Annotated in this window: 114 protein-coding genes, 1 tRNA gene and 1 other RNA gene (2 of these 116 only partly in view); 34 read left to right on the top strand and 82 right to left on the bottom strand. The window is 36.2% G+C overall.

Annotation, left to right across the window (positions count from 1 at the left end; translation table 11 throughout):
• The 3 genes in view from ACRXC1_RS01470 to ACRXC1_RS01460 are tightly spaced (each overlapping or abutting the next) and all read left to right on the top strand, a layout consistent with a single transcriptional unit that may run on beyond the window.
• Positions 1-178: the 3' portion of a hypothetical protein gene (locus tag ACRXC1_RS01470; protein WP_433655945.1), read on the top strand. The gene continues 737 nt to the left of window position 1, outside the view; the window shows 178 of its 915 coding nt (coding positions 738-915); its start codon lies off the left edge, out of view; its stop codon occupies positions 176-178.
• Positions 175-390, top strand: coding sequence for a helix-turn-helix domain-containing protein (locus ACRXC1_RS01465; RefSeq protein WP_433655943.1), 216 nt, complete (start codon positions 175-177; stop codon positions 388-390). Before ACRXC1_RS01470 ends, ACRXC1_RS01465 begins: the two co-directional genes overlap by 4 nt.
• A complete protein-coding gene (locus ACRXC1_RS01460) occupies positions 380-1,513 on the top strand; it encodes a tyrosine-type recombinase/integrase (protein WP_433655941.1) in 1,134 nt (377 codons plus the stop codon). The genes ACRXC1_RS01465 and ACRXC1_RS01460 overlap by 11 nt, the downstream gene beginning before the upstream one ends.
• Positions 1,514-1,924: 411 nt before the next feature.
• Here the strand turns inward: ACRXC1_RS01460 and ACRXC1_RS01455 are convergent, their stop codons facing one another.
• Positions 1,925-3,505 carry a hypothetical protein gene (locus ACRXC1_RS01455; protein WP_433655939.1) on the bottom strand — a complete coding sequence of 527 codons (1,581 nt, stop codon included), beginning with the start codon at positions 3,503-3,505 and terminating at the stop codon, positions 1,925-1,927.
• Positions 3,498-4,244 (bottom strand): TIGR02147 family protein, encoded by a 747-nt coding sequence (locus tag ACRXC1_RS01450; protein WP_433655937.1) that lies wholly within the window; start codon positions 4,242-4,244, stop codon positions 3,498-3,500. Before ACRXC1_RS01450 ends, ACRXC1_RS01455 begins: the two co-directional genes overlap by 8 nt.
• A 479-nt stretch (positions 4,245-4,723) precedes the next feature.
• On the opposite strand from ACRXC1_RS01450, the gene ACRXC1_RS01445 reads away from it, so the two are divergent.
• Positions 4,724-6,307 (top strand): C1 family peptidase, encoded by a 1,584-nt coding sequence (locus ACRXC1_RS01445; RefSeq protein WP_433655936.1) that lies wholly within the window; start codon positions 4,724-4,726, stop codon positions 6,305-6,307.
• A gap of 277 nt (positions 6,308-6,584) precedes the next feature.
• Here ACRXC1_RS01445 and ACRXC1_RS01440 read toward each other — a convergent pair whose 3' ends face one another.
• Positions 6,585-8,516, bottom strand: a complete 1,932-nt coding sequence (locus ACRXC1_RS01440; RefSeq protein WP_433655934.1) for a methyl-accepting chemotaxis protein — start codon at positions 8,514-8,516, stop codon at positions 6,585-6,587.
• Positions 8,517-8,803: 287 nt separating this feature from the next.
• On the opposite strand from ACRXC1_RS01440, the gene ACRXC1_RS01435 reads away from it, so the two are divergent.
• A complete protein-coding gene (locus ACRXC1_RS01435; RefSeq protein WP_433655933.1) occupies positions 8,804-9,364 on the top strand; it encodes a hypothetical protein in 561 nt (186 codons plus the stop codon).
• Between the two features lie 19 nt (positions 9,365-9,383).
• On the top strand, positions 9,384-10,955 hold the full coding sequence (locus ACRXC1_RS01430; RefSeq protein WP_392909904.1) for a flotillin family protein: 1,572 nt from the start codon (positions 9,384-9,386) through the stop codon (positions 10,953-10,955).
• A 51-nt stretch (positions 10,956-11,006) separates the two neighbouring features.
• Here ACRXC1_RS01430 and ACRXC1_RS01425 read toward each other — a convergent pair whose 3' ends face one another.
• The 7 genes from ACRXC1_RS01425 to ACRXC1_RS01395 all read right to left on the bottom strand — a co-directional run bounded on the left by ACRXC1_RS01425 (position 11,007) and on the right by ACRXC1_RS01395 (position 18,392).
• Entirely contained in the window at positions 11,007-12,623 is a 1,617-nt protein-coding gene (locus ACRXC1_RS01425) for a HAMP domain-containing methyl-accepting chemotaxis protein (protein WP_433655931.1), read from the bottom strand.
• Between the two features lie 220 nt (positions 12,624-12,843).
• On the bottom strand, positions 12,844-13,803 hold the full coding sequence (locus ACRXC1_RS01420) for an FAD:protein FMN transferase (protein ID WP_433655929.1): 960 nt from the start codon (positions 13,801-13,803) through the stop codon (positions 12,844-12,846).
• Between the two features lies 1 nt (position 13,804).
• The gene (locus tag ACRXC1_RS01415; RefSeq protein ID WP_433655927.1) at positions 13,805-14,242 is read right to left on the bottom strand and encodes a redoxin family protein; all 438 of its coding nucleotides are present in this window, start codon (positions 14,240-14,242) and stop codon (positions 13,805-13,807) included.
• 9 nt (positions 14,243-14,251) lie between these two features.
• Positions 14,252-15,433 carry a DUF3570 domain-containing protein gene (locus tag ACRXC1_RS01410; protein ID WP_433655925.1) on the bottom strand — a complete coding sequence of 394 codons (1,182 nt, stop codon included), beginning with the start codon at positions 15,431-15,433 and terminating at the stop codon, positions 14,252-14,254.
• A complete protein-coding gene (locus tag ACRXC1_RS01405; protein ID WP_433655923.1) occupies positions 15,402-15,611 on the bottom strand; it encodes a DUF4266 domain-containing protein in 210 nt (69 codons plus the stop codon). Before ACRXC1_RS01405 ends, ACRXC1_RS01410 begins: the two co-directional genes overlap by 32 nt.
• Before the next feature lie 33 nt (positions 15,612-15,644).
• Positions 15,645-16,994 carry a hypothetical protein gene (locus tag ACRXC1_RS01400; protein WP_433655921.1) on the bottom strand — a complete coding sequence of 450 codons (1,350 nt, stop codon included), beginning with the start codon at positions 16,992-16,994 and terminating at the stop codon, positions 15,645-15,647.
• Between the two features lie 3 nt (positions 16,995-16,997).
• Entirely contained in the window at positions 16,998-18,392 is a 1,395-nt protein-coding gene (locus ACRXC1_RS01395) for a hypothetical protein (protein WP_433655919.1), read from the bottom strand.
• A 132-nt stretch (positions 18,393-18,524) separates the two neighbouring features.
• Here ACRXC1_RS01395 and ACRXC1_RS01390 point away from each other — a divergent pair, with 132 nt between their 5' ends.
• The 3 genes from ACRXC1_RS01390 (at position 18,525) to ACRXC1_RS01380 (ending at position 20,150) form a co-directional block, all read left to right on the top strand.
• The gene (locus ACRXC1_RS01390; RefSeq protein ID WP_433655917.1) at positions 18,525-18,899 is read left to right on the top strand and encodes a VOC family protein; all 375 of its coding nucleotides are present in this window, start codon (positions 18,525-18,527) and stop codon (positions 18,897-18,899) included.
• A 245-nt stretch (positions 18,900-19,144) separates the two neighbouring features.
• Positions 19,145-19,897, top strand: coding sequence for a hypothetical protein (locus ACRXC1_RS01385; RefSeq protein WP_392909888.1), 753 nt, complete (start codon positions 19,145-19,147; stop codon positions 19,895-19,897).
• Between the two features lie 10 nt (positions 19,898-19,907).
• Positions 19,908-20,150: a DUF6868 family protein gene (locus ACRXC1_RS01380; protein ID WP_433655915.1), complete on the top strand. Its 243-nt coding sequence runs from the start codon at positions 19,908-19,910 to the stop codon at positions 20,148-20,150.
• Positions 20,151-20,155: 5 nt separating this feature from the next.
• On the opposite strand, the gene ACRXC1_RS01375 is transcribed toward ACRXC1_RS01380, so the two are convergent.
• The 7 genes from ACRXC1_RS01375 to ACRXC1_RS01345 form a co-directional block, all read right to left on the bottom strand.
• Positions 20,156-20,899, bottom strand: a complete 744-nt coding sequence (locus ACRXC1_RS01375; RefSeq protein WP_433655913.1) for a hypothetical protein — start codon at positions 20,897-20,899, stop codon at positions 20,156-20,158.
• Positions 20,900-20,943: 44 nt separating this feature from the next.
• Complete coding sequence (locus ACRXC1_RS01370) at positions 20,944-21,861, bottom strand: spore coat protein U domain-containing protein (protein ID WP_433655911.1); 918 nt, start codon at positions 21,859-21,861, stop codon at positions 20,944-20,946.
• A 1-nt stretch (position 21,862) separates the two neighbouring features.
• The gene (locus tag ACRXC1_RS01365; protein WP_433655909.1) at positions 21,863-24,277 is read right to left on the bottom strand and encodes a fimbria/pilus outer membrane usher protein; all 2,415 of its coding nucleotides are present in this window, start codon (positions 24,275-24,277) and stop codon (positions 21,863-21,865) included.
• On the bottom strand, positions 24,267-24,956 hold the full coding sequence (locus tag ACRXC1_RS01360) for a fimbria/pilus periplasmic chaperone (RefSeq protein ID WP_433655907.1): 690 nt from the start codon (positions 24,954-24,956) through the stop codon (positions 24,267-24,269). The genes ACRXC1_RS01365 and ACRXC1_RS01360 overlap by 11 nt, the downstream gene beginning before the upstream one ends.
• A gap of 59 nt (positions 24,957-25,015) precedes the next feature.
• Entirely contained in the window at positions 25,016-25,255 is a 240-nt protein-coding gene (locus ACRXC1_RS01355; protein WP_433655905.1) for a hypothetical protein, read from the bottom strand.
• Between the two features lie 39 nt (positions 25,256-25,294).
• Positions 25,295-25,765, bottom strand: a complete 471-nt coding sequence (locus ACRXC1_RS01350; protein WP_392909874.1) for a fimbrial protein — start codon at positions 25,763-25,765, stop codon at positions 25,295-25,297.
• Between the two features lie 241 nt (positions 25,766-26,006).
• Entirely contained in the window at positions 26,007-26,204 is a 198-nt protein-coding gene (locus tag ACRXC1_RS01345; protein ID WP_433655903.1) for a hypothetical protein, read from the bottom strand.
• A 176-nt stretch (positions 26,205-26,380) separates the two neighbouring features.
• Between ACRXC1_RS01345 and ACRXC1_RS01340 the strand changes: the two genes are divergently transcribed.
• The 3 genes from ACRXC1_RS01340 to ACRXC1_RS01330 all read left to right on the top strand — a co-directional run bounded on the left by ACRXC1_RS01340 (position 26,381) and on the right by ACRXC1_RS01330 (position 29,278).
• On the top strand, positions 26,381-27,970 hold the full coding sequence (locus tag ACRXC1_RS01340) for a cache domain-containing protein (RefSeq protein ID WP_433655901.1): 1,590 nt from the start codon (positions 26,381-26,383) through the stop codon (positions 27,968-27,970).
• 317 nt (positions 27,971-28,287) lie between these two features.
• A complete protein-coding gene (locus ACRXC1_RS01335; RefSeq protein ID WP_433655899.1) occupies positions 28,288-28,632 on the top strand; it encodes a hypothetical protein in 345 nt (114 codons plus the stop codon).
• A gap of 73 nt (positions 28,633-28,705) precedes the next feature.
• Positions 28,706-29,278, top strand: coding sequence for a hypothetical protein (locus ACRXC1_RS01330; RefSeq protein ID WP_433655897.1), 573 nt, complete (start codon positions 28,706-28,708; stop codon positions 29,276-29,278).
• A gap of 6 nt (positions 29,279-29,284) precedes the next feature.
• Here the strand turns inward: ACRXC1_RS01330 and ACRXC1_RS01325 are convergent, their stop codons facing one another.
• Positions 29,285-29,875: a hypothetical protein gene (locus ACRXC1_RS01325; protein ID WP_433655895.1), complete on the bottom strand. Its 591-nt coding sequence runs from the start codon at positions 29,873-29,875 to the stop codon at positions 29,285-29,287.
• Entirely contained in the window at positions 29,865-30,659 is a 795-nt protein-coding gene (locus ACRXC1_RS01320; protein ID WP_433655893.1) for a transglycosylase domain-containing protein, read from the bottom strand. Before ACRXC1_RS01320 ends, ACRXC1_RS01325 begins: the two co-directional genes overlap by 11 nt.
• A 205-nt stretch (positions 30,660-30,864) precedes the next feature.
• On the opposite strand from ACRXC1_RS01320, the gene ACRXC1_RS01315 reads away from it, so the two are divergent.
• Positions 30,865-31,707 carry a hypothetical protein gene (locus ACRXC1_RS01315; RefSeq protein ID WP_433655891.1) on the top strand — a complete coding sequence of 281 codons (843 nt, stop codon included), beginning with the start codon at positions 30,865-30,867 and terminating at the stop codon, positions 31,705-31,707.
• A 16-nt stretch (positions 31,708-31,723) separates the two neighbouring features.
• Here ACRXC1_RS01315 and ACRXC1_RS01310 read toward each other — a convergent pair whose 3' ends face one another.
• From ACRXC1_RS01310 to dapF, 4 genes are read right to left on the bottom strand one after another with little or no spacing between them, the layout of a single operon-like run.
• Positions 31,724-32,254 carry a TIGR00730 family Rossman fold protein gene (locus tag ACRXC1_RS01310; protein WP_393056743.1) on the bottom strand — a complete coding sequence of 177 codons (531 nt, stop codon included), beginning with the start codon at positions 32,252-32,254 and terminating at the stop codon, positions 31,724-31,726.
• Position 32,255: 1 nt separating this feature from the next.
• Complete coding sequence (locus tag ACRXC1_RS01305) at positions 32,256-33,041, bottom strand: TlyA family RNA methyltransferase (RefSeq protein ID WP_433655888.1); 786 nt, start codon at positions 33,039-33,041, stop codon at positions 32,256-32,258.
• Positions 33,041-33,430, bottom strand: a complete 390-nt coding sequence (locus ACRXC1_RS01300) for a hypothetical protein (protein ID WP_392909856.1) — start codon at positions 33,428-33,430, stop codon at positions 33,041-33,043. Before ACRXC1_RS01300 ends, ACRXC1_RS01305 begins: the two co-directional genes overlap by 1 nt.
• The gene (gene dapF, locus ACRXC1_RS01295) at positions 33,423-34,211 is read right to left on the bottom strand and encodes a diaminopimelate epimerase (RefSeq protein WP_433655886.1); all 789 of its coding nucleotides are present in this window, start codon (positions 34,209-34,211) and stop codon (positions 33,423-33,425) included. The genes ACRXC1_RS01300 and dapF overlap by 8 nt, the downstream gene beginning before the upstream one ends.
• A 133-nt stretch (positions 34,212-34,344) precedes the next feature.
• Here dapF and ACRXC1_RS01290 point away from each other — a divergent pair.
• Positions 34,345-34,421: transfer RNA gene (locus ACRXC1_RS01290), tRNA-Ile, on the top strand.
• A 549-nt stretch (positions 34,422-34,970) separates the two neighbouring features.
• Here ACRXC1_RS01290 and ACRXC1_RS01285 read toward each other — a convergent pair.
• The 7 genes from ACRXC1_RS01285 to ACRXC1_RS01255 form a co-directional block, all read right to left on the bottom strand.
• The gene (locus ACRXC1_RS01285) at positions 34,971-36,362 is read right to left on the bottom strand and encodes an ABC transporter substrate-binding protein (protein ID WP_433655885.1); all 1,392 of its coding nucleotides are present in this window, start codon (positions 36,360-36,362) and stop codon (positions 34,971-34,973) included.
• A 174-nt stretch (positions 36,363-36,536) separates the two neighbouring features.
• On the bottom strand, positions 36,537-36,701 hold the full coding sequence (locus tag ACRXC1_RS01280; RefSeq protein WP_433655883.1) for a hypothetical protein: 165 nt from the start codon (positions 36,699-36,701) through the stop codon (positions 36,537-36,539).
• Positions 36,702-37,299: 598 nt separating this feature from the next.
• The gene (locus tag ACRXC1_RS01275) at positions 37,300-37,893 is read right to left on the bottom strand and encodes a GNAT family N-acetyltransferase (RefSeq protein WP_433655881.1); all 594 of its coding nucleotides are present in this window, start codon (positions 37,891-37,893) and stop codon (positions 37,300-37,302) included.
• A 682-nt stretch (positions 37,894-38,575) separates the two neighbouring features.
• On the bottom strand, positions 38,576-39,229 hold the full coding sequence (locus ACRXC1_RS01270) for a hypothetical protein (RefSeq protein WP_433655879.1): 654 nt from the start codon (positions 39,227-39,229) through the stop codon (positions 38,576-38,578).
• Positions 39,230-39,247: 18 nt separating this feature from the next.
• Positions 39,248-40,045 (bottom strand): hypothetical protein, encoded by a 798-nt coding sequence (locus ACRXC1_RS01265; protein ID WP_433655877.1) that lies wholly within the window; start codon positions 40,043-40,045, stop codon positions 39,248-39,250.
• Between the two features lie 50 nt (positions 40,046-40,095).
• Entirely contained in the window at positions 40,096-40,461 is a 366-nt protein-coding gene (locus ACRXC1_RS01260; protein WP_433655875.1) for a cupin domain-containing protein, read from the bottom strand.
• A gap of 38 nt (positions 40,462-40,499) precedes the next feature.
• Complete coding sequence (locus tag ACRXC1_RS01255; RefSeq protein WP_433655873.1) at positions 40,500-41,198, bottom strand: CPBP family glutamic-type intramembrane protease; 699 nt, start codon at positions 41,196-41,198, stop codon at positions 40,500-40,502.
• 422 nt (positions 41,199-41,620) lie between these two features.
• Between ACRXC1_RS01255 and ACRXC1_RS01250 the strand changes: the two genes are divergently transcribed.
• Positions 41,621-42,478 (top strand): hypothetical protein, encoded by an 858-nt coding sequence (locus ACRXC1_RS01250; RefSeq protein WP_433655871.1) that lies wholly within the window; start codon positions 41,621-41,623, stop codon positions 42,476-42,478.
• On the opposite strand, the gene ACRXC1_RS01245 is transcribed toward ACRXC1_RS01250, so the two are convergent.
• Positions 42,475-42,759 (bottom strand): hypothetical protein, encoded by a 285-nt coding sequence (locus ACRXC1_RS01245; RefSeq protein WP_392857778.1) that lies wholly within the window; start codon positions 42,757-42,759, stop codon positions 42,475-42,477. The genes ACRXC1_RS01250 and ACRXC1_RS01245 overlap by 4 nt on opposite strands.
• Positions 42,760-42,934: 175 nt before the next feature.
• Between ACRXC1_RS01245 and ACRXC1_RS01240 the strand changes: the two genes are divergently transcribed.
• Entirely contained in the window at positions 42,935-44,527 is a 1,593-nt protein-coding gene (locus ACRXC1_RS01240) for a GMC oxidoreductase (protein ID WP_433655869.1), read from the top strand.
• A 24-nt stretch (positions 44,528-44,551) separates the two neighbouring features.
• On the opposite strand, the gene ACRXC1_RS01235 is transcribed toward ACRXC1_RS01240, so the two are convergent.
• Positions 44,552-46,096 (bottom strand): GNAT family N-acetyltransferase, encoded by a 1,545-nt coding sequence (locus ACRXC1_RS01235; protein ID WP_433655867.1) that lies wholly within the window; start codon positions 46,094-46,096, stop codon positions 44,552-44,554.
• Positions 46,097-46,220: 124 nt separating this feature from the next.
• Here ACRXC1_RS01235 and ACRXC1_RS01230 point away from each other — a divergent pair, with 124 nt between their 5' ends.
• The gene (locus ACRXC1_RS01230; RefSeq protein WP_433655865.1) at positions 46,221-46,823 is read left to right on the top strand and encodes a radical SAM protein; all 603 of its coding nucleotides are present in this window, start codon (positions 46,221-46,223) and stop codon (positions 46,821-46,823) included.
• On the opposite strand, the gene ACRXC1_RS01225 is transcribed toward ACRXC1_RS01230, so the two are convergent.
• Both ACRXC1_RS01225 and ACRXC1_RS01220 read right to left on the bottom strand, forming a co-directional pair.
• Entirely contained in the window at positions 46,820-48,013 is a 1,194-nt protein-coding gene (locus ACRXC1_RS01225) for a nucleotide sugar dehydrogenase (RefSeq protein WP_433655863.1), read from the bottom strand. The two genes, ACRXC1_RS01230 and ACRXC1_RS01225, sit on opposite strands and share 4 nt — an antisense overlap.
• Positions 48,014-48,017: 4 nt before the next feature.
• Entirely contained in the window at positions 48,018-49,598 is a 1,581-nt protein-coding gene (locus ACRXC1_RS01220; protein ID WP_433655861.1) for a tail fiber domain-containing protein, read from the bottom strand.
• A 117-nt stretch (positions 49,599-49,715) separates the two neighbouring features.
• On the opposite strand from ACRXC1_RS01220, the gene ACRXC1_RS01215 reads away from it, so the two are divergent.
• The 4 genes from ACRXC1_RS01215 to ACRXC1_RS01200 are packed head-to-tail and all read left to right on the top strand — an operon-like array spanning position 49,716 to position 52,794.
• Positions 49,716-50,672 (top strand): NAD-dependent epimerase/dehydratase family protein, encoded by a 957-nt coding sequence (locus ACRXC1_RS01215; protein WP_433655859.1) that lies wholly within the window; start codon positions 49,716-49,718, stop codon positions 50,670-50,672.
• Entirely contained in the window at positions 50,665-51,234 is a 570-nt protein-coding gene (locus ACRXC1_RS01210; protein ID WP_433655857.1) for a polysaccharide deacetylase family protein, read from the top strand. The genes ACRXC1_RS01215 and ACRXC1_RS01210 overlap by 8 nt, the downstream gene beginning before the upstream one ends.
• Positions 51,224-52,135: a radical SAM protein gene (locus tag ACRXC1_RS01205; RefSeq protein WP_433655855.1), complete on the top strand. Its 912-nt coding sequence runs from the start codon at positions 51,224-51,226 to the stop codon at positions 52,133-52,135. The genes ACRXC1_RS01210 and ACRXC1_RS01205 overlap by 11 nt, the downstream gene beginning before the upstream one ends.
• Positions 52,132-52,794, top strand: coding sequence for a PIG-L deacetylase family protein (locus ACRXC1_RS01200; protein WP_433655853.1), 663 nt, complete (start codon positions 52,132-52,134; stop codon positions 52,792-52,794). Before ACRXC1_RS01205 ends, ACRXC1_RS01200 begins: the two co-directional genes overlap by 4 nt.
• On the opposite strand, the gene ACRXC1_RS01195 is transcribed toward ACRXC1_RS01200, so the two are convergent.
• From ACRXC1_RS01195 to ACRXC1_RS01115, 17 genes are all read right to left on the bottom strand, one after another.
• Complete coding sequence (locus ACRXC1_RS01195) at positions 52,787-53,860, bottom strand: DegT/DnrJ/EryC1/StrS family aminotransferase (RefSeq protein ID WP_433655851.1); 1,074 nt, start codon at positions 53,858-53,860, stop codon at positions 52,787-52,789. The two genes, ACRXC1_RS01200 and ACRXC1_RS01195, sit on opposite strands and share 8 nt — an antisense overlap.
• The gene (locus ACRXC1_RS01190) at positions 53,860-54,537 is read right to left on the bottom strand and encodes a hypothetical protein (RefSeq protein WP_433655850.1); all 678 of its coding nucleotides are present in this window, start codon (positions 54,535-54,537) and stop codon (positions 53,860-53,862) included. Before ACRXC1_RS01190 ends, ACRXC1_RS01195 begins: the two co-directional genes overlap by 1 nt.
• Entirely contained in the window at positions 54,537-55,376 is an 840-nt protein-coding gene (locus ACRXC1_RS01185) for a hypothetical protein (protein ID WP_433655848.1), read from the bottom strand. Before ACRXC1_RS01185 ends, ACRXC1_RS01190 begins: the two co-directional genes overlap by 1 nt.
• Positions 55,377-55,381: 5 nt before the next feature.
• The gene (locus tag ACRXC1_RS01180; RefSeq protein ID WP_433655846.1) at positions 55,382-56,476 is read right to left on the bottom strand and encodes a hypothetical protein; all 1,095 of its coding nucleotides are present in this window, start codon (positions 56,474-56,476) and stop codon (positions 55,382-55,384) included.
• Positions 56,473-57,378: a radical SAM protein gene (locus ACRXC1_RS01175; protein ID WP_433655844.1), complete on the bottom strand. Its 906-nt coding sequence runs from the start codon at positions 57,376-57,378 to the stop codon at positions 56,473-56,475. The genes ACRXC1_RS01180 and ACRXC1_RS01175 overlap by 4 nt, the downstream gene beginning before the upstream one ends.
• The gene (locus tag ACRXC1_RS01170) at positions 57,378-58,307 is read right to left on the bottom strand and encodes a radical SAM protein (protein ID WP_433655842.1); all 930 of its coding nucleotides are present in this window, start codon (positions 58,305-58,307) and stop codon (positions 57,378-57,380) included. Before ACRXC1_RS01170 ends, ACRXC1_RS01175 begins: the two co-directional genes overlap by 1 nt.
• Entirely contained in the window at positions 58,297-59,235 is a 939-nt protein-coding gene (locus ACRXC1_RS01165; RefSeq protein WP_433655840.1) for a radical SAM protein, read from the bottom strand. The genes ACRXC1_RS01170 and ACRXC1_RS01165 overlap by 11 nt, the downstream gene beginning before the upstream one ends.
• Positions 59,235-60,176, bottom strand: coding sequence for a radical SAM protein (locus ACRXC1_RS01160; RefSeq protein ID WP_433655838.1), 942 nt, complete (start codon positions 60,174-60,176; stop codon positions 59,235-59,237). Before ACRXC1_RS01160 ends, ACRXC1_RS01165 begins: the two co-directional genes overlap by 1 nt.
• A gap of 7 nt (positions 60,177-60,183) precedes the next feature.
• Positions 60,184-61,215 (bottom strand): radical SAM protein, encoded by a 1,032-nt coding sequence (locus tag ACRXC1_RS01155; protein ID WP_433655836.1) that lies wholly within the window; start codon positions 61,213-61,215, stop codon positions 60,184-60,186.
• Positions 61,205-62,125 (bottom strand): hypothetical protein, encoded by a 921-nt coding sequence (locus ACRXC1_RS01150; protein ID WP_433655834.1) that lies wholly within the window; start codon positions 62,123-62,125, stop codon positions 61,205-61,207. The genes ACRXC1_RS01155 and ACRXC1_RS01150 overlap by 11 nt, the downstream gene beginning before the upstream one ends.
• A gap of 1 nt (position 62,126) precedes the next feature.
• The gene (locus ACRXC1_RS01145; protein ID WP_433655832.1) at positions 62,127-62,816 is read right to left on the bottom strand and encodes a hypothetical protein; all 690 of its coding nucleotides are present in this window, start codon (positions 62,814-62,816) and stop codon (positions 62,127-62,129) included.
• A 97-nt stretch (positions 62,817-62,913) separates the two neighbouring features.
• Positions 62,914-63,522 carry a hypothetical protein gene (locus ACRXC1_RS01140; RefSeq protein WP_433655830.1) on the bottom strand — a complete coding sequence of 203 codons (609 nt, stop codon included), beginning with the start codon at positions 63,520-63,522 and terminating at the stop codon, positions 62,914-62,916.
• Between the two features lie 17 nt (positions 63,523-63,539).
• Positions 63,540-64,091, bottom strand: a complete 552-nt coding sequence (locus tag ACRXC1_RS01135; RefSeq protein WP_433655828.1) for a hypothetical protein — start codon at positions 64,089-64,091, stop codon at positions 63,540-63,542.
• Complete coding sequence (locus ACRXC1_RS01130) at positions 64,081-65,304, bottom strand: radical SAM protein (protein ID WP_433655826.1); 1,224 nt, start codon at positions 65,302-65,304, stop codon at positions 64,081-64,083. The genes ACRXC1_RS01135 and ACRXC1_RS01130 overlap by 11 nt, the downstream gene beginning before the upstream one ends.
• Positions 65,304-65,519, bottom strand: coding sequence for a hypothetical protein (locus tag ACRXC1_RS01125; RefSeq protein ID WP_392909804.1), 216 nt, complete (start codon positions 65,517-65,519; stop codon positions 65,304-65,306). The genes ACRXC1_RS01130 and ACRXC1_RS01125 overlap by 1 nt, the downstream gene beginning before the upstream one ends.
• The gene (locus tag ACRXC1_RS01120; protein ID WP_433655823.1) at positions 65,509-66,513 is read right to left on the bottom strand and encodes a radical SAM protein; all 1,005 of its coding nucleotides are present in this window, start codon (positions 66,511-66,513) and stop codon (positions 65,509-65,511) included. Before ACRXC1_RS01120 ends, ACRXC1_RS01125 begins: the two co-directional genes overlap by 11 nt.
• A 13-nt stretch (positions 66,514-66,526) precedes the next feature.
• Entirely contained in the window at positions 66,527-67,051 is a 525-nt protein-coding gene (locus ACRXC1_RS01115) for a hypothetical protein (protein ID WP_392909800.1), read from the bottom strand.
• A gap of 57 nt (positions 67,052-67,108) precedes the next feature.
• Here ACRXC1_RS01115 and ACRXC1_RS01110 point away from each other — a divergent pair, with 57 nt between their 5' ends.
• The gene (locus ACRXC1_RS01110; protein WP_392909798.1) at positions 67,109-67,483 is read left to right on the top strand and encodes a hypothetical protein; all 375 of its coding nucleotides are present in this window, start codon (positions 67,109-67,111) and stop codon (positions 67,481-67,483) included.
• On the opposite strand, the gene ACRXC1_RS01105 is transcribed toward ACRXC1_RS01110, so the two are convergent.
• Genes ACRXC1_RS01105 through aroC form a run of 4 tightly spaced genes read right to left on the bottom strand, consistent with a single transcriptional unit; the run spans position 67,434 to position 71,506 of the window.
• Complete coding sequence (locus tag ACRXC1_RS01105; RefSeq protein ID WP_433655821.1) at positions 67,434-68,198, bottom strand: hypothetical protein; 765 nt, start codon at positions 68,196-68,198, stop codon at positions 67,434-67,436. The two genes, ACRXC1_RS01110 and ACRXC1_RS01105, sit on opposite strands and share 50 nt — an antisense overlap.
• Positions 68,195-68,326 carry a hypothetical protein gene (locus ACRXC1_RS01100; protein ID WP_433655819.1) on the bottom strand — a complete coding sequence of 44 codons (132 nt, stop codon included), beginning with the start codon at positions 68,324-68,326 and terminating at the stop codon, positions 68,195-68,197. The genes ACRXC1_RS01105 and ACRXC1_RS01100 overlap by 4 nt, the downstream gene beginning before the upstream one ends.
• Positions 68,326-70,512 (bottom strand): 3-dehydroquinate synthase family protein, encoded by a 2,187-nt coding sequence (locus ACRXC1_RS01095; protein ID WP_433655817.1) that lies wholly within the window; start codon positions 70,510-70,512, stop codon positions 68,326-68,328. Before ACRXC1_RS01095 ends, ACRXC1_RS01100 begins: the two co-directional genes overlap by 1 nt.
• A gap of 1 nt (position 70,513) precedes the next feature.
• Positions 70,514-71,506 carry a chorismate synthase gene (aroC, locus tag ACRXC1_RS01090; RefSeq protein ID WP_433655815.1) on the bottom strand — a complete coding sequence of 331 codons (993 nt, stop codon included), beginning with the start codon at positions 71,504-71,506 and terminating at the stop codon, positions 70,514-70,516.
• Positions 71,507-71,589: 83 nt separating this feature from the next.
• On the opposite strand from aroC, the gene ACRXC1_RS01085 reads away from it, so the two are divergent.
• The gene (locus tag ACRXC1_RS01085) at positions 71,590-72,303 is read left to right on the top strand and encodes a zinc ribbon domain-containing protein (RefSeq protein ID WP_433655813.1); all 714 of its coding nucleotides are present in this window, start codon (positions 71,590-71,592) and stop codon (positions 72,301-72,303) included.
• A gap of 4 nt (positions 72,304-72,307) precedes the next feature.
• Here ACRXC1_RS01085 and ACRXC1_RS01080 read toward each other — a convergent pair whose 3' ends face one another.
• Entirely contained in the window at positions 72,308-73,696 is a 1,389-nt protein-coding gene (locus ACRXC1_RS01080) for a TolC family protein (protein ID WP_392909787.1), read from the bottom strand.
• Between the two features lie 134 nt (positions 73,697-73,830).
• On the opposite strand from ACRXC1_RS01080, the gene rnpB reads away from it, so the two are divergent.
• An RNA gene (rnpB, locus tag ACRXC1_RS01075) (RNase P RNA component class A) lies at positions 73,831-74,193 on the top strand.
• Between the two features lie 52 nt (positions 74,194-74,245).
• Positions 74,246-76,264, top strand: coding sequence for a S9 family peptidase (locus ACRXC1_RS01070; protein ID WP_433655811.1), 2,019 nt, complete (start codon positions 74,246-74,248; stop codon positions 76,262-76,264).
• Here the strand turns inward: ACRXC1_RS01070 and ACRXC1_RS01065 are convergent.
• From ACRXC1_RS01065 to ACRXC1_RS01050, 4 genes are read right to left on the bottom strand one after another with little or no spacing between them, the layout of a single operon-like run.
• Positions 76,256-76,684: a hypothetical protein gene (locus ACRXC1_RS01065; protein WP_433655809.1), complete on the bottom strand. Its 429-nt coding sequence runs from the start codon at positions 76,682-76,684 to the stop codon at positions 76,256-76,258. The two genes, ACRXC1_RS01070 and ACRXC1_RS01065, sit on opposite strands and share 9 nt — an antisense overlap.
• Positions 76,684-77,709, bottom strand: coding sequence for a hypothetical protein (locus ACRXC1_RS01060; protein WP_433655807.1), 1,026 nt, complete (start codon positions 77,707-77,709; stop codon positions 76,684-76,686). Before ACRXC1_RS01060 ends, ACRXC1_RS01065 begins: the two co-directional genes overlap by 1 nt.
• A 21-nt stretch (positions 77,710-77,730) precedes the next feature.
• Positions 77,731-78,501 carry a hypothetical protein gene (locus ACRXC1_RS01055; RefSeq protein ID WP_433655805.1) on the bottom strand — a complete coding sequence of 257 codons (771 nt, stop codon included), beginning with the start codon at positions 78,499-78,501 and terminating at the stop codon, positions 77,731-77,733.
• Positions 78,501-79,127, bottom strand: coding sequence for a helix-turn-helix domain-containing protein (locus ACRXC1_RS01050; RefSeq protein WP_433655803.1), 627 nt, complete (start codon positions 79,125-79,127; stop codon positions 78,501-78,503). The genes ACRXC1_RS01055 and ACRXC1_RS01050 overlap by 1 nt, the downstream gene beginning before the upstream one ends.
• Positions 79,128-79,348: 221 nt before the next feature.
• Between ACRXC1_RS01050 and ACRXC1_RS01045 the strand changes: the two genes are divergently transcribed.
• Complete coding sequence (locus ACRXC1_RS01045) at positions 79,349-79,876, top strand: pentapeptide repeat-containing protein (RefSeq protein ID WP_433655801.1); 528 nt, start codon at positions 79,349-79,351, stop codon at positions 79,874-79,876.
• Positions 79,877-80,069: 193 nt separating this feature from the next.
• Here ACRXC1_RS01045 and nadB read toward each other — a convergent pair whose 3' ends face one another.
• Positions 80,070-81,635 (bottom strand): L-aspartate oxidase, encoded by a 1,566-nt coding sequence (gene nadB / locus ACRXC1_RS01040; RefSeq protein ID WP_433655799.1) that lies wholly within the window; start codon positions 81,633-81,635, stop codon positions 80,070-80,072.
• A gap of 4 nt (positions 81,636-81,639) precedes the next feature.
• Positions 81,640-82,488, bottom strand: a complete 849-nt coding sequence (gene nadC / locus ACRXC1_RS01035) for a carboxylating nicotinate-nucleotide diphosphorylase (protein WP_392909771.1) — start codon at positions 82,486-82,488, stop codon at positions 81,640-81,642.
• 42 nt (positions 82,489-82,530) lie between these two features.
• On the opposite strand from nadC, the gene ACRXC1_RS01030 reads away from it, so the two are divergent.
• A complete protein-coding gene (locus ACRXC1_RS01030; protein ID WP_433655797.1) occupies positions 82,531-83,559 on the top strand; it encodes a ComEC/Rec2 family competence protein in 1,029 nt (342 codons plus the stop codon).
• On the opposite strand, the gene ung is transcribed toward ACRXC1_RS01030, so the two are convergent.
• The 4 genes from ung to ACRXC1_RS01010 all read right to left on the bottom strand — a co-directional run bounded on the left by ung (position 83,494) and on the right by ACRXC1_RS01010 (position 88,790).
• Positions 83,494-84,165 carry a uracil-DNA glycosylase gene (ung, locus tag ACRXC1_RS01025; RefSeq protein WP_433655795.1) on the bottom strand — a complete coding sequence of 224 codons (672 nt, stop codon included), beginning with the start codon at positions 84,163-84,165 and terminating at the stop codon, positions 83,494-83,496. The genes ACRXC1_RS01030 and ung overlap by 66 nt on opposite strands.
• Before the next feature lie 17 nt (positions 84,166-84,182).
• The gene (locus tag ACRXC1_RS01020) at positions 84,183-86,360 is read right to left on the bottom strand and encodes an alpha-ketoacid dehydrogenase subunit alpha/beta (protein WP_392909765.1); all 2,178 of its coding nucleotides are present in this window, start codon (positions 86,358-86,360) and stop codon (positions 84,183-84,185) included.
• 116 nt (positions 86,361-86,476) lie between these two features.
• Positions 86,477-87,568 carry a hypothetical protein gene (locus ACRXC1_RS01015; RefSeq protein WP_433655793.1) on the bottom strand — a complete coding sequence of 364 codons (1,092 nt, stop codon included), beginning with the start codon at positions 87,566-87,568 and terminating at the stop codon, positions 86,477-86,479.
• A gap of 115 nt (positions 87,569-87,683) precedes the next feature.
• Positions 87,684-88,790: a Glu/Leu/Phe/Val dehydrogenase dimerization domain-containing protein gene (locus ACRXC1_RS01010; protein ID WP_021265862.1), complete on the bottom strand. Its 1,107-nt coding sequence runs from the start codon at positions 88,788-88,790 to the stop codon at positions 87,684-87,686.
• Between the two features lie 117 nt (positions 88,791-88,907).
• On the opposite strand from ACRXC1_RS01010, the gene ACRXC1_RS01005 reads away from it, so the two are divergent.
• Positions 88,908-89,216 (top strand): 2Fe-2S iron-sulfur cluster-binding protein, encoded by a 309-nt coding sequence (locus ACRXC1_RS01005; RefSeq protein ID WP_392909761.1) that lies wholly within the window; start codon positions 88,908-88,910, stop codon positions 89,214-89,216.
• On the opposite strand, the gene ACRXC1_RS01000 is transcribed toward ACRXC1_RS01005, so the two are convergent.
• From ACRXC1_RS01000 to ACRXC1_RS00975, 6 genes are all read right to left on the bottom strand, one after another.
• Complete coding sequence (locus ACRXC1_RS01000) at positions 89,194-89,934, bottom strand: hypothetical protein (RefSeq protein ID WP_392909760.1); 741 nt, start codon at positions 89,932-89,934, stop codon at positions 89,194-89,196. The two genes, ACRXC1_RS01005 and ACRXC1_RS01000, sit on opposite strands and share 23 nt — an antisense overlap.
• Before the next feature lie 182 nt (positions 89,935-90,116).
• Positions 90,117-91,118, bottom strand: coding sequence for an NAD(P)/FAD-dependent oxidoreductase (locus tag ACRXC1_RS00995; protein ID WP_392909758.1), 1,002 nt, complete (start codon positions 91,116-91,118; stop codon positions 90,117-90,119).
• Positions 91,119-91,219: 101 nt separating this feature from the next.
• Positions 91,220-92,566 (bottom strand): hemolysin family protein, encoded by a 1,347-nt coding sequence (locus ACRXC1_RS00990; RefSeq protein WP_433655790.1) that lies wholly within the window; start codon positions 92,564-92,566, stop codon positions 91,220-91,222.
• A gap of 207 nt (positions 92,567-92,773) precedes the next feature.
• A complete protein-coding gene (locus ACRXC1_RS00985) occupies positions 92,774-93,253 on the bottom strand; it encodes a hypothetical protein (RefSeq protein WP_392909755.1) in 480 nt (159 codons plus the stop codon).
• Positions 93,250-94,026, bottom strand: a complete 777-nt coding sequence (locus tag ACRXC1_RS00980; protein ID WP_392909753.1) for a hypothetical protein — start codon at positions 94,024-94,026, stop codon at positions 93,250-93,252. The genes ACRXC1_RS00985 and ACRXC1_RS00980 overlap by 4 nt, the downstream gene beginning before the upstream one ends.
• Positions 94,019-94,432 carry an NUDIX domain-containing protein gene (locus ACRXC1_RS00975; RefSeq protein ID WP_392909751.1) on the bottom strand — a complete coding sequence of 138 codons (414 nt, stop codon included), beginning with the start codon at positions 94,430-94,432 and terminating at the stop codon, positions 94,019-94,021. The genes ACRXC1_RS00980 and ACRXC1_RS00975 overlap by 8 nt, the downstream gene beginning before the upstream one ends.
• Positions 94,433-94,513: 81 nt before the next feature.
• On the opposite strand from ACRXC1_RS00975, the gene ACRXC1_RS00970 reads away from it, so the two are divergent.
• Positions 94,514-95,515, top strand: coding sequence for a tRNA dihydrouridine synthase (locus ACRXC1_RS00970; RefSeq protein ID WP_433655787.1), 1,002 nt, complete (start codon positions 94,514-94,516; stop codon positions 95,513-95,515).
• On the opposite strand, the gene ACRXC1_RS00965 is transcribed toward ACRXC1_RS00970, so the two are convergent.
• The 5 genes from ACRXC1_RS00965 to ftsY all read right to left on the bottom strand — a co-directional run bounded on the left by ACRXC1_RS00965 (position 95,433) and on the right by ftsY (position 99,675).
• The gene (locus ACRXC1_RS00965) at positions 95,433-95,897 is read right to left on the bottom strand and encodes a hypothetical protein (RefSeq protein WP_392909748.1); all 465 of its coding nucleotides are present in this window, start codon (positions 95,895-95,897) and stop codon (positions 95,433-95,435) included. The genes ACRXC1_RS00970 and ACRXC1_RS00965 overlap by 83 nt on opposite strands.
• A gap of 72 nt (positions 95,898-95,969) precedes the next feature.
• Positions 95,970-97,523 carry a ribonuclease Y gene (rny, locus tag ACRXC1_RS00960; protein ID WP_392910189.1) on the bottom strand — a complete coding sequence of 518 codons (1,554 nt, stop codon included), beginning with the start codon at positions 97,521-97,523 and terminating at the stop codon, positions 95,970-95,972.
• Positions 97,524-97,541: 18 nt separating this feature from the next.
• Positions 97,542-98,144: a 5-formyltetrahydrofolate cyclo-ligase gene (locus ACRXC1_RS00955; RefSeq protein ID WP_392909747.1), complete on the bottom strand. Its 603-nt coding sequence runs from the start codon at positions 98,142-98,144 to the stop codon at positions 97,542-97,544.
• Positions 98,116-98,421 (bottom strand): cell division protein ZapA, encoded by a 306-nt coding sequence (gene zapA, locus ACRXC1_RS00950; protein ID WP_392909745.1) that lies wholly within the window; start codon positions 98,419-98,421, stop codon positions 98,116-98,118. Before zapA ends, ACRXC1_RS00955 begins: the two co-directional genes overlap by 29 nt.
• A 42-nt stretch (positions 98,422-98,463) precedes the next feature.
• Positions 98,464-99,675 carry a signal recognition particle-docking protein FtsY gene (gene ftsY / locus ACRXC1_RS00945; protein WP_433655784.1) on the bottom strand — a complete coding sequence of 404 codons (1,212 nt, stop codon included), beginning with the start codon at positions 99,673-99,675 and terminating at the stop codon, positions 98,464-98,466.
• Between the two features lie 82 nt (positions 99,676-99,757).
• Between ftsY and epmA the strand changes: the two genes are divergently transcribed.
• Positions 99,758-100,720, top strand: a complete 963-nt coding sequence (epmA, locus tag ACRXC1_RS00940; protein ID WP_433655782.1) for an EF-P lysine aminoacylase EpmA — start codon at positions 99,758-99,760, stop codon at positions 100,718-100,720.
• Here the strand turns inward: epmA and ACRXC1_RS00935 are convergent, their stop codons facing one another.
• The gene (locus ACRXC1_RS00935) at positions 100,721-101,497 is read right to left on the bottom strand and encodes a hypothetical protein (RefSeq protein WP_392909740.1); all 777 of its coding nucleotides are present in this window, start codon (positions 101,495-101,497) and stop codon (positions 100,721-100,723) included.
• Positions 101,498-101,703: 206 nt separating this feature from the next.
• Here ACRXC1_RS00935 and ACRXC1_RS00930 point away from each other — a divergent pair, with 206 nt between their 5' ends.
• A complete protein-coding gene (locus tag ACRXC1_RS00930) occupies positions 101,704-105,495 on the top strand; it encodes a hypothetical protein (RefSeq protein ID WP_433655780.1) in 3,792 nt (1,263 codons plus the stop codon).
• A gap of 5 nt (positions 105,496-105,500) precedes the next feature.
• Here ACRXC1_RS00930 and rimO read toward each other — a convergent pair whose 3' ends face one another.
• Positions 105,501-106,886, bottom strand: coding sequence for a 30S ribosomal protein S12 methylthiotransferase RimO (gene rimO, locus ACRXC1_RS00925; RefSeq protein ID WP_433655778.1), 1,386 nt, complete (start codon positions 106,884-106,886; stop codon positions 105,501-105,503).
• Between the two features lie 143 nt (positions 106,887-107,029).
• Here rimO and ACRXC1_RS00920 point away from each other — a divergent pair, with 143 nt between their 5' ends.
• Entirely contained in the window at positions 107,030-108,988 is a 1,959-nt protein-coding gene (locus ACRXC1_RS00920) for a transglycosylase SLT domain-containing protein (protein ID WP_433655776.1), read from the top strand.
• Here the strand turns inward: ACRXC1_RS00920 and ACRXC1_RS00915 are convergent.
• Both ACRXC1_RS00915 and smc read right to left on the bottom strand, forming a co-directional pair.
• Positions 108,969-109,559, bottom strand: a complete 591-nt coding sequence (locus ACRXC1_RS00915) for an outer membrane lipoprotein carrier protein LolA (RefSeq protein WP_393061389.1) — start codon at positions 109,557-109,559, stop codon at positions 108,969-108,971. The two genes, ACRXC1_RS00920 and ACRXC1_RS00915, sit on opposite strands and share 20 nt — an antisense overlap.
• The gene (gene smc / locus ACRXC1_RS00910; RefSeq protein WP_393061387.1) at positions 109,559-113,242 is read right to left on the bottom strand and encodes a chromosome segregation protein SMC; all 3,684 of its coding nucleotides are present in this window, start codon (positions 113,240-113,242) and stop codon (positions 109,559-109,561) included. Before smc ends, ACRXC1_RS00915 begins: the two co-directional genes overlap by 1 nt.
• Positions 113,243-113,471: 229 nt before the next feature.
• Here smc and ACRXC1_RS00905 point away from each other — a divergent pair, with 229 nt between their 5' ends.
• Positions 113,472-114,605 (top strand): HD-GYP domain-containing protein, encoded by a 1,134-nt coding sequence (locus tag ACRXC1_RS00905; RefSeq protein ID WP_392909728.1) that lies wholly within the window; start codon positions 113,472-113,474, stop codon positions 114,603-114,605.
• A 34-nt stretch (positions 114,606-114,639) separates the two neighbouring features.
• Here the strand turns inward: ACRXC1_RS00905 and ACRXC1_RS00900 are convergent, their stop codons facing one another.
• Positions 114,640-115,233 carry a LysE family translocator gene (locus ACRXC1_RS00900; RefSeq protein WP_433655773.1) on the bottom strand — a complete coding sequence of 198 codons (594 nt, stop codon included), beginning with the start codon at positions 115,231-115,233 and terminating at the stop codon, positions 114,640-114,642.
• Positions 115,234-115,307: 74 nt separating this feature from the next.
• Here ACRXC1_RS00900 and ACRXC1_RS00895 point away from each other — a divergent pair, with 74 nt between their 5' ends.
• A protein-coding gene (locus ACRXC1_RS00895) for an Lrp/AsnC family transcriptional regulator (RefSeq protein ID WP_433655771.1) crosses the window boundary here: on the top strand, positions 115,308-115,343 show its start. Its footprint extends 417 nt past the window's final position; 36 of the gene's 453 nt are visible here — the first part of the coding sequence; it begins with the start codon at positions 115,308-115,310; the stop codon falls past the right edge of the window.

Below are 115,343 nucleotides of genomic sequence, written 5' to 3'. Positions count from 1 at the left end.
TTTTTTAAGTAAGGTTCCCTATTTTTTCACCAAAACAATTTTAAACAAAAATAGAAATTTCAATAGAGATTATCTTCCATATTTGAATATTGAAGAATGGGCTGCACAACCAACTCTAATATTCAACACAGGAGTACGTAGTTTTTTCAAAAGTAATGCAACGGAGGGGATTGTATGACACAAGATAATACGCTCTTTAACAATAGAATATGGTTTACAACGAAAGAGGCAGCTACCTACTTACGAGTAACAGAAAATGCTCTTAGGATTATTGCTTCAAGAGAAAAGATACCTAGATACAAACTAGGAAAAAGATCTGTCAGATACAAGATTGAGGATTTGAATAGGCTTTTGACTCCAGTAAGAAGGAGAATTAAAAATGTCTATTAAAGAGATAACCGTAAATAATAAAAAAGCATATTTAATTAGAGTACAAATAAGGTCTAAAGTTTTTAGTCACTTAAGGGTACAAAAACAGATTACAGTAAAAGGTAAAAATGTCTCTCTCAACAAAGCGAAACAAAAAGAGAGAGAACTTCAGATAATTTGCTATGAAGCTTTAAAAAAGAAAGAAGGCAATGATATCTCATTTAAGGATGCTCTAAATAAATGGTATGAATATAAATACAGAGAAGGCACAGCAACGACGGAGACTATCAACGATTATTATAGCGCACTAATCAAGTGGTCATTTACGATTCATAATGTACCTTGTAATGAAATCAATACCTCAGATATTAAAGCAATTTTAAGATACCAAAAGAATGAAGGAATTTCTCGTAGCTTTAGAAGAAAGTATAAATCAATGGTGAATAATGTATTCAAATGGGCGATTGAGGAAGGTTATCTTCACCATACAAACAAATCTCCTGCAATTGGAATTAAGCTTGAAAGAGTCGAAGAGAAGAAACCTGAGATACTTACTTTGAAACAAACGAGAGAGCTTCTAAATGCTGCTAAAACACTTGAGCATCCCTGGTATCCTGTTTGGGCCTTTGCCGTTCTAACTGGCGCTAGAAATGGTGAACTATATGCACTAGAAAAGAGTGATATAGACCTTGAAAATAATAGAATTATTATTTCTAAATCATTTAACAATAGACGTGGCGAAACCAAGTCAACAAAAGCAGGTTACTATAGATCAATACCTATTAATTGTGAGCTTAAGAAGCTCATATTAGAGCTTTATAACCAGTTCCCTGAATCCAACTATGTTCTACCTAGACTACCAGGTTGGAGAAAAGGTAGACAGGCCATTATACTTAGAAGGTTTTTAGTTGGAATAGGCTTACCAAGTGTTAAGTTTCATACATTAAGAGCTTGTTTTGCTACTCTACTACTTCAGCAAAATATTGCACCAGCTATCATTATGAAAGTATGTGGCTGGCAAGACCTAAAAACAATGGAACGTTACGTAAGACTAGCAGGTGTTGATGAGCAAGGTGTTACAGATAATTTAAAGCTTTTACCAATAGATCAAATATCAAGCGTTATAAGCCTGAGATCAGTCTAAGGAGATTACAACCAAACAACTAAACTGTTAAAATTATTGAATACGTGGCGAACACCCCATTAAAAAAGCCTTCCTTTTGCGAAGGCTTTTTTTATTCTTGAAATTCAAATTCATGCACACAGAGTGACCGAATGGGGCGAGAAGCGAACGAGCGCGCGACAGCGAAGAGCTGGCCTGGACGGCCAGCGGAAGCGAGTGAGTCGGCGACGATTGCTTGAGCGTGATGCGAAAGCATGAGGAGGAGCCCCTGCACCTCTACCATACTCGTCTCAAGCCACTACTCGGGCTTTTTTTTTATATGTGGAGAATGATTGGGTTTTGTAGCAACGACAAAGTCGTGGGTGGCCCTCACGATGAAGGTCCCCCGCGAGGCCACGATGGCCGCAAAGCGGGGTCTCCAACTCTGCATACCTAGTAACAACCTTCAATAAAATTCTCATTCTCATTAAGACAAAATCTATAATATGGTTTCCAATTGATTGTTCGGCCATCCACCATCTTGAAGTTAAATGAACCAAAGTTTTCATGGATAGCTGACGCTATTTTACCGTTATCATGAAACTTAATTTCACCATCCAAAACAATTTCCTTCCCTTGTAGAACAGTTTCCATGCTATCAATGCGTCCACTTATTAAATTACCTAGATCGTTGAACTCTATTTGCCCAGTAAACTCAAACGATCTGTCTGCTAAGCCTACATTGATAGCAGACTCAGTTATCACTAACTTTGCAATCTCATCCTCGTGAAAAATAACTTCGCTTAAGGTTTCAAATGAAACGCCATTAAACTCAAGATCCCTAGCTTCTCCAAAATCTATTTTTTTATAACTAAGGTTTGTCTCTGAGCTAAATGAGTTAACGGGGTTCCACTTATTTTGAAAAAATAAGAGCCCACCGGCTCCATCAGAAGAAGATGAGCAAGAAAAATCAACGACCTTCCCCATTAAGATTTCTAGCTTTATTTCTCTTTTTCCAGAACATATTAGATTCGTTGACGATAAATTTAAATTTACTTCACCATCTGTATTAATATTTTTTAAGTTACCATTTTTATTAAATACTATTCTCCAAATGTCTCCATTCAGTATTACCAAATCAAGATCATTTATTTTAAACTTCAATGGGTTATTTACAGAAAAGTATCCCACTTCCTTTACCTGCGAATTCTTATAGAATGAGATCGTCTGAGCAGGAAAGTTTATCTCATTACTCCCTATCTTTATTTTTTGATTCTCTTTGTAAGATTCTGCATATCCACTTTTCAATTTTAAATCATTATAAAATGTTAAACTATTTTCTCTTCTAGTACCGTTCTTCCAAGAAAAGAGCGAGAAAGTTACTCCATGTGCATCGAAATGACGAAAGTCAATTGACTTAATTAGCTCAACATAATCTCTCAGCGATTGGGATGAGAAACTATTCGTACTCAAACGAGCGTTAAAATACCTTGCAGAAATAGAATTCGTGTGGCCAGAAATGTTTACAGCTTCTCGAAGAATTAATTCATGCAAAATAGCTGAAGCCTTAGAAGTATTATCCATCAAGTCCCATAATTTTTTATCTATGGTATATCTTTTTTGACCTGGAAACCTTGGAGTCCTTTGAACAATAACTTGCTCCAAAGAACATGAGGCAGGTATTCGACCATCAATAGTGTCAGGAACATCAATTAAATTATCTAAAGTGAATTCGGTTTCAGAGTAAAATGAGTTGAACCAATTTCGGTACAATTTTTTTCGGCTCGGATTTATATCTTCAAGTCGATTTAATGCTAGATCAATCTTTTTTTCAACACTTAATGTCTCGGCTCCAAGATCAATATTTAATCCATAAACAGCTTTAGCCTCATATAGGTCATAAAATTGCACATAGGTCTTTCCATCTGTCTTAGTGCACAGTACACCATCTCCACCATTTCCTGTCTCATGCCCTGCATACACCGCACTTGATGTGATAATAGACAAAAATAATAATAAAATCTTTTTATTCATTTTCGATCTCCTTACGCTTCCTACTTAAAGGGAATAATTGAACTGACAATTTATAAACTTCTTTTTTACTTCCTGTTTCGAGTTTCTTAGACAATCGTTTTCGAAACGACTTAATCATCTTTTTTGCCTCTTCGATATTGGAGGGATCGATGGCCATTGTAACGGTTGAAAAATCCCTCTCTTCAATTGGATCATTAATAACAGAATTCATAGCGAGTTCTAGAGTTTGAACTGTATGATTCTTTAATGAAACATTTAAGATATCTGTAGGTGTTTTATATTGGATGCCTGATGCTTTATAGCTTCCATCTTTGTTTTCAACTAACATCTCAAGTTTTATAAGCCTATCTAGAGCGAGCTTTGCTTCTCTCCGTGAAATATTTAATCTCTTGGATATCCATTCAGGCTGTGCTTTAAAATTTGGAATTTCGGCCAAAGATAGAATCGCAAAGTAATACCAATCAGAAATGGCCTTAAAATAATCCAGTGACAAATTAGATTCTTCTTTAGCTCTTGAGCCTGACAATATTTTCTCCGACTCGATAGGATTCACTCCAAGCCCTAACAAAATCTTTTGTCCCATATTTTTTGTAATCGATCTTTTTCCGTTTAATATCTCAGATAAGGCTGAAACTTGAATGCCTAACCTATTAGAATAAGCTCTCAGCGAATAAGATGGATTCTTTGCCCTAGCATTTGCAAATTCATTTGAAAGTCTTTCTATAATCTCGTTTTGCATAAGAAGATTTTTGCAGATAAAAAATAGAACAACAACAGATTTTAGAACAAAGTGTTCTGTTCAACTTTTAGAACACTAAAATATTGTTAAATCATTTTCCATTACATATTATTCCTTGTCACAGCAGGATGTGACGCTCCCCCTTTTTTGACACCCTCTTTTCCAGGTGGTCGTGTAGCCACATTGCTCCAAGTCGAGAATAAAGGCGAAAATAGGCTTGGAAAACAGCAAGTTAGGTCAGAGGACCTTGTGGTACACCTAGTAGCGTTTGGAGTATTTTTGTCTAACTTTTACACAGTCGTCAAATTCACAACGCTTTATACAACAAACTATCCATAACTCGTTAATACTTCACTTATCAAGGAAGTGGTTTTTTTCAAAAGCTGGCCCAGAACTTGCTTTTAAATTACAAAATAAAACCATACCTTCAAAAGGATATTATAATCAAAAACTTGCTCGCTTTATTTACAGTTTTTTCTTTGCAGTTATTTGTTATTAATTTAGCAAACGCAGCTGTAGATATGTCCTTAGTGCCGAATACTGTGGACTTAAGTAATATTCAGTCTTCAGTTAAGAATCAAGGGAATCGAGGTGCATGTACATTTTTTAGCGCTACATCCCTATTGGAAAGTGAAATAATAAAACAACATAATATTGAGATTAATATCTCAGAGCAGTTTATGATTTTTGCTGTAAAAAACTATGACAGATATGGAGTATTAGAAGAAGGCTCTAGTGTCGTTAAAAATCTTCAAGCTGCCAAAAAGTATGGAATCACATACGAATCTGATTCGCCTTATCAACAAAGCTGGCTTTCACCTGGTATGCCTTGCTCACAAGACTCATATAGTGCATCATCTAATTACGAATGCTACCACCATAATAGTAGTGTCGATGGCGATAGAATTATTTCATTAAGTGACAATATTGAAATCTATGATATAGACGACTATAGTACGAAAAGATCAGACTTAATTACTTCATATCTAGCTAAAAACAAGCGTCCTGTTTCAGTTAATATTGTGATTAATGATGAGATCATGCTCAACTCTGTGAAGGGCAAGATTGAATACAATAAAAGTCTAAGTAATGAGTGCAATGTTGTTAATCAGTGTTTTGCTCACTCCATTGTGATTACGGGTTATAACCTTAAGGATCAAACTTTCAAATTTAAAAATAGTTATGGAAAAAACTGGGGTAACAATGGTTATGGAACAATTGCCTTTGAATATATCAACAAACTCTATGGCGCGCCTCAAATAACAGCGGTAAGGCTAAAAGAAAAAGTAAAGCTTATTAAGCAGATAAAATCAGAAGATATATCTCCTAAAGCCTCATTAACAACAGATATAAGCTTTGATGGTAATGATATAAATGTACAAATTGATGGAAAGGTAGAGTATTTACCAAAATCACAATTTAAAATTCAGGTTGCAATTGCAAGACTCAACGACAACAGTGCACCAACAATCGTTAAGCACAATAATAAGTTTATTAATTCATTTCAATATGCAACAACTGATAATAATGGAAGCCTTGATTTAGACGAAGTCAAAATGATCAGCTTTAAAAATGTAAGAAAGGAGCTTACTAATTTAAATGAAAAACTCTATCTATTCACTATGATTAACAAAGTTGATGATATTGAAGATGTTAATATTGAATACACTTCCAGTGAACTTACTTTCCCTGCTTATATAGAAAGATTTAAGGACTGCTCTGAGGCATCTAAAAAAGGATATAATCCGGACAAACAATTATGTCTAGATCGATTTAAGGGAAACTATACATTTGAAGAATGCCTAAATCATGCAACTCTATTTGAAGTTATATATATGAGTAAGGTCGCCAATTGTTTTAAAGAATTCAAGGAGCAATCTAATTTTAAACAATGTAGTAGTATCATTAGTTCGGTTCCTAAAAGCCTAGATCAAGTCACTCAACTGGATAATTGCAAAAGTATTTATAAGGGAGAATACAGCTCGTATGAATGTTCTAGAGCAGCGAGTTTAATATATAACGACTACGATAGAAACCAACAAAAAAGAATATGTAATCTCTAACTTTAATCAGACCATTCTAATTTAAAGAAGTACTACGTGTTGAAATAATGAGATAAAAAATTAGTGATCTAGTTTACAGTGTTGTTGGAAACGATGATGCAAACCAGGCTGGAGAGCGAGATACAATTATCTTTCAATTTAAAGATAGTATTGAAGTTGTTATGTTTGATATGAATGATGACTGAGAGCTTGCAAAGCCAATATTTTAGTAAATTGCAAAAAACACAACTTGCTCACTCAAGAAGCAAGTTGTGTGAATATACCTCTTAATTAATTCCTACGCCGCTTCTGATTTTGAAAATACCTCGGCTACTCTTTCACTTTCAGCAAGGGTATCTTCTTCAAAAGCTTGCTTAATCTTTTTATGAACAATCTTACCTTCACCTTCAATTAGCTTAACTGTTAATTGTGACAGTTCATGTAACTTAGAAGCTAACGAATTAACTTGTTGAGCTTTATTATAGGCTTCTTGAGTGACTATGCTATTTTCGTTTGCTGATTGACTCAGTTGAGTTACAGCTGATGTAATCTCATTAACACCTTGAGACTGCTCAGTAGAAGAACTAGAGATTTGCTTAACAGACTGATTTACGTTATCAAAGCTATTTAGAATATCATTTAGAATAACTTCGCATTCCTGAGCGGCTTTGACTCCTTCATCAACAGAGACTTTTCCTTTCTCTACAGATCTTAGAATCATCTCCTTAGACTTATCTACTGTACTTCGAACTTGAGTGATACTTCCAGAAAGAAGCTGTGAGATTTCTTCTGCTGCTTCTCCACTCATGGCCGCTAGCTGACCGACTTCGTGTGCAACAACTGCAAAGCCATCGCCATGCTCCCCTGCTCTTGCCGCTTCGACAGACGCATTAAAAGAAAGAAGTTTTGTTTGAAAAACAATATCGTTGATGACAGTTGTTTTTTCTGCAATTCTATTGATGACGTCGATTAGCCCTTCTATTTCACGGTTACTATTTTCAATATTTTTAACAAGTTCTTCATTATTTGATTGAATATCATCCATCTTACTTCTAACGATATTTACTGAGTCCTTTCCATCGTTTGCAATTTTTTTACTTTCTTCAGAAAGAGAAGCTGTCTCCTGTGCATTTTGCGTATTATTGGCAACCATACAAGAGATTTCATGGATCGAAGAAGATGTTTCTTGTAAGGCAGCTGATTGCTGTTGATTTGCACTTGATAATTTATTTGCAGAGTCATTAAGTGAATTTGAAACACTATTTAAATCTTTAGAACTAGTTTGGATTCCTTCATTAATTATAGCGATAGTTTTTGAAAGGTACGAAACAAAGAATACAGCTAGAGCAACCCCTGCAACTAGAGCAATAATAGAAATAATAACAATAACAGTCTTTGCTTCAGTAAGATGATCTTTAAGCCTCGGTCCAAATTTGTCTTGAACAGATTTAATATCAAGTTTTACATCTTCTATATTACTCGCAATTTTAGGACCTAAAACATCAAGTTTCTCTGTAATAATATTATTTCTCTTATTAATAATCGTAACTAGTTTTTGAAAATCCGATGAGTAAGACTTCTCTAGCTTAAGAACCTGGCGTAGCAGATTACGACGTTCAGAGTTTTGTAAGTTTTTCTCTAGTAAACTGATATCTTTTTCAAACTCTCTTAGTTCGTAAACGACTTTCTTTACTGAATCACTATCGTTTGTATCAAAAAACTTTGTCACATATAACCTTGCAAGAAGTAGATTTCTCATGGCAATACCAGCGTTATATGCAGCTACCATATCCCTATCTCTTCGAGCAGTAAAAAGGATTCGAGAAAGCTTCTCCTCCATTAGCCTACCATTAATATTAAGCCTTTCAGTGACGAGCTTATCTCGCTCTTTCATCAGACTTACAACTTCATTAAAATGACTACTGTAATCTTTTAAGTTTTGACTTGTTTCCTGAAGCTTTTTAGCACGACTTGGTTTTTGGATATCAATTAATGCCTGATCTAAACTCTTAGCTGTACTTTCAAAATACTCGTTAAATTGCTTTATATCCTTTTCAGAAGATGAAATGATAAAGTCTTTTACATTCATTCTTACCATTAACATATTGGACTGAACCTCACTTGATAAGTTTGAATCCATGGCCATCTCGCGATATGAAAAGAACTCAGTGGCCAGTGTAGTAAAGTTGTAAGCTGCATACACAGATATCAGCGTTATTAAACTGACCATCGTTATGAAACTACTATATATCTTAAACTTTAAACTAAACCTGCTTAACATTACTCTCTCCTTAATTTTTTTTATGTGCCAATCCTCTCGGTAAACAATTGTTTAAATTTAACACTTTTTATTTAAGGAACGATTTCAGCCACTTAGAACCCTAACCTATATTTAAAATAAAGAACAAAAACACTCAAAAAGCCCTACTAGAGCCTTTCTAGACATTTTTACCCACTAACCACTTACATATTTATCCATATACTAAAAACTGAACACTATTTATTTTCGGAGATTAGATGAAAGAGATATTTTCGCAAAACCCTGTTTATGCGGTAATGGCCTTTGCGGGCACACTGTTATTTGTATTAAAGATGCTTCTACTCTTCGTTACTGGAGATGGTGAAGCTGACTTCGATGGTGATATGGACATTGAACACACAGATGGTGGAGATGCATTCACTCTTGTCTCAACACAATCGATTCTAGCATTCTTTATGGGTGCTGGCTGGATTGGGCTTGCAGCAAAACAAGAATGGGAATTATCTGATGTGAATGGAGTGCTTGCGGCCGGTGTCTTTGGTTTTGTCATGATGTTATTTAGTTCATTCATCACTTTTCAAATTAAAAAATTTAACAATATTCCAAAAGTAAATATCAAAGAAGCCATTGGAAGAACTGGCCGAGCTTACACAAATATTCCAGCTAAGGGTAAAGGTATTGGCCAAGTTGAGATTACAATTGGAAACAAACAACAAATTCTACAAGCAAGCAGCAAGGGTGAAGCGATTAATGCATTTGAAAGTATCAAGGTTCACTATGTTGATGATTCGGGAAATTTAATCGTTAAGAAAGCATAATATTTAAGGGAGATTACTCATGCTATTTAGTACTTTTGGAATTATGGGAATCATTGTTGTTCCTGTTTTAATTCTACTTTTTGCAGCAATTTTTTTATCAAAGCAATACAAGAGATGTCCTTCTAATCAGATCTTAGTAATCTACGGTAGCGTTGGTACTGGGCAATCTGCAAAGTGTATTCACGGAGGTGGATCATTTGTAATTCCACTTTTACAAGATTATACATATCTTTCACTAGAGCCACTGACGATTGAGATTGATTTAAGAAGTGCACTTTCAAAGAAGAATATTCGTGTAAATGTTCCTTCAACATTCACAGTAGGTATTTCGACTACAGCTAATATTATGACAAACGCAGCTGAGCGTCTACTTGGGCTATCAACAGCTGAAGTCTCTAATCAGGCCCAAGATATTATCCTAGGTCAAATGCGTCTCGTTATTGCAACTCTAGCAATTGAAGAGATTAATCAGGATAGAGAGAAATTCTTAGATCTAGTTAATAAGAACGTAAACCTTGAGCTTAACAAAATTGGTCTTGATGTTATTAACGTTAACATTAGAGATATCACAGATGAGTCAGGATATATTGAAGCTATTGGAAAGAAAGCTGCAGCAGAAGCGATTAACAAAGCAAAAGTAGAAGTTGCTGAACAAGATAAAGATGGTGCCATTGGTGAAGCAAATGCGAATAAGGAAAAAGAAGTCCAGGTTGCTAATCAAGTTGCCGAGTCAGAAGCGGGTCAAAAAGAAGCCGAGAGAAATAAAAGGATTCGTATTGCCAAATATGAAGCAGAAGGGATTACTGGAGAGGCCGCTGCTTTAAGAGAGCAGGAAGTTGCCCAAGCAAAGCAGAGAGCAATTACTGAGCAAGGTAAGAAAGAAGCTTTAAAAGAGCAGAGAGTCTTCGTTGCCATTCAAGAAGCTGAGTCTGTAAAAGGCGAAAATGAATCGAAGGCAAGTATTGCAGAATATGATGCTACTCTAAAAGAGAAGCAGGCCGATGCTGCAAAACGAGGAGAAGTTGCCTTAGCTCAAGCACAAAAAGCAGTTCTAGAGGCACAAAAGCTAGAAGAGATTGCAAGACTTGAAAAGACAGAACTTGCTCAAGAAGAAATTAATAAGAGAAAAGTTGAAATTACAGCGGAAGCAGAAGCAGAGAGACAAAGAAGAATTGCTAGGGGTGAGGCCGATGCAATTCTAGCGAAATATGAAGCGGAAGCTCAAGGTATTCAAAAAGTACTTGAAGCGAAAGCACAAGGTTATCATAAGCTTGTTGAAATCGTTGGTGATGATAAGAGACTTGTTCCTACCCTACTTATGGTTGAACAACTTCCTGAAATTATCGCTCAACAAGTTAAGGCCGTCCAAGACCTTAAGATTGATAAGGTTACTGTTTGGGACGGTGGCGGAAATGGTCACAACGGAAAGAGTGCGACGTCAAACTTTCTTAGTGGGCTAATTAATTCACTTCCAGCAGTACACGATCTTGCCAAACAAGCTGGCGTTGAGCTTCCTGAGTTCCTTGGGCAGCTAACACCACCAGAAAACAATGCCATTGATAGTGTCCCTCCAACAAGTCACAATCAATAAAATAATGGCCCTCTTAGTAGTAATTACTAAGAGGGCATTCTTTTGGGTTATTTAAGCAGCCACCTTCTTAGAAGACGACTTCGAGGTCTTAGTATCACCAAGAATTAGATTTTGAATATTAGTAATTGAACCGTTAACTGATCCAACTTGCTGTTGGAGCTGTTGTGCAATTCCAGATGTTTCACGAGCAATTCCAGTATTTGACTTTGACAGAACATCGACTCTCGAAATTGAACTTTGTAATTGAGAAATACCGCTAGACTGTTCTTGCGTTGCAGATGAAATTTCTGAAATCGAAGACGAAACACCTGCAACACTTGTTACAATATTTTCAAGAATATCTTCACACTCTTTAGCGATATTTGTCCCACTCGTTACATTCTCTCTTGCTGAATCGACAACGGCCGTAATTCGTTCTTGAGACTCGCTAACGATTTCATTTACCTGATTAACACTTGAAGATAGCATATCTGTAATTTCAACTGCAGCGACACCACTCATTTGAGCAAGCTTTCCGACTTCTTCAGCAACGACAGCAAAACCTTTTCCGGCTTCACCTGCTCGTGCAGCTTCGACAGAAGCATTGAAAGATAAAAGCTTTGTTTGAAATACAATGTCATTAATGACCTGTGTTTTTTCGTCAATACTATTAATCAGAGTTGCAATTTCTTTCATCTTTTCATTATTAATATCTAGTTCATTAACAATTGTGTCGATACTTCCATTAATTGAGTCCATAGAAATATTCATCTCACTAACAATGTCTTTCCCTTTAGAAGCCTTATCTAAGCTCTCTGTCGCCAGATCATTAGACTTCTTCGCATTCTCAGCTGTCATTCTAACCATAGAACTAATCTCTTCTAAAGATGAGCTTGATTCGTGTAATGAGGAATCCTGATTCTCACTAGAAGCAGATAGTTTTTGTGACGAGGCCGTTATATTATCTGCACTCGTTGTTAGGAAAGTTGAACTATTAGATAAAACTTCCAGAGTGTTTCTAATTGATGAAGAGATTTTATTCGCAAAAATTATCCCAATGATAAGACAGCTTGAGATCCCTGATATTGTTAAGAAAATAAGTAACTTATTAATAAAAGCGATTGTTTTTGAAGTTTCCTCCGAAAGCTTAGCCGCTTTATCAATATCATCGCGAATGCTTTGGTTATACTTATCAAGTGCTTCTTGAAATTCTGAAGCCGCTTTTGGACAATGAACTAAGAATATATCAAGAAGCTTGGCGCGTGATTTAGTATCATAGATCTTTGCCAGTTCAATGGCATCGACACCAACTTGCTTAAAGCTCGCCCACTGTTCTCCTAACTGGTTAAATAGTTTAAGCTCTTCTTTTGTTTTGATCATCGCCTTAAGTTCTGTTGCAGCCTTCTCATATTCACCAACAACTTTTAATGCCCCCTCAATGGCCGCATAGCGATCTTCTCTACTTAGATTATCAAGCCCCAGTGTTCGAACTTCGATTCTTGTTTTTTGATAGTTCACATCCATTTTATTTAAAAGAGTTGTTCTTGGGATAACACTTTGGTTAACCTCATCCGAAACCTCAATAAACTTTTTAAAACCAAATAAAGCAACACTTCCAATAATTAAACTTACTGATGACATATAAAAGCACAGCAACAGTAACTTCTTTTTAAAACTCGCTCTAAACATAATTTATCTCCGATGAAATACTCTACGTCCCTCTTTCCAAATTAAGCTCTACGTAAGAAATTTACGAAGAAAATTTATGGAAACTTCTAAATAACTAATAAAACTTCGGAATATCTTGTATTTTTATTTAGTAAATAAATAAAAAAACTTACGCGGATGCCCAAAAAAAGTTGCGACAAGAACACAAGCTATGTAAAAACAAATAGTTAAATATATTTATTTATAGGCCAAAAGAGCTTAATGCAGCTGCAGAGAGGTGAGTTTTTCCTTGAGAATCTATCACGAAACCAATAAATTTTCGTGAATCCAAGTAGCTTATTGCTTGCGAAATATCCAAATTCATCAAAATAGTTGCTGTTGTATCAGCGCTAACAGTATTGTCAGCAATAACTGTTGTCGCAAGAATGTCGTCTCTACTCAGACCACTCTTAGGGTTTACAATATGGTGGTCGCTAAATCCTTCAGAATTGGGATTGAATTGAATATAGCCCCCAGAAGAAGCAACACTACCGGTAGCAAGTTGAATCACGCCAATCGACTTAGAGCTGTCTTTAGATAATGGATTTCTAATACCGATCCGCCAGGCCCTAGGAGCATTAGGTAGAGAGTGCACACGAATATCACCCGAACCATTTATATAGAAATTATGGAGGCCTTCTTTAAGGAGTAACTCATAAACTTTATCAACGGCGTAACCTTTTCCAATCCCACCTAGTCCTATACGCATTTGTTCAAAAGGAAGATAAACACTCTTTGTAAATCGGTTGAATTTTATTTTACGGTAATCTATATAACTTTGAACTTGAGAACGTTCTAGAAAACTAAGGGTTCGACCTTCATTTTTTGCTTTTCGCCATAAGTGTCCAATCGTGGCAAATGAGATATCAAAAACGCCATTAGATTCTTTTGAGATTTTATTTGCTCTTTGAATAATATCCCAAATTTCTCCATCGACTTTAACAGGTCTTATTCCAGCATACTTATTAATTTCATTAAATGGACTGTCTTCAAAATCTGTAAATTTATTTTGAATACGATTAACCTCTTCTTCCGCTTTTACAAAAATTTTATACACGTCCTCCCTCGAAAGAAAGCTTTGTGGGAAACACATAATTTGAAATTCTCCACCCATTGCACAGAATTTATACTCACATGTAATGTCATTTCCTTTCTCAAACAACTTATAATTCCTTTGGAGGTTTATCAGAGCTGTAAAGAATACTGCCTTTTTTATCAATAACAATAGAGCGAGGAAGCTCAGTCACACCAATCTTTTTTGAGATCTTACGATCACTATCTTCAAGTATTAAGTAGCTAAAATTTCGCTTCTTTAAAAATCGTTTAATCTTCTTTTTCTTCTCTCCTGCATTTATTGCAACAAAAAGTATATTCTTACTTGAGTATTTTTTCTTCAAATCTTCTAGTTCATCCATTTCTTGAATACAAGCGGTACACCAAGATGCCCAGAAATTAAGAAAAACCTTATCGTATTTAATAAGACTTTCACTTAATATGAAGTTTTGCGATTTATCATAAATTGGTAGCGCGAAATCTTCTATTTTTTGTGAATAAGAATTGAAGGAGAAGAACAAAATTAAAGTTACAAATAATATTCTCACCAAACACTCCTAAAACTGAAAACCAACTGAAGATTGAATATATGCATATACAAGTCCATTTGTACGTTTAGCGGCCGTCACACCATTGTTCCAGACGAAGTCTTCAAATTCGATACCATATATATTCTTTGAATCATAATTACTAGAAAGAAGCGCACTCAACTCATACGAAGAGAAGTCTGCTAAATCAGAGTCACTAGTCATATAATCTTTTGCCGTAGCAAAGGAATCCTGGTAATACTTAACACTAGATTGATTATGATAACGAAGAGCAATCTCAACATAATCTTCATCATCATTAATCTCTTTCAAAAAAGCTAGTCTTAACGTATGAGCATCCAAGTCCCACTGATCAAAGTAATATCGGTATGATAAATTCATCGCCACTTCATCGCTAAAACCATGTACCCATTTAGAAGAGATAGCATAGCGACTTCGTGTATTAGGTAATACTTCAGGCTGCCTTGCACCACCAACAGAAACACTACTAGCAGTCGATTCCAATTTCTTACTAGCTTCTACGAATGTTAAATCAAATTGGATAATATCTTGTCTTGTCAAAATTTGAGACGCAGTTAGGCTAACTGCAAATATATCTCGGGGAAGGAAGTCTGAGATTTTAGCAGTTGGAGGATTGCTCAAATCCTCGAACAACTTCACTTTATCCTTGTAGTATTGAATATTGAGCCCGAGTGTAAAGTTATCTTTTGCCATCGAACGTTGAACACCAAGACTTCCATTGAATGAGCGATAATCATATTCTGAAGAGAAACCAACTGATGCACTTGTTTCCCAATCGCCCATTTCTTTTCGAACGCCAATATTCCCAGACAGGCGGGACTGTCCCTTTCTACCTGGTCCACTTGCACCTGTTGCACCATCTAACTTTGTATCAGATGCCGCTGTCCAAAAATCGAAAACAAAATGTGCATTAATGGCGGTATCTTCAGTTATTTGATGTTCCACAAAGAGCATTGGTTCAACAACATTAGCTTCTTCTTTTCCTGAATCATCATAGACTTGATTACCATCATCACTATTTTGATGGTAGAGATTAAACAAAAGTTTGAATTTTGTTTTTCCGTCGGCCATCATTTCGGCGAATGTATTTTTAGTAGAAATAAAAATCAGAAGAAAACTGAAAAGTAATCTTTTATACTTAGTTACAACCACATCCACCTCCAACAGCATTTGTGCCTCCAACAGCACCTTCTCTGAATGCACGTACTTCATTTTGAAACATACTTTCTTCAGGGTGAGGATCGAGTTGCATTATTTTTTTTGACAATAGGCCACGGTCAATTTGATCAACATTGGCGCAAGAAACGAATAGTGATAGTAATAAAAAGAGAAGTAAGTAATTTTTCATGTGACATCCTTTTGTAAAATTTTATCACATCATTTACTTTGGTGTCAGTGGACAAAGAGCATCTAAAATCAAAGATGGTGACTTAGTAAACTCATCAAACCATTTACACTCAACTAACTCGCGATAATGATTCAAAAGAAAAGTTTGTCCATTCAATCTTTTGTTACAAAGTAAAACAGAGTTCTTCTCTCCACTTTGCAAATTGTCTAACTTATCTTGTAAGTTCTTCAGTGCTTCTTCGGATAAGATTTGATAGATCGTAGAGAGCGCGATTCCTGCTCCGTCGGTATCAAGGTGATTAACGAATAACTTCTTTTCATTACCTCTTAATGGCCAATCGCTTAACATTTGATTACGACAAACTTCAAATCGACCAATGATACCTGATTCATAAGCTATAGCATCACTCATTAATCTTGCTAATTCCATATTCTGATAAAAATTAAACCATTGAGATCTACTTGGTTCAGTAGGAATTGGTTGTTTACTGTTTCGTGTGAGAAAATCATAAAATGCTTTTTGAAATTCATCATTATAACCCCAAGGGGTATACTCTAACGCCATATAAAGGCCAGCATCAGATGCAAGCATTGCAGACTTTATTCTTGTAATTAAAGATCTAAACTCTGCTATATCTCTTAGATTTTGAATAGGAACCGTTAAAGGATTTATTCCTCTAAACTCGGCGTAAAGAACAACAGCACGAGTAGCGAGTTCTCTATTTAATTGTGCTCTTAACTTTGGTTCTGCAGTTGAATCAAATAAACGAATATAAGCTTCAAGGAGGTTTGTGAAAACAGTATCATCACTATCTGCACTTCGATTGAAAACAATAGTAAACCATGCTCCAGCGTATTTATTGAAAGAATTCACATAACCACTTCCACATAGTTCACTAAATTTAAAAAAGTCACCGTTTGAGATTAGCTGGTTATAACGTGAATTAATATCAACATACTCAGTATCTCGCTCCCGTGCGTAAGTCGTTTTATGTATTGCAATCTGTATCGTATTTGTGATCTTTTGATCTTGCGCTTTGAGAATTTTATCAACATGACTACTGTAGACATTATTATAGTACTTACTAAAGAAAGGATTGTATAAATTTGTACCAATAACCTTCTGATGAAAATCTAATTGAATATTGGATTGTTGTGTTCCTTTGAAGTCCTGTAAATCAAAGCATGTATTAGATTGTTTAAACAGTTTCCTTGAGAAACCATCTAATAATTTTAGATGACCATTTAATTGGGTTACTCGTGGATCATCAATATACAACGAAGAATGGAAATTCTCTTCATTTATTGTATTTTGTAGAGGCAGGGCCACAACTTTGGCCCCACCTAGAAAAAGTATTAAAAGTATATAAGTTATATTTTTCATAAATTATGCATCATCAGGAATAATGACTCTTGCCAATTCTGGCATACAATAATTATCTAAAAGAGGAGATACTGGCACCCCTGTTAACCTAGCATCAACACATGCAGGAATATTTCTAAAATGTACTTGATCAATACCTTGCTCATGAATTGCCTTAATACATGCTAATGCACCGGTTTCAGGTTCAGGAGTCGGTTCAGCTTGCCCATAGTTGAATATATAATTTGCGATCAAATATTCTTCGACCTTCTCTGTTGAAAGTACGGCATCAAAGGCCTCAAGTGAAATTTCAGAACTCTGACTATTTGGCTGAGATAAATTAGAGAAGAATGTATTCTCTGGTTCATATCCTCCACCGAAGTCATCATCAATATTTAGATATTCATCTTCAAGAATACGACGACAATTACTTGCCTTAAAATATTGATCAACCTGTGCTCTATCAATTCGATCGAGTTCGCTGATAATTTCAGCGTTGGCTTCAAGATTCTTCTTCTTTTCAAAAAGTAATTTTTCTTCTTCATCTTCTAACTCTAGAAGATCTTGAAATTGAGTATTTTCAATCCAAGGAGCAACTTCCATTGTTGTTATTCGACCAGCGTTTGGATCCTGCATTGTCTTTACGACATCACGTACAGAATCTTTGAAGCTATCAATATCAGTTGGAATAATATCTGCCAGTTCACCTTTACCAAGTCCATAGGCCCAAATATTAATCTCTAGTCTCTTGGTTTGCGTTTCAGTTCTAAACTCAGTTGATATTGTCGTATCTGTTGATCCCCCTGAGAAGAAGCCACGCATTTTCGATTTAAGCTCAAGTTCAAAATTTACATCTCGTTCGACAGATGTTGTACGATATCGAAGTAGACCGAGGAAACTTGAGTGACGACCGATTGAACGTACATAATAAGGTCCACAAGAGTCAAAGAAACCAACAACATCTCCTTTTCGAAGAAGATTTGCTGCACTCTCACTTAAATCGCTATTACCTTCTGAGAGAGAATGGTAATAGCTATCAACATCAATATCTGCAAAGATATAATGATAGTGATATGTTGTATTGCCTTCGACTTCCGAAAAGACATTTACATTATTCTTTAAGAATAGAAATTTGAAAGTATTCTTTGTTTCAAAAGAGCGCCTATACTGTGTCTCCCAATCTTGTTCAATTTCAATATATCGATATTTTAAATCATATGAGGGCTGAGTCGTTTCAATTTTACCCAAGCATGTACTTTGATAAGTATTAGTCGCTATGGAGTAGCCACGCCCTAAGACAGGTGAAATGCCTAAATCTTTTAAACGGTTGTCACGAATTACTCTCGATGAAGCAGAAACAGACGTTGCAACCGTAGAAAGTACGGCCAGGGCAACTGCCATTTTTGTTAACTTTTTCACATATCCTCCTATGATATTGTTCAGTACCGAAAAAAAATGTATCTTTAATAAATGCCAGAGGACAAATCATGTCAATTTAAGCTGTGGTTAAAACAAGACAACAAAAACTAAATCTAAGAATTAGGAGTCACTATGACTGTAAGCGCGATTGGAATTGCTTGTAAGAATATTGAAAAATCTATTCAATTCTACAACTTATTAAACTTAGACTTTAAAGAATATGGAAAAGGTCATTATGAGGCGACACAAGAAAATGGTTTACGAATCATGTTAGATTCATTTGATTTGCTTAAACAGATTAATAAAGATTGGAAAGAGCCTATAAATTCTGGAATAACTCTGTGTTTTCAACAAACTTCTCCTAATGAAGTTGATAAGCTATTTCATCGAATCGTCGACGCTGGTTTTGAAATTGAAAAATCACCATGGGATGCTTTCTGGGGACAAAGGTACGCTTCAGTTAAAGACCCAAACGGTAATCAAATTGATCTCTTTGCTCAGATATAATACCTTACAAAAAAAAAGGCCCTCGCATAATGCGAGGACCTCTTTTCTTGCCCACAGACAGTAGCTGCGAGCTGAGCAGTCCTCCCGAAGGATTCCTACCATCTTCATAATAGCATCAAAACAGGTTCATACATTTAATTTCATCTTAATTTTTCAAATTGCTAACTACGTAAAATCTAAACTATTGTTAAGTGGGTCGTGTTCTAATAAAATGGATTTAGCTTAACTTGAGACTGGAGAAATAGATGTTAAAGATTATCGTACTTTTAAGTACCCTACTAATTACTTCATGTGCAACAAAAGTACATGGCCTTAGAAAGACGGCCGATTTCACATATACAAATGTTCAAGCAGGACGATTAACAATTGCAGGGATTGTCCATACTGGCGAAAACTGGGATTATAAGAAGCAAATCAGTACTGCAAATCAATTTCGTGTCGAGTTACAAGAAAAGAGAAGAGATTTAATGGTTGATAATGCATCACCGTTGATCAAAAAAATTGGTAGAGGACTCTATCGTGAGATACTACGTGAAATTGAAGAAGATGGAATACTCAGTGAGAAGTCGCTTACAATATTAGGGCAAAATATAACAAAACGTCGCTACCTCGTCTTTGCTAGAATTGAAAGTGACATTGTTGAAAATGATAGAACAGAATCAGCTGTCACAAATGCAGAAGGAAATGAAACAGGGGATCGAAGTTTAACCACGACAACAAGAAGAAGTATGGATATTAACTTCTCGATCTATGATATCAGAAATAAGTACCTCGCTTGGAATGGAATAATAAAAAAATCAGATCGAAATGACTTAGAATACACAATTAGAAAAAGGGACGGTGTGGATAAGATCATTGATTTAGTCTCGGCCTTTTCATCTAAGAAGAATAGCGAAAGCATGAATAAGAGGTACCCATTCCCTAAAACACCGAGTGATCGTGATATCTTAGCCTACGCATTTAGAGGTTTTGCAGAAAACTTACCAAGTAAGGACTAGTGGAGATTAAATGACTATAGACTTAATGACATCTTTCTTAGGTTATTGTGCAGTTATCAATATGGGATTTTTACTACTTTCGACAGTAATGATTCTCATATTTAAAAAACAAGTAATTGAAATTCAATCTAGTATGTTTGGTATTAAAGAGAAGAAGTTCCCTAAAATGTATTTTAAATACCTAGCGAACTTCAAACTACTTGTGATTGTATTTAATCTTACACCTTACCTAGTTTTAAAATTTATTCTCTAATACGACTATTGAAAAACTAATTCAATCTCACTTAAAGGTATTTGAACGATTTCTTTACTATCGTGTACACTTGTTAATTCAGCAAAGTTCCTATCCGTTGAGAGTGCAATAACACCATCTTCAATCTCGCCATTTGTGAGACGTACAGAAACAAATTCCCCAGCGAAAGTTTCGACTCCCTTTCTGGCAGCAGCATTTGGATCAAATGAAGAAAAATGATAGACCTCTTCAAGAGGGATATTATACTTTACACCTTGTAAGTCTTGAAAGCTTAAAGACTCACCATCTGTTGTAAAATTTCGTCCTTTAATATCTTCAAACTCTAAGTTATTTAATATTCTAACTTGGATTTGATCTGATTTAGTTTTATTAATTTCAGAAGACAAGAGTAAGCGATAGATCTCGACTTCATTCAGTTCTTTACCGTTAATAGTCGCAATTTCACTATAAGATATTAACTGATGACTTCCATAGCCTCTAATCTCAAAACCGCCACGAGCGTAAGCAACGATCTTTCCATTAACTTTTCGCTCATTCTCGTTTAGTACGAGATTTACTTTTGCAAAAGGTTCGATTTTCTTTGGACCTAAGAATGATCTAACAGCATCAAGGCAGTTACTAACAAGACCTTCACTAGCGATGGTTCGTTGGGCCTGCCCAGAGTCTGCAATATAGTTTTCAGTAAAGTAAAAAGTAGTCGCACCAATTGCGAGTACGGCAACACCGTACTTTAGGTCTTTTATATTCATGGATTTCTTATCGACAACTTGAGCAATTTACTTAAGTAATATTTTTACCAAGCTTTAACTGTGACTGTAATGACATCCTCATAATCACCAGTCGATGCATTTGTTGGAACATTTCCTAATTTCACATAGATAGGATAGCTCTCAGCATTGATAGAAGTGGCATTATTACGCTGAAACATATATGTTTCTTGTCCAGCATTTGAAAGTGACGTGTAGTTATTTGCCCCCACCTTAATTTGATAAGGAACACTGCTTGCAGCATTCTTTAAAACTGACCCATTCTGTGAAGTCATATAAACACCGAAGCCTACATTTCCCTTCACATTTAGAGTTGCACTCTTTACATCCTGACTCGTTAGATTTCCAAAATTCATAATATATTGGGTAGAGTTAGGGTCATGAGGAGAACCTAAAGGAACTAAGCTTAGCTCAGCATATCTTGGAACAACTAACTGCAGATAAAAATAAGCAGTCGTTTCATACTCAAGCTGACCGTTGTTTTTAATACTATAGAAACTAATTTGAATATTATCACCAAAGTAACCTGAGCCACTTGAAAAGACTGTATCAAGATCAACCTGCTTGATATAAAAGTTCGACTGATAAGAGTTGTATCTCACTGGTAAATTAATCACACTGTACTCACCAGCTTGAGTTGCATCCGACACATCTTTAAGAACAGTAACCATATTACTGTCACTATATAGGTTATAAGGAATCGAATTATTAGAAGTCGATGCCATACGATTATAGTTCCCAGCTCCACCAGTACTATAAAAGGCCCTGATGATTTCACATTGAGATGCGTTTCTAGAACGAGAAATTGTAATAGGGTGGGAAACAGATTGAACGCTTGAAGATATTGTCCCAACAAAATTATTTACGCTAACATTTAAGTCGCATTTTACCGCTAAAACAGATGAGACACAGAATGTAGCTACTAAAGCTTTAAATAATGTCATTTTAATTCCCCTCTATCTCAATCGTACCAATATCAATGATCCCACGGGATTCTTGATTTATCGAAAAATTTTTAACTTCCTTACCACTTATTTTAAGTAAACTTGATTCATTATCAACACCATCCACAAAGAAGAAACCTTCGCGGTCAGTGAAGAAGACTTTATCTCCTAACTGACAAATTTCCAGAGAAACTGGTTTTCCCTTACGTGTAATTTTACCCTTAAGACTTAATAGACCATTGTCTCGGATATTAATGAGATGTCCCGATTGATAAGTCGGATAGAGAACAAACTTTTCCTTTTCAAGTGTTGTTCCATAATCGAGAGCAGTTGGGTCTAATTGTACTTCACGGTATTGATATGGAACCATATCAGTTATTGCAAGCTCCCCAAAGAGTGGAGTTTGAGTGTCTGCATGAACTGATGTTGATTTAATAATAAGCTTTTGATCTTTCAAAGCTTCTTTAGTTTTAAAGAGTGCGAAACTATTTGTATTAGAACGAGATTGAGCGTAAGCAAGGCCATCATCGTATGCGAATAAAGAAGTCGTCGATATCCCGAATCCTATCTGTCTATAATCATTACCACTTTTCTCATGAGCATAAGACGCCTTAAAAAAGTAATCGGCCATTGGCGTCGGTATACTAGCACTTAAGTTTAAGCGGCCATTAACTTCATCGTCGTCTGCAGAAACTGTATATCTTGGCTTATATAACTCATTACTATTATCTTTCGTGTAAGATATTCGACTTGATTTATCTTCAAAGTCTCTAAACATCGACACATAGCTATTTCGAGAAGGAAAAGACCATGTTAAAAAAGCAGAGACAGAGTGATCAGTCGGATTATTTAAATCTTTTGTTCGAGCAGCATAAAGATTTACATTAAGGTTATTTATGGGATTAATATTCAATGAGGTACGAATGAAATTTCGAGAACCATTTCCAGAGTCACGATATTCTTCATGTCCGGCCCCTAGATTTATCGAGCTTCGAGAAAAAATAGGAAATGATAAATTGAGCTGATAGTTATTTTTAATCGAAGGCCCATTATAATCGGCAGTGGCCCTAAAGTCTCCACCGAAAACTTCATAGCGTGCTGAAAAAGATAGATTTTCAAGCAAGTAACCAGCGATATCTTGAAATTGCCAAGTCAAAGAAGTTGCATAACCACTCACATTAAAGTTCTTATAATCAGAATAAGCATTCTCAAGAAAGAAATTTCCATACTCTGTTGCAATACCATTATAGAGGCCACTTAGTTGAAATTTGTCATCTTTTTGATAATAGGCACCTGTTGAAAATAGGTCTGTAAATCCATATTGAATAAGGCCACTATAAAACTCATTATTATCAACATAGCTCCGTGTTCTTCCCGAATCATCTGACTTTCTTCCCGCACTTAATGAATAATCAAATTCACCTCTTTTTAAAATCGATAATGATGTTGGGATATTAAATTCTAATAACTGCTTAACACCACTTCCATCATCAATTTCTACACGTACATTATTAATTCCATTAACAAGTGGAAGATTTGATAAACGATAATTACCAGCAGGTAGGATTTCTTTTTTTACAAGAGTCCCGTTAACATAAGTACTAACATTTGATCGTCTAACAATTTGAAACTCTTTCTCACCTTGCGTATAAGGTGTTTCATAAGGATTAATAGAGAATTGTTTTCTAATATTAAATCCACCTATTGCTTTTGATTGCATAAAGCCTAAGCGGCCCGTTGTTGTATCCCCTAGCCTCGTTCGAAGGCGTGAGGATTCAAAATCCTTTGTTAAACTAAAGTCTCTTCGCGTCCAATAAGGGTCGTTTTTATCTTCATCATCAACATAGAATCCATTCAACTGCAGAACATAAGTGTTTAAGTTTAAGAAAGAATTGATATTCAAGGTTAGAGAATCACCACCAAGATACGAATCACCAAAGTTTTTATCAAGAAGATAATTAATAGAACCTGCAAATGGAGCCGCTTCAATTGTTTGACCAGCGTATTTAATTTTTGGATTTTCTTCTAATGAGTAGAAAACAGATTTAAGACTCTCTATAGGTATATCTAATATCACCTGTAGTGCTTTAGGATCATAGCTTAGAGTATAAGGAATTGTTGAAGTAGCCACCCATTTCTTAGAAGTATCGATTAACTTATAATTTTCATTCTTAACAAGACTTCTTATCTTCTCATTTAGAATGACACTATCAATATACTTTAACTGGCTTCCTTGAAGCTTTACTGGAATATCCCCAAGAGATTTTCCATGAAGAATAAGTTCTAACTGTGCTTCATAATTAACTTCACCAAAGACGCTACGAAATAGCTCGGTTTCAGACTGAGCATAAGCATTTAAAGGACTCAATTGAGACAGGAGTGTAACAAATAGAATTGGTCTATAATTACTTATCAAATGACGCTCTTAACTCATATCCATTATCTAGATTAATTGTATTTTTAAATTCAAAGTATCGTGTTGTATTGGCCAAAATATTTTGTCCATTAAGCTTTCTGAGCTCTTTGGTAGGGATAGATAACTTCTGATCACCTTTTACAAATTCAAACTTTACGTTCTTTAGGTATTGATGAGAATTTCCCTTATTAGAAATATAAACTCTAATCTTCTTTCCAACTTTATAATGACTCACTTTAAGCTTAGGTTTAAATTCCTTCTTAGTTACATATAGAACATTCATATACTTGAGCAGCATCTTAATACCACCACGATTCTTATTATTAGTACTTCCGCGCTTTAAAGGGACTTGCTCAGCAACAATACGATAAACTTTTTCAGAAGAGATATTCGTACCTCCCTTCCAATCCACACGAATTGTTTTTCGATCTCCTGGAGAGATAATAAGTTGAGGCGGAAAAACACTTACTTCATTTGTCTTAGGAAGAGATTCGCTTCCATCTTCTTTCTGTATTCGTTCAAAGACATTTATCGTTACGGGAATCATTTCAGATGATGTATTTTCAATTTGAAATTGAGTGGACTTTTGTCCATTACTTAGATCAATTGTTTGAGTAGTTGGTCTAAAAGTAAAAGACATTAAAAGTGGGAAAAGTGCTAATAAAATAAGTAACTTCAAGCTTCCTCCATGACAGCTTAGACTCTATTTATTATACACATATTTTAATTGAAGATGAATTAGTGAAAGGAGATTTCAATCATTGGATGGCCATTCTTTTCAGACTTTTTAACATCATAAGAATTCTTATCCAGATTTGACTTAATAGCATCATTTGGGTCCTTAGGATCTAACTCATCTACGACAATAACGGATGCTGGAACACGTCCTCTCAAATGTAATTCTTTGGCTTCACTCGCATAAATACTAAGTGATAGAAGTGAGGTGACAAATAAAAAAGGCAGAGTAACGTATTTCATCACTCTGCCTATCGGATATTTGACTAAAAAACTTAAGTATTAATTAGCTGCAATCGTTAAAGTAACTGTATCAGCGTATTCACCTTGAATAAGATTTTGGTGATCAACTCCAGTATATGAAATTGCTAAATCCTTATCGACATTCACACTGGCCGCAGACGGGAATGTGAATACATCAGTAGTTGATAAATCAACAGCATTACCATCATAACTTAGTGCATAGTCGATCGATGAAGAAGCAACAGAGTTGTGTACTAGCTTTCCTTGGTTTGCTGAACTAAATGAAACTGTATAACCACTATTAGAGTTTGAAACCTCGTTTACAGTAGCGACTTTAGAATCTACCTGTGTCGTGTCTAGAGGTAATGCAGATGCAACGGCCTCTGGTGTAACACTAATTGACAATAGTGCTGGAACTTGCCCTTTTAAAACAAGAGTTCCAGTTGTTGCCGCATAAGCAGTTGAAACCATAACGAGTGAAGAAATGAATAAACCTTTAACAATTTTCATAATTTGCTCCTATATATTAAATAGAGATTAACTCTTAAACACACTGAAATTACTGCAACAATCATGCCACTACTGGTCACCGATTTTCGATTGGATACATATCCATTATCTGCCTATAAATTAATCAAGTGTCATTTTTTGATCAACTTTAGGTACAAAAGTGTAAAGATCTTTGTCTAAATACAAAGATGTTCACATTATAATTTTACCTTTGATTTAAATGCACAGGGAACTAAGAAAATTACTCTCTTTCTTTTTTGGCGCGAAGAATCTTTAAACAAGATAGAAACAAAATCACGGCCCCCGCTTCATCGAGGTTACCAATATAGGGAATATTGTCAGGAATCAGTTCGATAATTCCTGCAGTCGGATTTAGAAGATAGATCCCAGAGACAACAAGGCCAATGAGAGGAAATATTTTGTTTGAAAGTAACTTCATTTATTTTCTCATTAATATTAGTTTTGCTTAGATAAATTGTAACAAATTTCGTTTCAAACTTACAAAATTGTTAGCGCAGCGAGCATAAAAACTGATTAACATCACTAACAAATACATTTCTTTTACCGAAGTTATATCAAGAATCTTAAGAAATTGTATAGAAACTCAGGAGAATTATGAAAGCGTTAGTGAAAAGTCTAAGTTTAAACACGAAGATAATTCTGATGGCCCTCATCCCATTTGTTATCTTCACTTCAATCTTTATTGCCTACTCTTATAGCTCAACAAAGTCTGCGCTACTGCAAGAAAAGAAAAATCAAATTGAGGATGTGACTAAGACTGCTTATCACTTTCTCGAATCAATGAACAAAAAAGTGGAAGCTGGTGAGTATACTCTAAAAGAAGCTAAAGAGATCACAAAACACTATATTGCAAGTATTCGCTATGGACGTGATATGGATGACTATGTTTGGATCAATGATCTTGAACCAAGAATGATAGTTCACCCTAGTGAAAGCTTAAGAGGAAAAAGTGTTAAGACATTTGTCGACAAGGCAGGTAAACCACTCTTTAATGACGTTGTTGCACTCGTAAAGAAACAAGACAAAGGTTTTGTGAACTATATCTGGAATAGCAAGAATGACAGTAATAAGTTTGTTGAAAAGTACTCTTATGTTGAATTATACAAACCGTGGGGCTGGGTTCTTGGTACAGGTATCTATGTTGATGATGTTAACGATTATATTTTTAGTGTCTTTCTAAACCAAGCAATGTTCGGTTTTATTGGCCTCATTGTAATCGGTGCCTTATTTGCTTTTGTGTTAAAAACAAGTGTATCAAATCCACTCCTAACAATGGCAAATCAACTTAAAGAAACTTCACTACAAGTCGCTAACGGTTCAAAAGTAACTTATAACACATCAACTCAATTATCTGCTGCAACTAATGAGCAAGCTGCCTCTCTACAAGAAACAGTTGCTTCAGTTGATGAAATATCTTCTATGATTCGAAGAAATACTGAATTCGCAGAAGACTCTAAAAAGTCTGGGGAATTATCAGAAGTAGAAGTACAAAATGGAAAACGTACTATTGATGAAATGCTTTATGCTATCGAAAATATTTCAAATAGCAATACAGATGCAATGAAGAAAATGGAAAGTAGTAATAACCAAGTGCAAGAGATCTTAAATATCATTAAAGAAATTGAAGATAAGACAAAAGTTATTAATGACATTGTTTTTCAAACTAAGCTTCTTTCTTTCAATGCTTCTGTTGAAGCTGCTAGATCGGGTGAAAGCGGTAAAGGTTTTGCTGTTGTCGCTGAGGAGATTGGATCACTCGCTTCAATGTCAGGAGCCGCATCAGATGAGATCAAAGTACTCATTGATGAATCAATCAAGAATGTCGAAGCAATTGTTTCAGGAACAACGACAATGGTAAATGAAGTTATTCAAAGCAGTTCAAAAACTGTTGAAGCTGGAAGACAGAAGGCCGGACAGTGTAAGGAAGTACTTGATAAAATTGTATACAATGTACAAAACGTAAATGGAAAAATTACTGAGATCGCAAGTGCATGTAACGAACAAACACAAGGTGTAAATGAAATTACAAATGCAATTAGACTCATTGATGAAACAACAATTCAAAATAATAACTCTGCACAAGAGGCATCTCGCTCGGCCGCAAACCTCAAAGGCCAGGCAGATAATCTCGACGATATCGTAAAATTAGTTATCAACCTCGTCGGTGGCGATAAAGCTGCCTAACCATAAATAACCTTAGTGAGTAGGGCCTATGTCCTACTCATTCTCACTCAACTGTTTTATATATCAAACTTTTATTTGACAATGAATACACCTCTGGTATTATAGTTACAGATTTAGGATTTATATCGGTTAGGTGATGTGTTTCAGTATACTTTTATTCACTTCTTCTTTCTTTTTTATAGCAATTCATTCTTATATTTCTTTTTGAACATTCCCAAATGCTTCATCTGACCGTATAAATTTCCTAGTCTGATTCTTAACCAAATATCCCCGTCAATTTCTTTACTCTTCGTCTTTAAGCAAAGTAAAATATTTTTATGGAAAAAAAATTTGAAACATTATTTTATTTTATGAATGAGAATGTATCTGTTATTGAAGTAAAAAGGCTGGGGTTACCTGACGATGCAGAAAAGGCAGAAATTTATCACTGGTTCTTTATCTTGAATGAAGAGTTGTCTTTAGAGAAACTTAAGTTTGAGTCTTCATTCGTTGATCACGTCAATGGTAATGAAATTAATGTGCGTACTTTTGAAAACGCAGAATTTCGTTTTGATGATAGCTTTGGAAAATTTCAAAACAAAGAAGGTGGTCATATTATCATGAAAGTACCTAACAACATCCTTCCAAAACCGCTCTCTGAGCTTATCTTAAACAACATATAAAGAACTTTTTTCTCTCTTAAATAAATTTTAATAATAATTAACAATGAGTTTATTATTTATTTAAGGGAGAGGTATGAAGGTTTTATTTCCAATTTTAATTTTATTTTTACTTACTTCATGTGCAGCAAAATATGGAATAGTTGCTGGTGCTCAAATGCCATCATATGAAGAAGAAGCAACAGTCAATGACATTTTAAATGGAACCAGTACAACACTACCGCGTTTTAAAAATAATGGAGTTGGTTTTCATATTGGAATCTCTGAAGAGACTGATTTACTTCTCAGTAAGATCACTTACTTTTCCAATAGCTATGATAAAAAATCATATACGTTTGAAGCAGTAACAGAAGATTATTCTATTGAAGAAAGTGGTATAGAGATCAGTACAGCAATTAAGTTATGGTGGTTTCAGCCACTACTTGGTGTAAAATTCTATAATTCAGAATATACAGGTGAAACAAATAGCAATGAAGGAAGCTACGCTGCTTTTCTTATTGGGCTCGATTTTGAAGTTCCAATTTCAGATCGATTCTATGTCTATACTGGTTACCACTATGAAACAGGTTACAAAACAAATATCACAACTGAAGTCGATTACTATCACTATAACTACGTTTTAGGCTTAAGATATAATTTTTCGAAATAGATAGAATTAAAATTTATCCCACAACTCTAGGAGTTTAATTGGTATAGGCTCCTTGAGTTGTGATACTTTATGCTGATCATAAAGATATTTATTAGCACTATCTTCGGCCTTCTCATAAATCTCATTACGATCTTCTTGAATTGAAAGATCACTCTGACAATTACCACCATCTTCTTGATTCGCCTCACATGGATTAAAGGCTATACATCCGTAAGGCTTATGATCGACACCTAGACCACAACCAAAACTAGGATAGAAATAGAAAGGGCATGTATATGACTTTCTAAAAAATTCTCCAGGTCCAATTTGAATATACTTATCTAAGCGAAACTCAGAGATACAATCTTCTAATCTTTTCTTTGTTTCATCATTTAAAAGATTCTTTTCTTCAAGGACGGCCATTGCTTCCAATGCTTCAATTGATGTCATCTGCATTGAATTTGCTTCATATGTACAGCAACGTCCGGTACAACTTAGACAATCAAGGCCAGAAGCTTCATTGGCAAACATTTGCTCGACAAGAAGCTCTCTTCGCTTCTTAGCATGGGCCAAGCCCGTATTTGAATATACTTGCTCTAAGGCATCTTTATAACTCAAAGAATTCCTCTTCTAGTATTAGCTTACTTCCACCTTCACTTCTTTTTACTTCTTCAAAGGAGAGGTGTTCTTTTTGAAAGGCCAACATTTCTTCTTCACTTATGGCCTTGGTTACTTTCATTTTTCTTAATATGGAGTTCACTGTAGCTGACGCATACTCTGTTAACTTCTTATCTCGAAATGATTGTGAGTAAACCTTTGGATTAGGAAGTAACATGGCCAGGAAAGCAGATTCCTTTGGATTTAGGTCAGCAGGACGCTTCTTAAAGTAGAACCAACTAGCATTCTTAATACCATAGAGCCCTTTGCCAAATTCAATGATATTTAAGTAAGTTTCAAGGATTCGATCCTTTGTTAACTTCTCTTCTAAGTACATTGTTGTAAAGAGCTCAAAAACTTTACGCTCCAGACTTCTTTCACTTTTAGTGTAGAGATTCTTTGCTAGTTGTTGAGAGATGGTACTCGCCCCTCTAAGTTTCTCTCCGTTTAAATGATCTTTTATTGCATGATAAATCTGTCTAAAATCAACGCCTTGATGTTCATAGAATGACCAGTCTTCACTAACAATAAAGGCATAGTAAACATGCTTGGGCATTCCACTTAGATACGCCCAATTACGTGGCCTCTTAGTTGTAACCAAATACGAAACACTTTCATCTTTTACAGAAGTCTTCACATAGCCTTGGGCCAGTTTATTAATATTAAGAATAGGCACACGCGATAGCACATAACCTGCTATGACAAAGAGTGAGATGATAAATAGTAACGCAATTTTCTTGAACATTTAGCGCACTTTAACACAAAAAGCCGACTCTTGAATAGTCTATCAAACTCAACAGGTATTACGTTCACCAACCTAAATTTAGACACTTACAACTCACTAAAGCGGCATTATTTACCCTTTTTTATCAGTTCAGCACAAAACCTACGTAAAGAGCGACTTTAACCCGATTTTGTTTGTAACCACACACAATCAAACGGAGTTGTTTATGTTGAAGAAGTCATGTCAAATGATTGCGGCATCGTATTGCCTAATGTTCGCCAATATTTCCACGGCCCAAGCCAATGAGCTTAACGAAAAACCGGCATTTCCAATTGGGAAAATTGGCCAGTTAAATGCTAATTATACAAGTCCTAAAGGGACAGGAACTAGTAAAGAAATTTCAATTGAAGGTTTTGGAGAATTTATCAATCCAAGTCTCGAAGTAGAAAATTATGGTGGGACGCTTATCTTTTCAGTAGATAATGAGTCGTTCGAACTCGATCTTTCAACTCTACAGATTAATGACGCTGATAAAATTGGAATATCAAATATTAATTATAATAATGACAACTCAAACATCGCTATTAGTTTAAATCAAGTCCAAGCAAGTGGTGAAGGTTTTTCTACTCGACTATCAGGAACTCGTCTTGAGTGTCAAAAGCAAAGTCGTGAAGGTAATGAATATGAGCAACTCCTTCAAAACTGTTTTAACTTTCTAAGTCTAAATGTAGGAAGTGCCTATTTTCAAAGTAGCGAGAGAAGTTTCTATAACTTAACAAATGAATATGAAACACTTGGTAGTGCTGTTGAAATTGATGATCTAAAACTTAATATTCGCGGTGGAAAATTTAGCGGTCACCTAAAAGGAAATGTTTCAAAGGGAATTAAGGTTAAGTTCGAAGGACGCTCTTCTTATGACCTCGCTAACAAGATTATCAATATTAGAATTGATAAGGCAAAGGCAGGCCTATTTAATGTTCGTCGTACCATTTTCAAAGAGCTTGAAAGATTTGAAAATGATAAAATTGAAATCGACGAACCAAATATTTATATTATTCTACAAGAATAAAATATATGAGAGGATCTTAATTGATCCTCTCCATTAACTCTTCATTTGAATTTAAGATCGTAATTAATTCGAAGTGCTCTTTCGAGATAAATCCCTCAGCAACTGAATTTTCAATATGCTTAATTAAGTGGTCAAAGTAGCCATTTACATTAACTAAATAGATTGGCTTCTTATGGTATTGAAGTTGCGCCCACGTCGTAATTTCAAATAACTCATCAAGAGTTCCAAAGCCACCTGGATAAGTAACAAAAACATCTGAGAGTTCATACATCCTCTCTTTGCGAGTATGCATTGTATCGACTTCAATGAACTCAGTTAGACCTTGATGTCCAACTTCCCAGTCAATAAGTGACTTTGGCATAACACCAATAACATGGCCGTCTTTAGCAAGCATCGTATCTGCAATCTTTCCCATCACACCAATTGAGGCTCCACCATACACGAGATAGTGTCCATTACTAACAAGCTTCTCACCTAGATCTTTTGCGTAGTTTAAATAAGTTTCACCTTTTCCACTTGATGACCCACAAAATACACATACTCTCATTTTATTCTCCAACTTCTTTATTCAATTCTTCTAGCGAAAGAAGAGATTTAGCGTTCTTCTTTAAATATAAAAAGTACTCTTGGTTTCCACTCTTTCGCCCTTTTATTACACAAGGCTTAAATCCAAGAATTCCAAGTCCCATGGCCTCACATTGAATCTTCATTTCTTCAACGGCCCTTAGAACATAACTTCTATCTTTTACAATTCCCTTCTTACCAATACCATCTCTTCCAACTTCAAACTGAGGTTTGAAAAGAACGATCATTTCGGCATCGTCTCTACTGATATCAATAAGGTTCTTCCAAATTAAATTTAACGAAATAAATGAAAGATCCACAACACACAGATCAACTGCTTCATCTAATTTGTGAAGCTCCCGTACATTTGTCCCTTCAAGATTTACGACTCTTGTATCACTAACTAGGCTTGGTGCCAATTGCCCGTGACCAACATCAATGGCAAAGACTTTTGAGGCACCATGGTTTAGACAAAATTGTGTAAAACCACCTGTACTGGCGCCAACATCTGCAACCAATTTATCTGCAATGACAACATCAAACGCCTCAAGTGCTCCAGCGATCTTATGAAAGCCACGGCCAACTTCTTCACTACTCTCATTTAGTTGAATGTCATCACTGCTTGAAACTTTATACGAGGTTTTTGTGATTACTTTACCTGCGACAGTAACTTTACCATCTCCAATTACTTGCTGGGCACGACTACGAGTCGTAACGAGGCCAAGCTCGACGAGTTTCTTATCTAATCTTTCAAAATTTTCTTCAGACATTAATGAACTACTGGTTTGATTTTAATTTTTGTTTTCTGTCCTAGCTCCGGTTCACTGAAGACAACATCCCCTTCAGTTCCGAGCTTTAGGTTTAGTTCAAAGCTTTTTGAGAGGGTTTTTGAAAGAACTCTCCCTTCAATTTTCACCATGGCACCTGGGCCATAGATCTCTTGGCTATCAACAAATTGACCACTTAAAAGTAGATCAATTTTACTCTTCATAACAAAGCGACTCATCTTCTCTGGTTGAATATTTTCAATAAAGTGGAGTTCACTCATAAGAATTGTTTGACCCTCGAAGTCCTTTTCATGTGTCATCACAACTTCCACAAAGATTGTGGCATATGTATTTAGACCTAGAAGGAAAAGTAATAAAAACTTTTTAATCATTAAATTCACCAGTATAGACAAGTTTTGTCTGGCCACCAAGATAGATGAAGCCATCGACTCTTTTGACAAATAGTATACCACCATTTGTTAGAAATTCTATTTCGTCTCTATGTTCGTATTCTTTATCCCAGAGCATGCAGGCTGCGGCGACATTTCCCGTTCCACAAGCAAAGGTCTCGGCCTCAACTCCACGTTCATATGTTCGAATACGCCACTCACCTTCATCAATTTGATTGATAAAGTTAGCGTTCGAGCCACGAGGAAAGTCTTCGTCAAAACGAACACGTCTTCCTACTGTGTCTACATCTACCTCTTGAGCGTCATAGACCATAAACACACTGTGTTCAACACCAGTATTAATATAGTACGAATCCTGAGCGTCTTCATACTTATTAGTGAGATCGTATAGATCAGCATCTTTAATGACGGTCATATGAACCCAAATGACATCACCTTCAATTCCAGAAGAGTAGAGCCCACTTCCCGTGGTAAATTTAAAGTCAGTATTCTTTGTTTGCGTCGTACGGCGATAGAAGTCAGTGATAGCACGAGTCGCGTTTCCACACATACTCTCTTCATTGCCATCAGCATTTAGGTAGCGCATATGAAAGTCATACTTGTCACTACTTTCTAAGAAAACAACTCCGTCGGCTCCAATTCCAAAGCAGCGTTGACACAATTGCTGCCACTTTTGTGTATTGCTAACTTCTTGGGCCCCATCGCGATTATCGATAAGGATGAAGTCATTTCCATTAGAGCTATACTTACTAAACTTTGTCATGGGTCTATCATTTCATTGTTTTGCAAATTTGACTACTGTCGCCAATTACACATCGCGCCACTGCCACATAGCAAAATTTTGTAGCCAGATTACCAAATCTTAGTTAAATTTATATTTCAAATTACCAACTTATGGGACATTAGCTCAGTTGGTTAGAGCCCCCGGCTCATAACCGGGTGGTCACAAGTTCAAGTCTTGTATGTCCCACCATGAAAAAAGCCTCGGCATCTGCCGGGGCTTTTTTTATTCGTGTGATATTCAAGATATTTTAAATTTGTGACTCACAAGTTTTGAAGGCGTCATTTCCACGATGGCAAAATGATGCCGTACAAATTCGAGCAGTCAGGAGACCGCGAAGAACAAGTCTTGTATGCCGGAAAGCCGCGCTTCGCTAGCTTCCCTTAAGTCACATCCATCTATGCATCAAAACAATCCACAGGATTGTTTTAGACGCATGATGTGTATGTCCCACCAAATATAAAAATCACCCTTGCGGTGGTTTTTTTATTTTCTGATATTTAATTCTTTGTCGCTGTATTATAATTCGAAAAGAAATAATAAAGTAAATAAGCGAAAGTACCTAACTTCCCAATTACAACACAGATCGTTGGTAAGATTTAAAACGATGGCTCTTTAGCAACAACGCCTTTGATATAGTCAATTTTTGAAAATTTACTTGCAGAGTGTCCAGTGCCGAGCCATAGGTTTTCAAATCATTTCTCGTGTAGCTTTTTCGCAACGTCAAGGCTTGACCTAGATTCATATTCTATCAAAATTTATATAGGGAAAGTTCATTGGCCACTGCTTTAACGACATTTCACTATTGTGAATATAATTAACTCTCTTATAAGTTAGAGGAATGGCAAGAGAGTTTCCGATAACAACTTTTTGAAGTTCGACAATCTTTTGCTCTCTCTTATTTTTTTCGATTTCTAAATATCCTAACTCGACTAATTCATTACACTTTTCTTTAAATTCTCCAAGAAAGAAGAGTGGCCTGGCCTGATTAAATGCAACCTTAAAGTTTTTTAAAACATTGATCGATGCAAAGTCATTATTATTTAAAACAATTTGATAATCATTCTTCTTGATTAGTTCTGATAACTCTTTCTGGTCTTGATAGAAGCTTATTTTTACTTTAGCCCCAGTGCTATTGAGGCAATCCACAATAAGATCATTAAAAGCAAAGTCTTTAAATGAAAGAAAAGTCACCTCTTTCATGCTTGCTTTTGACATTGCTTCTTTTTTAAATAGTTCCGAAACTTCAGCTGTCGACATTTGCCCAAAACTATTTTCAAAAACAAGTTGCCTTGCACGACTCCAGCCACCAGTTGAAATATCTTTAGTATCCATACATGACGTAATGACTTTATTTAATAGATAACGGTCAGCGTCTCCTATAAGCATTGGATTTAAGCTTAACCAGTAGGTAAAGCCGATATTAGGTTTTGTGAGCGTTAACTTAGTATCTTTTTCGATAATATCCAACACACATGGCTCCACTCCTGCATATGGAATATAGAAATCGAGTTCTCCAGATTTTAAATTATTAAATGTATTCTTATCTAGACCAGAGCGATTTATGATAAGTTGATTAACCTTACCATTAGATGGATAGTGGATATTTCTCTCAAGAGTGAATTGAGCCTTATTAGTTGACTTTAAGAAATATGCTCCACTTGTTATTGAATAATCATTAAGCTTTTCAACATTATAAGCAATCCCAAATTCAGGCTGAGACAGGCTTGTAAAAAAATCAATATTTACTTTTGTTGTTAAGCTAATAACAATACTTTCTTCATTAAGCTTTTTGATTGCACTCACTGATGTAAAATCGAAGTGTGTAGCAGACTTTTTCTTTTGTTGTTCTAGGAATGAAGCAACAATCTTATCTGTCGTTATCGTTTCCCCATTAGAAAATTTTTGATTTTTAAGAATTGTAAACTTCACTTCATTTTTTGAGTGATCAACGTCCCAGCTTTGGGCCAAATCAGAAACGATATCACCATGCTTATTAACGAAGACTAATTTTCGTAATAAATGATCGAGGACAATATACTCTCCCGCTGACACGATATGAGTGTGATCAATTTTTGAATGAATAGGAAATAAACTAACTTTTAAAGTCTTTACCATTGCAGTATTAAACATTAGGATATATTAATTGAGGCTAAGCTCTATTCATAAGAGTTAAAATCACCCATCTTTCTTAGAAGTACAGTTTTTTGTTTTAGAGTTAGCTCTTCTCCCTTTATTGAGATTAATAGATTCATCTTATTATATTCATCAAAGATATTCTTGCCTTTAAGATACTCTTTTATTAAATCACTTTTTAAAAACGTCTGCAAGCCATGAGCAATAAGCTTCTGCCTGTAGTTCATTATTTGGATCAATTTTTTCAATCGTAATATTCATAATTTGTTTCTCAACTCTATTTAAGCTAATCAATTCGCACACATAGATACGACTACGAACACCTTTCGCTTGCATACAAAAAAGCCCCTGACTAACAGGGGCTGATTTTGTTGTATTTAGAACCCTTGTCCGGGAAGGGTCTAGTTCACTATAACACGAAAACAAAAGCGATAAAAAGTCCTTTTCTCTTGCTCAATGAGGAGCACTCATCGGGAGAGAATCATGGAGGATTTTTTGTTGTATTTAGAACTGACCATTTGCTTAGCTAATCTATTGATTATTCTATACAAACTGTGATGTTCGGGAGGAGAGCGAAAGTTCTCCCTTCTTTTTTCTCTTATGGAGACTATTATTTCAAACTCTATTTCTTAAGTATTGATAATAATATCAAATATTTATTACTTAAGGACACACAGTTCATAAAGTAACATCAATGTCCCACCACTAAAAAAGCTCAGGCGTTTACGTCTGGGCTTTTTTTGTTTTGGGCTATGTAAGATCATTGAAATTTGTGATTCACAAGTTTGCCTACAGGATGTAGGTATGTCGCGGAGGCCATGGATGGCCGAGAGCGACCAAGTCGAGCAAAATACAATATTCTATATATCTATTTCTTGAACGCAGGGACCACCCGAAGGGTTGTCACACGGTCGTGAAAAAAGTGAACCTAAAGCTATTTCAACTCTATTAAATAATGCTCAGATCCCCACCACTTTCCATCAACAAAAGTAAGATTCTCTCTTCTTCCGATAAGTTTAAATCCTATTTTTATAAGGTTTGCTCTTATGGCCTCATTAAAATCAAAGATACCAGCTTCAACATGAGTGCATCCTTCACGAATTGCTAGTTTTCTAATTTCAGAAAAAATATGCTTCGATAATCCTTTTCCACGATGAGAAGATTTTCCTATGGCCAGACTTGGCCAACAAACGCGACCTTCTTTATACATTCCAGCAGGGTGATTTATAAAAAACGATCCGTATCCAAAGTAGTCAAAATCATCCTTAATTATAAATGCTACTTTATCCTCATTAGAAAATGCTTTCTTAAAGTCATCTATAGAAAAAGATACTGAAAAGTCTTCTTCATCTCTTTGAAGGAACCAATTATTGACGACTAGTTCATCTGCAAGCCATGAGCAATAAGCTTCTGCCTGTAGTTCATTATTTGGATCAATTTTTTCAATCGTAATATTCATAATTTGTTTCTCAACTCTATTTAAGCTAATCAATTCGCGCACATAGACACGACTGAGAACTTCTTTCACTTGCAAACAAAAAAGCCCCTGATAAACAGAGGCTTCTTTATTGTACGTAGAGCCTTCATCGGGAAGGATCTAAAGAAATTATAACATAAAAAAAGAATCAATAAAAAGTCCTTTCTCCCGCTCAATGATGAGCACTCATAGGGAGAAATCATGGAGGATTTTTTATTGTACGTAGAGTTAGTGATTTGCTTGGTTAATATATTGATTATACTGAGCAAGTTATAACTCGGGAAGGGCGAGATATCGCCCTTCTTTTTTATGGAAGCTACAGTTTCAACTGAGGTTTCAATTGATATTTAAATATACTTAATAACTTATGAGTTATGGACACATAGTTCATAAAGTGAAATTAATGTCCCACCATAAAAAAAGCCTCGGCATCTGCCGGGGCTTTTTTTATTTGTGCGATATTCAAGATTTTCAAATTTTGATCATGTCACAAGTTTTGGAGGCGTCATTTGCCACGATGGCAAAATGATGCCGAACAAATTCGAGTCAGCAGGAGCTGACTAAACGGTACGCGCCACCTTTTCGAGATTTTAGATACTTAAACACCCTAAGATACTTATACATACCAAGAAGAATTGAAATTCTAAGTCAATATAAACGACGCTAATAAATAAAAGCATGCTTACTTAGGAGTAACTAATACGAAATCTTCTATTTTCAAACCTAAAAAGAATTATTTCTCTAACTTATTTAATTCACGAAAAGGTGGCGCGTACCCCATAAAAAGTCTTTTATCAAGGGATTTACTTATACAAACCTTAAAGGCCCTACCTTCAAAATCTCTAAAATTTACATGGCTACCAACATTGTCAATTTCTAAGGGGACATTTTTTACAACAGACATAAGATCTTCTAATTCATTTTTAGAAAGATATAAAACAGGCACTTCATCAATTACATTCTCTGAAAATAAATTCACTCTCTCTGACTTAAATTCACTAAAATATTCCATAAACCAAAGAAAAGTAACTTCAGACTCTGTCTCTTTAGAGAAGTATCCATTATACCAATGAACGCCATCCTTCATGGCCTTTTCAAATTCGAAATTCCACTTTGGATAGTGTTGTTTAAGATCACTTAAGAGATCTTCTTCCTCGCCTAGACAGCTTAGGGCCAGACCGACATCATTTGGATAATTAGACCTTTTAACAATTTCCAAATACAAGCTATTACTTAATCCGACATAACAAGCTTCCCAGCTCCACTCTTTTTCAAATGTCGCCTTATACTTTATAGAAGAATTGCTTTGAGCAGATTTCTTATAAGTCTCAAATTCATCATCACTTACAGCAATTAAAATATGATCTAACTTCATCTTATTTTTCAAAGTCGATACCCTCGGACATTAATTAATTTCAGATATTTTCTTATAAGAGTTCTCAAAAGATGAAAATATATTTTCACATTTATCAATAGCATCATTTTCAGAAATGATTGTCTCTGAACATTCTTTTTGAACAACATTATAAGAGTCTAAACTACGAGCAGCAGATCGTCGTAGTTCTTTAAACTCATCACTTGTCGTTCTCTCAAAGAAAGACTTTAGAGAGAGCATCTCTTTTTGAATCTTAAGTGAAGCAGAAATATTATCGAGTAGGCCTCTCTCATGGTCATGAGCAACTTCGATAACAACACCCATAAGCCTAGGAGGCAACATATTAGAAAAGAGAGCTAATCCTAGGGCCTTCTCAATTCCAATGGAATCATTTAAGACACTGCTTGGATTAGTATTAAGGTATTGTGCAAATAATGTTGGTGAAATTTTCTTATAATTACTTTGAGAGCAAATATTTGAGCAGAAAGACTTTATCGAGTTAGCTTTTAAAAAATCATCGACAACAATTCGTGCGCTAGTAGCTGCATTTGTCATCTCTCGCATTTTCTCTACTCGCGAGACCTCTTTATTATCCTTCTCATTATTTTTATCGTCTGATTCTTCAAGAGCAGCATTAGGGATCACATTCTCTTCATCAGAATGATGTGCTTCTTTATTATCATGCTTATTAGATTTTTTATTATTAACTTTTATTACTTGGGGGTCTGCGACTTTAATGCCCTTAACAACATAGACTGTCGTTCCTAAGAAAATCATATAGCTTACGATGACAATAGCTAAGATTGCGACAATAAAAATCTTTATCAATTTTTTAAATAATTTTATAACTCTCTCTCCACGAATTAGTCTGTCTTTAGTTAACGGTGTGAATCTTCAGGTACCCAATAGGGTGCTGTAATAATCAAATAAATAAATTCGTCATTACCATCATTTATAAATGCATGCTTTTCATTCGGTTTCGTATAGACCAAACTTCCAGCCTTGATATGCTTCTCGACTCCATCAATAATTGCCCTTCCTGTACCGCTAATTACAAAGTATGACTCTTCTCTTTCTTTATGATAATGCTCGTCTGATTTCGTACCTGCAGGAAGTTTTACAATTGCAACAGTATGGTGCTCGCTTGCACCTGTTGAGTCATGCCTTCCAACAAGGACGCTGAACATATCTCCACCTGGAAAAGTTCTAAAATTAACATCTTTTACTGAGTTGATAATTTTCATCAAATCTCCAATAATTTATAAGGTGGCGTACCTTTTTCTTAAACTTTTAGAATCGTATCTAAGACCATATCTGATACTTGATGTGATGACCAAGATGAAACTAAATTAGATGTTCTGATATAAACATAGCTAAAAAAACAAGACCCTAAGAACACAAGACATTTAAACTCAAATGGATATTGAGTATGTGTACTAACCATAATCAATGATGGAATAACTATCGCAATCCATTTATTGCGGAATAGTGCTAGAGTAACACCTACAAGTAGGGCCCTATAACTTATTTCTTCATAATAATTAGAGAAAATATTCCCAAGAATACTTTGAGAGTTAATTAGAAATTGAAAATCATATCCGCGAATTAACCAATAAATAATAAAAAGCACAGATAAAGCAAGAGCACTTACGATACCATATAAGAGGGCGATCTTTATATTAACTAAATACTTTGGGAGTCTTATTACGCCTAATTTGTAAGCAATAAAAATCATAATATATGAGCAAATCGCGCTAAATATTGATCCATAAATAAGTAAGTGACTGAAAAAAAGCTTTGGTTTTAAAACTCCGTTTTTAATATAACCATAGAAAAGATTCATTAAAATATCTTTCCCATAGTACCAACTTACATAATAAATAGTTATGGCCATGATAAATACGGCCACTCTTTTTAAAAGTTCGCAATCTTCATAATATAATTTTTCATTTAAATTAGAATTCATAACCTCTACTATCATTTATTCTCATAAAATCGACTATTTCATTGGTGCATAAATCATTTTCAATATAATGACAGAATAAATAGAATTGAGGTCACAATTGGAATCATTACAGAATACTGTCTGAAAAACATACAAGCCTAAACGGTACGCGCCACCTTTTCGAGATTTTGGGTATTTAAACGCCCTAAGATACTTATACATATGAAAAAGAACTGAAATTTAAACTCAATATAAATAAAGCTAATAAATTAACACATGCTTAATTAGGAGTAACTAATACGAAATCTATTATTCTCAAACCTGAAAAGAATTATTTCTCTAACTTATTTAATTCACGAAAAGGTGGCGCGTACCCCATAACTAAATTCTTTTTAACAAATTACGATAAGTGCTTAAGAAGTTAAGGCTTTGTTATCTTTGAGGATATTTGGGGAAATATGAAAAGCTTGCTAAGGATTCTAGTAATCCTTTCGTTTACATTTATGACTTATGCTGAAGAGTGCGAATACAATAATAGTGCCTCACCAGACTTAGATAAGATCCTTAAGCTTGCAGGCCAAGTTGAAGATATTGTCAGATATATCCACGACACTCCTCACGTAGGCGATGATCGAAAAGAAAGAACAGCAAGCTCACCTAAATGGCTAGCGGCAGTTGGAAAACTTAATAATCACTGCTCAGCAAATCTCATTGGAAATGATCTCGACGAAAATTCAAGAGTAGCCTCGACGGCCTTTCACTGTATTGATGAATATATTGAAAGTGGAAAACCGATTTATATTACCTTCACAACCAATGATGGCAGAAAAATCAAAAGAGAAGCAAAGATTCATAAGAGTGGCGATCTCTACGAAGATAGAGCGATTCTCATTTTAGATGAACTAATTTCATATAAAGATATTCCGCCACTAATTATTGGAGATGCTGATTTTGCCAAGGAAGATGGTATTCTTATTACATTTGCCGGGCATTCGAGCGACACGGGCCTAGGAGCAAAAGGAAAGAAGTTAACATACGATGAAGACTGTAAGTATAGAGAATATAGGGATGAAAGTTCTGAAAACTATATTTACTTCGAAGATTGCTCTGCTTACGGTGGGGCCTCTGGAGGAGCAGCTGTAATCGTTGAGGAAATGGACGGAGATGAGATACCATTCCTTGTTGGTCATATTATTAAAAGTACAAAAAAAGGTGTCGCCGTCGCATACGGTCATTATGACACCTATTATTCAGAAGATAATTTTTTAAATAAATTATATGATGCAGTTGATGAGTTTAATACCTACGACGACTAGCTACATGTAGGATCGATATCCACGTCACAGATTCCACACATCTCTTTCTTATCAGCATACTGTGTGTTTTCACAGTAGCCAGCATAGTCTCCGTGATCTAAGTGATCTTGGACAGAGTTCTTATTGATTGTAATTTCCTTGGCCTTATCTGGGTTTCCTGGAGGCACGTGACAAATAATAACCTTGTTCCCCTGCTTAGGGCATCTAAGAAGTGGTCTTCCCTTGGCAAAGACAGAAGACGTCGTCATGGCCAGTACTAAGAATGTGATTGTTGCTTTCATAAATCCTCCAAAATCTTCTCTATTATACCACCTTACTAGGCCCTCACGACATTTACTAAGCCCTTAATAAAACGAGGATTTTCAAGATAACTCTAATCAATAATTAACATTCAACTACTCAACATATTGAAATCCTTATGTATAATTGTGAGTATTCAAAAGATTTGAGGGATATATGCCAAATACAAAAATCAAGGAAAGTTACGACTATATTATTATTGGATCAGGTTTTGGCGGTTCGGTTTCAGCACTTAGACTTGCTGAAAAAGGATATAGCGTCCTAGTCGTTGAAAAAGGGAAAGACTTCTCTGATACAACAAAATTTCCAAAAACTAATTGGAATCTTCCAAGGTGGATGTGGCTTCCTCAGTTGAAGTTCTTCGGTATCCAACAACTAACTTTCTTTAAGCATATTTCAGTTTTAAGTGGCGTTGGTGTTGGTGGCGGCTCACTTGTCTACGCTAATACTCTTCCAAAACCGAAGTCTCAATTTTTTAATCATGGACCATGGAAGGACTTAAATAATTGGGAAGAAGAACTTTCTCCATATTATGATCTAGCTTGGAAAATGCTTGGTGCAGAGAAAACAAGACACCATGGCGATGCAGATCACACAATGCTTGAACTTGCGAAAAATATTGGCCGTGAAAAATATTTCGACTCAACGAAAGTTTCTGTCTACTTTGGAGAAGAAGGCAAAGAAGGTGTTGAAGTTGCTGATCCTTACTTCGACGGTAAAGGGCCTACTCGCTCAGGTTGTATTTCATGTGGAGCCTGTATGACGGGATGCCGTTATAATGCAAAGAATACTCTCGATAAGAATTATCTCTACCTCGCTAGGCAGCTTGGTGTCGATATACTTCCAGAAAATAAAGTAACACATGTTTCCCCAATAGATGGAGCTAACGGAAAAACTGGTTACGAAGTAACTTTAAAAGAATCGACAAAGTATTTTGGAAAGACAAGAACACTAAAGGCCAATGGTATTATTTTTAGTGCCGGTGTTTTAGGAACGATTAACTTACTACTTGATTTAAAGAAAACAACACTTCCTAAGTTATCACCAGCTCTAGGTGATACAATACGCACAAATAACGAAGCACTTATTTTAAATACAACATATAAGAAAGATATTGATATGACCAAAGGCGTGGCCATTGGTTCAATCATTGACATTGATGAACACTCGCACCTTGAACCAACACGCTATGGTAAGGGCTCAGGCTTCTGGCGAGTTCTTATGGTTCCGATGATATCGGAGCCAAACTTCTTTTTAAGAATGATTAAACTTGCAATAGAACCTTTCAAAGATCCAATTAAGTGGTTTAAAGTTTTGACCGTAAAAGACTTCGCGAAACAAACGAATATCCATCTCTTTATGCAGCACCTTGATAGTACGTTAAAATTTACGAAGGGTATTTTTGGAATGAAGTCAGTTCTTTCAAAAGGTGAAGCCCCAACTGCATTTATACAAACAGCTCATCAAATGGCAAAAAAATATTGTGAGATCATTGATGGGAAACCAATGGTTATGTTTACTGAAACATTAACGGGTATTCCTTCGACGGCGCATATTCTTGGGGGAGCCTGCATGGGAGAGACAGAGAATGAAGGCGTCATTGATAAAAATAATAAAATTTTTAATTACGAAAATATGTATGTCTTTGATGGATCAATGATTTCTGCCAATCCAGGGGTAAATCCATCTCTTTCAATTACAGCAATTACAGAATACGGAATGAGTAAAATTCCTGCCAAAAATAATTAAAACTTAGGTGGCCAAAAGGGCCACCTACTTCCCATGCCAAACGACCGAATATAAATCATGTCTACGATCTTTTAAGTTCTTAACAGCACCATTTTGTCTAGCTTCTAAGAGTGTATCTATTCTAAGGTCTGCAATAGCAACCATTTCCACATTTGGAGTAGTATCAGCTGCAATTCCATCTTTCGCAAATGGAAAATCACAAGGAGTTAAAATACAACTTTGAGCATATTGAATATCGACATTATTTACACGTGGTAAGTTACCAACATTTCCTGCCATGGCTACATAGATTTGATTTTCAATTGCACGGGCCTGACAACAATATTTCACGCGACAATAAGCTTGACGGTTATCAGTTAAGAAAGGAACGAAAAGAATATTAATACCTTGATTTGCAAGGTGTCTTGTAAGTTCAGGGAACTCACTATCATAACAAATTAGAACACCTATTGGCCCACAGTCAGTATCAATGACCTTAACCTCATCTCCTCCTTCAATATTCCACCAGTATTGCTCATCTGGAGTAGGATGAATTTTCGCCTGTTCGTGAATTTGTCCATCACGAAGACATATATAACTAATATTATGAACGCGGTCCCCTACTTTTGTCGGGTGTGAGCCCCCAATAATATTTACGTTATACTTTACTGCTAGACGCTGAAAAAGGGCCTTAACATCTTCTGTGTATGCAGTCATATGCTCAATTGCAACATTGGCCTCAACCTCTTCATTTTTGATTGAGAGAAGCTGCATCGTAAATAACTCAGGAAAGAGAACGAAATCAGCACGGTAGTCAGCTGTAACATCAACATAGTACTCAACTAAGTCTTCAAACTCTTTAAAGCTAGAAATTCCACGTTGTTGATATTGTACACTTACAACTCGGACTGAGTTCTGTTGAACTGGACGATCTTTCTTACTTTCTTGAGCTTGGTATTCTGTATTTTTCCAAATGAGATGAACTCCATAGCCCATAGATTCTTTATCTGTTGGAAGATAATTTTCAAGGACTCCTAAAACTTCAAATCCATTACGCAATTGAAAGCCAAGAGTCGTGTCTCTAATTTTCTTCTCTTTAACTTTTTCAATATAATCTTCAACACTATCAACTTGTTTGAAACGTCGACGTAAACTTGGAATGCGACCGACAAATACGATACCTTTTAAACGCTCATACTTAACGAGTCTTTTTCTGGCATTATATAGACGTTGACCGATACGATGTCCTCGAATAGAGGGGTCAACACATGTTTCGTATCCATAGAGGTAATCACCATCCTCGTCATGAGTCGAGCCGTATCCTCTTCCTGTAATACTGGCCCATGTGTGTTTTTTAAAAACTATTTTTTCTGAAAGTAGGATACTTGCAGAATAGCCCACTATCTTTCCATTAAGAGTGGCAACAAAATTTCCTTCAGGGTAATTTGTAATCTGCCCGCGAATCATTCCCTTCGTATAATCATCAGGAAAGCCAGTATAAGATCGAGCAACTAATTCATGTATTCCATCAATATCTTTTAGGTTTGAAAGCCTTACTTCAAGCTTCACATCTTTTGCTTTATTCGTCATTTCATCATCCTTGATATACTTATTTTAACAGTAAAATAATTGCTTTCAAGGCTCTCTTAAGTAGCTAAAATCTTTAGATAAAATAAAGCTTTTTCACAATTTTGGACCATGTTATAATTAGAGCATGACGGCAAAGCGTGATGAATTCACGATCATTACTACATTCAACTGTAACTGGGACTGCACTTATTGCATCATTGATACTCATGAGCGTAATAAGAAAAATCCAATTAGCAAAGATATGCTTCTTGATAAAGTATATTCTGTGACAGAAGGTGCCCAAGTCAGCTTAAGTGGTGGTGAGCCTGGCCTCATTGACCCAAAGACAATGGAAAAAGTCTTTGATCATCTCGTTAAGCTAAATTGTACAATTGATGTTTTCACGAATGGACTATTTATTAAACGATATGGAGATAAGTATCTTAAGCATATCGATGAAGTCCTATATCACTGTGTTGAGTACTTAGATCACGATATTGAATTTCCAGACTTAGATGAAGAACAAGTAACTTATGTAATTATTGTAACAAATGATAATCATCATCAAGTAGATGACTTTCTTGATCGCTACCCTCATATTTCATTTAAGCTAGCCTGTAACTCGAAGCATGGCCAAACTCTGAATCGTGGTGATGCCTTTAAACTCTTTATGAGAAATAAGCACAGAATAAGTGAAGATAGCTTTGAAACGCTGTTTCGCTATCACTGTGATTGTAATTTAATTTAATAATAGATTTTAATTTGCTTCTCTAACTCTTTAGGTACAACTTGAGCGAAGTCAAAGATTGCTCCATTTGGGTTAAGAAGCTTACTCCAATGCCCTCTATCTATCATAAATTCATCATGAGCAACTAGAGTAACAATCAGGTCATAATTTTTGTATTCTAATAACTGTTTAGATTTATCGATATATGGATCAAAAGAATCAACAGCAATCTCTGAAACCTTTTGCAAATGTTCATATAACTCAAGGGCTCTTGAATTTCGTGTATCATTGCAATTTCTTTTATAAGTTTTCCCTAGAAGTAAAATTTTATCCCCGGCTTTACTAATAGCTAAGACTCTCTCAACTAAAGACTCAACCATTGAATCATTTATGCGACGAGATTTTAATATAAGAGAGTCCTCTTTTGATTCTAAATAAGATGATAAGTAGTGAGGATCAATGCTAATACAATGACCTCCAACAAGACCTTTGCTCACATCTGGAAAATTCCACTTACTTCTAGCAAGGCGAATTGCTTCATTGAAGTCGATACCTTTCTTTAATGCTCCTTGATAAAATTCATTCATCATAGCAATGCTTATATCCCTAGAAGTATTTTCTAAAAGTTTAGCAAACTCACAGGCTTCAATATCTCGACTTGATTCAACTTTTTTAAATACTTTGTTATAGATTAACTCTAAGTCTTTTAACTTTTCCTGTGATTCACAAGAAATAACTTTCACAATATCTTCAAATTGAATATATCCATCATTTGGGCTGACACGCTCAGGAGAAAACGCAAGAAAAATATCATCTCTACCTAATATCTTTTTTAAGGAGTTTGTTGTTCCTGGCATCACAGTAGATTCTATAACAATAGTATCACCTGGGTGAAGATAAGCCTTAAGGCCAGTTACGGCCTTCTCAACGAGGCTTTGATCGGGACTATTATTACTATTCAGAGGTGTCGGAACAGTTATTAAGTAGTAATTTGCTTCTTTTAGCGCGTCTTTGTTCGATGTGAATATACATCCACAATTTGATACAACATCTGATGAAAACTGATTCGATGAATCCACTCCCCCAGTTAAGGAGTCGATCTTTTCTTTATCAATGTCAAAGGCCAATGTTTTAAAGAATTGTGGGAACCTAACTGCTAAGTTGATTCCCACATATCCGACGCCAATAATGGCAAGAGTTGTATTTTTCATTTCATTATTCTAAAGGTGCTACAGGAATTGAGCAAACCTCTTCATACTTATAAGCATCCTCTCCATTACAAAGAGCTTTCATAAGAAGATTAACTCTAAACTTCAGCTCGTCATTCTCACGCTTAAGTTCCTTAATAGCCGCTGTATTTACTGCAGGCATTTTTGTATACTGTACGCTTTTCATACCATTTTCATCTGTCGATACAACTTCCGGAAATACCTTTTCAATCTCTTGAGCGATATAACCAATATCTCTTCTATTATTTGCATTCCAAACAAATTCTACACCTCTGATCTCGCTGAATTTTTCAAGTACGTTTTCAAGCTCTACAATATCGTGCTTGTATCTTCTATCTGAAGCAAAGTTCATATAAGAAGTTCCTTGGAAGTTAATATAAGAAGATCCATTCATTCTAATTATAGCACCAGTGTTAACAGTAAAAGTTTTCCCAGCACTCAGTGTCATCCCCTCTCTAAAAAGAGTATTTACGTTATCAAAGTAAACGGTACTATTGAAGTCAGCTAACTGATTAAAGTTCGCAACTGCATTATGATTTGTAACATTGTTAAAATTAGTTACTCCAGTGTGATTAGTTGTACCAGAGATATTTGACGTACCAGAGATATTATTTGTACCAGTAATATTATTCGTCCCTGTTTTTAAATTCGTAGTGGCTGCAGAATTACCTAATTCTAAATTTTGTCCGTATTGATTTAAAAATAATGCACTTCCGTTTGTTTGAATGTCATTACTATCAAAAGACATATACTCCCCTGCTGCCCCAAGCTTGATTCTCAATGGTGCATTATTGGCAGTTTGATTAGTAATGTTGGCAGAATTAACATCTCCAATTGTTGCAGCATTTGTTGTACCAGTAGCAGACGTTGTTTTTAGAGTTCTTAACTGAACATCCTTACACTCACCATCAACTCCATCAATTGTGCCACCTAAATTTCTACATGCACTATCTAAGAATTCATCTGCTGTACTGTAACATGACTGAATCTGACCTGCGGAATTAACAACAACCATCATTCCAAGTCTTTTTGTAATATCGATACCACCTACAGAACTTTTTTTAATCATATCATCACTAGTGCCGACTGAACCCTTTCGAAAAGTGATCATTAGTTGAGCTTCCATCTTTGTAAATGGAACACCTCCCACAGTATAATTCTCGATTGTCCCATAGGTACCAGTCTTAGGATAAAATAAACGCCTTACTTGCATTCTGTTTACATTTACAGTGTCTGCTCCAGAACCCAATTCTTTACCTATGGTATAAACATCATTGTTACTCGCATCCTTAATTGCTGGAACATTAACTGTTGTAGTATATCCAGGAGCGTTTCCTAGATCTCTTCCTAGTAAAGTATTCTTACATGCATCCCCATTGGAAAGGATACTCGTAATTCTTTGTGTTTCCTGCTGAACATTAAAAACTTGAGATGCACGTTTAGAAGTTCTATTAATATTACTCATCATATTAACGACGGCCAAAGAGAGTACTCCAATTAGACCGGCCGCAACCATTACCTCGGCAAGAGTAAAACCGAATTGATTTGAATTATTTTTCTTCTTCATTGAGACACCTCATAAACATGCAATATGTTATAATTATAAGTGTAATTAAAATTTGATGCATTATTATTAACTAAATAATTTTACCAATAGATAAAATTACTGCAAGTGGCTGAATTTATGACCAGACGTAAAATGTTAGTGAGTGGTGGACTTGGATTCCTTGGAAGCGAAATCGCCAAGAATTTCTTTCAAGACTTCGACATCACGGTAATCGACAATTTATCAACAAACGTCGTCTCAATAGACGATTTGAAAGATATTTGTAATGAAATATCATACAGAAATATGGATTTGGCCAAGATGAGTGAAGAAGATCTAGACTGGCTTAATACCGAACTAAAAGACACCACAATTTTCTGTCACTTTGCTGCCGCTGTTGGTGTTAAAAAAATCGATCAATCACCAAAAGAAGCGATTATTAATGAAAACAAAGTCGGCCATGACCTACTCCCTCTTTTGGCCAAGCATCAGACGAAGACAATATTTGCTTCCAGCTCTGAAGTCTATGGTAACCAGGAAAATTGCAAAGAAGATCAATGCCTTCAAATTGGTTCTCCTGATATCTTGAGGTGGGGTTATGCATGTAATAAGCTAATGACAGAGTTTTTACTTAAGAGTTACGAAATACCACATATCATTCTTAGGCTATTTAATGTAACTGGGCCTGGGCAGTCTCCAAAATATGGTATGGTCATGCCAAAGATGATTCGTGATGCGATAAAGACAGGTAAAATAACAATTTATGGTGATGGAACGCAAACAAGGTCCTTCTGCCATGTTAGTGATTTGATCGCATCATTGGAGTATTTAATAGAGCAAGATAAGTTCTCTAATCAAACAATTAATATCGGGAATGATAAAAACCGAGTCACGATAGAAGAACTTGCTCATCTTATCAAAGATACATTGGAGCTTGATCTAGAAATTGAAACAATAGCTTTTAATGACGAGTATAGTGATAATTCAAAAGATATTTTAAAGAGATCACCAAGTATCGAAAAATTGAAACAATTTTATCATCCACAAGTGGAACTTAAAGCAATTATTAAGGATATCGCAAAGAAATATGAATAAGAAGAATAAGCCAATATTAATGATTCATGAAGTATACGAATGGATGCTTGAGCTTGATTTATCTGATTATATCATTACCTTTGATGACGGACTTTACTCACAGTATAAGTATCTAAATCATTTTTTAAAATTTGAAACACCAAAGATCTTCTTTATTTCCACCAATATAATTTCTCCAGAGAAAGAAGCGCAGAATGAGATAACGATTCCATGTGCTAAAGCTCACGAGTGTTTCTTTCAAACAGGTAATACAGCTAATTATATGAAATGGAGTCAAATCAAAGAAATAGCATCAACTAAAAATTGTTATATTGGTGGTCATTCACATCACCATAAAGATTTAAGAAATGGCCTAGCTTTAAAAGAACTACATGATCACCTAAGAGATGATACAGATAGAATGATAAATGAATTCGCTAAGCAAGGAATAGAGGTTAAAGACTTTTGTTTTCCCTATAATTACGAAGCACCCTTATATAAAGAAATTTTAAAGCAGCGTGGAATTATAAACCTATTTGGAAATGAAAGAATTGCAATAGAGGACCTAAGAAATGCAATATGAAAATGAAGAGATTATTGCTATTGGAGAAGGCTCCCCACTTAATATTAATTGGGAGATGGTTTCTCATTGTCAATTTGATTGCAGCTACTGTTACTATAGGCCATTTAATAGCGATACTGAGTACACAACACTAAGTAAAATTGTTTTAAAGAAACTTAAGAGCATTGAAGAAGAATTCATTATTAACCTAATCGGTGGGGAACCAAGTCTCCATCCAAACTTTATCAATATTATTGAAGAGCTAGAAAGCATTCAAAATTTAAAAGAAATAAGAATTGTCACAAATTTTGTCAAACCAGAAAACTTTTGGCTCAAACTTCCTATAAGTGAAAAAATAAAGATCACAGCAAGTTTTCATCCTGAATACCCAAACAAAGGTTTTATCGAAAAAATAGATCTCCTATCCGAAAAATATCAAATGGATACGGCGTTTCTCTTCACTAATAAATTAGAAGAATTTGAAAAATATAAACATACATTCGAAAGTCTATATAAATTAGCACAAGAAAATAAGCATACCTTAAATTGTATAAGACTTCATAAAGAGACAAAAGATTGCGTTTCATATGAAAAATATCAAGAAGAGATTGAAGCTTTTATCAAGACATGCGAAGAGAAAGTAGCTCTATTAGAAAATAAAGAAACGACTTTAATTAAAACGGCCAAGACACAAAAGCATATCTCAAAATCTGATTTTTTAAATAATGGCTATAATCAGTTAGAAGGTTGGAAGTGTGATATTAAGGCCTTTATAATTCACTATGACGCACAAGTTTCTTATGCTTGTAAGAGCATAAAAAAACACATTCTAACTTGTGACTTCAAAACAAGTTCAATTGTCTGCCCATTTAAGCTATGTGAGTGTGATGATTATTGGAGTTTTGAAAAGGTGGCACCATGAATAAAAAGGTTCTAGTAGTTGTTGCTCATGCTGATGATGAAGTTTTGGGTTGTGGAGCAACCATACATAAACATATTAGAAATAATGATGATGTATATGTTCTAGTCATAACTGATAGTACTTCGGCCCAGGGCAAAGATGTCGATACCCGTCATCAAGAATACTTAAAAGCACTTAAAATACTTGGGGTGAAAGACCACAAAAAGTTATCTTTAAAAGATAATAGACTCGACAACTATGATCTTATCGACATCATCCAAGAGATTGAAAAAGTGAAAGATGATTATAATCCTAATATCGTTTACACACACTCATACAATGATTTAAATATCGACCATCAAATCACAAACAAGGCCGTCCTCACTGCCTTTAGATCAACTCCAAGTAATACAACTACAGAAATCTATACATTTGATATACCTTCAAGTATTGAATATCAGTCTTCACAATTTATACAAACAAGAAAAAATTATTTTAATTCGATAACGGAAGAAAACTTAAGGGCCAAGATTCAAGCAATGTGTGCTTACGAAAGCGAATTACACCCTTTTCCACATCCTCGTTCAATCGAGAATTTAGAGATCCTTGCAAAGTCTGAAGGGACAAAGTGTGGTAAAGAATTAGCAGAGTCATTTTATATTGAAAGAATTATTAGATAGAGTAAAACTTTTTTATAAGAGATATAATATAATTCAATTCATCATCACTTAAATTTTCATAAAAAGGAAGTGAAAGAGTAGTTGAGTAATACCCCTCAGCACCAGGAAACACTAACTCTTGTTGATTCCAATACGAATGCAAGTGAAGAGGTTTGAAGTGAATCGACGTTTGCACACCATTCTCTTCTAAAAAAGACTTCAACTCAGTTCGATTCTTAGCATGAATGATAAATAGTGAAGGTATAATATTATTACCGAGTGCTAAGACTTCGACTTCTGCAATCTCTTCAAGTAATTGAGTATATGAATGATAAATGGCCAAGCGTTTATGGATTTTATCTGACAACATAGATATTTGATCTTTTATAAAAATAGCATCAATATTTGTCATATTCGCTTTACGGCCGAGAAATTCGATATCGTACTCACCTCTTGATTTACGGTCTATACCATGTAATCGACGCTTCTTAGCCTGGTTTATTAAAGAAATTTCAGAAACGACAAGTCCTCCTCCATCAGGAGAAGAGAGTATCTTATTTGGATAAAAGCTGAAAAAAGCTGCATCAATTTCTAAGTCATAACATTCTGGATAAATGAGTTGGGCCAGGTCCTCGACAATTCTAAAGCCATACTCGCGCTTTAATTTCTTTATCGCATCTCTATTATGAAGATGTCCTCCAATAGAGACCGGGACCACACAATCAACTGTTTGAGATTTAAGGATCTGTTCTAACGATGTAATATCAATCATTCCTGTGAATGAATCAACATCACAAAAGATAATATTATGACCTAATCTCTTTGGTACTTCTGCCGTAGTTGCAAATGTATTAGTAGGAACGACAATTGTTGCCTCAATTTCAGAAAAATACATATCCAAAATTATTTCAAAAGCTGACGTGGCACTACTGGTGCAAGTAAAATTTGGAAAATTGAACCTAGAAACTAATAGATTTTCAACTTCTTCTACCTCTTTCCCACCTGTCCATTCACCACCATCTATAACACGTTTAAGCAGTGCTTTTAAATCAGGACTCGAATATGGGCGAAATAAAGGTATTTTCATTATTTATATAAGAACTTCTCCTGGGCCTCTAAAACAGGATACTCACGGGCCAAGATATCTTTCACTTTAAAGAATGGATTATAGTTTTTTTCAAAATAAAAAATTGTATTTATATTATAATCGCATATATACATAAAAATTGGTCTACGCTTTTGAATTTCGACGTATTTTAAGTCAACAATCTTAATTTCACCGGTATTTATATTTTTATAAACCTTAGAATAAAGTTGATTATAAAAAGGAAACAATACGTTCTTATCATTCCCCCAAAGATTCTTGGTTAAAGTAATGACTGTCTCACAATCACCTTTTTTAAGATCATCCATCTTAAACCAACCATCTTCTTCGTTATAGTACTCAAAAACCAAAAAGCTTTCAGACTCATCAAGTAGTGTTGGAAGAATTGTTTCTATATTCATGATCTTACGATATTTTTTTAATAAATCATCAAATGTAAAATTAAGTTTTCGGTCTATATCAGGCGCATCAGTAACAAGAAATTTTAAAGCTGGTTTAAAAACATACTTACGCTTACCGACAGGAATAAAGTAAAAACTCTTACTTTTTCCAAATCCTGTTCCAACAGGAACCTCGATATTAAATTCTTCTTTAAGTTTATGTTGAGCAGCGTAGAGAAACTCAATTTTCTTTTCTCTGAATATATGTTCGATATCCATCACAGATCCTTCATTCTCTTAAAATATGCAATTCTCTCTCTTACTTTATCATATTTAGAGTTTGGATAGAGGTGTTCGTGCCAAAAATAAATGCTATGTAACTTATCTTTAGGAAATGTGGTGACAGAAGCATACCCCTCACCTACTTGATAATACTGCACAGGGTGGACATTAAGACGTCCCTCATTGAATGCTTTCTCAATGACATATTCCTCAAGAAAGTACTTCTCTACATTTTGACAGTACTTCTGCCATCTCTCATCACCATTTGTCTTATAAAGGGCCATAAGTTCTTCAAAGAAGAATTTGTAAAAGCCACTATCACGGCGAGAAATAATAAACCCCGTATCAAGAGGATTACCCCAATCTTCACCTATAAAGCGTTGGTCTTTTTTTGAAATATCATCGTATTGACCGACGACAATCTTATCTTCGTTATATGCTATTTCAAATAACTTAGGATCTAAAGGTTTTATAAGATTCATATCAAGATCGATATGAATAAAGAGATCTTCCGTTAACTCTTCTTCAAGTAACATTCCACAAAAAGGAACATTTACGAAACCAGATTCAAAACTCTCTGTTTCAACGTGATATTTTTCAATATAGATCACACCAAGTTCTTTAAATTTACTTTTCGTCTTCTCGCTCACTATATGTTTTGAGGGGCAGTAGGTATAAATTGGAATATCTTTTAATTCACCTGCATTCTTACGCCAATTCTCAAAGCAGAGAATTGCCTCATCTTCATAATGTCTCTGATTTTCAAATGTAATGCCATTATCATCATTAGTACTTCGGCCATTACTTTCAATCATTGTAATTAGTGCAATCTTCATACGTACTACTTTGTATAATCGATGTATTCATCTTCTCTATTTGTATCTAGTGTTGAGCAATGTATGCCTCCACCAAAAATTTCACAATTCTCTAATCGAACAGGGTGAGGATTAAAGCCATGCTTATCTAGTAACTCAATAACATTTGCCGCACTCTCACTAACTAGCACATTCTTTTCATCAACACTTACAATATTAATATCCATACCTCTTGTGCTTGCAAGTTGGATGTCAATATCCGTTTTCCCGGACTCAATCACAGGTTCTGCTTTATAATCATCTGGAAATAAACAATCCCAGTTTTTAAATTTCTCAGGTAAAAAATCCTTTATATTACGATATTTAGGATTCACAAGAAATGTCCCAGGCTTAAGACATACTAAAACACCGTCAATATGATTATCAGCAACATTTACGATGTGAAAGTTACTTTCAGGAAAGAATGACTTTACCCACTCTAAACCAAGAAAATGGTTATATGAGTTTACGTTAACAATGACATCTTTACCGATTCTTAAAAACTGGGCCCCATCTATTGCCATCGTATATTTTGAGCGATCAAAGTTTTTATAATCACGCTCTGAATTCCAAGGACTTAAGTCCATCGTTTCTTCTACTAGTTTATTGTGTGGTGATCGAATCCACTTTCCACCTCTACCACCATCAAATAACTGATTATAAACATTATAAAGAAGAGTATTTTCAAAGAAGCGGTTTCGTACATAAGTAGGAGTTTCAATAATATAATCTCGATAAACGAGAGAGACATCACGAACATTGCTCGCACTAGAGAGCTCTGTTTTATAATCAGGAGTCTTAATAGTGACAACTTGCCCAAGTCGATCTGGGCGAAAAACTTCAACTCCTAACTTTTCAAATGTATCAGCAAGGTTATCTAGTTGTTCATTACGCTTTAAAAGTAGGTCATGATTAACATAGTACTCATGTCCACCATGTTCTAGTCGATCATATACAGCATGAGTTAAATTCTCACCGTAAAAGTGCTGAAAAGTGAAATCAGCAATTCTCTTGCTAATCTCGAGCTCTCGTCCAACGATAATAGAATTGAGTTTACCAAAAGAGGTATTACTTCTAATCACGATATATCCTTAATACTTTCCAAATCATCATATTCAAATTCATTCATATAGAAATCACAATTCAATTTACACTGAGTTGTGTTCCCAAGGGCCTGATAACAACTACAAAACTCTCGAGAAAACTTTATAAAGCTAGTAAAGAACTCAAAAGTACTTTTATATGAATAAATATTGACGGGCCTACTATCGATTCTTGCATAAATAAAAGAAACACAAGGATAGCAATTTCCATCAGAGTTTATATATATTCTTTTAAACCATGGTGTAACAGGCAAAGAATAATCCTTCTTATATAGGAAATCCATATTCCCTCTAGTACTTTTATTCTTTGGCGGCTTAATTACATTTGTAATAAGAGTTGTGTCACGAAATACTAAGTCTAAATCAAACTTCTTTTTAACTAGCTCTGCTGTCTCAACCGCATACTTCTCATTCAACACATGTCGAGAGAAGATAGGTTCTATATTCAAAATTCCTCTAACTTTTTCTATATTTGAAAAGACCGTATCCAGACTACTACCTCCACGAGTTAACTCATGAATTTCTTGATTTGGTCCATCGATGGCCACCTGAAAAACCATATTCTTATATTTTTCTAATTTTTCCACGTCGAGATTCATCAGGTTTTCCCCATTCGTTGCAATGAGAATATCATGAGAAAAGTTCTCACCTAGTGCGACAAGGATATTATTAATATCACTGTGTTCTAACGGTTCACCATCATTACCGCAGATAAATACTTCTTTTGGATTGAAATCCTTGATAATAGGAAGAACTCTTGAAAAATCTAGCTCTCTTGAGTTCTTATGATCGGGATTTAAGCTTGGACAGCCCTGACACTGTAATTTACAGCTATTATTCAAACTAAGTTCTATAAATTCAACAAATTTATTATATTGCATTATAGAATCTCAAGCTCCCACATATCCATTAAACGCTTACAGTTCTTTTCACAAATTTGGCAGCATTCATATTCAAAGTTTTGAATTTTCTTATAATCTAAATCCCATTTTTCTAATCGGCTTTCTTCAAGCCAGACATAACAAGGAAAGACAGTCCCATGTTGATCAATGTGAATACTCTTATTATGGAAAGAACGACAATCAATATCATAGTCCTTGCTACCACTAACTTTTTCACCCCATTTCTTTTTTGCTGAGCTGATAATCACATCATACTTACGTTTAAGCTCAGGAGTTACAAGCATCTTATCCAGATTAAAAGGATTCTTATAAACTTCAGTATCACGGCGATAAAGAGTTTGTGTAAGATTAATATTACTAAACTCTTTTAGAAGTTCATCCATACTTCCATCTTCTAAATCTTTTGCATTATAATCAAAGAGGATATGCTGGATATAATCTATGCCATATGGGTTTGATTCACGAAATGCTTTCGCATTGGCCCTAATATTAGCGAGACTTGTGTTAACACGATAAATTTCATGAAGCTCTTGAGTGGAACCACATACTGTGAAATAAACACTATCATCAGGCCCTAGAATTGTACCGAGTTCGGACCACCAATCAGGATCGTGAGTATCACCATTTGTACATATTTCAATTGCGATATCTCTTTTGCGCAAATAACGACAAAGATCAAAAATTGAGCGATATAGAGTTGGTTCTGAAAAAGCTCCCACTAAGTGAACGAATTTGGCATTAGGGAATTGGTCTAGTTGATCTGTGATTTCATTTAAATGTCTTTCATTATATTTAACTTCAATATGCTTATAGTTTCGTGCACACAAAGGGCACTTTGCATTACAAGTTCCAGTGAGATCTAATTCTATTCTCTCACTACGAATGAGGGCATCATTACTAGCAGACAAAATCTAACTCCATTACATCAATTAGTTTCTGAATACGTCTTTCACATTTAAAACAATCTTTAAATTTAAAACTAAGTACTTCTCCGTAATCAAATACTTCACCAGAGAAGTGTCCAGGTCCTTCATACTCTGCATGACCGTAGCACGGTGAGATTTGTCCAAATTGATCAATATAAATCTTTCGATCCCTTAGACTCATACATTTAATTTCTATATCCGTACTCTCACCTGGTGATGGTTTAATATTAAAGAGAGCATCAATGGCCCTCTTTCTTTCGTCTTCTGGACGAATTAAGTCCTTATCAAAAGACTTAACATATTCATTAAAAGTTCTTTGGCCTTCAGTATCCACATTAAATGTTTTACTAAAGCGCGCAATGATATTTTTCATGGCATCGCTTTCATAGTCCTCACGATTATATTTGAACATTATATGTTGAATATGATCGATTCCTTCTTTATTCGTTGAAATAAAACCTTGATGATTATCTAAGATGTCTTGAAGTTTACTTCCAACACGATACTTTTCGTGGAGTTCTTGAGTTGATCCACAGATCGTAAAATAGATGCGGTCATTAGAAGATAATATCTCTCCTAATTCGGCCCACCACTTAGGATTATGAGTACTACCATTAGTAAATAGTTCAATGGCAACACCACGTTCAACTAAGTAGCGACAAAGCTCCTTAACTTCAGGATGAAGTGTTGGCTCAGAAATATTCCCGGCCATGTAAAAGACTTCAAGGTTTGTGAAGGTATCCAGTTGTTCTTTAATCTGTTCAAAACTTCGAACATTACGTTTTAATAGATGGCCAGCATGAGCATAATTTCTTGTACAAAGTGGACAACGCAGATTACATGTACCTGTAAGATCCATTTCTAACTCTAAGATCTCACTACGATGTAATGTTGTCTGCTTACAGCTCATTACCCCATCCTCTCTAGGCCAATGTCGTCAAGCATCTTGGTCGTCATTGCTTCACACTCATAGCAAAAATCATACTTAAACTGATTTATCTTTGAATAGTCGAGGTTAAATTTTTCCCCAACATTATAGATTCGATAAAGAAAGCACGGAAAGATCTCTCCCCACTGATCAATCGCCACAAATTTCTCTTCTAGGCTTTTACAGCGCATCTGACATTTAATCTCACCAGATTTATTTCGTTCATAACGTCTCTTGGCATGACGAGAAATTAAGTTATAGCTTTTGGCCAAATTGGCCGTTAAGGCTATGTCATTCTCCTCATCTTTGATAAAACCAAATCTTTCGTTATAAGGAAGAGTGTTAATATTATACTCACGACTAAAGCGAGAGCGGATATCTTTCATGGCCTCACTTTCAAAGTCTTTCGCATTATATTCAAATTTAATATGTTGAAGGTAATCGATATCGTACCTACAGCCTTCTTTGAATGCAGCATGATTATCTAAGACTTGTTGTAAATTGGAACGAACACGATACTTCTCATGTAACTCTTGCGTTGATCCACAAATAGTAAAGAATACATGATCTCGAGGACTCATCATAGAACCGAGTTTTCGCCACCAGTCAGTAGAATGGAGAGAAGCATTTGAGTAAAGTTCGACTTCGATTTCACGATCAATCAAATACTCCATAATAGTAAAAAACTCTTTATGAAGTGTTGGCTCAGAAATCATTCCGGCCATGCAACACATTTTGATATTAGGATACTCGTCTAGTTGAGCAATAATTTCACTTGCAGGTCTTTCGTTATACTTCACCAAGTGTTTCGCGTTGGAGTAACTTCGTGAGCACAGAGGACAATCAAGATTACACGTTCCTGTTAACTCGAGCTCAATTTCGAGAATATCTTCTTTCGCTAATGAATTTGGTAATTTTTCCATAATTTACCTACTTATAATCACATTCAGGATAGTGACCTCGTCGATAATGAAGGACATCATCAATCTTCTCCCCTTCAACAGGGTAAACATCCTGAATATTTGATATTTTCTTTTCTACACCATCACAAATAAAAAAGTATTTACAGTTAAAGCACTCCTTACCTTTGGTGTAGGTATGCTTTCTTTTCTGTGCGGCAACTTCAAAGTATTCTTTTGTATCAAGAACTTTTTCTTCAATTTTTTCGACATCGTAAGCATAGATATTCCAATCATTACGATCATAAATATGCTGATAGACTCCAACAACATACTTCTCATACCCTTGCATGAAACAAAATGGGATATAGCGAACATTAATTTGAATTTCTTGATTTAGATTATCAATGGCAAGCTTAATATACTTACTCAAGTGTTCGTAACTTTGCGAATCGAGTCGATCAGCATCTTCCCAATAATTAAGTGGAAGAAAATTTAATTGATATGGTTTTATCTTATTAATCAACTCAACATACTCATTTAGTAGCTCAGCATTCTTATCTGTTACTGTACAATTAATACGAACCTTAATACCGATTTGTTGGCAGTTAGATATGGCCTTAAGCATTTTACGAAAGGCACCTTTCCTTCCAACAATTGAATCATGGTTGTCTTCATTAACTCCGTGAAGGCTAAAGAGTAATTCAGTTAGGCCATGTTCTTTAGATTTCTCACAAAAGGCTAAATTTGCAAACTTAGCCCCGTTAGTGAGTGCAGAAATATTTGTAAAACCTAAATCATGGCAGTAGTCGAGAATTGCAAACCAATCACGATGAACAGAGCTCTCACCACCACTTAGATCGATCTCTCTCATTCCACAGTTATAGATTTTTTTAGCTCTTTGCTTGATTGTCTCTAATGGAGTTACTTTGTCTAGATCTTCAAGATAATAGCAGAAGTAACATTCATAATTACAGAATGTGCCAGTATCGAGCTTTGCTCTCTTATTGAATTTGTCATTTAATAGCCTAAGTCCAGAGTGGCTAAAAATATTATAATCCAATATGTTCTCCCAAGATTTCTAGTATGGGATCGCCCTCTTTTAAGAATATTGATTCGAAGTCATTATCAATATCCCACTTTCTCCAATAGAGGCCTTTATCTTCATCCCAGTAGTCTATATTATAATACACAACCTCTTTTTCAAAAAACTTGCATTCCGCGATCATACGGGGGCTACAATCAAACTTGCGCGGTACCGGTGTATAAATATATCTATCAAATTTTTCGAAAAGATCAGTAATTGGCATCTCTGGAAAATCAAAGCGTTCAGAGAGCCCTTCTAGGCGTCCAGCAGGTCGATTTTCTTTATTGGTAAGACACATAAACTTCCCATCGTACTTACTAAGGAGGTCTAGATACATCTGATCAGGGATATTTCGACAATTTTTTGTGCCATAGAGAAGATTGCAACGAGCTGACTTTGTCGGCTTTTTTAAACGATCAAAGTTAATTCGCTTTTTGTAGTCAATTGCATTTTTACAATCGCGGTAGATTCGAGCATCCTGGAGAATAAAGACGTTGTCTTTATCATTGTCCTGCAATTCTTTATCACCACAAGCAAAATGAAAGATCTTTTGCGCCAAGATATGCTTGCCCATAAGTGACTTAGCACCCCCATCCGTAAAGAGAATATAATTTGCATGGACTAAGTTAGGACGGTTTACAAAAAGAGTATCTTTTTCTAGCTGAGCTAACTCATCATCAGAAATGATATATTTTCCAACCACAGAATCACGAAATGTAGGCCAATCAATATCTTCACAAAGAAGAATTCCTACACGCATATGCTCTTTTAAAAAAAGATAGTAATCAATAACCTCATATGTATGTCCACAAAGGCCATGGTTATTTGCACTCCAGCTATAGGTAAGCCAAAGATCATAATTTTCTTTATCGAGTCTTAGAATCATATTAATCCAAAAATTCTTGAATTAACTTATCTTCATCCGTTAAGTGATAAGCTTCAAATCCGTTTAATAAGATATCATTATAACGCATATTTACGGAGTCTTGAATAACACTCTTAAAGATTTCAACCTTCTTCTTATAGTAAAGACTTTCTGGAACCAAACGATTATTCGTATCAACTTTTGCTGATTGATAATAGAGCATCGTATCAAACTTCTCATGTAAGTTTTCATGGTGCTTATTAGCGATTTTATAAATGAGCTTTCTCTGTTTGTAATTTTCAGGGATAACGATATTAGTATAATCAAGTGATGGAGTGTTGACGAAGACATAGTCATCAACTGCACTAAGGTCTTTATAATTCCCAAATGAGAACTTTAAAAGTTCCTGCTCATCAAAGTTTTGATACTCGTAGTAGCCAAAGTACTTGACCTTTTTCATCCCGTAACGACGCATCTCATGCCCCTCATTTGAGAAGACTACTAAGTCACAGGGTATTGTTTCGCCTAAAAGCTTAAGCGTATGAATATCAAGAATCATGCAACGCTTAGGTTTTAATTTAAATATCTCATAAACACTATTGGTAACAAGAAAGTCAGAAATATACTCATCTGGAAAATGATATCTCTCTTTGAATACATTAATCCAATTGATTCTTTCCTCTTGAGTACAATTATAGAGGATAAACTTCACATCACTGCTTCGAGCTCTCGAAAAGAGAAAATACTCGAAGCAGTAAAATAATGTTCCATTTACTTTACGATGATCTTTTTGTGAATAGAGAATAATTCTAGAAGAATGTTGAATAATAATCCTCTAAGAACTTATTCGTAAGCTCGTCGATCTTATCAGTACACTCTTCTTCATTAACGATTTTTCTAAAGTGATCAAATTTCTTATTAAGAGCACTAATTCTTTCGATTTGATCGCGCATATTCAGGTAATCTTCTAGCTTTTGAATAAGATCTTCATTACCTGTTTCTAAAATTTCTAAATACTTTGACTCACGATTTTCGGCCGTAATGAAGTAGCCCTTATCGCAAAGCTCGTTATTTAAACACATATAGCTATAGAACGTATAACCGCTAACAGAAGCAAGATCTTGCGTTACCACCATTCTTGCTTTCTTTATTGCTGATTCTCTTGCGAAGTTATAGTCAGATGCATCGCCACTAATTAATTTAATTTCATGTGGCATAACTTCATTATACTCAATTGGTTTTACGATTCTAACTTCGATACCTTCTGTTAAGGCATGCTTAATAATTGATGCAGACACAGCTGAAAGGTTTAACAGCTTTTCTTGTCTTTCAATTGGATCCAGAGTATGAGGAAAAACATTTGTCACATACCAGTGTGACCCACGATCCTCTACTGAAGCAACATCATATAACATCATAATTAATTCCTTTTAATCTAGTAGTGACATCCACAGTTATTATGGCACGAGCAAACAGCATTACAGTTACAATCTGAGTTACAAATACAATCTGCTCTAATCGTATTATAGTAGTTTAAAACTTCTTGTAAGTGAGTTCTCGTATAAGGCTGCCCTCGCTTACTCCAGCTCCTTGCTCCTGATGAACCTCCAGCTGTTCCATCATCAGCACCCTTTGGCCTATTGTCAGCAGGAGAGGGGTTTGCGCCACTCCAAGCAGTATCATTTGCAGGTGAAAGTTGATTTATTCTTGCAGTCATATTACTGACAACACTATTTGATATTGTCACCCCTCTAGCGTAAGAGTCCGTTGGGTTGGCAGGGTTATACATTGAGTGACTACGGTAACGTGTTAACTCAGCGGCAATAACATTTCTCAATGCCCTAACATGGCTACCGTAAACAATACCACCACTAACTATTCCAGAACTTAAACCATAGGTTCTATTTGCCGAGCAAACACCTCGGTGTCCAGAACAAGTTGCAGTACCCGTATTGTGATAAGAGCAGTGCCCACCACTACATGCCATTTGAAGCCTCCTTGTCCATATACTCTTGTTTAGTCATCGCGTTTGCAGAGAATATATGTTTTTGAACGGCCCTATCGATTTCTCCAAATGTTTTAAAGAAACCACAAAGCTCGTTTACCCAATTATCTGTCCACTTTTCAAAGAAGTCTGTCTTTTCACTTTTCTCATGGCTTGCCACAGGACAAATCATACAAGTTGTAGCGACACAGTCCTGACAGTCTTTGTGAATTTTTTTAAGAGGTTCTTCGAATTTTTGAGTATAAGCACTAATCTTTTCAACGAATGCATCATCATTGATATCACTATAAGCCAACTCTTCTTTATGCTTTGAATAAATGGCCCCATGACATGCATAGAGATTTCCACGTTGATCAATAGCTGCCATATTATAACCAGCAGAACAGTGTTTACGATTATCTTCACCACCAAACCATGAACATAGGTAGCGTCCATTTTCATTATAGAATTCAATTTCTCTCTTAGCGATTTTTAAAAACTCTGCTCTAAAGATCTTTATCGCATCCTTTTTCTCATCAAGAGAAAATTTCGTAATATAATCAATTGTTGGTGAGTAGCTAATATTGATATCTTTAGAAACTTTCCAAAGAAGCTTTTGAATATCGTAATAATCTTCCCAGCAAGCATAGAGACTTTCCATACTATCAATTGGAAGAGTCGCCTTCATACTTACATTGATCCCAAGACCAGCAAGTTCATAAAGATTATTAATGACATGATTACTTGAAGGCTTTTTATTCTTCATTAATCGGTAGCTATCATTAACCGCGCGTCCATCGTACGACACCTGAACATGTAATTTGCTCGTATCAACATTCTCAATAATCTTTCTCATATTGTGAATATTGAAAGCGTTAGTATATAAGTGAAAGTCAACATTCTCATGATCACGATACTTATTCATTAACTCGATAATGAAATTTGGATTGAGAGTAGGCTCTCCTCCCCAAAGTGAAATATTTAAACCATCATACTTACTTTGAAACCAATTCTTATCTGCAAGAATACTATCGATTCTTTTAAAGATAACTGGTAGCTCATTATCAAGACGGGCCTTATCGACTTTCTCGCCTTCAAAGCAGTATGTACAATTTAAATCACATAGCGCAGAGGTTGTGATCTCAAGAGTAAAGTATTTCTTTGCGACGCGTTTTTGAGACGCTTTTGCAGGATTTTCAAAATTGTAGGCGACCATTATTCTATCTCCACATTGAGAATCTCATCTAAAATATTATCCAATTTTTCGTCTGAAACTTTTTCTTCTTCAGGCTTAATCATTGATAATATTTCATCTGCTTCGAGCATAAGTTTTTCACCATACTCTGGAGCAATTGGCATCATATGCTTACCTGCTTCAAATAAATGTTCAGCAGCTAAGTACATACTTCGATTTAATGCTTTAAGATTCATAAACTTCTCTTTTCAAGATTCTAGTAAAATATTTATTTGACCTTATTTCAGAAATCATGCGTTGTACTTCCTTATAAAAATGGCGATACATTATGCAAATATTCTCAATAGGTCCTTCGTTCTTAATGTTCTCATATAAACAACCTTTTCTACAGATTTTTTTTACACTGCAACTCTCACATGCGGCCATCTTCTTATATTCTGGAATTTTTAGATATAAGTCGTCATCTTTGAAGCGATTACAGGCAATTAGCTTATCTTCGGAAAAAGATAAGTGAGTATCTCCTGCTCCGCAATAATCAATTGTTATATCTTTTGCTGTGTAACGTAGAATGTGTCTTAGGTAAGTGAGAATTATTTGTGGCATCTCAACTTCGTCGACATTTTCAATATACCAGTCAACTAATTCACTGAAGCCTTCGTTAACAGCATTCGCACTTTCTTCTGTCCAAACATCAACATCTCTAATTAATGTGAGATCTGGATTTAAGTTTAGTACTTTTTTGATATAGAGATGATTTTCAAGAAGATTACTATTGCCAGCATAAATCATAGAGTGGCAAGTGAGATCATTAAGTTGCTTTATAATTGGAAGTTTCTTTTCATATAAGTAATTTGTGCCACGACTATCGTGCTGTTTACGATTTATATCCTGCCATAGGCCATCGTAGGACAAAGAGACACGAATATTATTCTTATTTAAGAAATCGACCTTCTCCTGATCGAGTAGTAAACCATTTGTTGGCATATAGAATTGAACATTCTCTTCGTCTTTTAATTCATTAGTGACAAAGACAATCTTATCCCAGTGAAGAAGAGGCTCTCCACCATAGAAATCTACTTGGATTAACTCATCAGGTTTTTCCTGACGAACCTTTTTATATGATTTAAGAAATAGATCTGTATTTATTGATTTCTTCGAAAGCTTATCAACATTGCAATAGCTACAATCTAGATTACAAGCTTCCGAGAAAGCTATTGATAAGACTATCATAGTAGACCTTTTATTACTTTACTTTCACCCAGTGACGGCCATCGACGACAATTTGATGATTCTTATCGCCAAATGAATCCTTAAGCTCAGGCTTCTTATAAATCGCAACAAGTCTTTCTGGATAGTCACGTTTTTCTTCTAATGTCATCTCAGTCAAGTTTCCGTGCTCATCATTTGTCAGAGGAGTTCCAGGATCATAGTCTTTGTCGACATAGGCAAGAACCCAACCACCAATTGCGATTGGCACTTCAAGACCAGCATTACCTTGTCCAACACCAAAACCAAAAGTATCTGAAGCAATCCCAATAACACTTTTCTGGCATCTTTCTGTACAAATTCTTGCACCTTCAATTGTGTCGAAATAACATTTACCAGGTTTTAATTCATCATTTAAAAGCTGGAAGTCTGCAATATCATTCCAGACAGAATTCCAAACTTTAGAAGCCTTAAATTGATTTGAGAAATATAAATCAGCACCTGTATTTACAGAATGCGCTCCAGTACTTGAGTTTATTGATGCTCTTCTTAGAGTTGACATAGATATTCCTCCATTTTTTATTTCTTCAAATATATGGATATAGTATATAATAAGTTTATGAAACGAAGAAATTTTATTTTCACAACCATATTCTCTTTATTTACGTATAAAGCGTTTGCACATAGCTTTTTTAGAGTGAAAAGAAAATCTGGCAATAACTTTCTTATTTCAAGTGCTGATAATACTTGTGTAACGCTTAAAAGCGGTATGACGTATAAACTTCCAGAAAACCCTACTGATATAGACTCTATTATCAATTTTCGTGTTCAGAAATCAAAATGGAGTAAGTCTCCAGTAATTGACCCTACCAATCGTCGAATTGCCTCAAAAAATGGTCTTTTTGATGTTGAAAAGAACGTCAACCTAGATGAATCTCGTAATTTCACACTTCAGTATGTGTGTGAGGATATGGGCTGGATTGTTCTTTCTTAGTGACCAGTAAGTCAGCAAATACCAAACTAATAAGCACAACATTTCCTACAAACTCGATCTTCATAAAGACAACTGTCAACATGTGAAAAACAATCATCACTTGTGCCCAGTACTTAAGATAGTACTTATTTTGAAAATAGAGAACTAAACCAGATAACTCAATTAATAGAACTAAAATACCTGCAATAAAAAACATGCTTGAAGGAATAACACTAATCCAATCCGCAGGATTACTTTTTAGGACAATAGACTTTAGACCAGAAAAGTTCAGGTAAGAATTAAGATCATCAGAGAATATCCCTATTACTCCATAGTACAACTTCCAAAAACCAGACATAAAATAAGCAAGTGTGATTAAAAGCTTTGAAGTATTCAAAATCTTTTTATCTGGAATAAGTGCAATAACAACGGAAATGTAAAACCAGAGAAATAGATCATGATCAAAGTCTGCTCCATTCATTAATGCAATTAACACCATAAGAACAAGACTGTAGGCAATTCTAAAATACTTAGTTTTAAAGTCATTTATACAACCTATAGTTATAGGTATTAAGACAAGTGATGGAATCAGTATCGTTTTGAATGGATAGACCCAAAGAATTAAAGATTTGAACCAATTTTCATTTGAGTCAATGGGTGTTAAATCAAAAAGAAAATAACTAATGAATGAAAAAGTAAGTGAATAAAATACTTTAACAATTAATTGCTGACTCACTTAACTCTCACATAGCTAAAAAGTTGCCAACTAAAGAATGGATAAATATTTCCACGATAACCAAAGATCTCGCAGAAGATTGAAATCGTAATAAATAATGAAACTACTATGACTTCAATCTTCTTCACTAAGCAATGACCTCAAAGAAGTTAGGAAATGATTTTTCGACACAGTCCTTATTCTCTAGATTACCTCCACCATTAACTAACTGGTAAAGATAAGAAACCATTACCATTCGGTGATCTCGAGGAGGAACGATATCAATAGATCGTCCATCAGGCTTTCTGCCAATAATTTCGAGATAATCTTCCTCTGCATGATAGTGATGTTCAATATCATAGAGCTTCATTAAGTCCATGACAGCATTTAAGCGATCTGACTCTTTATGAATAAGAACTTCAACACTTCTAATGATTGTTGCACCAGCTGCGTATGAAGCGAGAAAGCATAGTGTTGGTATAAGATCTGGACAATCACGACAATCCATTTCAAATCCGTTTAAGTTATCCATGCCGTTGAATAAGAGACCGTTGGCGGTAAAGTCAAACTGACCCCCTAATTCCTCGAGAAGTCCTATAAACTTACTATCAGCTTGAAAGCGATCGATCCCTTTACAATTCTCAACTAGTACAGGGCCTGTCAAACAGGCATAGGCCAATGGATATCCTAACGAACTAAAGTCAACCGGAACTTCAAAAACTTGTTCCCCATTCTTAAAACGCTCGATGAGGTTTAATGTCATGTCCCAGTATGGACGACTCGTAGTTAAGTTTATAGGCTCGACATCAATTTCACGTGGCGATAGTGCCATTGCAAGACCTGTTGCAAATTGCGTTGAGCGACTACAATCAACTTCGTACACCCCTCTAGAGATGCTCATAGGCCCTTGAACTTGAAACCATGTATTTTCATCTCTAGTCACAACAACATCAAGATCATCAAGTACATTTGCAAGCTCATCCATAGGTCTTTCAAACATTTTCTCACTTGGTATCAAGCTATATTTATTTGTTCCTCGAGCGAGTAACGGTATGATAAATCGATTTGTGGTTCCACCATCGCCTGAATAAAGTTCTATAACATCATCTGTTGCAATCTCACACTCAGGAAAAGAGCCACGAATGATAATGCCATCTTCAGCTTTTTCAATTGTAAGACCAATACTGTCCAGACAACTTAGCATATTAACAACATCAGTTGATTCCGGCATATTCATAAGCTGTACGTCTTGTGGGTAGATTGCAGCGAGGATAAGTGCACGATTGGCAAATGACTTAGATGAAGGGACTTTTATTTTCTTAATGAAATCTTTGGTTGCTCCCTTACCATTAGCGTAATCAAGTAAATGCTGTCTAATATCATCAAGAGAAACTGTCTGGATCGTAGGTGCTCCAATTCCATTTGGCAGAATCACTTCAATTGCATTACGACTGACAACTTTCTTATCCTTTGCGATATAATCCATCATCTCATCAACCGGTAGCGAATCTTCCCAAGGACACATCAGAGCGTCTAAACCGAAGATACCTGAGAATTGATTTAGGAATTCATTTTCTTCATCACGGTGGAAAATATTAAAGATTAGCTTCAGTCCCCAATAGACAGCAACACCGTGTGGAAGCTCATATACTTTTTCAATTGCATGACCTAAAGTGTGTCCAAGGTTAAGAACCTTTCTAATTCCACCCTCTTTAAAGTCTTGCTCAACAATTTCTTGCTTATACTTAGCACAACGAAGAGTAATCTCTTCAAAACTTGCTTCATTATTAATTAGGTTAAATACTTGTTCATCAAGGAAGTAGTATTTCGCTAACTCACCTAGACCAGAGATAAAATCTTCTTCTGCTAGCGTCTCTAAAAATTTTGCACAAATATAAATATTCTCAGGGAGGTGAAACGCACCTATTAAGTTCTTTCCAAACTTTGAGTTAACTGCAACTTTGCCACCTATACTTGCATCGATCATTGAAAGAAGTGTTGTGGGAATAACACTCCATTTAATTCCTCTTAACAACAAAGAGGCTACAAGACCTGCAAAGTCTGAACATGCCCCTCCACCGATAGCGACAAGGTGTGCGCCACGGTGAACTCCTTTTTCAATAAAGAACTCACATGCTCTTTCAACTTCAGAGATATTTTTACAATCTTCACCAGCAGGGGCGATATAGATCTCAATCCCTTCTCTTACATCAATAAGGTCGAGATAGAGACTATTAATATTAGAGTCTAGAACAACGAGAATTCGGTCAGAATCAATCTCATTCAATATTTTGTTTACATCATTAATTTCTTCAAATAGCTTAATTTCAGACAAATTATACCTCGTATGCCTTCTGTCTTAGAAAGTGATCCGCCAATACTACCCTAACCATTGACTCTACGACAACAACGGCCCTAGGTAAGATACATGGATCATGACGGCCTTCTTTTGCATTGGCTCCAACTGTTGAAGTTGGTTTGAAAGTTAGATCAAGATTAATCATCTCACCATTACTAATACCGCCTTCGATGCCACCAAAGTTAGCACTATCTGCACTTACCTCTTGTCCACTCATATCGGCCATCTTTGAACCTGCACCAAAAGAAAATGCAACACATGCCCCAATAGATAAAACGGCCTTTGCGAGATCTGCTTTTAATTTATCAAAGGCAGGCTCACCTAAACCAACCGGACAGTTTTCTATATTAACAGAAATTCTCCCACCAACTGAGTCACCTTTGGCCTTAAGATCAATGAGATACTTTTCAATTTCACTATCTTTTGATGGATCACCAAAGTTATATGTTCCAAGGTTTTGTGGAAAACTCTTAATTATATTTTCACATTCAAACGGCCCAAGCTTAGAAATAAAAGTATTAACTTTTACTTTAGGAAGAACCAAACTCGCAAAGTAGCCGGCAACAACTCGCGAAACCGTTTCACGTCCACTACTGCGTCCTCCACCACGATGATCTCGAATACCGTACTTTAGGTCATAAGTGCGATCAGCGTGTCCAGGGCGATAATTATCTTTTAATTTATCGTAATCTTTACTTCGTTGATTAGTATTGCGAATAATAACTGCGATAGGAGTTCCCAATGTTTTACCTTCAAAAACGCCAGAAAGAACTTCGGCTTGATCAGGCTCTTTTCTTGCTGTTACTCCCTTAGAACGTCCAGGGGCCCTCTTATCTAGCATTGCCTGTAGGTCATCTAAATTAAAATCAAGTCCACTAGGGACACCATCTAAAACAACCCCAAGGGCAGGGCCATGTGACTCACCAAAGGTAGTCATTGAAAACATTTTTCCGAATATACTTCCGCGCATTATAACTCCTATCTACCTATTATCACCTTAAATAAACAAATATTCCAATCGCGACTGCTAGGTAAATATGTTATTAATTACAAATGGAAAACTTAAAATATCTAAAAGATGTCATGGATTTAGAAAAGGTCATTGAGGGCCTAGAGAGCGCAACAGACGAAGAGTTGAAGCGAATCGATTTTCTAAACAAACAACTTAGCAACAAGACTGAGTTAATCGATCAACTTAATCAACAACTAACTGAAACTAAAGCGAATTTAAGTTCTCTTGAGAAAGAACTCTTCGACACGGATAAGAAGCTCGAACAAGCTAATCAGAATTTGAATTCTGTTACGAGCGGCCAACAAGAAGAGGCCATTCAAAAAACGATTTCCTCACTTGAAGAAGAGTCCAACAATAAACAAGATACAATTTTAGAACTTCTTGAAAAAGCAGAGGAGACAGAGACGACGATTTCTGAAGCTAAAGAATTTGTTAAGGGAGTCAATGAAACAATCTCTGAAATCAATGAAGAGGTTGCAGGGATTAAATCGGCCAACGACTCAAAAATTAGTGATATCGAAAATCAAATTGCCGGTCTTCTAGACGAAGTAGGTCTTCAGGCCAAGCAGCTTTATCTAAAGGCAAAGGTAAAGCACAACCACACTGCCGCTACATTTCTCCAAGGAAATAGCTGTGGAAGTTGTCGTCTAACATATTCTGCTGGTGAATGTAGTGAATTCAACAAAGGGAATGATTTAATTCTATGCCGAGGGTGTGGAAGATTAATTCTCCCAAGCACCCTACGAACACTTTAATTTTTTATTGAAAGTGGTTACCAAGCTTTCCGTAAATATCAAGTAAGCTGAAGTATAGTTTTTGTCTGCGACTAATGTACTCAACAAACTTATTCTCTGTACTAATAAGTCTTTCTTCTGCTGAAATCACATTATCAAAGTCGGCACGGCCACGAGAGTATAACTTGTTATACTCCGCAACTGAAAGAGTCGCTAACTTATGTCTTTTAAGAACAAGATCAATTGTCTTATCAATTAGACGAATTGTATTTTTAAGAGCATCTAATTGATTCTTAGTTCTTATCTTTGCTAGGCGATGCTGATATTCAGTATTAAGCTTATTAATTCTTGCTTCTTTTAAATTATTCTTTTCAACTGTCATACCAAGTGGGATTACAATCTGTAGACCAACTTCAGTCGCATCATTATCAGAACCGAATGTTCCATCACTAAAGACATTTCCACTTCCCGCAACTGTATAACTATTTGTCTTGTAAGCACCACTCAATTCAATCGTTGGGAATACTGAGTTGTCATACTTTTCGATAGCTGTATTTAACGCCTCAAGTTTCTTACTTAATGCCTGAATAGTAAGATTGGAGTCGATTTCTCCATCGGTGATTGTTTCCATTTTAATTTTTTCAATTTTATATAAATCGATATCATTAAATGAGTGAGATCTTTCTAGCTTACTTTCTAAAGATTTCTTGTAAGTTTCAAGCTGAGACTCTAGTTCTGCATGCTCTTCACCAACAGAGTTAACAGACGCTTGAGCAGAGTAGAGATCAACTCTTTCCTTAAGGCCATCTCTTACTTGCTTTTGAACAAACTTAAGTCTTTTTTCAGCTCGCTTCATCGCTTCATCTTTTAGCTGAATAAGGGTCTTTGTTTTTTTGTAGTTATAATATGTTTCGATAAACTCAAGAACATTTTGAGAAACTTCAGCATCAAAAGCATACTTAGATGAATAGACATTCTTTTCAGCAATCTCAATGTCAGCATCGTCATTGCGACCAAAGAAGTTCTTTCCTAGATCCTGAGTATATGAAACCTCTTGGTTATATCCCTCGTATTCAGTTCCACCACTAAAATCAATATAAGATCCTGTGATCGAAAACTTACCACCCCAGACATTTTCCTTAGATAATTCCACACCAGAGTTGAATGCCTTGTATGTATTTACTAAGTTTGGATTATTTGGATTTGAAATAAGGCCAACATCATCATGTTGAGCAAGAATACCTAATGTCCAAGGCCTCTTATCTCCAGATTCAAGTTCAAGAGTTAGTTTAGAAAGCTCAAAATTGTAACTCGCTTCTTTAACTTCTGTTGAATCTTTTAAATATTCACGAACATAATTCTTTAGATTTGCACTTGCTGAAAATGACACAAGGGCCAATAATATATATTTCATCAATTCTCCATGGCGATTGGCTATGTAACTTATACGAATATAATTAAAAAAAGTTTTAGCATACTCAATTAAAGCATGACTAGCTAGTGTGTAAACCTTTGACATTCAGCGTGACATAGGGCATAAATCTGCAAAGAGTTAAGGAGACTATCGCTGGTTTATTATGCTTCGGTGTAATAGACGGGAGGAAAGTCCGGGCACCATATGGCAGCTTAGCGGGTAACGCCCGTCGGTCGTGAGACTAGGACAAGTGCAACAGAAAGGAAGTACAGGGGTTTGAACTCGATTGGGGTAGCTTCGGCCGGCCAATCAGTGAGAGATTCGTCTCACCTGCTGTAGTGAAAACAGGTAAACTCTAGGCGGTGCAAGCTTGAATAGGTCGACTCATGGGGTAGCCAGCCCTTGTTGACGGGTTAAGCGCTCGAGCCAGTGGGTAACTGCTGGCCTAGACGAATGATAGTCCAATACAGGACCCGGCTTATACCTTAACTCTTCTTTTTATATGTGCCGCTCTCGCGGCACATTATTCATTCAATTCAGGAGGACAAGATGAAATACCCTCAACCAAAGAAAATCCCACACGAGACAAAAATTCACGATCAGATTTTAACTGATGACTATTTCTGGATGAGAAATCGTGAAGAAGATAACGACGTGATGAAATTTCTCAATGAAGAAAATGAGCTCTTTAAAAGCTATCTAAGTGATTCTGAAGAATTAAAGAATTCAATTTTTGAAGAGCTTAAATCTCGAGAGCTTCAAACTTATGAAACATGTCCATACCCTCATGATGAGTATGAGTATTTTGAAAGGTATGAAGAAGGTAAAGACTATCCAATCCACTTTCGTCGCCACGTTGGTTCAGATGAAAGACAGGTCTGCCTTGATGAGAATGAGTTAGCAAAAGGACGCGACTTTCTTGATGTTGGTGCATTTGAAATTTCGCCATGTCATCGCTATTTAATCTATACAATCGATGATAACGGCGATGAGCTTTATGATCTATATATTAAAGACTTATCAACAAATGAAATCATCCTAGAGGGACCAAAGAAAATTAACAGTGGCCCAGTTTGGTTTAATGATTCGAAACACTATGCCTATATTGAAATGGATGAAAATATGCGTCCATTCAAAGTTCACGTCACTGATATGACAAACTCATTTGATAAAGTTATTTATACTGAAGAGTCTGGCGAGTATTTTCTAACGGTCGAAGAAACAATGGACCACAGGTACTTACTTATTAATGCTGGTGGATCAGCAAATAATTCAATTTCATTTATTAAAGCTGATGCTAGTGATTTGAATCCAATTGAAATTTTCCCAAAAGAAGACAAGATTGAGTACACAGTAGAGTCAGATGGTGATGATTTCTTAGTTCTAACAAATAAATTTAGTGAAAACTTCTCTATCCTCAGAACTCCTATTGCAAAACCTGATTATGCTTCAGCGACGGTTGAGGTTGAAGGTTGCAGTGAAAGATACATTACAAATTTAAATGTATTTAAAGATTTTAAAGTTGTAAGCTTCCGCGAAAAAGGGCTTAACCACTTTTTAATTTTAAAAGATGGTAAAAAGAAAGAAATTACATTTCCTGAAGACGCCTATCATGTAGGTGGAGGAAATAATGCAAATTTTAATACAAAGATCTATCGTTATAACTATAGTTCTCCTACTACGCCAAGTACGACATTTGACTACAATGTAGAAACAGGAGAATCAAAGCAAGTTCACCAAGTAGAAGTTCCTGGTTTTGACCAACATAAATATGTCGTTGAAAGAAAATTTATTCCATCTCATGATGGAGTGCTCGTTCCAATGACAATCATTAGAGCAAAGACAACAAAAGTTGGAGATCCAAATAAGTGTCTTCTTTATGGTTATGGATCTTATTCGATTTCAATTCACCCATGGTTTAACCGTAATAATATCTCACTTCTTGATCGTGGCTTTGTCTATGCTATTGGTCACATCCGTGGAAGTTCGACAATGGGACGTTCATGGTATGAGAACGGAAAATTTTTAAAGAAGCAAAATACATTTAAAGACTTCTATGCTTGTGTCAAATACCTTATCAAAGAAGGCTATACTGCTAAAGGTAAGATTGGAATTATGGGTGGAAGTGCCGGTGGTATGCTTGTTGGTGCAACAATCAACCTCGATACGGAAAATCTAATTGGAGCCGCTTGTGCAGATGTTCCATTCGTTGATGTTCTAAACACAATGCTTGATGACGGCCTTCCTCTAACTCAACTTGAGTATGAAGAATGGGGGAACCCAAACGATAAAGAATATTTTGAATACATTAAATCATATTGCCCGTATTCAAATATACAAGAGAGAGAATACCCAGCAGTTCTTGCAATTGCAGGTCTAAATGATCCTCGTGTTACTTATTGGGAACCAATGAAGTGGACTTATAAACTTCGCGACTATGCAACAGATTCTCGAGTTAAACTTCTTTGGACAAATATGGATGCGGGACACGCTGGTGCTTCAGGACGCTTTGAAGCATTCAAAGAGTATGCTGATATCTACACTTTCTTTATTAAAGAATTAGAATAATATTTTTAAGTCTTGGGGAGAAATCCCCAGGATTTTTGTCATCTTGGTTTTCTTAATTTCCTTAGACCAAATAAAACCTAAAATTTCATCACCATCTAAAATCAACTTCATCTCACCCTCTCCTAGTCCAGGGCGAACACAACTCTCATTTGAGTGAGGTTGCTTAGAATAATCATAAACACGTATCCAACCATCAGTTAGAATTTCACGTATGATAGCAATATGACCAGTATCTCCACTATTAGGAATAGTATTTTTACGCCATAGTATTAAGTCACCAACTAATAACTCACTTAGGCGATGCTTAACAGGAGTTGTATTTTCTATTGCATCAAAGAGCTCATAAACACGATCATAAGGAAGGCCAATCCCATCATTTAGAAGAATATCTTTAATGGCCGTGAAACAATTTACTTTCATTAGATCTTAGCAAGTGCCTTACTTGTCGCCGTTGAGATATTCAATTTTTCATTGAGCTTAAACTTTCTAAAGCTACCAGTGTAACTCTTTTTAAATTCAGCATGTGAAATCTCAAGAATATAATTTGTGATCTTATACTTTGTGATAGCTGTTTTATATTTTTTCAACTTCTTATAAGATAACTCTGAGTCAAGCTCAGGATATTGCTTAAGCTTCTTATCTTCACTACTTAAGATGAAAGTCGGGCATTCAATTTGACCAGATAGCCACTCATCATCGGCTTTTCGATAACCAAGTATTGAGTCCTTTTCTTTAACGATAACTCTAAGCAGATCGAGTTCATAAGTTTTAGCTATTTTCTTAACAGGAATCTCCGGATACTCAAGAGCATTTTTTGAATTTCCAGCAACACAGTCCTTATAAACAGGGCATCCCACGCAATTTGCACTACGTGCCTGACAATAAATACGGCCAAGATCCATTAGGGCCTCATTAATATCGCGCCCCTTGCACTTTGCAATTTCAGGAAACTCTCCTTCTTCAAATTTTTTCTTTATTAACTTTTGAAGCTTAGGTCCTTTTGCACCCTTAAGGCCATAAATACGGCTAACGACTCTTTCAATATTGGCATCAATTGAAAGCGCGCTCTTATTTTGTCCAATACTTAAAATAGCATTGGCCGTGTACTCTCCAATTCCCGTAATAGAGATCAGGTCTTCGTACTTCGTCGGAATCTTGCCGTTGAAGTTTTCGACAATATCAATTGCTGCCTTTCTAAGATTTCGAGCACGTCGATAGTAGCCAAGACCTTTCCATGCAACACAAATCTCTTCTTCAGTTGAAGAGGCCAATGTCTCAATATCTGGATAGATTGAAAGAAATCTTTCAAAGTGATTTTGAACTGTACCTACAGTTGTTTGTTGCAACATAATTTCTGAAACAAGTGTCTTGTAGACAGTTCTATTTCTTCGCCAAGGAAGCTCTGTATAAGTATCTTTCGACCATTTTAGAAGTTTTTTAAACATGATTATTTGTAGCGATTTCTACTATTTTTGACAAGATGCTTTTAGTTTATCTGCTAATTTCAATAGATCTTCTGGATAAAATCCCTTACTTCCGACGCCATGTATCTTAGCACCAATATTGCTCAGAAAATCCATTAGCTCACCCTTGGCCTCATCAATATCTGTGAGGACAAATAAATGCTTCGCATCTGAGTTTTTCACCCAACGAATGATCTTCTTCGTGTTATTTCCACCCTTTGTTTGGCACAGATAGAGGTCATTCTTTATTTCTCTGATAGAAGAGTCAAAGGCTTTGATTGTAACTGGACAGCCGTAAGATAAGCGACTGACAAAACTTCTGCGATAACAAGTCTCACCACTTTTTGACCAGTCAGAATTTCGAAGAGATGCACTTGTATCAATCCAAATTTCATACTTAGGTGCTTTTTTCTTTTCAACTTTCTTGGACTTGCCACAGAAAATATCAAAGTATGCACCAGTACAGCGAATCATATCTGAATCAATTGTATTCTCGACGGCAACTTCCTTATCAGGGGTTCCATATTCTTGATCAACATAATCTTGTCCAGACTTACCTACCATATAACCTGTTTGAGGATCAAAGCATCCATCACCCATTTCTACACAGTGATCATCATTTTGTGCAATTTTACGAGAAATATTTTTATAAAGAATTTGTTCCAAAAGAGTTTGCTTAGGTGCTGCAGATAAAAAGACAAATTCCACCGTTTGCGGAAGTGCAACTACCGCAGATGAAATTAAGAATGCAAGGAGTGCCTTTTTAAAGTGCATTAAGCAATCATTCCCCTTTGTCTAAAATATCTAAATAAGTCATTTCCAAGATCAACGATTAAATCTCTAGCGTCGATATCAAGACTTAAAAAGTCAGCAACGTAAGCCTTTTGTCTTGGTGTCAGTTGGGCCATACGCTCTTTTAAAACATCTTCGTTACTCGTATCAGTAACAAATGGCATTGTTCGTGTCTTTCCACCAATCTTCATTGTTGGATTAGCATTAACTTGAGCATTTCCAGTTGTGCCACTTTTAATCGTGTCAACAAGAGCATCCTCAAACCCACCAGATGTGGAAGTTTGTTGTTGTGGCCGTGCCTGCTGTGCTGGCTGCTCTTTCTTTTCATCACCTTTATAGAATTTAACAAGTCTTATAAAGTGATCAGTGAAGTGCTCTTCGACAAAATCGATCATTTCATGAAGTGGAATATCCAATTCAGCAGTAATTTTAGCAACTACCTGAGGGTTAATCTCAGTTGTCTTCATCGAAAGAAAGCGAGAGACCGTCGAAACCCCAAGTCCTGTTGACTCAGCAAGGTCTTTTTGAGTCATCGGACCCCTAACCTGCATGTACTTTCTAATAATTCCTAAATAATCGTCTAATTTCTCTTTGTTAAATTCAGACATATACTTCTCCTTGCAAATTGAAATACCTATAACTTGTTGATATTTCATTAAGGTGCAATTGCGGCCTGAAATTTTATGCCCCAAAAGTCCCTAATATCATTATCGGTTTTAATTTTTATTTCTTGATGCAATTTTATTGCTTGACGCAACTAGTCAAGAATGGTTATGATTCAAGTGTGGATGAACTAATCCACAAATTAAGCAAGGCTTGGGGGGATCACATGGCCACTTTAACAAACTTCATTATGACTGAGACATTATCTGACTTCACAAATGGACAGTATGAAGTAATTGAAAAAGAGCTAGTAAAATCAAGTGATTTAAGTAACTTAACCATATCTGGTTCTCTCTTCTCTCAAACCACTTTTATCGCTGTTAACTTCAAGTCTTGCATTTTTTTTGGATCAAAAATGAGAGAGTGTAAATTTATCAACTGTACGTTTGAAAATTGCAACTTCGAATTTTCACATATTGAAGGTTGCAATTTTGATGGATGCAAGATCATTGGGAATACATGGAAGTATTCCACTTTAAAGAATTCAATCATTGAAGATTGTGAACTGGATCTTGAAGTCTATAAGGTTATCAAAGATGGTGACCAGAATAAATTTGATATCTTTGAAGAAACTCAAGATATCGAAGAAATTAAGGAAGAAGTTGAAGAAGTTCTAAGTTTTGAAGCCGCTCTTGTTGCTTCACCCAACCAATGGGGAACGAGCTTACTCAACTTTATTAAATCTGCAGCTTAAATTGAAATTTTAAAGACGCCTGGCAATCGTGTTTACATCACTAGTCTCAAGGATAATACGGCCAGATACAAATCTTTTTTAGAGACGATATATCATACCTAGTCTTGTTCTACTGGATGTAGATAAGCAGGAAATCTCGCAACTGATACTTGCTCTCGGGCCAACTCTCTCTCAAAGGTGTTGGCCTTCTTTTTTACATCTTACGATAAAAGCAACCAATGGATTCTTTATTTCTCATCGATGACTTAACGATCATTGTTGAAACTTCAATGGCATTTCTTAAACCAATTAAGCTGTCATCAAGTTTGCAACTGCGATAGAAACGAGAAACCTCGTCATTGATTTCATTAAACATTGCAAGCGCTCGCTTAAGTCGATTTGTCGTTCTTGAAAGACCAACATAATTCCACATTGTAAGCTTTAAAGTCATCCAATCCTGTTGAACAAGGGCCTTATCAATTGAAGCGTACTCTTCTTGCCAATTCTTAATTTGCAGATGAGAGTAAAGATTCTCCTCTCCTACAGTCTTAGAAATATCAATGGCCGCAAGATAGCCCCAAGTTAAGCCTTCAAGCAACGAAGTTGAAGCAAGTCGGTTTGCTCCATGAAGTCCAGAACAAGAAACCTCACCGACAGCGTAGAGATTCTTGATTGAAGTTTGTCCCTTCATATCAATCTTAACTCCACCACAAGTATAATGAGCGGCAGGTACAACAGGAATTGGTTCCTTAGTCATATCGATACCGTGCTCTAGACAGTGCTTATAGATCGTTGGAAAGCGCTCTTTAATCCACTCTCCATCTTTATGTGAAATATCGAGATAAACACACTCGTGTCTTGTCTCAATAGTTTCTTCCATTATTGAGCGGGCCACTACATCACGAGGAGCTAGCTCCATCTCTGGATGGTACTTGCTCATAAATCTTTCGCCATTACAGTTAACGAGAATTCCGCCTTCACCTCTAACTGCTTCAGATACTAGAAAACGTCCATGTGAAGATGAATCATAGAAAGTCGTTGGGTGAAATTGAATAAATTCCATATCAATGATGTCGGCACCTGCTCTCTTTGCCATGGCAATACCATCACCACGACTTGCTCCAGAGTTTGAATGGTGAAGATAAAGTGCACCGACTCCACCAGTGGCCAGTACTGTCTTCTTGGCCATCGCCTTAACAACATTACCCTTTTCTTGATTTAAAAGATAAGCTCCAAGGATTTTTCTTTCTTCGTAACGCTGAGAAATTGAAATTCCATGGTGAGAAGCTGTGATTAAATCAATGGCCGTATGTGCTTCAAGGAAGTGAACTGTTGGATAGCGCTTTTGGTCCTTAAGTAAATTTAAAAGACTGATTTGAATTTCCTTACCTGTGTAATCACCACGATAGAGAATTCGCTCAATTGAGTGAGCCGCTTCCTTTGTATATTTTAATGAGTTATTCTCATCTCTTTCAAAATTAGCATTCGCTTTCTCCAATAAGAGTTCATCAATTGCTATTTTTCCAAAGTTTTTTAGTGTTTCAATCGCTTGAGGATTAGAAGTATTTGAAGAAGCAACTTGAATATCCTTTCCGAGGGCATCATCACTTGCATTTGGATAGATAATCCCACCTTGGGCCCAATATGTATTTGAAACCTGAGGATCTTTCGCTCTTGTAACAATCCCTACTTTAAAATTGCTCTCTGCAAGCTTTGCTGCAGTGGCAAGCCCAGCAATTCCACAACCTAAAATAAGAACATCAAAGTCGTAACTATTCAACTGTTTACCCTCTTGCGTACTTTAGTGATAAGTCCACTGCTGGAGCATCATAAGTAAGGGCCCCAATGCTAATGGCATCGACACCTTCTATTAAGTAGCTCTCTAATGTATTTAAACGAACTCCGCCTGAAACTTCAAAAGTAACACCTTTTGGCTTCTGTTTTACCGCTTCCTTAATTTCCTCTGGAGAAAAGTTATCAAGCATAATATGTCTTACACCTTCACCTAGTGCAATTTGTAATTCATTAAGATCGTGAATTTCAACCTCAATTGGCGTGTAGAAAGAGTTCTTTGACTTAAAGAAATCAATTGCTTCTTTTACACCACCAAAAAATGACTTGTGATTATCTTTAACCATCCACATATCACTTTGACCAAAGCGGTGGTTATTTCCTCCACCTGTGACAACAGCATATTTTTCAAGAGCACGATAACCTGGAAGAGTCTTTCTTGTATCAAGAATTTTGACTCCGCTATCCAGAGCAAGTGTTGCAAATTTATTAGTATATGTTGCAATTGATGATGCTCTTTGAATTAAGTTAAGAGCAATACGCTCACCTGTAAGCGCAATTGAAAAAGGAAGTTTAAATTCAATTTCGGCCATTTCATCTTTAGTGTATTTTTGGCCTTCATATTTCTTAAAGTCTTCGTAATTTAAGTTCGCACCTAGGTAATTAAAAGATTCAATAAAGTATGGCAGGCCACACAGAATCATGTCATCTTTAATCTTTAACTTACAGTGAACCTCATCATTTGGAAGAGACTGAATATAGTTCAGGTTACGACTTAAATCATCTTCTTTAAAATAAGTTTCAATCGAATCCTGTAGTGCTTTATTTACCAATAAATTCATTTCGCAATTACTCCGTTTAGATGCTTTTTCTACCATTTTCAAATGAGAAAAAAAACTCCCGAAACCTTCAAAAATCCTGTTAATTACTCAAATTTGACTTATAAAGCTGCAATGCGTTTCAATATTATCTTTCTTCTAGCTTTTTTACTCATTAATCCCCTTTTTCAAGGGAATGACAATAGGCAACATTCACGTCCACCAAAACTAAAGCTACCTATGAAAACCAAGACAAGCTTTGTTAAAAAACATGAATTCTATTTCTATCGTTCAGTTTTAACCGGACAAAAATGGGGACTCGATAAAGAGCTTAAAAGAAAACTTGCTCACTTAAACCTTCTTCACCTAATGACTCCATCTGGGCTACATTTAAGCTCACTCTTTCTTATTTTCTATTTCTTAAGAAGAAGATATCCAAGATTTTCCAACCTAGTTGAGCTCACTCTATGCTTAGGCTTTTACTTCTTTCTCCCAGGTTATTATTCATTTAGACGAGTGGCCCTCATTCGAAGTTTTTTTATTTTAAACAAAATAAGAGAGACTAATTACTCTAAGATGCAAGTATTTCTCTTCTTTCTAGTTACAGATTTCTTCTTTGGTACTTATCGCTACTCACCCCTATCATTTTATTTGAGCACTCTATTTCTTGGCCTAATTTTTTCAATTAAAGAATATCGAATCTATAAGATGTATCTTCTCTTCTTTGTTGCTCAGCTTTTTATTGCACACAAATTTACGGGGATCATTTATCCAGCAACGATTATTCTCTCGCCACTACTGACAAGTTTCTTCACTCTCATCTATCCCATCCTATTCTTCAATCTATTCTTTATTGAATACTTTAACTACGCTCAATGGTTTATTTCAGCTTATACAGCTTTAATAGAATTAAGCTATGATATCGCGCAAGCGCTAGGCTTTATTCATGTGAATTTTCTAATTTTAATTGGTGTGATTATTTATTCACAAAAAACAAGGAAACATGCCTTAGCACTAATAACAGTTGGTCTAGTTAGTGATCTGCCAAGAGATAGCTTCACGATTATGCTCAGTGAGATAGGCATTCGCTTGTGAAAAAGGTTTTGAACCAAAGAAGCCACGATACGACGAAAGTGGAGAAGGGTGAGGAGACTTAATCACTAAGTGTTTTGACTCATCAATATTTTTTCCCTTCTTTTGAGCAGGGCCACCCCAAAGAATAAAGACAACATTTTCACAGTGCTCATTGATGATATCAATAATCTTTGCCGTAAACTTCTCCCATCCCTTTTTGTGATGAGAGCCGGCCTGTGCCTTACGAACAGTTAGACAATTATTTAAGAGAAGAACCCCTTGCTTTGCCCATTCTTCTAAATATCCATGTTCAGGAATATCTAGCCCAAGGTCTTCATTTAGCTCTTTATAGATATTTCTAAGAGAAGGTGGGATTTTCACACCTTTTTTCACAGAAAAACTTAGGCCGTGGGCCTGCCCTTCTCCGTGATAAGGGTCTTGTCCAAGAATAACAACCTTCACATTCTCTAGTGGAGTAAGATTCAAGGCTGCAAAGAACTCTTCAGGCCTTGGATAGATGACTTCCTCTTCTGAATCAAGAAATTCAGATAGAGAAATCATATAATCTTTTTGGAATTCAGCTTTTAGATATTTAAGCCAGCCCTTATCATTTAGGTATTCAATCATAAGAGCTGGCCTTGGTATTAGTAATTTAAAAGTTTGTTAAGTTGTTCGTATACGTCTGAAACTTGTGGAAGAATATAATCTTCTGAAGTTGGACAGTAAGCAACGTGTGAATCTTTTGCAGCTACACGAAGGATTGGAGCATCAAGGGCCTCAAAGCATTCTTCGTTAACACATGCTGCGATCTCACCAGCAAAACCTGAAGTCTTAGTTTCTTCGTGACAAATAAGAAGACGATTTGTTTTCTCAAGTGACTTCTTAATTGCGTCCATATCAAATGGTGCAAGAGTACGAAGATCGATTACTTCAACAGTCTTACCTGTTTCTGCTTCAATTTTCTTAGCAGCATCGATTGATTTTTGAACAAGTGCTCCCCAAGCAACAACAGTAGCATCAGCACCTTGTTTTGCAATACGAGCTTTTCCAAATGGAATCATATATTCTTCACCTGGATCTGCTGTACGGTTATAACCTTGGTAGTAAAGGTGCTTGTGCTCTAGGAACATAACTGGATCGTCTGATCTGATTGCTGTTCTTAGAAGACCAGCGGCGTCTGCAGCATTTGATGGGAAGACAACTCTGATACCTGGAACGTGAGTAAATAGAGACTCTCCACATTGTGAGTGATAAATCGATCCACCTCTTAGGTATCCACCGATTGGAACACGAACAACCATTGGACACTTGAAGTCTCCACCAGAACGGTAGCGAGTCGTCGCCATCTCATTCTTAAGTTGCATATATGCAGTCCAGATATAGTCAAAGAATTGGATCTCAACAACTGGCTTAAGCCCTCTCATTGCCATACCGATTGCACGACCGATGATATTAGCTTCAGCTAGTGGTGAGTTAAATACTTGTCCTTCTAGAGATGCTCTTTGAACACCTGAAGATACCTTGAATACACCACCCTTTCCTTTTAGATCTGGGTTATTAAGTCTTTCAAGATCAGAGAAGTCTGCAACGTCTTCACCAAACATTCTAAGAAGTGGGTTCTTAGAGAACTCAGAACGAAGAACAGCGTTAATTGCTGATGCCATTGGTACATCGTCTTTACCTTCGAAAGTCCCTTGAGTTTCAAAGTCTGAAGAAGTTGGATCAACATCATGTGAGTATAGGTGATCTAGTGCTGTTTCAGGAGCAGGCCATTCAGTATCAACCGCTTCCTTCATTGCACGTCTTACTTCAATTGAAACCTCTTCAAGAAGATCGTTAACTTCTTTCTCAGTCATCACACCTAGTGCGATAAGAGTTTTTGGGTAAGAGTTAAATACATCAACTTGTTTTTCCTGCGCTAACTCATCTTTCGTACGATACATTGATTGATCATCAGAAAGAGAGTGAGAGTATGGACGAGTTACATGAGAGTGAAGAAGAACTGGCCCCTTACCTTCTCTAATATGCTTCGCTGCTTTTTCAGCTGCTTTATATGATTCAATTGGGCAATTACCATCACATTCAATAATTTTTAGACCCGGGAATTCATCTAGTGCTTTTGAAATTGAACCACCAGGAGTTTGCATTGAAGTAATTGTAGAAATAGCATAACCATTATCTTCAACGTGAAATAGAACTGGAAGCTTATTTGCACAAGCAGTTGTAAGTCCTTCCCAGAACTCACCTTGGGCAATTGTTCCATCACCACATGAAGTATAAACAACTTCTGCGTCTTCAACTAAGAATTTAGAAGTATCAAACTTATGTTTTTCTTTAAGTTCTTTTAGAGCAAGGCCTGCTTCAGCGACACCACATGCTTGAAGGAATTGAGTTCCTGTACATGATGATTTCTGAACGATATTTAGTTTTACGTTACCCCAGTGAGCTGGCATCTGACGTCCGTGAGTTGCAGTATCTCCGATATTACCATTTGCTTGGCAAAGCATTTCATATGGAGTTACACCAAGACCAGTACATAGTGCTCTGTCACGGTAGTATGGAATAAACCAATCGTGAGCTGGTTTAAGAACTTTTGCAAGAGCAGATAAAACACCTTCGTGTCCTGCACCAGAAATTTGGAAGAATGCAGTTGATTGCTTCTTCATTGTGATCTCAGCATCATCAAGTTTTCTTGAAACGAAAACGTTACGAAGCATCCAAACAAGATCCTCTTTTGAAAGATTATATTTTTTAATGATCTCTTTTTTCTTATCTAAGTTGGTAGAACCCACATTTGATCCTTTTGCAGTTTTATCAAGCATTTAACGCCCCTTTTTAAGTGGAGCTAGCTTACCAATTTTAGTGCAAAAGGTGCACATGCTGTGCATTAAATTTTAAAATAATATTTGACGGATTTCAGGTATTTAGAAGGGTTTGGCTAGAAGCCACTGGAAATTCCTAGAACATAGCGACGATCTTCTTCACCTCTAAAGTCAGAATCTGTTGTATCAACAGCGTAAGTTGAGAGATCAAATTCCATTTTTCGAGTACGAATCCCAATTCCCCCAGAACCAAAGCCATCTCCATAGCCCAGTCTAAAGAAGAATATTCGACGTAGATCAAACTCGAGACCAAGTCCAAGCTTTCGTTTGAAGTCCACATCCGTATGGGCATTTAAGAAGTCTTTGTAATCTAATTCTAGGTGAACGCGCACCGTTCTACCAAGTTGAGGTGTAATTGAGAGTCCTAGATCGTAGCTTTGCTTAATTTTCTCAGGAGCACCTGCACCGGCCAACTTCTTAAAGCTACCACCAGTTGAATTATGACTTACAATTGCAAGAGTTGGAATAAAAGCATAAGGAAGTGTAATCCTCATTCCTGAGGTTACATATAGCATTCTTCCGCGATTATAATCCTCATCAGCAAGTGCTAAGGCCGTGCTTGGATCAGCCTCACCGATCGCTTCCTTACGAAATAAATATGTTGCTGAAACACCAAATTTAAAGATTCCTCCAAAGAGAGAAAGATTAAAGGCAGCATATGGGCCAGTATCAGTTCTTTGAGCGTATTCAAATTGATCCCCTACCTGGTCACCAATGAAAGCTCTTTGTTGTACTGAGTACATATAGCCAATTGTGAAATATCTCGTTGCAAAATTTGGCATCATTTGGAAACGACTGTGGGCAACTGTTCCCCTATTTTGATCAAGTAATTTTCTGGCCCCTTCAAGAGAGAGTGCCTCGAATAAGTCACCTGCATTACCAGTGACATCACCTCCAAAGAGAGTTTCCATCCATCCCTTATTGGTTTCGAAATGAAAATTTGAAAGATGAAAGTGGCGACCGCGATAAGTACCAAGTCCGGCCGGATTATAGAATGCAGCCGAAGCATCATCTACTTTACCAATAAAGGCATTTCCCATGGCCAAGGCACGTGAAGACGTAATGAGTTCTGGAAAAACTGCATCCTCAAATTGTATCGCAAAAATACTTGAGTGAATTAATAGGCAAAATAAAATCAACTTCTTCACAAGCTAATTTTACCTTAAGAAGCTACTGAATTTAACTCATGGCACAAAGTGCCTCCAGGTACAAAAAAGGCCCGTAAAAACGGGCCCTTATCTATCAAAAATGTCTGATTTTAGACTATCTTTTTTTACGTCCAGGAAAACGGTGACCAACATGTCCTAGGAATTTCCCTTGGATATTCTTGATTGACTCAATTCTAGATTCAGCAAGGATATCTGTTGCTTGGTAAACAGGAATATCTTGTTCTTCAGAAATATTGAAAACCTCTAGAGTTGTATCATAGATTGAATCAACCATTCTAATTGCTTTATCTTCTGACCAACCTTCGAATTCGATCGAAACGTTCATAACACCACCAGCATTGATTAGGTAATCTGGAGCGTATAGAACACCTCTTTCCTTAAGAATTTTACCGTGACGGTTTTCTGCAAGTTGGTTATTTGCAGCACCAGCTACGATTTTACACTGTAGACGATCAATTGTGTCATCATTGATTGTTGCACCAAGTGCACATGGAGCATAGATGTCCATCTTAACGTCGTAGATTTCGTCAATCCCAACAACTTTTGCATTTGGTACTTTTTCCTTGAATAGCTCAAGGTTCTTTTCATTGATATCACATACGTAAACTTCTGCACCTTCATTATATAGGTACTCACCTAGGTAGCGTCCAACTGAACCAGCACCTTGAAGTGCTACTACTTTACCTTTTGGTGAACGGTTTCCATAAACCTTCATACATGCTGCTTCGATACCTCTGAAAACACCACGTGCAGTCCATGGAGATGGGTTACCTGAACCACCGTGGATCTCAGCAACACCTGCTACGTTATTAGTTTCAGTAAATACGTGCTCAATATCATCAACACTAATATTTACGTCTTCTGCAGTAATGTAGCGACCATTTAGAGACTCCATGAAACGTCCGTATGAACGGAATAGAGCTTCTGACTTATCTTTTTCTGGATCACCGATGATAACAGCTTTACCACCACCAAGGTTTAGTCCAGCAACAGCATTCTTATATGTCATACCTCTCGAAAGTCTAAGTACATCGTTAAGTGCTTCTTCTTCTGATTCATATGGCCACATTCTCGTTCCACCTAAAGCTGGACCAAGTACTGTGTTGTGAATCGCTACGATTGCCTTAAGGTTACAACTTGGATCACTAAAAAAGATAACTTCTTCGTGTCCGTCTTTGTATAATCTCTCAAAACTAGGCATTGTTTTTTCTCCTTAGAAAGTTTGCAATAATTACCTGAATTTACGCAGGAATTAATGATGCTAAAATAGTGCTATTAGAGCTGAAAAGAACAATAAACTTTCAAGGATGAAAACTGTATGCACAGAGTGTCACTAATTGGAAATGATGAGCAAGTAACTGAATTTACAATAGAAGAAGGTCAGACAATTTTTGACGCGATCCAAGATCAAGGACTAACTCTTCCCCACGGATGCCTAAGTGGGTCATGTGGCTCATGTCGTATACAAATAATTGAAGGCGCCGAAAACTTACAAAAGCCAGGAATTATCGAAGAAAATACCATTGAGGCCATTGCTCCGGAGCACAAAGAAGTTTCAGAAGGAAATATCCGTCTGGCCTGTCGTGCAAAAGTCACAGGTGATATTAAATTTTCGATTCTAAAATAAGTTGAATAATTGCGCGAAAGTGTTGCTTGCGATCAAAATTCCAAGACTCATTTTCACCTTTTAGAAAATCCATATTCTTCTGATCAAGAACAGTTGTTAGGTGATCCACATCGTTGATGACCACGTGACGATATGGTTTTAGTAGAGAAGACTGAAGATCTACCATCCCATCATTTCTACCGACTCTCTTATAAATATAATTTCGGCTAATCTCTAGCGATGTTTCTCGGCCCTGTTGCTCATTAATGAATGTAATAAATTGAAGTAGATTAATATTTTCTAGTGCCGCTTCAATCTTAGTAGCGTTTGTCTGCATATAGTCGGATCGCATTTGAGTTCCAACCGATTCCATACCTGTCACATCACCACCAAGTACGCTAAAGATCCATCCCATGACAGTTTTCTTAATTGAGCCTTGAATAAAGTAATCGGCCAAAACAGAGCCGTGATAAGGAGACTGCATTGAAACCCAGCCCACAACTCTCTTCGACACCTGCGGATTATTAATCAGTACATCTAAGAACTCGAGTCCACCTTTAGAGTGACTAATAATTAATAACGGCCCCTTGATCTTATCAAGCTCACTTTTAATATATTTTGAATTCTTACTAACAGGATCTTCTGATTCGACGATAATTCTTTCGAATTTTATATTATGGTCTTCGAGAAGTTCCATATAGTCACGAAAGTAATCCCCAGTAAAATACGAGAGATTCACAAGCTGACCAGATCCTTCGATTGCAGACTGAGATAAAATTCCAGGAAGAAAAACAACAGTTAAATTCGAAAGGTCCTTAACTTCAGTTTGAGTTAAGCCCTGCTTAGATTGATAAAGACTACGATATTGAGTGGTCTTATTTTGTGCCCAGACTACACTCGTAGCCAGGGCAATTAATAATATTAAGCTAAACCTAGTGAAGTTAATAATGCCGCCCTTTTCTTTCTTCTAATTTTGGCATTGATATCATCAAGGGAATCAACTGCCATATCCCAGGCCGTATAAATCTGCTTCTTCTTGTTGGCCCTTAAGTCACCTGCTACATAAAAGTTTTCAATATTCGTTTCACCCTTTTCATTAGCAAGAACATAGCCTCTACCATCAATTTCTGCTCCAATGGCCTTGGCAAGTTCATTATAAACGATAGTTCCAAGCGAAACAAAAGAAAATGCTGATTCTAGCGTTCTACCACTGGCAAACTTGTAACCCTTGATTATCCCATCCTTACGCTCTCCAAGAACATCGACGATGGCCTCAGTAAACACTTCTATTTTGTAGGCTTTGATTAATTTTTGAGTCTCTTCATCAAATTGTGGAGTTTCACCATTTGTCAGAATTGACATCGAAGGCGTGTTGTAGCGCTCCTTAAGCATAACAGCAACCCAAACGGCACCTGAAGTATGACCAATAATTGAAGTATGCTTGTCATAAACATGGTGACCATCACATCTTAAACAGTAGTCAACTGTTTGAGCGTTAGCAAAAGGGAGAATTGGTTTAATGCTATCATTAAAGTGTGGCTGAACATCCATAATACCTGTACAGAGAACAACGAATTCTGCTTGGTACTTTTCACCATCACTATCAATTAATTCAAAACTTCCATCACTTTGTTTTGTGACTTCGGTAACACCCTTCCCCTTAACGAAAGTTAGATTATCTTTAAACTCTGATTCTTGAATCCACTCAAGAGTCTCTTTATTTGGCTCTTCAATTCCTTTCTTGTACTTATGAGTCCCAGGCATATTCTCAACTTTATAAACCCACTTCTCACGAGAGCGCTTCTTGTCTCTTGGTGTACCAGGAAAAAGAACAACTGTATCATTATTTAAAACACCACGTAGTGTGGCCATCATACCGGCCGCGCCACCACCAATTACTGCAATTTGAAATTTATTAGACATAACTACTCCATGACTAGTTCATATTTAGTATAGTCTATCAGAAAGAGGGAATCTAATAGATTCCCTCTATGTGAGCTTTAGCTAAATTTATTTAAATTTGATTATTTAACAGGAACTTCTAACAGATCATCAGAAGTTTCAGTGGCCTCTTTGGCCTCTTTCTTTGAGAAGAAGTGCTTTTCCCCATCAACATCTTTAATCTTAACTTGCTTAATTTCGTAGTCAAAGACCTCTGTAAGCTCAAAGCTATAGCCTTCCCAAATAATGATCTGACCAGCTTCAGGAAAGTTATTTCCAAGCATATCAAGTAAGAAACCTGCGAGAGTCGAGTAATTATCGTTAAGAGGAATCTTAATATCATAATCGTGATCAAGGTCTCTTAAGTTTGTCGCACCATCAATATCCGCACCTTCAATTAGGTCACTTTCCTGATAGTCCTTAGTGATCTCATCAATATCATCATCGTGCTCATCTTGAATCTCACCAAGAATTTCTTCAATAATATCTTCAAGAGTAATAATACCAACGATCAAACCATTCTCATCTTTTACAAGGGCCATGTGAACTTTCTTACGATTCATATGATCGAATACCGCTTGGATCTTCATATGCTCATAAACAAAGAATGGATCTCTTAAGTGATTTACCATCGTGAAGTTATCACGTTCTGCCCTCTTTAAGAATGCAAGTTCCTTAACGTGAAGAAAGCCCTCGATATTATCAATTTCACCATCAACAACCGGGTAACGAGAGTGAATTGATTCTTCAATCTCACTAATAACTTCTTTATATGAGCTACCAACTTGAATACTTTTAATTTCTTTTCGAGGAATCATAATGTCTTTAACTTTAATCTTAGGAAATTCTAGAATCGAGTTAAAGAGATCAATTTGTTTGTGATCGATTGTATTTTCTTTCTCTGCTTTTTGAATCATAAACTCAAGGTCATCCTTCGTTACAATTCTTCCCGTTAGTTGAGCATTCTCACCAAGAACTGTGTGAATAAGCCAAACCATAATTTTAATAACAGGGTAAAGAAGGTAGTAGAAAATTTGTAGAACACGGATAACAAAAAGAGATAAGCTTTCTGCGTGAGTTCGCGCAAATGTCTTAGGAATAATCTCACCAAAGATTAGAATAACAAACGTTGTCGCCCCAACAGCAATCCCAATTGCATCATCCGCAAACAAGCGTGTTGCAAGAACTGTCGTTAAAGATGAAGCGAAAATATTGACGACGTTATTCCCAACTAGAATAGTTGTTAAAATCTCACTTGGGCGATCAATCATAAAAGCAATTGCTCTTCCCTTTGCACCACCTTCCTGAATTAGTTGGCTAGCACGATCGTGAGGAATCGAAAGTAGGACAGCTTCTGAACCTGAGAAAAATCCCGAGCCGATAAAGCAAATTAACAATAGGACAATCTCAAGGCTGCTTACATCAGTCATTGCCTTGTCCTTGTTTATTAAATTTTGTTGAGAGGTTTATAAAGAAGTAACAACAATAAAGCGGAGGTTCTATAAGGAGTTTCCTTGTTACGGGTAAGACTCTCTATTGAGTTACCCCTTCGTTTTGATATAAATATTTTATCAGTATTTCTGATATGATTCAATACATCATAAACCAACAAATTTCAAGGATTTGAAAGACAAACCCTAGTGATGATCGAGTTGTTCGCCTTTAAAGTCATGATCTGAGTAAACAATACGATCATTCATTTCATGGTTGAAATCATATATCTCATTGATATTACTAACCTTTCTAAAGATTGTATGACACTTATAACAAATGACTACCGGAGGAAGCCTCTTGAATAACGCAAAATCAAATACATACAAAATAATAAAAGGAGCAACAGAATAAGGAGCATATTGAGTTGTTGCCATATAAAGAGTCGCCAAGGCAGCAACAACAAAAAGCATAACACCGATCTTTCGGTTAAAGTCTTTTTGTTTGTAAAAATCTTTTCTTTCACAACACGGGCAATCGCGAAGGATACCCTTCTCGTGCTCTTCATTCATTTTCACAGGAGCTTTGGTATGACAAATTTGACACTCAACTTCACTCACCTCTTTATTAGGGTGAAAAGAAACAGCTGAACCACATTCTTCACAAGTTAAAGTAATTTCCATCATAGTAGTAACCCATATGTATAAAATAAATAAATCGCAATCATTTCACCAATAAAGACAAAAATTGTCATGGCATAGAAGATCCCAGTTGCACTTTGAATACTTCTCATACTAACAAGCTTCCATCCAAAGATACTCATTCCAAGAATAACAAGGTATCCCCAAATATCTCGCATAATAACCATTAACCAATTAAAAGCGTACCCGCCACCAAGCTCAGTTCCTGCGGCCAGATACGGCCCAAGCTTCATGTGCTCAAAGCTAGACCAAATAAGCTTAACGACAAGTAATGCCCACGTAACAAGAGTGGCCTTTTTTAATGGAACCTCTGATAATTTTGGCGTCACTAAGTACCAGTGACCAAGAATCATTGCATACGTAATTGCACCTAAGTAATAAACGGATGAACCAATATATAAGTAATTAGTTAAGTTCTTATCTTGAAAAAGATAAAGCGCATAAAAACCAATAAGGGTTGGAATCGCATATAGAATCCAAAGCGCCGTATTCTTTTCGTCATAGTGATTGTGAAGTTGATGATGGAAAAGAATACAAATCGTACTGATATAGAGAAGGATCGCTTCAAGGTCAGTGGCACTATTTCCAGTTACAATATGAGCGATGGCGGCCATGAATAAACTCACAAGACAAGTTGTTGATAGAAGCTTTTGAAAACCTCCTCCTGTCATTTTAGAATTTGCCACTGGTGCGAAAGTAAAAACTCCAAACCCCAGGGCCAGGAAGAAGTACTTTGCCATTTCAAACGTATTACTCATTCAAATTACTCTCTCGTAAAAAATGCTCAACTAAGCGCATGATAATGATTTTATTTGCTGCTGGAATATTAAGGTTTTCTACATCATTTTGAGCGTTTTCAAAAGGTATCTTTTGACTGATCAGACTCATTTCTTTTGTATATTCAGTAACATAGACATATAAAAAGACGCTTCGATCTGAATAGTCGTGCTTAAGCTGAGTAAAGAGACTAATTTTATTTAATTCATGGCCTACTTCTTCTTTAAACTCACGACGTGCTGCCTGCTCAACGCCTTCACCTGATTCAATCTTCCCACCAGGGAATTCGATCATACCATCAAGAGGGCCATCTTCCTTTCTCACTTGTCCCCATAGAACAAGTCCATCACTCTCAAGTGAATACGGGATTACAATTGCGATTTCCATAAATAAACTTTTACCCTAAAAATTTTGAAATGTTAAAAAAGCAGCGTAGCTTTTTGCGCCTTTATTGTTTATAAACCAATTGTGAGTACATTACCTTTTAAACAAAATTCAATCATATTTGCACCGATGGAAGGCGTGACGGAGGGCCCGTATCGCGAGGTCATTCAAAGAATTTTTGGAGACTGGGATTATTACTATACAGACTTTTACCGAATCCCATCCGTTGGTAACGTAAATGCAAAGACATTGGTCAAACACTTTGGTGAAACATACCTACAAAAGAAGGCCCATACAGAACAGACTGCCTATCAATTCCTAACTTCAGAAATTGCTCAAACGCAACAGGCCATCTCACTTATTAGTGATATAAATTATCATCATATCGATCTAAACCTTGGCTGTCCTTCAAAGAAGGTTAATTCAAATAAAGGTGGCGCCTACCTTTTATCAGACTTAAAAGCACTCGAGAAAATTATTAAACAAATTCGAGAAGGTTTTAAAAATACTTTTACTGTAAAGATTAGAATTGGTTATCGCGATGACAGCCTTTATCTTGATCTCTTAAAGCTCTTTGAAGATTGTGGTGTCGATGGAATTACAATTCATGCTCGAACACGTGACCAACTCTACAAAGGTGTCGCAGATTGGAGCTACATCGAAAAGGCCGTCAAAGTTTCAAATCTTCCAATCATTGCAAACGGAGATATCTGGACTATTGAAGATATCAATCAAATCTTTGATCGATGTAATCCATATGCGGTTATGTGTGGACGAAGTGCCCTCAAAACCCCATGGCTGGCCTCAATTTATAAAGAGTATCAAGGAAACTTGGACTTTATCAGTGATGAATTTCTTCTGAAAGTACGTGCGCAAAACTTAGATCTCTATTTCTATGAGCTTGATAAAGAGTATAGAAAGAATAGCCTTGTTGACTCAACTATACTTAAAAGATTTAAAGCATTTTGCCGTTATCTATTTGATGACTATGAAAACCATGAAGTTATTCGTGGCCGTTTTCTTCGTGCCCAGAACATTCATGAGTTTCGTGCTCATCTAGATCAATTTGTGGCGAGTTATTCTTAATAAAGAAATAGAAAGTAATTTCAAAAAGAAGAACTCCAACAATATAGACAATACGCGCTTGTGTCGAAATCCCAACAAGTCCCACTAATAAGAAAAAGAGAAAACCTGGAAGGTGTCTTAAAACAACATTTCCCCAAGTATTATCAGGAATACGATCTTCTAGAATTGTATAGAAGTTCATAACTGCATTCGCAAAATTGAATCGGCTTGTACGCCCTTCAAAATACTCATCACGATTTGGGTGACAATAGAGTCCAGCAAATGAGATTGCCGTAAAGAAGCAAATATATTCTTCAGTTGAAAAGTTAAGAAGTGCCGAAGCAATGAAAAAGATCACTAACGATGGAAGAAAATATAAATAGTAGCGAATTCCAATCTTCATGCTGCCTCCAAAAAGCCCAAAAAAGAAAGGCACCCAAAAGGTGCCTTTCTCATATTATAAATGGAAGTTATTTTACTTAGCAACTCCAACTGCTTTTGTCTCACGAACAACTGTAATTTTAATTGTTCCAGGGTAAGACATTTGCTCCTCGATTTGCTTAGCAATATTACGAGATAGCATAACAGTTTCTTCATCCGTAACCTTGTCGTTTTCAACAAAGACACGAACTTCACGTCCACCTGAGATTGCGTAAGATTTGCTAACACCTTCGAATGAGTTAACAATTTCTTCAATATCAGTAAGACGAGAAACATAAGACTCAGTAAGTGCCTTACGAGCACCTGGTCTTGCACCTGAGATCGCATCCGCTGCAGCAACAATGTGAGCAAGGATTGACTCTGGTTTTTCGTCATCGTGGTGAGCACGGATTGCGTGAACAACGTCCGCAGACTCTCCATACTTTCTAGCAAAGTCAGCACCAATAACAGCGTGAGAACCTTCAGCAGATGCATCAAGTACTTTACCGATATCGTGTAATAGACCTGCACGACGAGCTTGCTTAATATTCAGTCCCATCTCAGCGGCCATTGAACCACAAATAAATGCTGCTTCAATTGCGTGCTGGTATTGGTTTTGAGTATATGAAGTTCTAAAGTTTAGAGCACCAACTAGCTTTAGGATTTCAGGGTGGATACCGTGAACACCAATTTCCATTTGCGCTTTTTCACCTAGAGACAGAAGCTTCTTCTCAAATTCAGCTTTTGATTTATCGTGGAATTCTTCAATTTTCGCTGGGTGAATACGACCGTCAGCAATTAGCTTTTCAATTGTATCTTTAGCAATCTCACGTCTTACAACGTTGAATGAAGAAATAACAACAATCTCCGGAGTATCATCGATAATTAGATCAACACCACAAATCTGTTCGAAAGCACGGATGTTACGACCTTCACGACCGATAAGACGACCTTTAACATCATCAGATGGAAGATCTACAGTTGAGATCGTCTTTTCACCAACGTGCTCTCCTGCGTATCTTTGAATTGCAATTCCAACAATTCTCTTCGCACGGTTTTCAGCTTCTTCCTTAGCTTCCTCTTCCATACGAGTAATCATCTTAGAAAAATCAACTTGAGCCTCTTCTTTCATTGTATCAAGTAGCTCTTCTTTTGCTTGTTCTTTTGTCATAGCAGCAACTTCAGATAACTTCGATGCATACTCTTCTTGGCGAACAACAAATTTTTCTTTTTCTTTAAGAGCATCTAACTCTTTTTCTTTTACGTCTTCTTCGCGTTTTTCGACTTTCTTAGTCTTGTCATCAAGTTCATCCATTTTCGATTCAAGCTTTGCTTGTCTCTTATTAAGATCTTTTTCCTGATCGTTTAGTTCGCGTTTCACACGTTCGGCATACTTGTCAGCTTCCTTCTTTTCTTCTTGAGCTGCCTCTTTCGCCTCTTTTCTCGCTTTATAGCTAATGTCTTTTGCCTGTGCTTTGGCCTTTTCAATAATTTCGTCACCCTTAGCTTCTCTTTCAAGCACTTCTTTCTTTGCTTGAAGATTGCGGATAACAAAACCTACTGCTAGTCCAACAACAAGGAAAAGAAGTGAAGCTAAGATTAAATCCATACTCATTTCTCTCTCCTATTAATTAACTTTAATCACTTCCCTATCAGTTACGATATAATCCATTGCTTGATCATGTTCTTCAAAGGCAACTTCACTAACCAACTGTTGATTAAAGCAAATTCCAATTTTTATAACTTTCTTCTTATCAATATTAATCAATTTATCGAGGTAAATATCGTAATAACCTTTACCTCTTCCCAAGCGATGTCCCTTCTTATCAAAGGCAACCCCTGGCACTAAAATAACTTCAGGAAAAATAATTGGGTCACTTATTTTAGGAACCTTAAACTCTTTTCCAAAAGCCTGAACTTTTTCAAGTTCATTTATCGGCGTACTTCGAAAGCACATCTGCATTGAATCTTCGCCAAACGAAGGAAAACTAAAATTAGTTTTCATCTTCAAATTTAAACAATTAACTTCACCTGGAATTGGAAAGAAAACCCCTAGGTGCTTAGGATTTAAGTTTTCGGACTTTAAAAGAGAATCGATATTTGAACAGATTTTCTCAGACAGCTGTCTTTGATCATCTAAGCTTAAATTAGCTAATCCTTCTAATATCTTTTTTCGAAGCTCTTTCTTTTCAAGACTCATCTTAGTGAGTTTTTGGAAGTGCTTCTTCAATCAATTTTAGTGCATTATCAGAAAGAGACTTAACTTCGTTAATCTCACTTCTGTATTCCCTTTCTAAAGATAGCTTTTCTTTTGCTAACTCAAGAGCAACTAAAGCCGCTAACTGTGAGTCAGAAATTGAAGGTGCCTTCTGGCGAATATTACTTGCGATTAATTCAACATACTCAACAATTTCAGTTGCTGAAACAATCTCATCTTCATTAGACTCTTTGAGTCTAAAGTTATGACCTAAAATTTGATATTCTTTTACTTCCGTACTTATATCCATAGTTATTTAATTGTAGTCCCACAAAGGATTTCAGTCAATCAATCAATTACCTACCAGCGCGTCAAGATATTCATCTAAATTAAACACACTCAGGTCTTCGACATTTTCTCCAACACCAATATAAGTGATTGGTATCTGCAGACTATCAACTATGGAAATTGCACTACCGGCCTTCGATGAACCATCACATTTTGTAAATACAAGACCAGTAAGTTCTAGGGCCTTATGAAATTCCTCAGCTTGGCGAATTGCATTTTGACCAGTAATAGCATCAATTACTAATAATGTATGATGAGGCGCATCCTCCATCAACTTCTTTAGTACGGCCTTACTCTTGGATAGCTCTTCCATCAGGTTACCAGCAGTATGCAGGCGTCCGGCCGTATCAAGAATACAATAGTCAGCCTTCTCATTAATGGCAGTTTGCAGAGCGTCGTAACCTACACCACTTGGGTTGGCCCCTTCTTTTGCGCGTATCATTGTTGCGCCTGCTCTCTCACACCAAACTTGAAGTTGGTCAACGGCTGCGGCCCTAAAAGTATCACAAGCTCCAACAACGACTTTTGCGCCCTGCTGCGTAAGCTTTGTTGCTAGTTTTCCAATTGTTGTCGTCTTGCCTGCACCATTAACACCCACAATCATGATAACCTTTGGCATACCAGTGTTGTTACCAGAGAACTCAAACAGGTCCCCTTCGTTTCTTGATTGAACGTCGGCCATTTTATTTTTTAAGAATTCTTTGATGTAAATTTTAAATTGTGCTTCATTAAAATCTGCACTCTTTGCTTTTTCTTCGAGTGATTCTATTAGTTCACTTGTTGCTTTAGGTCCAAGATCTGCGCCGTAAAGTAACTCTTCAACCTCTTCAAGAGCATCTTCATCAAGACCTCCATTTCCAAATAAGCTCCCAATTCTACCCCAAACACTATTGCGTGAGCTACTTAACCCTTTAGTTAGCCTTTCTTTCCAAGACTTTTCAGGAGCTGGAGCTGGTGTAGGCTCAGCCTTTGGCGCTTCTTGAACAACTTCGACTTCTTTAACTTCAACTTCTGTAACAATCTCTTTCTTAGCTTCAGAGACTTCAGGAAGTTTTGGTTGGGCCTTAGGTTTTAAGAGATAGAAAACACCTGTAAATCCGCTAATTCCAAGTGCTGAGCATAGTGCGATAAATGCATATGCCATTTCGACAGTGATTGTCATATTTAGCTGGGCCTGATCTGCCCAAGACTGTAAAAGAGCAACGAGTTGCAACATAATATATTCTCCATTTTGTGTGTTTAAGAGATATGATATGTAGGCATAAAAATCAATATTTAAGGCAAAAATTGGCGTGAAAATGACAAATAAGATCGAACTATTTCATCTACAACAAGCAATTCGAAACTTTTTCATTAAAGATGGCTTTATGGATGTGCTGACACCGCCAATTGTCGAAAATCCAGGAATGGAAGTTCATATTCATCCCTTTGCGATTCACTCTGTGCATCAAAATAAAACTCATGACCTTTATCTTCATACATCACCTGAATTCCATATGAAGGAGTTACTCCAGGAGGGGTTCGAAAAGATATTTACCATGAGCTATTGTTTTCGCGACGAGCCAAATAGCTCAACTCATAGAAAGCAATTTATCATGCTTGAATGGTACCGAGCTAAAGAAAATTATAGAAAAATCATGGACGATACAATCAACCTCTATCAATTCTGCCATGCCTACTTAAAATCAAAAGGAATTAAAGTACGTGACCTTGATGAGAAGATAAAGAAAGTAACTGTTCAGGAGATTTTTTTAGAAATTCTCAACATCGATATTCTTAAACTCATGGATCGCGACGAGCTCTATGATTTAATTGATCAAAAATTTTCAAGAATTAATCTTTCAGGAAATAAAGATGATTATGCGTGGGACGATCTCTTCTTTCTTCTTATGTATAATTATATCGAGCCTGAAATGGAGAAGTACCCTTTTCTTCTTCTCTATGAATTTCCAGCGCCCCTTCGCGCACTTTCGACAATCAAGAAAGAAGACCCTAGGGTGTGTGAGCGCTTTGAGGTTTATTGCCGAGGAATTGAGATTTGTAATTGCTTCAATGAACTTACTGACTCAAGCGAACAAGTTTTACGTTTTAAGAAAGATGCAAATTTAAAAGATCAGCTTTACGGATACAGTCTTCCTTGGCCAAACAGGTTTCTAAATCAATTAGAAAAAGGATTACCGACGAGTGCAGGGATCGCACTAGGAGTCGAGCGCCTTCTTATGTCCTTAACGGGCATGGAAGAAGACGCCTTCTATGATTAATTACTGTTTCTTTTGAAGTCGATTAAATAATAAGTGAGTCTTCAAGATAAATTCTGACTTTACAATATCTGGAGTCATCTTCATGGCCCAACGATAGTGCACACCACTCTCTTTTGCAGAACGTAGTTTACTATTCCAAATTGGAAATGCATTCGCTAACTCCGCTGAGTAAACTGCATACCAACGAGCAAACTCATCTTGAGACTTTGCCAAAAGAGCATCTTGAACATCGACTGCATTCTCTACTAAAATTCTTTTCACAGAATAGATATTTAAAGCATCAAGTTTCTTGATATCCAAATCTTTATTAAGGTACTTTTTAAAAATCGTAACAGTAACTTCTTTAGCAGCTTTTGACGTTTGTTGATTATAATTTTCTAAGCGCTGGTAATATTGAGAAAGTACTAGTGAACGATAAACACCTTCACGTGTCCCTCCCTGCTCAAGAGTTGCATACCATTTTGATAACTCATCACGATTGGCATCTAGTTCACGCGTGGCCTTAATTAGCTCATTGATAAATGATAGATTGTACTGAGACATCTGCTCTTTAGTAAAAGGTGACTTATATTCTTTCTTAGAATAAACACTTAAGTCTTTTGCATCTTTCTTAACGATAGGAATTTCAGGAAGCTCCACTTCATCTTTTTCTCCCCAAATCTTATCGGCCAACGATGTCGATATGTTTTTTTCCACAAAAGGTCTTAGCTCTTGTAGAAATGTTATTTGTGCAAATGCAGAAGTTGAAATCAAACAAATTAAGACGAATCTCTTCACAACTCTCTCCCGAATAATCAAGTATTTATCAATATAAACACTATTATAATGGGGCTTCGAAATTTTAGGAAGTTAGCAATTTTTAGCCAACAAAATTTGTCAATTTTGTGTCTAGCTTCTAGGCAATAAATACCCCTAACTCTCGATTAATACTGGCCTAATGAATTTAGGTAAAGATTGTTTAAGAATCATTCGATAATGAACTTATGAAAACGTTAAAAGGTAAACCGTCTCTACATTTAATATTAATCCTTCTGCTCATCGCAACTTCATGTGTGCCTGATAGCTTAACGAAGTTTAAAGAAGATGGCGCAAGCAGTGATGATGCATCAAGCTCAGTTGGTGAAGTAGTTAATCCACCGAGTGACTTTATCGATGAAAATGGTAATGAGATTGATGGAGATAAAATTACAGACCCAACTTCTGTTTTTTACGACAATGCGAGTAATTATATTTTTATCACTGGTGACTCTAGCTTAGCCAATTCAACAGGGGGTAAAAACGTTGTTGAATTCATAACACCAGATGGTGAATTAGGTGATTACAATATCAAAGAAAATGAAGGTGTATTTACTCTATCTAATGCATCTAAAAATAATTTTTTAGATCCAATTTCAAACCCTGGTTTTAACTTTGGTTCTGATATCATGACAACTTATGCAGCTCATTTTACGGCCAGTAATCAAACTGGTCTTATTAAAATAACAAATAGTGCAGTTTCACCTCTTAGAAGCTTCACACTTGCACCAATTAATTTCAATTTCTATAGCCCTTCAGCGGAAACGGCTCAAACCTTAACAACAACTTCACAACCAAGAGTTACAATTCAAGCTCCTATTCCTGAAAGACTTACTTTTGAAACGCAACAGTCTTTCAACTGTACTGGTACAGGTATAGGAACGACTCCTCCAGCGACTCCTACTATTGGAGACGTTTATCTAAATGCTGGGACATGCTATTATAATTACGATGGAACAAATACAAATACTGTTGCATTTCCTTTTATTGGTCCTGTCTTTGTCGGGTTTAAGCTAGATGATAATAGCGGATTTCTCACAAACGGATTAACAAGTGAAACATTTACAACTGAAAACGGTGCGACAGGAACAATCACATACAAAGATGCTAGTAACAATATTTACGGTACTCTTACTTCTGGCTCTCTATACCCTGGAGATTTAATTGATAATGCTTTCCCATTTTCAAATAGCGAAGGGGTAATCAGCAAGGTAAAATACTTTTTCCAACCTGATTCAAATATCAATTTAAGATTGATTAACGATACATCAGAAGCTGCAGCTGAACATATTGGTTATATAAACAGTACTGATATTTCAATTACACCAGACTTGCCTTCGACATTAAGACTTGTAAAAAATGTAGATAGCCCGTTATTTGGATATATTATTGATACTTCTGGTGGAACCGATCATAGTTACCAATCACCAATTGAATACACTGTTACTGTTAAAAATGATATTTCGACAAGAACGTTTAAAATTGATATTGGCATAATCAATCCCCCTGAAGATTTATCGTACTCTCAACTTGTTGCGTTTAAAGTAAAAAATCTTGTTCAAACAACTTCGAATTTTACTGAAGGACAAGAAATTTCAGCGGCAACACTTCCGCCACTTAGCAACGGCGCAAAAGGTATTATCAAAAGAATTTTGAATATTGATGGAAATGAAAAATATCTAATTGTTCAAGTTATCAGTGGTGAGTTTGTAAAAGATATCTCAGTTGATAATTATAAGAACTTTTTAGATGAAGAAGCTGTTATACAAACAACTCCAGTATCTCTTACTCACATTATGTCTTTAAATTCCACTGCAGCCTTTACTCCGACTTACCTAGAAACAAGACCAGCTCTTTGTATGAGGTTTCCAGCTGCACCAACAGATAAATTTGCTCGCGCAGTTGTTACAGGAAATCCAACAGATGCAGGGCTTGCTAATATCATCTTTGTTAACCAAACGAAGAACATTAACGACACTAACTCTAGTGAAGACTTTATTGCATCTAATAATGCACTTGAAGATTGTGGTAACGCAACGGCATACATATTAAATGAAATCTGGACACCGGTAATGAGAGCGACATTTACTGATGTATCTTCTCTTGTTAGTGGAATGGATATTCTCACGAATACGGGTCGAGCAAATCTTGTTGCATCACAAATCAATAGTAGTGACAATACGGCCCTTCTACAAAGTACAAACGGTGTGCCTATCACGATGACACTTCCTGGTGAAGCTTTTTCATCAGTAAGACCATATAGTGCAAATGGAGCGACAATCAGTGATTTTCAAACACTAACGACATTTGAACTACATCGTGGCATTGATTCAGTAATTAAATCCACACTTCCAAAGGGCGAAGATATTGCATATAGCGTAAGCCCAGAACTTCCTCCTGGTTTATCTTTAGATGAAGAGACAGGTGATATTATTGGTACTCCTGAAATTGCAGCTTCGTCTAAGACATATACTGTAACTGCACAAAATATCCTTGGTAGTTTCTCAGCATCATTCGATCTGTTAATCGAAGATTATTTTGAAGTTGCTGTTGAAGTAGAAAACACACCAAAATTTTTCACTCATAAAGATGGTGAAGATAACTTCTTTAATAAGTGTCGCATTAAGAAAAGAGATATTATCAGTAACCCAAGGGCCCTAGCATCAGATGTTGAAGATGTTATCGATATTGATTGTTTTGTCGATATTGGTGAGAATAATATTTACTTTAGAGAACTTAAACTACAAGCAAATGTAGGCCCAGGTATTTGTCATAGTATTCGCTATAAACCGTTTTACTTTTACAAAAAAAGACCAATGATGACTCGTAGTTCAACTTCAGACATTGCTTACAGTGCAGCTGCTCGTTATATTGTACAAGTAGTAACAGGAACCTCTACAGATGCAGTGGGTGTAGCTCCAGCCAATAATACAGCGACTGATGGACTAGGAGGTGCAACACCTGCAAGTACTTACTATGCAGATGGAATCTATATCAATGGTGTTCCGTTCGGAGGAGAACTTGATGACCTATGTTCAGGTAAATATCATGATTTAAATTGTGACAATGGTTCTTTCGAATATGCAGAGCTTGTTTATACTTACACAGAAGCAAATGCTGACACAGGCGATCCAGCATATTATAGAAATACTGTCGAAGTTTTAGAACATCAGTGTGAAGGGAACCCTTATCTTTGTAGAAAAGGTGCTATTGAGGATGTATTTAACACTGAAGAACTCGCAGACGGTTTTAGTTCAACTGTTATCCAGGCATTTAGTGGAGCAAATTATGAAAGTGTTTTAAAAACTCCTCAGAAACGAGGTGCTAGATCAAACCGATCAATTGCTTCATTTGCACATGAAAACTCTTGTTATAACTCAGTAAATAACACCGAATACTATTCAGAGGGTATAAAGCGTCACGCGGAAAGCGCAAGCCTTTCAAGTGATCCGAACCAAATTCTTGATCCATTTATGGGGGCACAGCCTTACTATACTTTCTCTTGTCTCGATGAATTCTCTGTTACACAAGCAAGAATCAACTTACACATTAGAGACTGGGATAATAATTACGAGATGAATAACCTTGATAAGGTTACGATAGCGAGTATGGATGAAGGAACAAATACAGATGTATTTGACGAACCTCTAAACGAATTCAGCGACTGGGATGACTATACTAACTCTACAAACTACTCTGCTTGTACTGATAGTGCTCCACCGACTTTAGGAAACTCATATACGGCCATAACTACAGGAAGTGGGTCAGTTGGATCATTATACTTCTACACTGCATCATCAAGTGGCTTCTATTCTGGCCTAAATGTCATCATTGGTGGACAGACTTATATTGTGAAAAGAGTATACTCAAATGCTGTTCAGCTAACACGACCGCTTCATGCTACTTTTGCTGCAGGAACGGTAATTACTGGACGCCAGCTTATACCGTTCCCATACAATGATTGGGAAGAAGGGCCTTAAAAGCTCTAAATAACTCGACCAACTAAATCAAAGTCTAATACATCGGTGATCTCAACTTTAACGAGGTCACCGATTTTTAAATCTCTCTCATTTAAGTCATTGATAATTACCTTACCATCGATATCAGGTGCCTGACCAAAGTGGCGTCCAACGATCAGAAGATCTGTATCCTCGTGTGTTCCTTCAACAAGAACTTCTACCGTCTGCCCTAAGAATTCTTGATTAAGCTCTCTAGCGATTTCTTTTTGAACTTCATAAAGACGATCAAAGCGCTCGTCGATTACTTCTTGTGAATTCTTATCTTTTAGACGGTAAGCAGGTGTTCCTTCTTCATCTGAGTATCTAAAGATACCAAGATGGTTGAAACGAGCTTGCTTAATGCCTTCAAGAAGTTTTTCAAAATCCTCTTCAGACTCACCAGGGAATCCAACGATGATTGAAGTTCTAAGAACGATTCCAGGGATTCTTTCGCGAAGTTTTGTGATACGTTCCATGATTTTTTCACCAGTGATCTTTCTGTTCATACGTTTTAGAACATAGTCAGAAAAGTGCTGAACTGGCATATCAAGATACTTACAAACTTTTGAAGAAGTCGCCATTTTTTCAATAACTTCATCAGTAAGTTCATCTGGGTAGAAATAAAACAGACGTACCCAATCAACCCCATCAACAGTCTCTAGACCAGATAGGAGTTCAAATAAGTTATTTTCATCACTCAGATCCACTCCATAATCAGATAGATCTTGTGAAATAAGATTTAGCTCTCTAACACCTGTCGAAGACAGCTTCTTCGCTTCTTCAACAAGAGATTCAACGGTACGTGATCGAAGGCGTCCACGAAGAGTAGGAATAATACAGAAAGTACAATTTCTATTACACCCCTCAGAGATCTTTAGCCACGCTGTATAGAATGGAGAAGTATTAAGTCTTGGATCAAATTCCGTGTGAATAAATCTTGGAACCTCAACAAATGACTTCTTCTCTAGCTTATTATTTTCAAGTGCAGTTAAGAGTGGAACAATTTTGTTATACTCACCTGTACCAATAAACATATCAACTTCTGGTAGACTCTTTTCAAGCTCATCTGAATATCTCTGGGCCATACATCCAGAAACAACAAGGGCCTTACAATTACCTACCTGTTCGTCTTTATAATCTGCAAGATCAAGAATCATCTCAATAGACTCCTGCTTAGCAGCCTCAATAAATGAGCAAGTATTAACAACAATTACTTCGGAGTCTTGAGGCTCCGTTACAACTTTAAAACCATTTAGTCCCATATGCCCGAGCATAACCTGTGCATCTACGAGGTTCTTTGAACACCCTAGTGAAGTAAAATAAACCGTACGGTCATTAAATTTTTGGTTAACTTGAGATGAAATCTCAGACATATAATTCTCCATGTATAGCTAAAGTAGGTACTTATAGTGTTAAACCGACGTTTTTTCAATGCCTTATGTAATTTTTTTAGGAACAGAAATTCCTATTTTCAGATACTTGAAGGAAGTTACTTAAAGGCCTATCCTAGTAGTTAATGAGATTTACCTTACTAACTACATTTATTTTGGCCCTGTCTTGTACAAATTTAACAAGACCTCCTAAAACCAAGCCACAAGATGGTGCTCTAACGAATTTGCTATCGAAAATTAGTAAAAACAATTCAGTTAGCTGTGATGAGTATCGAAAGTTCTTACATACAGAATTTCCTTTACGCCCTTGGCTCCACGCTAATTACCACAAGAATTGTACAAAGAGCATTCAGGAGTTAAGTGAAGAGTATAAAAATACTGAAGCTTATCCTTACTGGGCCAGAGAAGAGCTTATCGATGCGATTATTTCAAAGACATATTATACTGAGGTCTATGCCAGTGCGGTTTTAAATAAGGTCGACTACCTTAATACCAAAGGTGAAGTTGAAAGACTCTTAATTGATGCCATGAAAAAGTTCGAAGATGGTAGCCAGCTACAAGAACGTATCTATGAAAAACTCATTGATGTCTCACCTCGCTATATGAAAGAGCCACAACGTGAAAACTACTTAGATGTGGCCAAAAGTTTTGAACAAGATCGCCAATTCGTTAAGGCCCGTACATATTACCGAAAAATTATTCGCGATAAAGATACTCTTAAAGAAGATAAAGTCGAGGCATGGTTTAGGCTTGCTCACTCATATAAGAGAGAAAGAAAGAACGATAGCTTTAGAGATAATATCAGAAGCCTCGTACTGTACCTACAAAAGAATCGAGAGAGCCAAGAGCTTAAAGAGAAACACGCCGAGTACACAATTCGTCTCGCTCGAATTTACTGGACACAAGACAATCTTCAAAGGGCCGTAAGAGTCCTAAGAAACCTCCTATTATTTAAAGAGGTTCCAACAGAGTATGTCGTCACAACTTATTATACGATAGGTGGAATTTTTGAAGATCTAAGAAAGTATGATCGCTCAATTAAGTTCTACAAGAAAGCCTATGCAGCAGTAGAAGAAAAGCATGAGCATCTTGAAAGCATTGTATGGAATGTAGCTTGGACAAATTATAAAGCTGGTAATTATGAAGAGATGATTCAATGGTTTGATCGCTATGAAGAAAAGAATAGCGATGAACCCAACTATCGTTTTCTCTACTGGAAATTTGTGGGGTTAAAAAAGCTTAATCGTTTTGATGAAGCCCAAAAATTACTTCTCAGAATTCAAAAAGAAGATCAATTTGGTTACTATGGTCAGATCGCTCATATGAATCATACGAAGCTCAAGCATATCGATTACCGCGAGAAATTTGATATCTCAATTGATGAGCTGGCATGGGCGGTTTATCTTGGGAACACTGATCTTGCTAAGAAAATTATTGATAGTAATGATAAAGTCAGCTTTAGTGACCTATATGCTGCCAAGTACTACAATATTATGATTTTCAAATTCTTTAGAGAGGACTCCAAGACGCAAGAGAAGATCCTAAAAGAAGACCCGCAATTTGCCTTTCCTTTGGCATTTAAAAAAGAATTCTTAGAAAACAATCGCTCAAAAACGGTAACAACACCACTGCTGATGAGTATTGCACGTCAAGAGTCAGCATTTAATCAATATGCAAGATCACCTGCAGATGCATTCGGGCTGCTTCAATTAATTCCAGAACAAGGAAAGAGGCTTTCTCGTCGCTACAAAATTCCGTACGAAGGATACGAGGATTTATATAATCCAAATATCAACATTACTTTTTCCAGCCTTTTATTAAATGAGCTTATGAAGAGAAGAGATAATAATTTTATTGATTTTGTAGCAAGCTACAATGCAGGGGGAACACCAATTCGCCGTTGGCGAAGCCGTATTATCCTTCCAGACTTAGAGTTTATTGAAGAGATCCCTTATAAAGAAACGAGAAAGTATGTAAAACTGGTCGCTAGAAACTATCTTATTTACTCTCGTCTTCTAAGTAATGAGCCGTTAACGTTGAAAGAAAATTTCTTCCGTGGTGGTTTTATTGATATGACACATTAGCATTCTTTGGAACGTTAAGGATGAAGTGCTTTGTCTTAAAGCTTTCGTTCTTAACGTTACTAAGCTCAAGCTTAACAACCTTTCCATCAGCGTAATTAATATCAATTGAAGCAATATTAGAAAATTCTTTCTTGCCCTTAAAAGTTAGTTTTGTTTCAACAACACCAGTTGATTTTACAGAAGCCTCTGTAAAAATGAGAACACTATAACTTGCCCCATCTTTAACTTTGTAATTCTTATTCGATTTTAGGCCACTTTTTAAAAGATCAAAAAAGTTAGATAGGCCTTTGTCGCTACCCTTATGAATAATTACTTCAGCTGGATCACCCGGCATAAAGCCGTCTCTTTTAATCCAAGTTGTTTTCTCATTTGTTACATAAACAAGTGCATCAGATCCCTTTTGTTCAAGCCTAAGCTTACCAGGGTACTCGTAATCAAATTGTCCAGTCGACTCTTTTGGAGTTCCTGTCAGTTGATTTTTTACAATTTGCTTATATTGAGTCGAAAAAGACCTTGGGACAAATCCCAAGGCCATATTAGAAATAATTAAAAGTGGTAGTAGCTTTTTCATTACTGTAATTGTACCGAAACTGCCTTCGAAACACCAGGCTCCTGCATTGTTACACCATAAAGTGTATCATTTAGCTCCATTGTTTTCTTATTGTGTGTAATAAGAATGAACTGTGATTCAGCACTCATTTCACGAAGAAGTTCATTAAAACGTCCAACGTTAGCGTCATCAAGCGGAGCATCGACCTCATCCAGTAGACAGAATGGTGAAGGTTTAACCAGGAAGATCGAGAAGATTAGAGAAACCGCAGTCATGGCCTTTTCACCACCAGACATTAGGTTAATATTCTGCATTTTCTTCCCAGGTGGTTTAGCGATAATATCAACACCACATTCAGCATCATCAATATCACCAACGATCTCAAGGCGAGCTTCCCCTCCACCAAAGATGATTGGGAAAACTTTTCTAAACCTCATATCAACTTCTTCAAAAGCAACCTTAAATCTTTCTTTTGATTTCTCATCGATATGATCGATTGCATTTTGCAGATCTTCTAGAGACTTTCTTAGTTCAACTTCTTGAACCTTTAGGAAGTCGTAACGAAGTTTTTGTCTATCGTAGTCCTCAATTGCTTGCCAATTAATTTCCCCTAGGCGACCAAATTCAGACTTATAGTTCTTAAGCTTAAATCCTTGATCCTTAAGGTCTTGACCGTACTTACGAACAAATTCATATGTTTCTTTTTCAATTTCTTTTGGACCATTTTCAGTTTCCATAAAGTACATTGTTGAAACATCATTAAGTTTTTCAAAGTCAGATTCATTATACTCTAGGTAGCGTCCAAGGGACTCACGAAGGTCTACGCGATACTTTTCAAAGATATTGCGAACGTTTTCTTCTTCTTCGTTAAGGCATCTCTCAAGACGAACTTCTTTTTCAGCAACTTCTTTATCGGCCTTATTTATATTTTTCGATAGTTCCTTAACCTGATCTTCTCTTTCTTGCATCGCAAGTAGAAGTTCAGAGAATTCATCCTTCATAATACTTAGGACTTCATCTTTACTTGCAAGGATATCTGCTTTTTCATTGTTTGAGATTTCAAGCTCTTCGATCTCAACTTGCATATTTTCAAGTTCACCTTCTAGCTTAGTGATAAGCTCAGTATTTGATTCCTTACGAAGGTTTTGTTTTTCAATTTGCTTTTCAATATCTTCAGACTGAGAACGTAGTGAGTTTACACGTTGCTCAAATGTCTTGGCCTCAACTTGTTTTGAAACGTATACCTCACGATCAGCTTCATAAACTTCATTCATTTCATTATAGCTGTCACGAAGATCTTGAACTCTTTCACTAATATCTGCGATGGCTTCTTCAACTTCCGATTTATCCTTGTTGAATGACTCTTCTTTTTCAAGAATTGCAAGTCTTAGCTTAGAAGTTTCATCTTTACGATTCTTTAAGATATCAAGTCTTGTATTCCCCGACTCCATTGAAGCAAGCTTAGACTCAAGAGCAGAGTTCTTAGCTGCATAATCAGCACGAGCTTCACTTAGAGAAAGACGAGAGTCTTCAAGTTCATCAACTTTACTTCTTAGTAATTCATTTGAAGCTGTCACCTCTTCTTCAAGATTAGCTACTTTTTCATTAAGACTTACTAATTCATTTTCAAGGGCCTCAATTGTATTATTTCTCTCAATAGCACTTTGTCCCTGCTCACTAGACCCCTTAACATGAAGAACTGTTGCATTTTGACGATTACGTACTTGGATATTACCGCTGATGTCTGAAATTCCACCAAATGAGATTGAACTCTCTAGTGAAACAACCTTATCAACATCAAGAGTCTCAACAATAAATAGACTTGATAAATATGGAGTAAGCTTTGCTTTATATTCTTCAGGAAGCTCAATGATATCACTTAGAGTCGTTAACTCTGCTCCAAGCTTAACTTGAATTCTTTCACGAGCTTCAGCAGAGATAATATCTGCAGACTTATCAGCTAGTAAGATTTCAAGAGCATTTTCATCATTCTCAGTAACCCAATTTTTAAGAAGAGATAAGTCACTCTCTGAAGTAACAAGAGACTCTAGAAACTCTCCTAAAAGAGCTGTTACAGCTTTTGTATACTTATCATCACACTTAATAATATTACCAAGAACATTGTACTTATCAGAGTCCACTTCACTTAGGAATTTAGAAACACCTTCTTTTGCACCTTCAAGTGAAGAGCGAATTTCCTTTAGTGAAGAAAGTCTTGATTGCTTTGTAATTTGTTCTTTCGTTAAATTCTTAAGCTCAGATTCAAGTTCACGATCTTTTTGTGTAAGTTCGTTTACCGTTTCCTTCAGAGTTAATTCAGACTCTGTTAATTCTTCCACTAAATTCTTAGCGGCCATAACATCATCTCTTTCCTTTGCTAGTTCACTTGAAACACCTGAGTACTGTTTCTCAATTGCTTCAATTTCTGTTGCAAGGTCTTGAAGAGTTGCAGCGTATTCTTCAAGTTTTGAGTTATTTTGGAAAGCTTGTTGATCCATTTTAACAAGCTCTTCTTTCTTAATTGATAGTTCTTCTTCAAGCTCGCTAATTTGCGCTTGTCTATCTTCTAACTCAGACTTAAGCGTCTCAAGCTTTTCACTTGCCGCTTCATAGTCATAATCTTCTTTTGAAGAAGTAATTACATCGTTGATCTCAGTTTCAATCTCTTCTTTCTTAAGAAGTCTCTCTTCGATCTCTTGAGCTAGTTCATCAATTTCTTTTTGTCTTTGCTCTAGTTGCTCTTCCTTATCAGTTAAAGACTTACAAAGTGCATTTAGTCTTTCTTCTGCAGCAGCTAGTTTATTTGAAACTTCATTTCTTTCTTTTTGAGATTCATCGATTCTTGCAGTCTTCTCTTCTCTTTCAAAACGCTCTTCTTCAAGAGAAATTTCAAGAGAATCCTTCTTCATACTCCACTCTTCAAGATTGGCCTTCTTTTCAAGAAGTTCAGCACTACCGTCGCGAAGCTCACGAAGATCTTCGAATACTTTATGTGCAACAACAGAGATTTCAGTGCGTTTGATTCTATCTTTAAGCGTACGAGCTCTTTCAGCTTTCTCAGCTTGTTTTTGTAGAGACTTTAAATTCTTTTCAATTTCAATTGTGAGGTCATTTAGACGATTAAGGTTTTGTTCAGTAGCCTCAATCTTTCTCATTGATTCTTTCTTACGAACTTTAAACTTCGTAATACCAGCAACCTCTTCAATCATTGTACGACGCTCAACTGGCTTTGCTTGAACAAGTCTGTTGATCTCACCCTGTGCGATAATCGAATATGATTTTGCACCAGCACCTGTATCCATAAATACTTCTTGGATATCTTTTAGACGAGCTGGCTCTCCGTTGATACGGTACTCTGTATCACCGTTTCTATAAAGCTTTCTTGTTAGTTGAATCTCAGAAGGGTTTGCAACTTTTCCACCAATGTGAATATGCTTTCCATGCGTGTTTTCTAAAACGAGAGTTGCTTCTGCCCATGCAGCAGGGTTATATTTTGAAGAACCTGCAAAGATAAGGTCCTTCATCGAATTCCCTCTTAGGTGTTTAGCTGATTGCTCACCCATAATCCAAAATAAGGCATCAACAATATTCGATTTACCGCATCCATTTGGCCCAACGATCCCAGTAATACCATCGTCAAAGTTAATAATTGTACGATCTTTAAAGGATTTAAAGCCCTGGATAATTAGTCTTTTCAGTTGCACTTTGATTCACTCCGTCAATTTATCTCTATAATGTGTGTTGTGTAGGCCTTAATGTACCATTTTAAGCACCTAATCGTACACTTTTAAAATTTCAGTTACGCTAAATAAGAAATGTGTTTTCAGGCACTTAGCGTGCTCAAATCCTAACAAGAACTAACACAATATATTTACTTGTACGTATTTCGTACTAGCACTTTACCTGAACACCAATTATGCCGATAAAAGTGCAATGGATAGCAACTCAAAAACAGTTTATTTTACGATCGACTTTCACCTCGTAGTACGGGAAAAGCCGCTTCTATACAATATCTACATCAACTCTTCCACGGTCAAAGGAAAGGATCACTACGTAAAAATAGTGCGCCCCGGTGAAGTACTTAATGATGAGGATATTGAAGGTTTTAAAAAATATCAGAGAATCCATGTTCTTGAATCAGAACGAGGACTTTATCTAAAGTCACTGGCCGAAGATGAAAACATAGAATCTATTGATAAGGTTTCTGTTATCAAAGACTCCGCAGTAAAACACCTGGATGATATCTTTAACCCTGGAAAAGAATTCAATACTGAGATTCTTGGGGAAGCACTCGATGGTTGTCATGACTCAATGAAGGCCATGGTAGATGTTATCAAAGACTACGATATCAACAGTCTAAAAAAACTTATTGGAGATTTATCTTTTCATGACTTCTACACATATGACCACTCTATCAATGTAAGCATGTACAGTGTTCTTATTTATAAACAACTTAAACCTAAAGCAAGTGAAGCAGACCTGGTAGCGATTGGACTTGGTGGTCTTCTTCATGACCTAGGTAAAACAAAAATTTCTACAGAAATATTAAATAAGACAGGAAATCTTACAGATGAAGAGTTTGCAGAAATAAAAAAACATCCAGAGCTCGGTGTTGAATTATTTCGAGAAGCAAACCCTGAATTTCCAGGTCTTAAGAAAGAGTCGATTGAAAAAGTCATCGTTGAACATCATGAAAATATTGATGGCTCAGGTTATCCAAAAGGAATCAAAGGCGAAGATCATCATATCTTTTCTAAAGTCGTTTCTATTGCCGATTTCTTCGATGCCATAACAACGAAACGATCATATTCACAGGCCCTTCCGATTGAGGATGCACTAGAGATTATGAAAAGAACTGTTGGTAAGAAGATTGATTCTGAGATTTTTGACTTCTTTGTAAAGAAAGTTTCAAAGGTTCTACTCACAGGTAAGACAATGATTGAACTTCCAGAAGACTTCAACACAGAGATTGCTCATGCTGAACTTCCGATTCAAAAAGTACAACCTAAAAAGCTTGGTGAGAACTTTACCAAAGCTTCTGATAATCCAAATAAAATTACAAAATAAAGAGTAGAGGAATTTCTTCCTCTACTCTTTTATTTTACTTCAAAACTAAAACGGGAAATAGAGAACCAAATAAAAGTACGGCCAAGACAATGTTAAAGATGGCCAAACGATATCCTTTCTCAAGAAAGGACTTAAGTCTCAGTCCAGCAAATACCCAAACAGAAATCGCAGGAATATCAACAAGACTATAAGCAAGAATCACAGCAACAACACCTAGTGTATTTCCATTTGTATAAATGGCCACTGCTGAAAGGGCCATCGTCCATGCCTTAGGATTAATCCATTGAAACATTGCCGCTTCAATGAATGACATAGGTTTTTTTATTTGAGCTTCTTCTTTTGCAAAAGTACTGAATGCAATTTTAAAAGCAAGAAGGGCCAAGTAAGTTCCACATGCCATTTGCATAATTTTTTGGATACCTGGATAAGTCTCAAAAATATCAGAGACACCAAAACCAATGACCGCGATCATAAAGATAAAACCAAAATAAACCCCAAGCATATGAGGTATGGTTTTTCTAAAACCGTGATTGGCCCCAGAAGACATCAAGAGAATATTATTTGGTCCCGGCGTAATAGCGGAAACAAAGGCAAAAGCTAAAAGAGGGTATAGATTTGTCGTGCTCATAGGGCACAGTTTACTCCATTTTAAGAATAAATTTATTGCAAAGAACCATACAATTAAGGGATAATTTGCAACATATGAAGAAACTTGACACCATTGACGAAAGAATATTG

This window comes from Halobacteriovorax sp. GFR8, assembly GCF_050955245.1.
Taxonomy (GTDB): Bacteria; Bdellovibrionota; Bacteriovoracia; order Bacteriovoracales; family Bacteriovoracaceae; genus Halobacteriovorax_A.
The sequence above is the reverse complement of the archived record's forward strand: the minus strand, read 5'-3'. Positions and strand labels throughout refer to the sequence as shown.

What these genes read in the sequence shown, in the direction of transcription:
- ACRXC1_RS01465 (WP_433655943.1), top strand. Translation starts at nt 175, where the DNA reads ATGACACAAGATAATACGCTCTTTAACAATAGAATATGGTTTACAACG.
- ACRXC1_RS01460 (WP_433655941.1), top strand. Translation starts at nt 380, where the DNA reads ATGTCTATTAAAGAGATAACCGTAAATAATAAAAAAGCATATTTAATT.
- ACRXC1_RS01455 (WP_433655939.1), bottom strand. Translation starts at nt 3,505, where the DNA reads ATGAATAAAAAGATTTTATTATTATTTTTGTCTATTATCACATCAAGT.
- ACRXC1_RS01450 (WP_433655937.1), bottom strand. Translation starts at nt 4,244, where the DNA reads ATGCAAAACGAGATTATAGAAAGACTTTCAAATGAATTTGCAAATGCT.
- ACRXC1_RS01440 (WP_433655934.1), bottom strand. Translation starts at nt 8,516, where the DNA reads ATGGTCAGTTTAATAACGCTGATATCTGTGTATGCAGCTTACAACTTT.
- ACRXC1_RS01435 (WP_433655933.1), top strand. Translation starts at nt 8,804, where the DNA reads ATGAAAGAGATATTTTCGCAAAACCCTGTTTATGCGGTAATGGCCTTT.
- ACRXC1_RS01430 (WP_392909904.1), top strand. Translation starts at nt 9,384, where the DNA reads ATGCTATTTAGTACTTTTGGAATTATGGGAATCATTGTTGTTCCTGTT.
- ACRXC1_RS01425 (WP_433655931.1), bottom strand. Translation starts at nt 12,623, where the DNA reads ATGTTTAGAGCGAGTTTTAAAAAGAAGTTACTGTTGCTGTGCTTTTAT.
- ACRXC1_RS01410 (WP_433655925.1), bottom strand. Translation starts at nt 15,433, where the DNA reads ATGCTGTTGGAGGTGGATGTGGTTGTAACTAAGTATAAAAGATTACTT.
- ACRXC1_RS01405 (WP_433655923.1), bottom strand. Translation starts at nt 15,611, where the DNA reads ATGAAAAATTACTTACTTCTCTTTTTATTACTATCACTATTCGTTTCT.
- ACRXC1_RS01400 (WP_433655921.1), bottom strand. Translation starts at nt 16,994, where the DNA reads ATGAAAAATATAACTTATATACTTTTAATACTTTTTCTAGGTGGGGCC.
- ACRXC1_RS01390 (WP_433655917.1), top strand. Translation starts at nt 18,525, where the DNA reads ATGACTGTAAGCGCGATTGGAATTGCTTGTAAGAATATTGAAAAATCT.
- ACRXC1_RS01385 (WP_392909888.1), top strand. Translation starts at nt 19,145, where the DNA reads ATGTTAAAGATTATCGTACTTTTAAGTACCCTACTAATTACTTCATGT.
- ACRXC1_RS01380 (WP_433655915.1), top strand. Translation starts at nt 19,908, where the DNA reads ATGACTATAGACTTAATGACATCTTTCTTAGGTTATTGTGCAGTTATC.
- ACRXC1_RS01375 (WP_433655913.1), bottom strand. Translation starts at nt 20,899, where the DNA reads ATGAATATAAAAGACCTAAAGTACGGTGTTGCCGTACTCGCAATTGGT.
- ACRXC1_RS01370 (WP_433655911.1), bottom strand. Translation starts at nt 21,861, where the DNA reads ATGACATTATTTAAAGCTTTAGTAGCTACATTCTGTGTCTCATCTGTT.
- ACRXC1_RS01355 (WP_433655905.1), bottom strand. Translation starts at nt 25,255, where the DNA reads ATGAAATACGTTACTCTGCCTTTTTTATTTGTCACCTCACTTCTATCA.
- ACRXC1_RS01350 (WP_392909874.1), bottom strand. Translation starts at nt 25,765, where the DNA reads ATGAAAATTGTTAAAGGTTTATTCATTTCTTCACTCGTTATGGTTTCA.
- ACRXC1_RS01345 (WP_433655903.1), bottom strand. Translation starts at nt 26,204, where the DNA reads ATGAAGTTACTTTCAAACAAAATATTTCCTCTCATTGGCCTTGTTGTC.
- ACRXC1_RS01340 (WP_433655901.1), top strand. Translation starts at nt 26,381, where the DNA reads ATGAAAGCGTTAGTGAAAAGTCTAAGTTTAAACACGAAGATAATTCTG.
- ACRXC1_RS01335 (WP_433655899.1), top strand. Translation starts at nt 28,288, where the DNA reads ATGGAAAAAAAATTTGAAACATTATTTTATTTTATGAATGAGAATGTA.
- ACRXC1_RS01330 (WP_433655897.1), top strand. Translation starts at nt 28,706, where the DNA reads ATGAAGGTTTTATTTCCAATTTTAATTTTATTTTTACTTACTTCATGT.
- ACRXC1_RS01320 (WP_433655893.1), bottom strand. Translation starts at nt 30,659, where the DNA reads ATGTTCAAGAAAATTGCGTTACTATTTATCATCTCACTCTTTGTCATA.
- ACRXC1_RS01315 (WP_433655891.1), top strand. Translation starts at nt 30,865, where the DNA reads ATGTTGAAGAAGTCATGTCAAATGATTGCGGCATCGTATTGCCTAATG.
- ACRXC1_RS01310 (WP_393056743.1), bottom strand. Translation starts at nt 32,254, where the DNA reads ATGAGAGTATGTGTATTTTGTGGGTCATCAAGTGGAAAAGGTGAAACT.
- ACRXC1_RS01305 (WP_433655888.1), bottom strand. Translation starts at nt 33,041, where the DNA reads ATGTCTGAAGAAAATTTTGAAAGATTAGATAAGAAACTCGTCGAGCTT.
- ACRXC1_RS01300 (WP_392909856.1), bottom strand. Translation starts at nt 33,430, where the DNA reads ATGATTAAAAAGTTTTTATTACTTTTCCTTCTAGGTCTAAATACATAT.
- dapF (WP_433655886.1), bottom strand. Translation starts at nt 34,211, where the DNA reads ATGACAAAGTTTAGTAAGTATAGCTCTAATGGAAATGACTTCATCCTT.
- ACRXC1_RS01285 (WP_433655885.1), bottom strand. Translation starts at nt 36,362, where the DNA reads ATGTTTAATACTGCAATGGTAAAGACTTTAAAAGTTAGTTTATTTCCT.
- ACRXC1_RS01280 (WP_433655883.1), bottom strand. Translation starts at nt 36,701, where the DNA reads ATGCAAGCGAAAGGTGTTCGTAGTCGTATCTATGTGTGCGAATTGATT.
- ACRXC1_RS01260 (WP_433655875.1), bottom strand. Translation starts at nt 40,461, where the DNA reads ATGAAAATTATCAACTCAGTAAAAGATGTTAATTTTAGAACTTTTCCA.
- ACRXC1_RS01255 (WP_433655873.1), bottom strand. Translation starts at nt 41,198, where the DNA reads ATGATAGTAGAGGTTATGAATTCTAATTTAAATGAAAAATTATATTAT.
- ACRXC1_RS01250 (WP_433655871.1), top strand. Translation starts at nt 41,621, where the DNA reads ATGAAAAGCTTGCTAAGGATTCTAGTAATCCTTTCGTTTACATTTATG.
- ACRXC1_RS01245 (WP_392857778.1), bottom strand. Translation starts at nt 42,759, where the DNA reads ATGAAAGCAACAATCACATTCTTAGTACTGGCCATGACGACGTCTTCT.
- ACRXC1_RS01240 (WP_433655869.1), top strand. Translation starts at nt 42,935, where the DNA reads ATGCCAAATACAAAAATCAAGGAAAGTTACGACTATATTATTATTGGA.
- ACRXC1_RS01235 (WP_433655867.1), bottom strand. Translation starts at nt 46,096, where the DNA reads ATGACGAATAAAGCAAAAGATGTGAAGCTTGAAGTAAGGCTTTCAAAC.
- ACRXC1_RS01230 (WP_433655865.1), top strand. Translation starts at nt 46,221, where the DNA reads ATGACGGCAAAGCGTGATGAATTCACGATCATTACTACATTCAACTGT.
- ACRXC1_RS01225 (WP_433655863.1), bottom strand. Translation starts at nt 48,013, where the DNA reads ATGAAAAATACAACTCTTGCCATTATTGGCGTCGGATATGTGGGAATC.
- ACRXC1_RS01220 (WP_433655861.1), bottom strand. Translation starts at nt 49,598, where the DNA reads ATGAAGAAGAAAAATAATTCAAATCAATTCGGTTTTACTCTTGCCGAG.
- ACRXC1_RS01215 (WP_433655859.1), top strand. Translation starts at nt 49,716, where the DNA reads ATGACCAGACGTAAAATGTTAGTGAGTGGTGGACTTGGATTCCTTGGA.
- ACRXC1_RS01210 (WP_433655857.1), top strand. Translation starts at nt 50,665, where the DNA reads ATGAATAAGAAGAATAAGCCAATATTAATGATTCATGAAGTATACGAA.
- ACRXC1_RS01205 (WP_433655855.1), top strand. Translation starts at nt 51,224, where the DNA reads ATGCAATATGAAAATGAAGAGATTATTGCTATTGGAGAAGGCTCCCCA.
- ACRXC1_RS01200 (WP_433655853.1), top strand. Translation starts at nt 52,132, where the DNA reads ATGAATAAAAAGGTTCTAGTAGTTGTTGCTCATGCTGATGATGAAGTT.
- ACRXC1_RS01195 (WP_433655851.1), bottom strand. Translation starts at nt 53,860, where the DNA reads ATGAAAATACCTTTATTTCGCCCATATTCGAGTCCTGATTTAAAAGCA.
- ACRXC1_RS01190 (WP_433655850.1), bottom strand. Translation starts at nt 54,537, where the DNA reads ATGGATATCGAACATATATTCAGAGAAAAGAAAATTGAGTTTCTCTAC.
- ACRXC1_RS01185 (WP_433655848.1), bottom strand. Translation starts at nt 55,376, where the DNA reads ATGAAGATTGCACTAATTACAATGATTGAAAGTAATGGCCGAAGTACT.
- ACRXC1_RS01175 (WP_433655844.1), bottom strand. Translation starts at nt 57,378, where the DNA reads ATGCAATATAATAAATTTGTTGAATTTATAGAACTTAGTTTGAATAAT.
- ACRXC1_RS01165 (WP_433655840.1), bottom strand. Translation starts at nt 59,235, where the DNA reads ATGAGCTGTAAGCAGACAACATTACATCGTAGTGAGATCTTAGAGTTA.
- ACRXC1_RS01160 (WP_433655838.1), bottom strand. Translation starts at nt 60,176, where the DNA reads ATGGAAAAATTACCAAATTCATTAGCGAAAGAAGATATTCTCGAAATT.
- ACRXC1_RS01150 (WP_433655834.1), bottom strand. Translation starts at nt 62,125, where the DNA reads ATGATTCTAAGACTCGATAAAGAAAATTATGATCTTTGGCTTACCTAT.
- ACRXC1_RS01140 (WP_433655830.1), bottom strand. Translation starts at nt 63,522, where the DNA reads ATGATGTTATATGATGTTGCTTCAGTAGAGGATCGTGGGTCACACTGG.
- ACRXC1_RS01135 (WP_433655828.1), bottom strand. Translation starts at nt 64,091, where the DNA reads ATGGCATGTAGTGGTGGGCACTGCTCTTATCACAATACGGGTACTGCA.
- ACRXC1_RS01130 (WP_433655826.1), bottom strand. Translation starts at nt 65,304, where the DNA reads ATGGTCGCCTACAATTTTGAAAATCCTGCAAAAGCGTCTCAAAAACGC.
- ACRXC1_RS01125 (WP_392909804.1), bottom strand. Translation starts at nt 65,519, where the DNA reads ATGAATCTTAAAGCATTAAATCGAAGTATGTACTTAGCTGCTGAACAT.
- ACRXC1_RS01120 (WP_433655823.1), bottom strand. Translation starts at nt 66,513, where the DNA reads ATGATAGTCTTATCAATAGCTTTCTCGGAAGCTTGTAATCTAGATTGT.
- ACRXC1_RS01115 (WP_392909800.1), bottom strand. Translation starts at nt 67,051, where the DNA reads ATGTCAACTCTAAGAAGAGCATCAATAAACTCAAGTACTGGAGCGCAT.
- ACRXC1_RS01110 (WP_392909798.1), top strand. Translation starts at nt 67,109, where the DNA reads ATGAAACGAAGAAATTTTATTTTCACAACCATATTCTCTTTATTTACG.
- aroC (WP_433655815.1), bottom strand. Translation starts at nt 71,506, where the DNA reads ATGCGCGGAAGTATATTCGGAAAAATGTTTTCAATGACTACCTTTGGT.
- ACRXC1_RS01085 (WP_433655813.1), top strand. Translation starts at nt 71,590, where the DNA reads ATGGAAAACTTAAAATATCTAAAAGATGTCATGGATTTAGAAAAGGTC.
- ACRXC1_RS01080 (WP_392909787.1), bottom strand. Translation starts at nt 73,696, where the DNA reads ATGAAATATATATTATTGGCCCTTGTGTCATTTTCAGCAAGTGCAAAT.
- ACRXC1_RS01070 (WP_433655811.1), top strand. Translation starts at nt 74,246, where the DNA reads ATGAAATACCCTCAACCAAAGAAAATCCCACACGAGACAAAAATTCAC.
- ACRXC1_RS01065 (WP_433655809.1), bottom strand. Translation starts at nt 76,684, where the DNA reads ATGAAAGTAAATTGTTTCACGGCCATTAAAGATATTCTTCTAAATGAT.
- ACRXC1_RS01060 (WP_433655807.1), bottom strand. Translation starts at nt 77,709, where the DNA reads ATGTTTAAAAAACTTCTAAAATGGTCGAAAGATACTTATACAGAGCTT.
- ACRXC1_RS01055 (WP_433655805.1), bottom strand. Translation starts at nt 78,501, where the DNA reads ATGCACTTTAAAAAGGCACTCCTTGCATTCTTAATTTCATCTGCGGTA.
- ACRXC1_RS01050 (WP_433655803.1), bottom strand. Translation starts at nt 79,127, where the DNA reads ATGTCTGAATTTAACAAAGAGAAATTAGACGATTATTTAGGAATTATT.
- ACRXC1_RS01045 (WP_433655801.1), top strand. Translation starts at nt 79,349, where the DNA reads ATGGCCACTTTAACAAACTTCATTATGACTGAGACATTATCTGACTTC.
- nadC (WP_392909771.1), bottom strand. Translation starts at nt 82,488, where the DNA reads ATGAATTTATTGGTAAATAAAGCACTACAGGATTCGATTGAAACTTAT.
- ACRXC1_RS01030 (WP_433655797.1), top strand. Translation starts at nt 82,531, where the DNA reads ATGAGAAAAAAAACTCCCGAAACCTTCAAAAATCCTGTTAATTACTCA.
- ung (WP_433655795.1), bottom strand. Translation starts at nt 84,165, where the DNA reads ATGATTGAATACCTAAATGATAAGGGCTGGCTTAAATATCTAAAAGCT.
- ACRXC1_RS01020 (WP_392909765.1), bottom strand. Translation starts at nt 86,360, where the DNA reads ATGCTTGATAAAACTGCAAAAGGATCAAATGTGGGTTCTACCAACTTA.
- ACRXC1_RS01010 (WP_021265862.1), bottom strand. Translation starts at nt 88,790, where the DNA reads ATGCCTAGTTTTGAGAGATTATACAAAGACGGACACGAAGAAGTTATC.
- ACRXC1_RS01005 (WP_392909761.1), top strand. Translation starts at nt 88,908, where the DNA reads ATGCACAGAGTGTCACTAATTGGAAATGATGAGCAAGTAACTGAATTT.
- ACRXC1_RS00995 (WP_392909758.1), bottom strand. Translation starts at nt 91,118, where the DNA reads ATGTCTAATAAATTTCAAATTGCAGTAATTGGTGGTGGCGCGGCCGGT.
- ACRXC1_RS00990 (WP_433655790.1), bottom strand. Translation starts at nt 92,566, where the DNA reads ATGACTGATGTAAGCAGCCTTGAGATTGTCCTATTGTTAATTTGCTTT.
- ACRXC1_RS00985 (WP_392909755.1), bottom strand. Translation starts at nt 93,253, where the DNA reads ATGATGGAAATTACTTTAACTTGTGAAGAATGTGGTTCAGCTGTTTCT.
- ACRXC1_RS00980 (WP_392909753.1), bottom strand. Translation starts at nt 94,026, where the DNA reads ATGAGTAATACGTTTGAAATGGCAAAGTACTTCTTCCTGGCCCTGGGG.
- ACRXC1_RS00975 (WP_392909751.1), bottom strand. Translation starts at nt 94,432, where the DNA reads ATGGAAATCGCAATTGTAATCCCGTATTCACTTGAGAGTGATGGACTT.
- ACRXC1_RS00965 (WP_392909748.1), bottom strand. Translation starts at nt 95,897, where the DNA reads ATGAAGATTGGAATTCGCTACTATTTATATTTTCTTCCATCGTTAGTG.
- rny (WP_392910189.1), bottom strand. Translation starts at nt 97,523, where the DNA reads ATGGATTTAATCTTAGCTTCACTTCTTTTCCTTGTTGTTGGACTAGCA.
- zapA (WP_392909745.1), bottom strand. Translation starts at nt 98,421, where the DNA reads ATGGATATAAGTACGGAAGTAAAAGAATATCAAATTTTAGGTCATAAC.
- ftsY (WP_433655784.1), bottom strand. Translation starts at nt 99,675, where the DNA reads ATGTTGCAACTCGTTGCTCTTTTACAGTCTTGGGCAGATCAGGCCCAG.
- epmA (WP_433655782.1), top strand. Translation starts at nt 99,758, where the DNA reads ATGACAAATAAGATCGAACTATTTCATCTACAACAAGCAATTCGAAAC.
- ACRXC1_RS00930 (WP_433655780.1), top strand. Translation starts at nt 101,704, where the DNA reads ATGAAAACGTTAAAAGGTAAACCGTCTCTACATTTAATATTAATCCTT.
- rimO (WP_433655778.1), bottom strand. Translation starts at nt 106,886, where the DNA reads ATGTCTGAGATTTCATCTCAAGTTAACCAAAAATTTAATGACCGTACG.
- ACRXC1_RS00920 (WP_433655776.1), top strand. Translation starts at nt 107,030, where the DNA reads ATGAGATTTACCTTACTAACTACATTTATTTTGGCCCTGTCTTGTACA.
- ACRXC1_RS00915 (WP_393061389.1), bottom strand. Translation starts at nt 109,559, where the DNA reads ATGAAAAAGCTACTACCACTTTTAATTATTTCTAATATGGCCTTGGGA.
- ACRXC1_RS00905 (WP_392909728.1), top strand. Translation starts at nt 113,472, where the DNA reads ATGGATAGCAACTCAAAAACAGTTTATTTTACGATCGACTTTCACCTC.
- ACRXC1_RS00900 (WP_433655773.1), bottom strand. Translation starts at nt 115,233, where the DNA reads ATGAGCACGACAAATCTATACCCTCTTTTAGCTTTTGCCTTTGTTTCC.